At 38.4% G+C, this 105,731-nt stretch carries 97 protein-coding genes, 4 pseudogenes, 1 riboswitch and 1 other annotated feature (1 of these 103 only partly in view); of the genes and pseudogenes, 73 read left to right on the plus strand and 28 right to left on the minus strand.

The genetic code is table 11. The features are described from left to right. The 4 genes from ACE198_RS13990 to ACE198_RS14005 all read left to right on the plus strand — a co-directional run. On the plus strand, window positions 1-571 hold the 3' portion of the coding sequence (locus ACE198_RS13990) for a LytR/AlgR family response regulator transcription factor (RefSeq protein ID WP_375375968.1). It extends 209 nt beyond the left edge of the window; 571 of the gene's 780 nt are visible here — the last part of the coding sequence; the start codon falls outside the window, past its left edge; its stop codon occupies window positions 569-571. 148 nt (window positions 572-719) lie between these two features. Then, a complete protein-coding gene (locus tag ACE198_RS13995; RefSeq protein ID WP_375375969.1) occupies window positions 720-1,967 on the plus strand; it encodes an L-lactate MFS transporter in 1,248 nt (415 codons plus the stop codon). Between the two features lie 168 nt (window positions 1,968-2,135). Next, window positions 2,136-2,354, plus strand: coding sequence for a DUF1540 domain-containing protein (locus ACE198_RS14000; RefSeq protein ID WP_098574695.1), 219 nt, complete (start codon window positions 2,136-2,138; stop codon window positions 2,352-2,354). A 162-nt stretch (window positions 2,355-2,516) separates the two neighbouring features. After that, a complete protein-coding gene (locus ACE198_RS14005; protein WP_375375970.1) occupies window positions 2,517-2,984 on the plus strand; it encodes a Gmad2 immunoglobulin-like domain-containing protein in 468 nt (155 codons plus the stop codon). Window positions 2,985-3,004: 20 nt separating this feature from the next. Here the strand turns inward: ACE198_RS14005 and ACE198_RS14010 are convergent, their stop codons facing one another. Further along, window positions 3,005-3,427 carry a ribosomal maturation YjgA family protein gene (locus ACE198_RS14010; RefSeq protein WP_257148530.1) on the minus strand — a complete coding sequence of 141 codons (423 nt, stop codon included), beginning with the start codon at window positions 3,425-3,427 and terminating at the stop codon, window positions 3,005-3,007. A 213-nt stretch (window positions 3,428-3,640) separates the two neighbouring features. Here ACE198_RS14010 and ACE198_RS14015 point away from each other — a divergent pair, with 213 nt between their 5' ends. From ACE198_RS14015 to ACE198_RS14050, 8 genes are all read left to right on the plus strand, one after another. Then, on the plus strand, window positions 3,641-4,465 hold the full coding sequence (locus tag ACE198_RS14015) for a GNAT family N-acetyltransferase (protein ID WP_375375971.1): 825 nt from the start codon (window positions 3,641-3,643) through the stop codon (window positions 4,463-4,465). 252 nt (window positions 4,466-4,717) lie between these two features. Further along, a complete protein-coding gene (locus ACE198_RS14020) occupies window positions 4,718-4,918 on the plus strand; it encodes a hypothetical protein (protein WP_375375972.1) in 201 nt (66 codons plus the stop codon). 450 nt (window positions 4,919-5,368) lie between these two features. Beyond that, window positions 5,369-6,070, plus strand: coding sequence for a CoA transferase subunit A (locus ACE198_RS14025; protein WP_375375973.1), 702 nt, complete (start codon window positions 5,369-5,371; stop codon window positions 6,068-6,070). Between the two features lie 15 nt (window positions 6,071-6,085). Beyond that, window positions 6,086-6,745 (plus strand): 3-oxoacid CoA-transferase subunit B, encoded by a 660-nt coding sequence (locus ACE198_RS14030; RefSeq protein ID WP_375375974.1) that lies wholly within the window; start codon window positions 6,086-6,088, stop codon window positions 6,743-6,745. A gap of 38 nt (window positions 6,746-6,783) precedes the next feature. Next, the gene (locus ACE198_RS14035; RefSeq protein WP_375375975.1) at window positions 6,784-8,313 is read left to right on the plus strand and encodes an alpha/beta hydrolase; all 1,530 of its coding nucleotides are present in this window, start codon (window positions 6,784-6,786) and stop codon (window positions 8,311-8,313) included. Window positions 8,314-8,400: 87 nt separating this feature from the next. Continuing rightward, window positions 8,401-9,393, plus strand: a complete 993-nt coding sequence (locus ACE198_RS14040) for a LysM peptidoglycan-binding domain-containing protein (protein WP_375375976.1) — start codon at window positions 8,401-8,403, stop codon at window positions 9,391-9,393. Between the two features lie 199 nt (window positions 9,394-9,592). Continuing rightward, a riboswitch (purine riboswitch) is annotated at window positions 9,593-9,696 on the plus strand. A 186-nt stretch (window positions 9,697-9,882) separates the two neighbouring features. Beyond that, window positions 9,883-10,761 (plus strand): 5'-methylthioadenosine/S-adenosylhomocysteine nucleosidase, encoded by an 879-nt coding sequence (locus tag ACE198_RS14045; RefSeq protein WP_375375977.1) that lies wholly within the window; start codon window positions 9,883-9,885, stop codon window positions 10,759-10,761. A 212-nt stretch (window positions 10,762-10,973) separates the two neighbouring features. Then, window positions 10,974-12,134 carry a DUF4317 domain-containing protein gene (locus ACE198_RS14050; RefSeq protein ID WP_098574687.1) on the plus strand — a complete coding sequence of 387 codons (1,161 nt, stop codon included), beginning with the start codon at window positions 10,974-10,976 and terminating at the stop codon, window positions 12,132-12,134. Between the two features lie 105 nt (window positions 12,135-12,239). Here ACE198_RS14050 and ACE198_RS14055 read toward each other — a convergent pair whose 3' ends face one another. Continuing rightward, window positions 12,240-13,226 (minus strand): inorganic phosphate transporter, encoded by a 987-nt coding sequence (locus tag ACE198_RS14055; protein WP_375375978.1) that lies wholly within the window; start codon window positions 13,224-13,226, stop codon window positions 12,240-12,242. 55 nt (window positions 13,227-13,281) lie between these two features. After that, on the minus strand, window positions 13,282-13,896 hold the full coding sequence (locus ACE198_RS14060; protein ID WP_375375979.1) for a DUF47 domain-containing protein: 615 nt from the start codon (window positions 13,894-13,896) through the stop codon (window positions 13,282-13,284). 202 nt (window positions 13,897-14,098) lie between these two features. Here ACE198_RS14060 and ACE198_RS14065 point away from each other — a divergent pair, with 202 nt between their 5' ends. The 5 genes from ACE198_RS14065 to ACE198_RS14085 all read left to right on the plus strand — a co-directional run bounded on the left by ACE198_RS14065 (window position 14,099) and on the right by ACE198_RS14085 (window position 18,814). Continuing rightward, on the plus strand, window positions 14,099-15,508 hold the full coding sequence (locus ACE198_RS14065; protein WP_375375980.1) for a glycoside hydrolase family 1 protein: 1,410 nt from the start codon (window positions 14,099-14,101) through the stop codon (window positions 15,506-15,508). Between the two features lie 424 nt (window positions 15,509-15,932). Beyond that, the gene (locus tag ACE198_RS14070; protein WP_098574683.1) at window positions 15,933-16,409 is read left to right on the plus strand and encodes a hypothetical protein; all 477 of its coding nucleotides are present in this window, start codon (window positions 15,933-15,935) and stop codon (window positions 16,407-16,409) included. Window positions 16,410-16,608: 199 nt separating this feature from the next. Next, the gene (locus ACE198_RS14075; protein ID WP_098574682.1) at window positions 16,609-17,880 is read left to right on the plus strand and encodes an MFS transporter; all 1,272 of its coding nucleotides are present in this window, start codon (window positions 16,609-16,611) and stop codon (window positions 17,878-17,880) included. 225 nt (window positions 17,881-18,105) lie between these two features. Next, entirely contained in the window at window positions 18,106-18,588 is a 483-nt protein-coding gene (locus ACE198_RS14080; RefSeq protein WP_098574681.1) for a DUF2975 domain-containing protein, read from the plus strand. A gap of 10 nt (window positions 18,589-18,598) precedes the next feature. Then, window positions 18,599-18,814: a helix-turn-helix domain-containing protein gene (locus tag ACE198_RS14085; RefSeq protein WP_098574680.1), complete on the plus strand. Its 216-nt coding sequence runs from the start codon at window positions 18,599-18,601 to the stop codon at window positions 18,812-18,814. 123 nt (window positions 18,815-18,937) lie between these two features. Here the strand turns inward: ACE198_RS14085 and ACE198_RS14090 are convergent, their stop codons facing one another. After that, window positions 18,938-20,380 carry a L,D-transpeptidase family protein gene (locus tag ACE198_RS14090; protein ID WP_375375981.1) on the minus strand — a complete coding sequence of 481 codons (1,443 nt, stop codon included), beginning with the start codon at window positions 20,378-20,380 and terminating at the stop codon, window positions 18,938-18,940. Between the two features lie 253 nt (window positions 20,381-20,633). On the opposite strand from ACE198_RS14090, the gene ACE198_RS14095 reads away from it, so the two are divergent. After that, window positions 20,634-21,086, plus strand: coding sequence for a MarR family winged helix-turn-helix transcriptional regulator (locus ACE198_RS14095; RefSeq protein ID WP_375375982.1), 453 nt, complete (start codon window positions 20,634-20,636; stop codon window positions 21,084-21,086). 25 nt (window positions 21,087-21,111) lie between these two features. Then, complete coding sequence (gene paiA / locus ACE198_RS14100) at window positions 21,112-21,630, plus strand: spermidine/spermine N(1)-acetyltransferase (protein WP_098574677.1); 519 nt, start codon at window positions 21,112-21,114, stop codon at window positions 21,628-21,630. Window positions 21,631-21,683: 53 nt separating this feature from the next. On the opposite strand, the gene ACE198_RS14105 is transcribed toward paiA, so the two are convergent. Then, window positions 21,684-23,126 carry a flavin monoamine oxidase family protein gene (locus tag ACE198_RS14105; protein ID WP_375375983.1) on the minus strand — a complete coding sequence of 481 codons (1,443 nt, stop codon included), beginning with the start codon at window positions 23,124-23,126 and terminating at the stop codon, window positions 21,684-21,686. A 214-nt stretch (window positions 23,127-23,340) separates the two neighbouring features. On the opposite strand from ACE198_RS14105, the gene ACE198_RS14110 reads away from it, so the two are divergent. The 3 genes from ACE198_RS14110 to ACE198_RS14120 are packed head-to-tail and all read left to right on the plus strand — an operon-like array spanning window position 23,341 to window position 25,879. Continuing rightward, entirely contained in the window at window positions 23,341-23,889 is a 549-nt protein-coding gene (locus tag ACE198_RS14110) for a GNAT family N-acetyltransferase (RefSeq protein WP_375375984.1), read from the plus strand. Between the two features lie 16 nt (window positions 23,890-23,905). Then, window positions 23,906-25,198 (plus strand): AAA family ATPase, encoded by a 1,293-nt coding sequence (locus ACE198_RS14115; protein WP_375375985.1) that lies wholly within the window; start codon window positions 23,906-23,908, stop codon window positions 25,196-25,198. 21 nt (window positions 25,199-25,219) lie between these two features. Beyond that, the gene (locus ACE198_RS14120; RefSeq protein ID WP_375375986.1) at window positions 25,220-25,879 is read left to right on the plus strand and encodes a DUF429 domain-containing protein; all 660 of its coding nucleotides are present in this window, start codon (window positions 25,220-25,222) and stop codon (window positions 25,877-25,879) included. A 233-nt stretch (window positions 25,880-26,112) separates the two neighbouring features. On the opposite strand, the gene phaC is transcribed toward ACE198_RS14120, so the two are convergent. The 3 genes from phaC to ACE198_RS14135 form a co-directional block, all read right to left on the minus strand. Next, entirely contained in the window at window positions 26,113-27,189 is a 1,077-nt protein-coding gene (gene phaC, locus ACE198_RS14125) for a class III poly(R)-hydroxyalkanoic acid synthase subunit PhaC (protein ID WP_098574672.1), read from the minus strand. A gap of 80 nt (window positions 27,190-27,269) precedes the next feature. After that, window positions 27,270-28,013, minus strand: a complete 744-nt coding sequence (locus ACE198_RS14130; protein ID WP_098574671.1) for a 3-oxoacyl-ACP reductase — start codon at window positions 28,011-28,013, stop codon at window positions 27,270-27,272. A gap of 89 nt (window positions 28,014-28,102) precedes the next feature. Continuing rightward, window positions 28,103-28,585, minus strand: coding sequence for a polyhydroxyalkanoic acid synthase subunit PhaR (locus tag ACE198_RS14135; protein WP_375375987.1), 483 nt, complete (start codon window positions 28,583-28,585; stop codon window positions 28,103-28,105). A gap of 318 nt (window positions 28,586-28,903) precedes the next feature. Between ACE198_RS14135 and fabG the strand changes: the two genes are divergently transcribed. Both fabG and ACE198_RS14145 read left to right on the plus strand, forming a co-directional pair. Then, window positions 28,904-29,638, plus strand: a complete 735-nt coding sequence (gene fabG / locus ACE198_RS14140; protein WP_251459960.1) for a 3-oxoacyl-ACP reductase FabG — start codon at window positions 28,904-28,906, stop codon at window positions 29,636-29,638. Between the two features lie 371 nt (window positions 29,639-30,009). After that, window positions 30,010-31,200, plus strand: coding sequence for an acetyl-CoA C-acetyltransferase (locus ACE198_RS14145; RefSeq protein WP_098574668.1), 1,191 nt, complete (start codon window positions 30,010-30,012; stop codon window positions 31,198-31,200). 63 nt (window positions 31,201-31,263) lie between these two features. Here the strand turns inward: ACE198_RS14145 and ACE198_RS14150 are convergent, their stop codons facing one another. Next, window positions 31,264-31,572: a hypothetical protein gene (locus ACE198_RS14150; protein ID WP_375375988.1), complete on the minus strand. Its 309-nt coding sequence runs from the start codon at window positions 31,570-31,572 to the stop codon at window positions 31,264-31,266. A gap of 312 nt (window positions 31,573-31,884) precedes the next feature. On the opposite strand from ACE198_RS14150, the gene ACE198_RS14155 reads away from it, so the two are divergent. The 6 genes from ACE198_RS14155 to ACE198_RS14180 all read left to right on the plus strand — a co-directional run bounded on the left by ACE198_RS14155 (window position 31,885) and on the right by ACE198_RS14180 (window position 38,620). Next, window positions 31,885-32,181, plus strand: a complete 297-nt coding sequence (locus tag ACE198_RS14155) for an antibiotic biosynthesis monooxygenase family protein (RefSeq protein ID WP_251459957.1) — start codon at window positions 31,885-31,887, stop codon at window positions 32,179-32,181. A gap of 247 nt (window positions 32,182-32,428) precedes the next feature. After that, a complete protein-coding gene (locus ACE198_RS14160) occupies window positions 32,429-33,538 on the plus strand; it encodes a glycosyl hydrolase family 18 protein (protein ID WP_375375989.1) in 1,110 nt (369 codons plus the stop codon). A 119-nt stretch (window positions 33,539-33,657) separates the two neighbouring features. Then, window positions 33,658-34,668, plus strand: a complete 1,011-nt coding sequence (locus ACE198_RS14165) for a DUF3231 family protein (protein ID WP_375375990.1) — start codon at window positions 33,658-33,660, stop codon at window positions 34,666-34,668. Window positions 34,669-34,916: 248 nt separating this feature from the next. After that, window positions 34,917-36,494: a cation:proton antiporter domain-containing protein gene (locus ACE198_RS14170; protein ID WP_375375991.1), complete on the plus strand. Its 1,578-nt coding sequence runs from the start codon at window positions 34,917-34,919 to the stop codon at window positions 36,492-36,494. Between the two features lie 57 nt (window positions 36,495-36,551). Continuing rightward, the gene (locus tag ACE198_RS14175) at window positions 36,552-37,928 is read left to right on the plus strand and encodes a TrkH family potassium uptake protein (protein WP_375375992.1); all 1,377 of its coding nucleotides are present in this window, start codon (window positions 36,552-36,554) and stop codon (window positions 37,926-37,928) included. A gap of 35 nt (window positions 37,929-37,963) precedes the next feature. Beyond that, a complete protein-coding gene (locus tag ACE198_RS14180) occupies window positions 37,964-38,620 on the plus strand; it encodes a potassium channel family protein (RefSeq protein WP_375375993.1) in 657 nt (218 codons plus the stop codon). 50 nt (window positions 38,621-38,670) lie between these two features. Here the strand turns inward: ACE198_RS14180 and ACE198_RS14185 are convergent, their stop codons facing one another. Continuing rightward, window positions 38,671-39,360: a YetF domain-containing protein gene (locus ACE198_RS14185; RefSeq protein ID WP_375375994.1), complete on the minus strand. Its 690-nt coding sequence runs from the start codon at window positions 39,358-39,360 to the stop codon at window positions 38,671-38,673. Window positions 39,361-39,546: 186 nt separating this feature from the next. On the opposite strand from ACE198_RS14185, the gene ACE198_RS14190 reads away from it, so the two are divergent. From ACE198_RS14190 to ACE198_RS14215, 6 genes are all read left to right on the plus strand, one after another. Next, window positions 39,547-39,891: an avidin-fold protein gene (locus tag ACE198_RS14190; RefSeq protein WP_375376031.1), complete on the plus strand. Its 345-nt coding sequence runs from the start codon at window positions 39,547-39,549 to the stop codon at window positions 39,889-39,891. Beyond that, on the plus strand, window positions 39,872-40,081 hold the full coding sequence (locus ACE198_RS14195) for a hypothetical protein (protein ID WP_375375995.1): 210 nt from the start codon (window positions 39,872-39,874) through the stop codon (window positions 40,079-40,081). The genes ACE198_RS14190 and ACE198_RS14195 overlap by 20 nt, the downstream gene beginning before the upstream one ends. A 6-nt stretch (window positions 40,082-40,087) precedes the next feature. After that, window positions 40,088-40,510 (plus strand): FosM family fosfomycin resistance protein, encoded by a 423-nt coding sequence (gene fosM, locus ACE198_RS14200; protein WP_375375996.1) that lies wholly within the window; start codon window positions 40,088-40,090, stop codon window positions 40,508-40,510. 141 nt (window positions 40,511-40,651) lie between these two features. After that, complete coding sequence (locus ACE198_RS14205; RefSeq protein ID WP_375375997.1) at window positions 40,652-43,165, plus strand: PAS domain-containing sensor histidine kinase; 2,514 nt, start codon at window positions 40,652-40,654, stop codon at window positions 43,163-43,165. Then, entirely contained in the window at window positions 43,143-43,790 is a 648-nt protein-coding gene (locus ACE198_RS14210; RefSeq protein ID WP_375375998.1) for a response regulator transcription factor, read from the plus strand. The genes ACE198_RS14205 and ACE198_RS14210 overlap by 23 nt, the downstream gene beginning before the upstream one ends. A gap of 200 nt (window positions 43,791-43,990) precedes the next feature. Next, window positions 43,991-44,443, plus strand: a complete 453-nt coding sequence (locus ACE198_RS14215) for a hypothetical protein (RefSeq protein WP_375375999.1) — start codon at window positions 43,991-43,993, stop codon at window positions 44,441-44,443. A gap of 31 nt (window positions 44,444-44,474) precedes the next feature. On the opposite strand, the gene ACE198_RS14220 is transcribed toward ACE198_RS14215, so the two are convergent. After that, window positions 44,475-44,786 (minus strand): hypothetical protein, encoded by a 312-nt coding sequence (locus ACE198_RS14220; RefSeq protein ID WP_375376000.1) that lies wholly within the window; start codon window positions 44,784-44,786, stop codon window positions 44,475-44,477. A gap of 56 nt (window positions 44,787-44,842) precedes the next feature. Between ACE198_RS14220 and ACE198_RS14225 the strand changes: the two genes are divergently transcribed. From ACE198_RS14225 to ACE198_RS14245, 5 genes and pseudogenes are all read left to right on the plus strand, one after another. Beyond that, on the plus strand, window positions 44,843-45,706 hold the full coding sequence (locus ACE198_RS14225; RefSeq protein ID WP_375376001.1) for an efflux RND transporter periplasmic adaptor subunit: 864 nt from the start codon (window positions 44,843-44,845) through the stop codon (window positions 45,704-45,706). Beyond that, on the plus strand, window positions 45,706-46,395 hold the full coding sequence (locus ACE198_RS14230; protein WP_375376002.1) for an ABC transporter ATP-binding protein: 690 nt from the start codon (window positions 45,706-45,708) through the stop codon (window positions 46,393-46,395). The genes ACE198_RS14225 and ACE198_RS14230 overlap by 1 nt, the downstream gene beginning before the upstream one ends. Next, window positions 46,388-47,560, plus strand: coding sequence for an ABC transporter permease (locus ACE198_RS14235; RefSeq protein ID WP_375376003.1), 1,173 nt, complete (start codon window positions 46,388-46,390; stop codon window positions 47,558-47,560). The genes ACE198_RS14230 and ACE198_RS14235 overlap by 8 nt, the downstream gene beginning before the upstream one ends. A gap of 45 nt (window positions 47,561-47,605) precedes the next feature. After that, entirely contained in the window at window positions 47,606-47,812 is a 207-nt protein-coding gene (gene copZ / locus ACE198_RS14240) for a copper chaperone CopZ (RefSeq protein WP_098574650.1), read from the plus strand. Window positions 47,813-48,013: 201 nt separating this feature from the next. Continuing rightward, window positions 48,014-50,206, plus strand: a pseudogene (locus ACE198_RS14245) (heavy metal translocating P-type ATPase); the annotation flags it as partial. Between the two features lie 1,101 nt (window positions 50,207-51,307). On the opposite strand, the gene ACE198_RS14250 reads toward ACE198_RS14245, so the two are convergent. Further along, on the minus strand, window positions 51,308-51,781 hold the full coding sequence (locus ACE198_RS14250; RefSeq protein WP_375376004.1) for a hypothetical protein: 474 nt from the start codon (window positions 51,779-51,781) through the stop codon (window positions 51,308-51,310). Between the two features lie 194 nt (window positions 51,782-51,975). On the opposite strand from ACE198_RS14250, the gene ACE198_RS14255 reads away from it, so the two are divergent. The 6 genes from ACE198_RS14255 to ACE198_RS14280 all read left to right on the plus strand — a co-directional run bounded on the left by ACE198_RS14255 (window position 51,976) and on the right by ACE198_RS14280 (window position 58,272). Then, complete coding sequence (locus ACE198_RS14255) at window positions 51,976-53,001, plus strand: DUF3231 family protein (protein ID WP_375376005.1); 1,026 nt, start codon at window positions 51,976-51,978, stop codon at window positions 52,999-53,001. Between the two features lie 168 nt (window positions 53,002-53,169). Beyond that, window positions 53,170-53,658, plus strand: coding sequence for a GNAT family N-acetyltransferase (locus tag ACE198_RS14260; protein ID WP_375376006.1), 489 nt, complete (start codon window positions 53,170-53,172; stop codon window positions 53,656-53,658). 218 nt (window positions 53,659-53,876) lie between these two features. Next, window positions 53,877-54,998 (plus strand): YARHG domain-containing protein, encoded by a 1,122-nt coding sequence (locus ACE198_RS14265; protein WP_375376007.1) that lies wholly within the window; start codon window positions 53,877-53,879, stop codon window positions 54,996-54,998. A 230-nt stretch (window positions 54,999-55,228) separates the two neighbouring features. Beyond that, window positions 55,229-55,960 (plus strand): TerC family protein, encoded by a 732-nt coding sequence (locus ACE198_RS14270; protein ID WP_098574644.1) that lies wholly within the window; start codon window positions 55,229-55,231, stop codon window positions 55,958-55,960. A 195-nt stretch (window positions 55,961-56,155) separates the two neighbouring features. Next, window positions 56,156-57,361, plus strand: a complete 1,206-nt coding sequence (locus ACE198_RS14275; protein ID WP_098574643.1) for an MFS transporter — start codon at window positions 56,156-56,158, stop codon at window positions 57,359-57,361. Between the two features lie 86 nt (window positions 57,362-57,447). After that, window positions 57,448-58,272, plus strand: coding sequence for a pentapeptide repeat-containing protein (locus tag ACE198_RS14280; protein WP_375376008.1), 825 nt, complete (start codon window positions 57,448-57,450; stop codon window positions 58,270-58,272). A gap of 85 nt (window positions 58,273-58,357) precedes the next feature. On the opposite strand, the gene ACE198_RS14285 is transcribed toward ACE198_RS14280, so the two are convergent. Then, window positions 58,358-59,824, minus strand: coding sequence for an elongation factor G (locus ACE198_RS14285; RefSeq protein WP_375376032.1), 1,467 nt, complete (start codon window positions 59,822-59,824; stop codon window positions 58,358-58,360). A gap of 78 nt (window positions 59,825-59,902) precedes the next feature. Here ACE198_RS14285 and ACE198_RS14290 point away from each other — a divergent pair. Beyond that, window positions 59,903-59,989, plus strand: a pseudogene (locus ACE198_RS14290) (hypothetical protein); the annotation flags it as partial. Between the two features lie 62 nt (window positions 59,990-60,051). Here ACE198_RS14290 and ACE198_RS14295 read toward each other — a convergent pair. Both ACE198_RS14295 and ACE198_RS14300 read right to left on the minus strand, forming a co-directional pair. Next, window positions 60,052-60,213, minus strand: a pseudogene (locus tag ACE198_RS14295) (GTP-binding protein); the annotation flags it as partial. A 117-nt stretch (window positions 60,214-60,330) separates the two neighbouring features. Continuing rightward, window positions 60,331-60,843, minus strand: coding sequence for a DUF3231 family protein (locus ACE198_RS14300; protein ID WP_251460079.1), 513 nt, complete (start codon window positions 60,841-60,843; stop codon window positions 60,331-60,333). Between the two features lie 305 nt (window positions 60,844-61,148). On the opposite strand from ACE198_RS14300, the gene ACE198_RS14305 reads away from it, so the two are divergent. The 3 genes and pseudogenes from ACE198_RS14305 to ACE198_RS14315 all read left to right on the plus strand — a co-directional run bounded on the left by ACE198_RS14305 (window position 61,149) and on the right by ACE198_RS14315 (window position 65,607). Continuing rightward, window positions 61,149-62,021, plus strand: coding sequence for a proline-specific peptidase family protein (locus tag ACE198_RS14305; RefSeq protein ID WP_375376009.1), 873 nt, complete (start codon window positions 61,149-61,151; stop codon window positions 62,019-62,021). 146 nt (window positions 62,022-62,167) lie between these two features. After that, window positions 62,168-62,299 carry a hypothetical protein gene (locus ACE198_RS14310; protein ID WP_257148528.1) on the plus strand — a complete coding sequence of 44 codons (132 nt, stop codon included), beginning with the start codon at window positions 62,168-62,170 and terminating at the stop codon, window positions 62,297-62,299. Window positions 62,300-62,455: 156 nt separating this feature from the next. Next, window positions 62,456-65,607: pseudogene (locus ACE198_RS14315) on the plus strand (ATP-binding cassette domain-containing protein). Window positions 65,608-65,660: 53 nt separating this feature from the next. Here ACE198_RS14315 and ACE198_RS14320 read toward each other — a convergent pair. Next, complete coding sequence (locus ACE198_RS14320) at window positions 65,661-66,866, minus strand: nitrate/nitrite transporter (RefSeq protein ID WP_375376010.1); 1,206 nt, start codon at window positions 66,864-66,866, stop codon at window positions 65,661-65,663. A gap of 383 nt (window positions 66,867-67,249) precedes the next feature. On the opposite strand from ACE198_RS14320, the gene nirB (ACE198_RS14325) reads away from it, so the two are divergent. The 7 genes from nirB (ACE198_RS14325) (at window position 67,250) to ACE198_RS14355 (ending at window position 78,338) form a co-directional block, all read left to right on the plus strand. Further along, the gene (nirB, locus tag ACE198_RS14325; RefSeq protein WP_375376011.1) at window positions 67,250-69,634 is read left to right on the plus strand and encodes a nitrite reductase large subunit NirB; all 2,385 of its coding nucleotides are present in this window, start codon (window positions 67,250-67,252) and stop codon (window positions 69,632-69,634) included. Between the two features lie 15 nt (window positions 69,635-69,649). Beyond that, window positions 69,650-71,797, plus strand: coding sequence for an assimilatory nitrate reductase catalytic subunit NasC (gene nasC / locus ACE198_RS14330; RefSeq protein ID WP_375376012.1), 2,148 nt, complete (start codon window positions 69,650-69,652; stop codon window positions 71,795-71,797). Window positions 71,798-71,891: 94 nt separating this feature from the next. Beyond that, entirely contained in the window at window positions 71,892-74,306 is a 2,415-nt protein-coding gene (gene nirB / locus ACE198_RS14335) for a nitrite reductase large subunit NirB (protein WP_375376013.1), read from the plus strand. 29 nt (window positions 74,307-74,335) lie between these two features. Next, window positions 74,336-74,659, plus strand: coding sequence for a nitrite reductase small subunit NirD (gene nirD, locus ACE198_RS14340; RefSeq protein ID WP_098574634.1), 324 nt, complete (start codon window positions 74,336-74,338; stop codon window positions 74,657-74,659). 25 nt (window positions 74,660-74,684) lie between these two features. Further along, window positions 74,685-75,461: a uroporphyrinogen-III C-methyltransferase gene (cobA, locus tag ACE198_RS14345; protein ID WP_375376014.1), complete on the plus strand. Its 777-nt coding sequence runs from the start codon at window positions 74,685-74,687 to the stop codon at window positions 75,459-75,461. A 228-nt stretch (window positions 75,462-75,689) separates the two neighbouring features. After that, entirely contained in the window at window positions 75,690-76,931 is a 1,242-nt protein-coding gene (locus ACE198_RS14350) for an ATP-binding protein (protein ID WP_098574632.1), read from the plus strand. Window positions 76,932-77,009: 78 nt separating this feature from the next. Beyond that, complete coding sequence (locus tag ACE198_RS14355) at window positions 77,010-78,338, plus strand: MDR family MFS transporter (RefSeq protein ID WP_375376015.1); 1,329 nt, start codon at window positions 77,010-77,012, stop codon at window positions 78,336-78,338. Between the two features lie 70 nt (window positions 78,339-78,408). Here ACE198_RS14355 and ACE198_RS14360 read toward each other — a convergent pair whose 3' ends face one another. Continuing rightward, window positions 78,409-78,921, minus strand: a complete 513-nt coding sequence (locus ACE198_RS14360; RefSeq protein ID WP_375376016.1) for a gamma carbonic anhydrase family protein — start codon at window positions 78,919-78,921, stop codon at window positions 78,409-78,411. 307 nt (window positions 78,922-79,228) lie between these two features. Here ACE198_RS14360 and pruA point away from each other — a divergent pair, with 307 nt between their 5' ends. The 9 genes from pruA to ACE198_RS14405 all read left to right on the plus strand — a co-directional run bounded on the left by pruA (window position 79,229) and on the right by ACE198_RS14405 (window position 89,449). Continuing rightward, window positions 79,229-80,773, plus strand: coding sequence for an L-glutamate gamma-semialdehyde dehydrogenase (gene pruA / locus ACE198_RS14365; RefSeq protein WP_375376017.1), 1,545 nt, complete (start codon window positions 79,229-79,231; stop codon window positions 80,771-80,773). A 71-nt stretch (window positions 80,774-80,844) separates the two neighbouring features. Then, window positions 80,845-82,050, plus strand: a complete 1,206-nt coding sequence (locus ACE198_RS14370) for an ornithine--oxo-acid transaminase (protein WP_375376018.1) — start codon at window positions 80,845-80,847, stop codon at window positions 82,048-82,050. Window positions 82,051-82,126: 76 nt separating this feature from the next. Further along, window positions 82,127-83,392 (plus strand): Glu/Leu/Phe/Val family dehydrogenase, encoded by a 1,266-nt coding sequence (locus ACE198_RS14375; protein WP_098574756.1) that lies wholly within the window; start codon window positions 82,127-82,129, stop codon window positions 83,390-83,392. Between the two features lie 89 nt (window positions 83,393-83,481). Next, window positions 83,482-83,736, plus strand: a complete 255-nt coding sequence (locus ACE198_RS14380; RefSeq protein WP_375376019.1) for a biotin/lipoyl attachment domain-containing protein — start codon at window positions 83,482-83,484, stop codon at window positions 83,734-83,736. A 238-nt stretch (window positions 83,737-83,974) separates the two neighbouring features. Further along, complete coding sequence (locus ACE198_RS14385) at window positions 83,975-84,130, plus strand: hypothetical protein (RefSeq protein ID WP_375376020.1); 156 nt, start codon at window positions 83,975-83,977, stop codon at window positions 84,128-84,130. A gap of 131 nt (window positions 84,131-84,261) precedes the next feature. After that, window positions 84,262-84,506: a binding site (T-box leader), on the plus strand. A 90-nt stretch (window positions 84,507-84,596) separates the two neighbouring features. Then, a complete protein-coding gene (ilvA, locus tag ACE198_RS14390; protein ID WP_098574626.1) occupies window positions 84,597-85,862 on the plus strand; it encodes a threonine ammonia-lyase IlvA in 1,266 nt (421 codons plus the stop codon). A 260-nt stretch (window positions 85,863-86,122) separates the two neighbouring features. Next, a complete protein-coding gene (locus tag ACE198_RS14395; protein ID WP_098574625.1) occupies window positions 86,123-86,842 on the plus strand; it encodes a YebC/PmpR family DNA-binding transcriptional regulator in 720 nt (239 codons plus the stop codon). A 255-nt stretch (window positions 86,843-87,097) separates the two neighbouring features. After that, the gene (locus ACE198_RS14400) at window positions 87,098-88,315 is read left to right on the plus strand and encodes an ATP-grasp domain-containing protein (RefSeq protein ID WP_375376021.1); all 1,218 of its coding nucleotides are present in this window, start codon (window positions 87,098-87,100) and stop codon (window positions 88,313-88,315) included. Between the two features lie 105 nt (window positions 88,316-88,420). Then, window positions 88,421-89,449: a YheC/YheD family endospore coat-associated protein gene (locus ACE198_RS14405; RefSeq protein ID WP_375376022.1), complete on the plus strand. Its 1,029-nt coding sequence runs from the start codon at window positions 88,421-88,423 to the stop codon at window positions 89,447-89,449. A gap of 139 nt (window positions 89,450-89,588) precedes the next feature. On the opposite strand, the gene ACE198_RS14410 is transcribed toward ACE198_RS14405, so the two are convergent. Continuing rightward, complete coding sequence (locus ACE198_RS14410; RefSeq protein WP_375376023.1) at window positions 89,589-90,968, minus strand: Mur ligase family protein; 1,380 nt, start codon at window positions 90,966-90,968, stop codon at window positions 89,589-89,591. A gap of 321 nt (window positions 90,969-91,289) precedes the next feature. Here ACE198_RS14410 and ACE198_RS14415 point away from each other — a divergent pair, with 321 nt between their 5' ends. Next, the gene (locus ACE198_RS14415) at window positions 91,290-91,805 is read left to right on the plus strand and encodes a YbaK/EbsC family protein (protein WP_375376024.1); all 516 of its coding nucleotides are present in this window, start codon (window positions 91,290-91,292) and stop codon (window positions 91,803-91,805) included. A 244-nt stretch (window positions 91,806-92,049) separates the two neighbouring features. Here ACE198_RS14415 and ACE198_RS14420 read toward each other — a convergent pair whose 3' ends face one another. Further along, window positions 92,050-92,478, minus strand: a complete 429-nt coding sequence (locus tag ACE198_RS14420) for a VOC family protein (protein WP_251459890.1) — start codon at window positions 92,476-92,478, stop codon at window positions 92,050-92,052. A gap of 178 nt (window positions 92,479-92,656) precedes the next feature. Between ACE198_RS14420 and ACE198_RS14425 the strand changes: the two genes are divergently transcribed. After that, window positions 92,657-92,980: a hypothetical protein gene (locus ACE198_RS14425; RefSeq protein WP_098574619.1), complete on the plus strand. Its 324-nt coding sequence runs from the start codon at window positions 92,657-92,659 to the stop codon at window positions 92,978-92,980. A gap of 108 nt (window positions 92,981-93,088) precedes the next feature. On the opposite strand, the gene ACE198_RS14430 is transcribed toward ACE198_RS14425, so the two are convergent. Further along, window positions 93,089-93,481 carry a hypothetical protein gene (locus ACE198_RS14430; RefSeq protein ID WP_251459888.1) on the minus strand — a complete coding sequence of 131 codons (393 nt, stop codon included), beginning with the start codon at window positions 93,479-93,481 and terminating at the stop codon, window positions 93,089-93,091. A gap of 169 nt (window positions 93,482-93,650) precedes the next feature. Between ACE198_RS14430 and ACE198_RS14435 the strand changes: the two genes are divergently transcribed. Then, window positions 93,651-94,058 (plus strand): SET domain-containing protein, encoded by a 408-nt coding sequence (locus tag ACE198_RS14435; RefSeq protein WP_142333007.1) that lies wholly within the window; start codon window positions 93,651-93,653, stop codon window positions 94,056-94,058. A gap of 153 nt (window positions 94,059-94,211) precedes the next feature. On the opposite strand, the gene yyaC is transcribed toward ACE198_RS14435, so the two are convergent. Then, window positions 94,212-94,805, minus strand: a complete 594-nt coding sequence (gene yyaC, locus ACE198_RS14440) for a spore protease YyaC (RefSeq protein ID WP_251459887.1) — start codon at window positions 94,803-94,805, stop codon at window positions 94,212-94,214. A 134-nt stretch (window positions 94,806-94,939) separates the two neighbouring features. On the opposite strand from yyaC, the gene ACE198_RS14445 reads away from it, so the two are divergent. Continuing rightward, entirely contained in the window at window positions 94,940-95,377 is a 438-nt protein-coding gene (locus tag ACE198_RS14445) for a GNAT family N-acetyltransferase (protein ID WP_251459885.1), read from the plus strand. Window positions 95,378-95,419: 42 nt separating this feature from the next. Here the strand turns inward: ACE198_RS14445 and ACE198_RS14450 are convergent, their stop codons facing one another. The 5 genes from ACE198_RS14450 to treP all read right to left on the minus strand — a co-directional run bounded on the left by ACE198_RS14450 (window position 95,420) and on the right by treP (window position 101,413). Further along, on the minus strand, window positions 95,420-96,454 hold the full coding sequence (locus ACE198_RS14450) for an ion channel (RefSeq protein WP_251459883.1): 1,035 nt from the start codon (window positions 96,452-96,454) through the stop codon (window positions 95,420-95,422). A 257-nt stretch (window positions 96,455-96,711) separates the two neighbouring features. Further along, window positions 96,712-97,389 carry an SOS response-associated peptidase gene (locus ACE198_RS14455; RefSeq protein ID WP_375376025.1) on the minus strand — a complete coding sequence of 226 codons (678 nt, stop codon included), beginning with the start codon at window positions 97,387-97,389 and terminating at the stop codon, window positions 96,712-96,714. A 124-nt stretch (window positions 97,390-97,513) separates the two neighbouring features. Then, window positions 97,514-98,227 carry a trehalose operon repressor gene (gene treR, locus ACE198_RS14460; protein WP_251459879.1) on the minus strand — a complete coding sequence of 238 codons (714 nt, stop codon included), beginning with the start codon at window positions 98,225-98,227 and terminating at the stop codon, window positions 97,514-97,516. Between the two features lie 14 nt (window positions 98,228-98,241). Further along, complete coding sequence (gene treC / locus ACE198_RS14465; RefSeq protein ID WP_251459877.1) at window positions 98,242-99,909, minus strand: alpha,alpha-phosphotrehalase; 1,668 nt, start codon at window positions 99,907-99,909, stop codon at window positions 98,242-98,244. Window positions 99,910-99,988: 79 nt separating this feature from the next. Then, entirely contained in the window at window positions 99,989-101,413 is a 1,425-nt protein-coding gene (gene treP, locus ACE198_RS14470; protein ID WP_251459875.1) for a PTS system trehalose-specific EIIBC component, read from the minus strand. Window positions 101,414-102,164: 751 nt separating this feature from the next. On the opposite strand from treP, the gene ACE198_RS14475 reads away from it, so the two are divergent. Beyond that, window positions 102,165-102,719, plus strand: coding sequence for a GNAT family N-acetyltransferase (locus ACE198_RS14475; protein WP_375376026.1), 555 nt, complete (start codon window positions 102,165-102,167; stop codon window positions 102,717-102,719). Between the two features lie 175 nt (window positions 102,720-102,894). Here ACE198_RS14475 and ACE198_RS14480 read toward each other — a convergent pair whose 3' ends face one another. Both ACE198_RS14480 and ACE198_RS14485 read right to left on the minus strand, forming a co-directional pair. Then, a complete protein-coding gene (locus tag ACE198_RS14480) occupies window positions 102,895-104,085 on the minus strand; it encodes a M14 family metallopeptidase (RefSeq protein ID WP_375376027.1) in 1,191 nt (396 codons plus the stop codon). A 91-nt stretch (window positions 104,086-104,176) separates the two neighbouring features. Further along, entirely contained in the window at window positions 104,177-104,569 is a 393-nt protein-coding gene (locus tag ACE198_RS14485) for a thiol-disulfide oxidoreductase DCC family protein (RefSeq protein WP_375376028.1), read from the minus strand. A gap of 335 nt (window positions 104,570-104,904) precedes the next feature. On the opposite strand from ACE198_RS14485, the gene ACE198_RS14490 reads away from it, so the two are divergent. Then, a complete protein-coding gene (locus ACE198_RS14490; protein WP_098574607.1) occupies window positions 104,905-105,546 on the plus strand; it encodes a phosphatase PAP2 family protein in 642 nt (213 codons plus the stop codon). Window positions 105,547-105,731 lie beyond the last annotated feature (185 nt).

The following is a 105,731-nucleotide window of genomic DNA, read 5'->3' on the forward strand; positions in this document are numbered from 1 at the left end:
ATTTTCAAAAAGGCCATATATTGTCTTTACAACAGCTTATAAAGAGCATGCTGCCCAAGCTTTTGAACTTGAAGCTTTTGATTATATTTTAAAGCCCTATGATGAGAAGCGGATTGCCGCGATGTTAAGCAGATTGGAATCTGCTTTTAAACGAGATCACGCTGAAACATTGCTCCCGGAGGGAACACTCGTATCTCATCCGTATCCGCTGGGAAAGCAAAGGGAAAACCCTTCACAGGCGTCTAATCGAATCAATTTGAAAAAGAACGATAAAATTATCGTAACAGACGCCAATGATATCTATTACGCGATTGCTAGTGAAAAAGTGACATTGGTGTATACGAAAGAGGAGGAGTACATCATGCCGATGAGCATCACGGAATTTGACGCACTTTTACCAGAGAACCTATTCTTTCGATGTCATCGTTCTTATACGGTTAACTTGACCAAAATTCGCGAAATCGTTCCTTGGTTTAATCAAACCTATATGCTTCGTTTAAAAGATCTTTCTGAGGAAATTCCGGTCAGTAGAAGTAAGGTGAAAGCGTTTCGACAAATTATGCATCTATAACCGCCATTCATTCCGAATAATAGGCATCTCATTCTGAAACCGATTTCTTTCTCTTTTTCGATGCTATGATGATGATGTAAACAAAATCAATTAAAGATTATTAATTGTAACATTATCATTTTTACATGGAAGAAAAGAGGAGATCGCAATGAAATCAAGAACAGATCGTCGATGGCTGATCGTGTTAGGAACGATTATTGTACAGATGGGTTTAGGTACCATTTATACGTGGAGTCTTTTTAACCAGCCGTTAGTAGAACTCTTTCATTGGAAGTTAAATTCAGTTGCTATTACGTTTTCTATTACCAGCTTCGCCTTGGCATTCTCTACGTTGTTTGCTGGAAAGCTGCAGGATAAATGGGGGCTTCGCCGTTTAATTGGTGTTGCAGGCTTTGTACTAGGAGCAGGATTAATTCTTAGTTCCCAAGTATCATCTTTATGGATGCTTTATATTTTAGTTGGTGTTGTCGTTGGGGCAGCAGACGGTACAGCTTATATTACGTCATTATCAAATTTAATTAAGTGGTTTCCAGAGAGAAAAGGACTTATTTCAGGAATTTCTGTTGGTGCGTACGGTACGGGAAGTTTGTTATTCAAATTTATAAACGGTTCACTGATTCAATCCGTTGGTGTGTCTCAAGCCTTTTTTTACTGGGGATTAATCGTCATGATATTAGTTGTGGGTGGCTCATTCCTAGTACGAGAAGCAAAAATGGGTCAAGCAGTGCAAACCCTTAGTGACAGCGTTCAAAAAGATTTCACTGTGAAAGAAATGCTTAAAACCAAGCAAGCTTATCTATTATTTGTCATTTTCTTCACTGCGTGTATGAGTGGATTATTCTTAATTGGAATCGTGAAGGATATTGGCGTGAGAATGGCTGGACTTGATGTGGAAGCGGCTAGTAATGCTGTGGCATTAGTTGCTATCTTTAATACAAGCGGTCGTATCATTCTCGGGGCTTTATCGGATAAAGTCGGTCGTTTACGAGTGGTCTCATTTGCTCTTCTTGTAACTGCAGCAGCTGTGACCGTATTAAGCTTTGTCCAACTTAATTATGCCTTGTTCTTTGCCTGTGTTGCCGGGATTGCCTTCTGTTTTGGCGGGAATATTACGATCTTCCCGGCCATTGTCGCTGATTTCTTTGGCTTAAAAAATCAAAGCAAAAATTACGGCATCATTTATCAAGGTTTCGGAATCGGAGCCATTTCTGGATCATTTATTGCTTCTGCCTTAGGTGGTTTTATTCCTACATTTAAGCTTATAGCGGTACTGAGCGTTGTATCCTTACTCATCGCCATGACCATTAAGGCACCGAATGTTGGGAATCCAAAAACGAAGAAAAAAACCAATCATGGGAAGGTTCACAATCTTTCACCAGAGACACGAGCAAGTTAATAGTGAACGTTATTAAAAGGCGGCAGCGAACCCAAAGGGGTCGTTGCCTTTCGTGTTTTCTTGGAAAAATGTCTCCATTTCATTAGAGTAAAAAATAATCCAGTGAATGAAAAAATTGTTTTTACAAAATATAAAAAAGCAACAGTTCATTAACTAGGAGGTTTGACAATGCCTAAAGTTGAAGTATCTTGTTCAATCGCCAACTGTTCGTTTTATGGAGAAGGTAATGTATGTACAGCAGATAAAATTATGGTTGAAATTGATAACCACGCCCGCTATGATACAGAATTTTCTTCCGAATTAGGTGAAAAGAATCATGTGGATACGGCAGGTACCTCAGCCGAAACCTGTTGTAAAACCTTCAAACCAAAAAGCAAAAATAGTTAACTTCTTCTGTTGTAAAAAAGACGGACTTGGGCTTCCCAAAAGGAAGAACCAGCTCCGTCTATTTTTTATTGGTTTGTTTATTTTTAATTATTTTCCAGCACACAGGATTATTCAAAAAATAATAAAATATAATAAATGAAAAGAAAAAATAGGCGGGATAACATGATGAAAAAGATGGCTTATTTGATCGCTGTATTGTTGGTTTCAATGGGATTAGCTGCTTGTACTTCACAACAGGATGTGGAAAGTGAAAAACCACCGGTAATAGAACCAGATGGAGAAAATCCGTCAAATCCCAATGGACCTGTTTCAGAGGAACCGGAGGAAGAAGTATATCACAATGAAGTCTTTAAAGATGTCGTCGTTACAGAAAAGGCTGATACAATCCTTGTAACAGGGAAAGCCCAAGTCTTTGAAGGGGTCTTTCAATATGCTCTATATGATGGAGAAAAAGTCATTAAAGAAGGGAACTATCAGACAGAGGGCGCACCAGCTTGGGGTGAATTTGAAATCACATTTGCCAAGGAGTCACTATCTACAACTGCAGGTAAATTAGAATTATTTGTATATTCCGCAAAAGATGGTTCAAAAATAAATACGTTAGAAATTCCAATAGCCTTAGATAATTAAGGCTATTGGAATTTCTAAGATTAACGTTTTTTTGCACTAAGGGTCATTTTATCTATTACAGCAGCCACCATAATCCCAATTGCATACCGAATCAAATCCACTGTAAGGAAACCTTGACCAAGTATTAACGCTCCAATCAATGTACCGCGCAGATGATTAATCCATTCTGCTTGATAGAGTTGACTGAATTCGATGCCATAACTGAATAATAAACTAAGGATGATGGCTGTTAGGAGGCTCTTTCGCACCAGCAAGAAACGAAATCCGAAATAAACCATCATCGCCCACAGTGCATCCCCGGCATTCTCCGCAACAAGGATCGGAAGCAGTTGAGAGAATTTTCTTGAGGCCAGGCCAAGTATGATGGTGAGAATAACAGCGAACACATAACCCAACCTCATGTAAGATGATTTATTAGATTTTTGATGGTGGTCACTAGTCATACGAATCACTCTTTTCTTCTCATACCTTTTAGGTTGAATATACTTGTATTTTTGGATTGTAGCAATGAAAAAAAGAGTTTAATAAATGAGAGCCATTCATAAGAATTAAGCTGCCATCTCGGTGGCTTTTTTTAAGTAAGAATATATTAAAAGAAGGAATGACAACCCACAATCAAGAATAGAAATAGGTGAAGATGAACAGGGGTGAAATGAATGCTTACACGTGAAGATCTATTGGAAATTAAAGAGCTTCAGGGGGGGTGTGAAGAAGAGGGTGGATTCAACCTGAAGCTAAATTTTGATATGCTTGAAAATCGGATTGGAAAACAAAAAAAAGACTTATTTCATTATGAAGACGGGAAGCTTGTCGGCTTTCTTGGCATCTATGGTTTTGGAGATAAAGTAGAAATATGTGGAATGGTGCACCCCGATTACCGAAGAAGAGGAATTTTTTCTGAGTTGATGGAAAGGGGCCTGCTAGAGTCGGAAAAACGATATCCTACGATTTTGTTAAATGCTCCAACAAAATCTCAATCAGCCAAGCAGTTTTTGAAAAGAGTTCCATGTGCTTTTTCAATTGCTGAGTATCAAATGAAATGGCAGGAAACGCAATTGTCTGAGGACCCGACTGTTACCTTGCGTCCGTCAATTTCTCCAGAGGATTGGGAAGCCGAAATCCAACTCGATTTTTTAGGGTTCGGAATCAACGAAGAGGCGGCACGAGCGTTTAATCAAACGATTAGGGAAACCAGCGGTGACGAACGTTTCATTATTGAAGCGGAAGGAAAAACTGCCGGAAAAATACGCGTTTCCGAATCGAATGGTGAAGCCTGGATCTATGGTTTTGCCATTTTTCCTGAACTCCAGGGAAAGGGGATTGGAAGAAAAGCCTTATCGAATGTAGTCATTAGGGAGCATCAAAAAGGATTACCTATTTTTCTCGAGGTAGAGGCTAAAAATGCCAATGCGCTTAGGCTCTATGAATCATGTGGATTTAGAAGCTACCATTCTCAAGATTACTATTTATATGAAAAGTAATTTCAAGTAAAACATAGTGGAATTTTAAAGAAAGATGCTTTGTATTGCATCTTTTTTTATGGACTTATTAGATTGTTGATTTTCAAATTCGCTCATTGGAGTCCGAAATTCGCCCATTGAAGCACCAAATTCGCCCAAAAGCTCTACAATGATGATTATTTAACAATAAATTTACATAGAATTTTTAAAGGGTTTCATTCATTTTTGCCTAATTCTATACGTAAGAAATAATAAAGGGAGGAATTGGAGAGAATGAAACGACAAAAAACCTTTTTTATTTTTAAAGATTTAATATTTGAGGTCAAAAAGCCCGAAATTTCACTCAAACAAATCAGAGTTTCAGAGATTAAATTTGAAAATGAGGAATATAAAGCACTTCGCAAAAAATTCGATGAAGATCTGTTTACGATAGAAAAAAAACCTGAGGGTTGGTTTATTAGGGAGAAAGAGTAAGACCTTCTCGTTTGAGGAGGTTTTTTCATGTAAGGATATCACAATTACGCTAAAAAAGGGTTAGTCTCTCATTCCTTCGAGGGACTAACCCCTTTTTTGGTATTTTCGAAAATGGGTAAGAGGTACACCTTTTCCGGAAGAACGGAAAATTCCTGTTTTTCGGAAAAGGGACATAGATTTAATTCCGAAAAAGCGGAAAATATTTATTTTATTTAACCAAGAATGTGAAAGTACTTAAGGACTTCTTCCCTTATTCCTTCATTCTGAATAATAAAATAGATTTGGCATAAAACTTGCTTCTTAAATGAGTATCATCGATTTTATAGAATAGGAGGTTAGAAAATTGTAAACGTTTTCTGTGAATGGGTTGTTCCAATCATATATGTCGATAAAGGAATGCCTTATTGGAATGTTCAGCAGGCATGATTCTATAAAAAAGGAGAAACGAGAATGAAGAATGGAAAAATAATGGATTCGTTTGATCAAGCCATCGAGGATATCCATGACGGAGCCACGATTATTGTCGGAGGGTTCGGTCTATGCGGGATCCCTGAAAAGGCGATTCTGGCTTTAAGAGATAAAGGAGTTAAAGACTTAACAATTGTCAGTAATAATTGTGGTGTCGATGACTGGGGTCTCGGATTATTACTGGCGAATAAACAAATTAAAAAAATGATTTCTTCCTATGTGGGCGAGAACAAGATTTTTGAACGGCAATTTTTAAGCGGGGAATTAGAAGTGGAACTCGTGCCACAAGGTACCCTGGCAGAACGAATCCGTGCAGGCGGGGCCGGTATTCCTGGATTTTATACTGCGACAGGGGTGGGAACTCCGATCGCCGAAGGAAAGGAACACAAAAATTTTGACGGAAAAACCTATATCCTTGAAAAAGCAATTGTTGGCGACTTTTCCTTAGTAAAGGCATGGAAAGCGGATTCGCTAGGGAATTTAGTTTACCACAAAACAGCTAGAAATTTTAACCCGTTGGCAGCAATGGCTGGAAAAATCACGATTGCAGAAGTAGAAGAAATTGTCGGTGCTGGTCAGTTAAATCCCGACCACATTCATACACCAAGCGTGTATGTTCAGCGACTTTTAGCAGGGGAAGGTTATGAAAAGAGAATTGAGAGACGGACGGTTATTCAAGCATAAGGAGGAGAATTTTCAATGGATGTACGTCAAAGGATTATCAAGCGGGCGGTGCAGGAAATAAAAGATGGGATGAATGTCAATTTGGGTATTGGAATACCTACGCTTTTAGCAAATGAAATACCTGCTGATTATAGCGTTTTACTTCAATCAGAAAATGGTCTTTTGGGGATCGGGCCCTATCCGGATGAGGAACAAGTGGATCCTGATTTAATCAACGCTGGGAAAGAAACAGTGACAGCAGTGAATGGCGCCTCTTATTTTGATAGTGCCGAGTCCTTTGCTATGATCCGCGGCGGCCATATTGATTTAGCCATTCTTGGCGGTATGGAGGTTTCAGAAAACGGTGATCTTGCCAACTGGATGATCCCAGGGAAAATGGTAAAGGGTATGGGCGGAGCGATGGACCTTGTCAATGGGGCAAAGCGCATTGTTGTGATTATGGAACATGTCAATAAATATGGCGAGTCTAAAATTAAGGAAGAATGCACCCTGCCTTTAACAGGGAAAGAGGTTCTCCATCGCTTAATCACTGAGTTAGCTGTCTTTGATTTTACGCCTGAAGGAATGGTCTTAGTGGAAACTCAAGAAGGAGTTAGCCTGGAGGAAGTTAAGGGAAAAACAGAAGCTTCATTTACAATTTGTCCGGAATTGCTCGTTAACTCTGTATCTGTGTAAATCAAAAATCAGAATTAAGAATCGGAGGGGATTTTTTGGTGAAACGTAAACTCTTAGCGATAGCTGCTGCCTCTGCTTTAATGTTTCCGCTTGTTCCTCAAACATATTTGCAAAAAAATGTTTCCGCATCGAATTCTCCTGTGGTACCGGGGGCACAAGAAGTTACGGTGAGCAAATATGATGGGACAAACGGAAACTGGTTAACAACAAAAAATCCGTCTCAATATGCTGCTGCCACTGTCTTTGGGAATATAGGGCTCGCTCCTTATAATTGGGGGAATAAGGAAGAGGGAACAGGTTGGCATCGCATGTACAACCCTGCGTCAGTAAGCGGCGTTCAAGTCAACGGTATGTTTGACGATGCCAAATTTGTCATTCGTGTACCAGACAACTGGAATGGGAAATTAGTTGTAGGGGGAATCCCTGCAACTCGAAATGAAACGGCGACTGATTTACTGTTTAGTGATTATGTTTTAGCAAAAGGTTATGCGTTTGCGGCAACAGATAAAGGGACACAAGGGGAAATGGACACTAACGATCCATTCGCCAAAGCAAAGAACGCCTTAGCTGCAGAGGATGACAGCGTTTCTGAATGGAATCAGCGCTTTCGCCAATTGACCATTGCAGCGCAAAAATACTTAATTGAAAATTATCGGGATCAACTGATTAAAGAGAAAGATCGGAAGAATCCAGCCAGCAAATTGATAACAAAAAAACACAAAGTGCCTACCTATGCGATGGGAATTTCAAATGGCGGTTATGTCGTCCGTTATGCACTGGAACACGACGGTCCAGATAAGACCGGGGAACCTGCACTATATGATGGCGGAGTGGATTGGGAAGGCGTGTTATGGCGTGCGAAGGATCCGAATTTAATTAGTTCGTTAACCCCAGTCGTTAATCATGCGGAGAAAGCCCTTTACGGTACGGGTAAAGAAAAGCAAACGGCAATGGAAGAAATGTATAAAGCTGGTTTACCTAGAGGCTCTGAAAAACTGTGGAGTTATCATGATCAAGTCTACTGGTTCCTCACCTTAAATATTTATCGGGATGAACTTGACCCAACCGCACCTAACCAAATTGACTGGAGAAACTATTTGAATTATAAGCTGGATGGTACTCGTGATCGAACTTACGATAACATTTTTAAGGATTACAATTATATGTTACGCCCAAGCGCAGTCAAACAAAATGTAAAAGCAATTGAAAATACGGGCGATATTGATGTGCCGTTGATTAGTATAACTGGTTCCTGGGACTCGTTAATTTTTCCGTCCATCCATGCGGATGCTTACGACAAGCTAGTAAACAAAGTCGGAAAGGGCAAATTACACAGACTCTATACCGTTGAAAAAGGAAACCATGTCGACAGCTTGGTCTGGAACAATCCAACGGATCCGAATAAAGAGCTGCAGCCATTGCTTCCGTATGCCCACCAAGCTTTTGACTTACTCGTGGACTGGGTGGAACATCATAAAAAGGCACCTAAAAGTAAAGTCATTCCATCCCCACAAGATCCTACAAAAGTATTAGATATTAAGACTGGTAAAGAAGTGAATCCGAAGTAAAAAGAACTACTTTCTAATCAGCGAAGAATAATCTCCACGCTATTCTGCAAACTATGAATGCAAAAATAGCGTGAAGGGATATCAAACATGAGAAAACATTTGGTGATTGTATACAGTTTGTTGTTTATCATCCTATTTACTAGTCTTCCTGCTCATGCCACTGAGTATAAGCCAAGAAATATATATGTTGTAAAGCAAGGCGATTCGTTACCGCGAATCGCTGTTCAATTTGGAACCTCCGTCAATGACTTAAAAGGGGCCAATGGATTGCAGTCGAATTCAGTATTGGTTGGCCAAAAATTGTGGGTTCCAATCACTTACGAAGTGGTGGCTGGGGATACACTGAGAGGAATAGCGTCGGCATTCCATTCTTCCGTCCATCTTATTAAAGCCAAAAATCGACTTTCTACTGAACGACTGTTTATTGGGCAAATATTAAAGATCCCTCCTAAAAAAATGACGATGCAAGGGCAGCATATTTTGTTGACACGGGAGGAATTTAGGGATTGGTTATTTCATGCACAGATTAATAGGAAAGTGACGCTCATCCAACAGCATCACACCTGGCAGCCGTCTTACAAGCAATTTAATGGGTCCAATCATTTTCAGATGTTGATGGGAATGGAAAATTTCCACAAGCGAAAAATGGGCTGGAGTAATATCGCTCAAAATATTACCACCTTTCCGGATGGAAAAATAGCCGTTTCTAGACCCTTTAACATAGCCCCCGAAGGTACCATAGGGCCAAGGGCGAATGCCACAGGAATCGCAATTGAAAATGTTGGCAACTTTGATAAAGGTCATGATGTGATGACAGAGGCACAGAAGGAAACGATTGTGTATATTTCAGCGGCCCTGTCGATTAAATTCGGTCTGACGCCGTCCATTGACAGTATTACTTATCATCATTGGTGGAATCTACGAACGAAGGAACGAGTGCTGGACAGGGGTCCAAATTATAATGTAAAAACGTGCCCGGGAACTGGATTTTTCGGCGGGAATTCCACTGCCAGTGCTATTCATAACTTTTATCCGCTCGTTTCACGGAAAATGCAAGAAATATTAGCCTCAAGGCATTAGAGAGAGTATTCATGAGGGCAAAATTGGTATATAGGATTTTGTCTTCGTGAACACGACTTGTGATTTTTCGATGAGTATTTATATGTTTAGCCTATTTTTTTGTTAAAAATCCAGAAAACACGAACATTAACATATTTTTATTTGAAAATATTCACCTTTTTGTTGTCAATCCATATTAAGTTTGTTATATTAAAAAAGTAATAACTGACATATCCTTACTCGTATAAACTCGGAAATATGGTCTGAGTGTCTCTACCTGGTTCCCATTGAAAGAACTAGACTACGAGTTAAAGTATTCGGCTTCGCTTAGGCGTTTTTTGTGACTTGGCCATTCATTAATTTAGCAAAGATTTATTCTTATTGCTAGATTATCAATACTTTGACTTTCGTAGGTCTAGAAGGTAGATATCAATCTACATTTCTAGACCTTTTTCTTTGGACAAGGCTACCCGAGTGGATCAAACATCAAAAGAAATGGGAGAGGTTTTTATGAAAAACAAAAGCTTAAAGAGGTTCGTTCCATTAGCTGTTATTGCTGTACTATTCTTATCGCTCTTTGCATTCCGTAATTCTACTTTACTAGTAGAAGAAAAAGTAGAAGGGGCAGCAAGGCCTATCCTCATTCAAGGCCCGATGCCTATTGAAGCCGAAAAGTTTGCACAAAAATTAGAAAAAGTGAAAGTAGAAAAGTCAGGAACGTTTGTCTTTTACAAAGGAAAGGTGAACAATTATCCTGTCATCGTTGCTAAAACAGGTAAAGGAATGGAAAATACAGCGGCTGCAACAGCATTAGCCATTGAAAAATACAACCCGATTGCGATTATTAATCAAGGGACATCAGGTGGGCATGACCCAAGTTTGAACGTATTTGATATTGTTTTAGGAAAGAGAACAACAAATATTGGTTCCTTAAAAACAGGTAATATGGCAGAAAATGAAGGTATGGATCCATCGATTTGGAAGCCTATGGACTTGATGGCTTCTGAAGGCAGCGGGTCAGATCCGAATGCAGAAAAAGTTCGTTACTACTATGGCGACGAGAAGCTTCTTGCAGCAGCTAATGCCGTAAAAGATAAATACACCAAAGGTAAAGTGGTTGAAGGGACCATCGGTTCAGCAGATGTCTGGAACAATGAAGTCGATCGGATTAAATGGTTCCATACAAATTATGGTACATCTGTTGAGGAAATGGAAGGTGCGGCCGCAGCACAAATTGCTGATGCGTATGATGTCGCATTCTTGGGTATTCGCGTTCTTTCTAATAATAAAACAAATGGCGGAGCATACAACCCCAATACAGCTGAGGCTAATCAAGACTATGTTTACGAAGTGGTTAAAAAGTATATTGCAACAGTGCAAAAAAAATAATACGGTTTTAAATAAAGAACGCACATTTGGCTGGTCCAAAATGTGCGTTTTCTTTTACTTGATTTTTAAAAGCTAATGATTCTCAATCATTAAAGATATTCAAGACTAGTGGTGATTTCATTCATTAATTTTCCAAAATGTTAACCTACGAAGTTGTATGTATTTCTATTTTTGTGTCTGCACAGTATAATCAGGGATGGGAGTTGAGATAGATGAATAAAAACGACGTCGCTGCTATTCGCAAGCAATTTAAATTAAATAATGATCTCTTGGCCATTCATGAAATCTACAATGTCTATGTTCAGAAAGAATCAGGGGAGATTTATCATCACGTTTGTCAACCGTTTCAAATGTTAGAACTAGAAACACAAGAATTGTTTTTAGGAAATTTTAAAAAGGTTTTGACCGGTCAACTTGATTCCAAACTGTTCGAGCTAAAATTCCAGCGTGATGCTGAAGACAGCACTCAGTCGATTCTCTATGATGGGTTACAGGCTGACACAACCGAAGATTGGCTGGAATACATGTTCGCTATGGTTGGAAAAATGTTTGCTCATACGGTGTATGAATTTGATACGGTCGTGACGTTTATCCGCGGAGAATATCGTAAACCGACGAGGAAGCGGGATTCAGAATCAGAAGAAGGCGGGGATGACGAAGTCTATTCCAACCATTTCATTCTTTGCAGTCTTAATAGAACGGATCAGCCGAAAAAGGCCTTGCTATTTGATTATGTCGAGAAAGAATTTAAATCGAATACGGTCTTTGATCCAATCATTAATTTGCAATCTCCAATGTCTGGCTTTCTTTTCCCTGCATTTAATGACAATTCTTCAGACGTAAACCATATTCTTTATTGTGCGGGGAAAGCCAATGAACCGGATTTTACGTTTATTGAACAGGTCCTTAATTGTGAGGAAATCATCACGGCAGACGAAGATAAAGATGGTTTTGAACTGATTTTAAAAAAAGTAATTGGGGATCAAGTGGATTCCAAAGTCATTTCCAATGTTTATGAGGAAATTGATAAAGTGATCCAAGAGAATGAAGAAAACGAAGAAAGTGCAGCCCCTATGTTGGATTATAAAGACATTGGACGCATCTTAGAAGTAAGCGGGGTCGAAAACGTAGATACTGCCCAAGTGGAACATGCCTTTAAAGATGTGCTGGCAGACGAAACCCATGAGTTCAAAGCAAGCAATTTAATTCCTAAAAAGATAAAGATCGATACAAATGTGGCAAATTTATCTATCGACCCAAAAGACCTTAAAAACATAAAATATATTATGTATCAAGGAAAACGATGCCTACTGTTGGAGATCGATGAAGATGTCATCGTGGAAGGTTTTCGACTAGAAACAGAAACATTGTAGCTTTATAGGGACAGGCTCCTTAAACTTTAAAAAAGAGAGTCAAAAACAACGGATTTTCAATTGTTTTTGGCCTCTCTTTTTATGTTTACGATAATTGATATATTCTTATATGAAAAGTTTTAATACCATCATTACCAACCCGGCTATCAATGCTGATATAGGCAATGTAATCACCCACGTTGTAACTATTCGTATCGCGACTCCCCAGTTCACACCCTTAAACCGCTTGGACGATCCCACGCCTAATATCGCAGATGAAGACACATGTGTCGTTGATACGGGGAGTCCAAACATGGTTGCCCCTTGTAAAACGGCAAATGAGGTTAAATCTGCGGCAAATCCATTGATTGGTTTTACTTTGAAGATTTTTTTAGCAACGGTTTTAATAATCCGCATTCCACCAATCATGGTACCAAGACCGATAGTACCAGCACAGAGGACTTGTACCCAAAACGGGACATCCAATGTCGATTGGAATCCGCCTGCCACCAAAGCGAAGACAATGATCCCCATCGTTTTTTGGCCATCGTTTCCTCCGTGAGAAAATGCCGCTAGCCCAGAGGCGATGATTTGGAATCCCCGAAAGCCTCTCGTTGCTCGATATGGATTGGCATTCTTAAAGATAATCGCTAATATTTTCATGATGATAAATCCAACACCAAATGCTAAAAAGGGCGAAATGATTAGGGCTTTAATAATATCGGTGAATCCTTCCCAGTTTATTGCATCAAAACCGGATCCAAATATAACTGCACCTGCCACTGAACCGATTAACGTATGGGAAGATGAAGAAGGAATCCCATAGTACCAGGTTAAAAGGTTCCAAAAAATCGCGGCAATCAGTGCAGCAATGACGATTAACAATCCATTTTCTATTTGGAAAGGATCGGCAATCTTTCCGCCTATTGATTTCGCAACCGCTTGTGAAGTTAAAGCACCGACAAAGTTTAAGGCGCCTGCATAGAAAACGGCAAATCGCGGTGATAAGGCCTTTGTAGAAACTGACATCGCAATGGCGTTTGCGGTATCATGGAAACCATTAATGAATTCGAAGATTAACGCAAGTATAAGGATGATAACGATAATCGTCATTTATTCCTCCAAAATGGACTGACTTGAATTTACCTAAGTTTTATCAGGAAGGTGATTATGCATTTTTCATGATAATACTTTCCAATGTATTGGCGACGACTTGACAGAAGTCTGCAATGTTTTCAAGTTCTTCATAGATTTCTTTATATTGAATAATACGAATCGGATCTTTTTCATTTGCAAACAAATGTGTAATGGATTCACGTAATATCGCATCGCATTTCGATTCCAAATCTTTTATGGTAATTGCATGCTCCCTCATATTTTGTAATTTCTTTGATGCCAGCATTTCAACAGCTGTTTCAATTTCAATCGCACAGCTTCGGATGGCTTCAACAAACCGAAGCATATAATCATCAGCATTAATAATTGAATACATTTCAAACAAGGCAGCAGTATGTTCTAAGCCATCTAAAACATCATCCATACTCATTGTCAGTGTTAAAATATCCTCACGTTCGATAACGGTGATAAACGCATTATGTAAATCTTTGATCACTTCATGGACTAAAGAATCCCCCTTGTTTTCATATTCCTTCATTTTTTCGGAAAAAATCTTCAGGTCACTTACATTTTTCAGTTTATAATCAGCAAAATAGTTTGCACTTTCTTTTAAATTCGTCGCAATATTTCCCAAATAAACGGCAAACTTGTCTTTTTTTCGTGCCATAGTATGACCTCCACATTTTTGTTAATTATACAAACTTAATATTTCCTAATTGGACTGTACGATTCAAGCTTATGAGGGAATTCAATTTTATCTCAGCAATTAATGAGGATGGAATTGCATTAAAGTATTCCATTACTGTAGATACTATCTTTGTGTTTTATCAGATTTTTGCAGTCATATTTTAAGGAAAGGAGGGTATAAAATGAAGTTTCCACATGATTTTTTATTCGGAGCAGCTTCTGCTTCGTATCAAATAGAAGGTGCATGGAATGAAGATGGGAAAGGTGTTACCAATTGGGATGTCTTTTCAAAGCTTCCAGGGAAAACATATGAAGGGACGAACGGAGATGTAGCGATTGATCATTATCATCGTTATAAAGAAGATATTAAATTAATGGCAGAGATGGAGCTTGAATCGTATCGGTTTTCGATTTCTTGGGCGAGGATATTACCAACAGGGGACGGGGACGTTAATGAAAAAGGCTTGGAATTTTATAATAATATCATTAATGAATGTTTAAAGTATGGAATCGTTCCTTTTGTTACCCTGTATCATTGGGATTTGCCATTGACGCTCGAAGAAGACGGAGGATGGACGAATAAACGAACAGCAGAAGCTTTTGTGAAGTATGCAGAAGTGTGTTATCAGGCATTCGGGGATCGTGTCAAACATTGGATTACCTTTAATGAAACAGTGATGTTTACAGGATTAGGCTATTTAAAAGGAGCACATCCACCTGGAATTCAAAACGATGAGAAAAAATACTTCCAAGCAACGCATTATGTGTTTTATGCCCATGCAAAAGCGGTAGAAGTTTATAAGGAACTGAATCAGTACGGAGAGATCGGGATTACCCATGTGTTCTTACCTGCCTTCAGTGTCGATAATCAATCTGAGAATGTATTGGCAGCAAGACATGCCAATGAATATGAAACTTTTTGGTTCTATGACCCTATTTTAAAAGGAGAATATCCGTCCTATGTGGTTGAGCAGTTAGAGGAGAAGGGCTGGACACCAATCTGGACAGAAGAAGAGCTTAATGCGTTAAAAAGAAATGCAAGTAAAAATGATTTTATTGGACTTAATTACTATCAGCCAATCCGAGTGGAAAAAAATCATGAAACTGCATCATCGTTGGAACACTCACGAGAAACCTCTACTTTAGCACCAGGAAACCCGTCTTTTGATTATTTCTATCGAACTGTGAAGATGGAGGATAAAACCTATACAAAATGGGGCTGGGAAATCTCGCCGGAAGGATTCTTAGACGGCCTGCATATGCTAAAAGATCGTTATGGTGATATTAAAATGTATGTCACTGAAAATGGCCTGGGTGATGAAGATCCGATCATCGAGGGTGAAATTGTTGATGTGCCACGGATAAAATATATTGAGGAACATTTGAAAGTCGTTAAGCGTGCGATTAAAGAAGGCATCCATCTGAAAGGGTATTATGCCTGGTCTGTGATTGATCTTTTGAGCTGGTTAAATGGGTATAAAAAACAATACGGATTTATCTATGTGGATCATAAGGATCACTTAAACCGAAAGAAAAAGCTTTCATTCCATTGGTATAAGCATATTATTGAGACTCGGGGAGAAGAGTTGTAGAGAAAAGAATCCCTTGATTCTTTAATAGTTAACCAGCAAAAGAAATAAGCGGAGAATTTCCGGTTAAATGAAGAATGGAGCTCGTTTCGGGGTAAATAAGCGGAGTTTTTCCTGTTATGCAAAGAAAAATCTCACTTTTTCAAATTTTTTGAGTAAATAGGCGGAATCTCTCCGCCTATTTATGCCTTTTTTAATGATAATTACGAATTAAGCGGAAATTTTCCGTCTATTTACCAGATTGGGGCCTAACACATGACTTATAATAACCGGAAACCTCTTGAATTGTTTTTACATACTTCGTATGTGACATGCGCCCTTCATCATACATTTTTAAATAGGGATCTTAAAAACGGATTTCAATAGTATAACGCACCTGCTATAAGAAACTGAGGGAAGGAAAATGAAAACATAGGAGGGGCTGAGTATGAAATTCACGATCCAGTATATTCCTCTAACCAAGATTAAGCCAGATTTATCGATGAAAATTACAGAGCACCTTAAGAGACTGCAGAGAGTCATGTGGGATTGCATGTTTGTGTTGGTTGTCAAAAAAAATCGCAAAGATGGCAATTATATTATTGTTAGCGGGCAAGATCGATTCGAATCCCTTAAAAAACATACGAAAAATATTTACGCTCCCTGTATAGTCGATAAAAGCAGTAGTTCCACTGGAATGTTCTCGTGGTTTCATCGATTCCGTAACAAACAACCCCTGGATGACTTTCCTTTAATGCCGGCCAGCTGGTCAATCGTCCGCTCATTTTTAAAGCAAGAACCTCGTTTTAAACAACTATCGCGGTCCGAACAAATCCGAGTTCTTTTTATTGCTGCGCATTACAAGAAAACCGTTATTTATTCCATGAGAACCACCGTGAATGAGATTCTAAGAAGTAAAAATTGATTCCCACAACAAAAAACAAGCCCGATTTTGCTTCGTGATTGAAGCGGAAATCGGGCTTTTCATTTCAAAAGCTTTCTTCTAAAAAAAAGGTGCACTGTCATGGACTCTTGGAGGGATTTATGGATGAACTATTACTGTTGACAGGTATGTTATTATAAACTTATTCTGAAAATTCCCAACAACCGGAGGATAAAAAGACTTGAAACGGATACATTATAGTTGGTTTATTTTATTGATCACATTTTTTTCTATTATCGTAGCAGGAATTGTTCGATCCTCCTCAGGGGTCTTGATTGTCCCTTTGGAAAATGCCTTCGGATGGGATCGTTCACTAATCTCGATGGCGTTTGCCCTTAACCTGCTGCTATACGGGTTTTCTGGCCCTTTTATGGCGGCGCTGTTAGAGGAAATTGGTTTAAAGAAAATGATGGTTTTGGCGATGTCTACACTAATGGTTGGAGTTTTGCTGACTCTTTTTATGACGGAACCTTGGCAATTAATGATCATTTGGGGAGTAATCATTGGCCTTGGATCGGGGCTGTTCTTAACGATATTAAGCCCTTATGTTGCCAATCATTGGTTTGAAAAAAGAAGGGGACTTGCAGTTGGCATTTTGACTGCGAGTACAGCGACAGGACAACTAATCCTTCTACCGCTGTTAGCGATTATTATCGAAGAATCTTCCTGGAAATGGGCAATTGGTTTTATTCTTATCCTGAGCTTCATTATGTTGATTATCATCCTACTCTTTATGAAGAATTCACCAAAAGAAATAGGGCTGCTTCGTTATGGATTAGAAAAAGAACCGCCTGGACAGCAAGTCGTTGTAAAGAATAATCCAATCATTATCGCCTTTCGTACATTGTTTGAAGCAGTAAAAGTGAAGGAATTTTGGTTACTTGCAGGCAGTTTCTTTATTTGCGGGCTTTCAACAAGTGGATTAATTGGTACTCATTTTATTTCTTATTGTATTGGCTTTGGATTTACGGCCGTCACGGCGGCTTCGATGCTTTCGTTTATGGGGATTTTTGATTTAATTGGAACCACTCTTTCTGGATGGCTTTCGGATCGGTTTGATAACCGGTGGCTGCTGTTTTGGTATTACGGTTTAAGAGGGGCTTCACTCGTCTTACTTCCCTTAGCACTAGCCAAAGGTTCAATTACGCTACTTATTATTTTTTCCGTTTTTTATGGATTAGATTGGATCGCAACTGTACCACCAACGATTAACATTTCACGGCAAATTTTTGGGATTGAAAAAAGTGTCGTGGTTTATGGCTGGATCTTTGCTGCCCACCAATTAGGTTCTGCTGTGGCAGCCGGTGGAGCAGGGATTATCTATAATATCTTCACATCCTATACATGGGCCTTTGTTCTAGCAGGAATGTTTTGCTTGTTAGCCAGCCTATTTGTGATTGTAATAAAAAAACAAAATGTAAAAGTTGAAGTGAGTCAAACTTATAAAGCCTAAGACAAAGGGCCGTAATCGCAAAACAACTACAAACATTAAATAATAAAATTAACTCGATACAAGTAAAAAAGCATTTCTTTGCAAAGAAGGAATGCTTTTTACTATTTAAAAATAAAAGAATATACTTATAACAACAAGTATATAATTAAAACCAATAAGTTTTTATTGATAAACGATAAATAATGATATAAAATCAGATTATAATTAATTATGTGAGGTGCTTTTATGAAACAAGTTACGACACTCTTCTTAAAGGTAGCTGTTATTTTTATAGGAATTCCAGTTCTTGCGTTGTGCATCTTTTTGGTACCTGAGCTTGGAAATCTTGCAGCAAAATTGCTACCTGATTTTTCTTCTATAAAATATTTCGTTTCCATTATTTTTTATGCATCAGCGATTCCTTTTTACTTTGCTTTGTACCAAGCATTCAAACTGTTACGCCATATTGACAAAAATGAAGCTTTCTCCGAATTGTCTGTAAATGCATTAAAGAAAATCAAACAATGTGCCATCACAATCAGTATCTTGCATGTACTCGTCTTACCGCTATTCTATCTCTTTGCGGATAAAGACGACGCCCCAGGTGTCATCTTTGTCGGATTGATTGTTCCCTTTGCTTCACTTGTGATTGCAGTTTTTGCAGCTGTTCTCCAGAAGCTTTTGAAAGAAGCGATTGATATAAAATCAGAAAATGATTTAACGGTCTGAGGTGAGAACAATGGCGATAATAATCAATATTGATGTGATGCTGGCGAAAAGGAAAATGAGCGTAACTGAACTTTCGGAGAGGGTTGGGATTACAATGGCGAACCTTTCCATTCTAAAAAATGGGAAAGCAAAAGCGGTTCGTTTTTCCACGCTAGAAGCAATATGTAAAGCGTTGGATTGTCAACCTGGAGATATTTTAGAGTACAAAAGCGATGAAACCCCTTAAAATAATACGTTAAAAAAGGAGAAACATGATGGAATGTTTCTCCTTTTTATATAGGATTTTAAGCAAAGACGTAAAAGAGCCATACATCATTCTAGGGCTGCTCCTTCAGTCTTTACAAATGCCTCAATAAACGACAACCGGATCATAAGTGCTGAGATTGTCATATACCGTTTTCATAACGCTAGGCGGGGTGTTGACACAGCCATGGGATCCATTGCTTTTATAGATATTACCACCAAAGTTTGACCTCCAGTTGGCATCGTGGAATCCCTGCCCGTCATTCGTAAAAGGGACCCAATATTGAACCGGTGTCTGATAGGTAATTTTTCCGTTTTCTCTGCCCGTTAGGACAGCAGGTGTTTGCTTATAAAGGATATACCACACTCCTGGTGATGTATCATGTTGGGTACTATGATTGCCTGTAACCACATTCGTTGTGACGACTAACTTCCCATTTTTGTAAATCCAAATTCGCTGCGCTGCTATGGAGACCTCAGCATACGTATTGCCAATCCCATTGTTCTTGACAGTGTCATATCCGTAGCCTTCACCTTTCCATCCATTTCCGTAAATATTCGAGGCGGAAACTGATTTCTTCCCACTTTCAAAAGCTTTCACAATACGGGGGATTTCTTTATCAACATTTATGGCCCAGCCATAGCCTTTTCCTTTAACCGATATGACCGAACCTGAATGGTTCTTGAATGTGAAATCCTTGTTTAGTGTGGACTGAGAATGGTTAATTTCAGCAATCTTTTTCTTAACCTCACCCTCATCATTAATCTTAATCTGCAAATCTTTTGTAATAGATGCATTTTTAATTAATTCTTTTGCGGATAACTTAAAAACTTTGTTCTGTACTTTATAATCAACGGTCTGCACAAGGAATTCTTCTAGCATTTTCTGTTGATTTTTTATAAACTCGCTGTATTCTTTAATGGGCTGTATGTAGACTGGATTGAGATAGATTTCACTAACATAATTGTGTTTTTCAAAGTCCTTCAAAAGACTAGGGACATCATACTGATCTCCGCTAACGCTGTTAGTGACAACTATTTGACCTTTTACTAAACGAACCTCCGCATCTTTTGGCTTTTTTAACGTTTGATTCATGGCTAACAGCTTTTCTTCCACTTGCTTTTTCAACGTTTCGTTTCGATATTGATCTTGTTTACTAGGCCATAAGGAATATTTATTCGCTTTTGATGAAGGAAAAAACGTCCACTGGCCCTTTAGTATTTTTTTGACTTGGGGCAGGTCACTTTTCATAAATCTCATTTTTGTATCTTTTCCATCGAAAACTTGTTGATCACCGACATAGACGGTATTTTTCAATATAGTAGTTTTTAATTTCTTTAATGCCTGATCAGCGGTCATTCCACCCACGTTTATCCCATTAATCTTGATATTTGAATTAAAATGGTTTGCTTGATAGTACCAGATTGCTGCAATCAAGAGTATGATCATGAAGAGAAGACTTCCGGTAATAAACCTCCAGTTTGCGAACCACTTTACTGAATTTTCGAGTTTTAAGTCCATTTCTTTAGTTACTGCTGTGCTTTCCATAAAGTTCCCTCCTAAATCTGATGATATCCAAGCTTTAAATATTTCATTCTCTTAAACTATGTATTTATGTCATAGATTACAGTTTGATTACATTTATACAACTATTCTAACAAATGTAACCGTCGAACATTGTCAGATTTTGTATTTGATTAAATTTATTTAATTGTTGTAAATGCAATAAAATTAGGTTACATTTTATTCATATTACTTTTTGTAGTAAATGCAACAAAAAAACGAAGAAAGGAGAAAAATCATGAAAGAAATTCTACGCGAAATTGGAATGATCGCAAGGGCCTTGGATTCGATAAGTAATATAGAATTTAAAGAATATGACCTGACAAAAGGGCAGTATTTGTACCTTGTTCGAATATGTGAAAATCCAGGAATCATTCAAGAGAAGTTAGCTGAAATGATAAAGGTAGACAGAACAACTGCAGCTCGTGCGATAAAAAAACTTGAAATGAGTGGTTTTATAGAAAAAAAAGAGGACCAACAAAACAAGAAAATAAAAAAACTCTTTCCAACGGAAAAAGGGAATTATGTTTATCCTTTCATAAGAAGAGAAAATGATTATTCCAACATGGTAGCATTAGAGGGATTTTCCGAAAGGGAAGTAGAAACCATGTTTACTCTTCTTCAAAGAGTTCGTAAAAATATTGAAGTAGACTGGGAATTTGTAAAAAAGGGGAACAAGAGAAATTATTAGTTAATAAAGGAGTGACAAAATTAAAATGACTATAATCATAAAGAAGTGTACCCTTGAAGATTTACATACACTACAAGAAATTAGTTACGAAACATTTAATGAAACATTTAAAGACCAGAACTCACCCGAAAATATGAAAGCCTATTTAGAAAGGGCATTCAACTTAAATCAAATAGAAAAAGAATTATCCAATATTTCTTCTGAATTCTTTTTTGTATATTTTAATAAAGAGGTCGCTGGATATTTAAAAATCAATACCAAAGAGGCTCAGTCTGAGGAAATGGGGGATGAATCACTTGAAATCGAGAGGATTTATATAGGGATCAAATTTCAAAAACACGGGCTTGGAAAATATTTGATAAATAAAGCTATGGAAATAGCAATCGAACGTAATAAAAAGAAAATCTGGCTGGGCGTATGGGAAAAAAATGAAAATGCTATTGCTTTTTATAAGAAAATGGGGTTTGTTCAAACTGGCGCACACTCTTTTTATATGGGTGATGAGGAACAAATAGATTTTATTATGACAAAAACGCTAAAATAAAACTTATCATTTATAGGAAAAGAAGAGGCTGCCTCGCAGCCTTTTATATTAAATTACTTAGGTATGTCATTCACTTCATTTGCCACACGGATCCCGGATTCAATTGCCCCTTGAATCCAGCCGTGGGTAAGGCCGGTATGTTCACCAGCAAAGTGTACTCTTCCCTCGGGTTTAGAAATATACGGATATAGCTCAACGTCCTGACCCGGTTCAAAAGAGGTAAAACCTCCGCAAGAATATGGGTTTTTACTCCAGCTAAAAGCTGCACCTGTAACGAATTCTGAATAAACCTGATTCCCAAATATTTCAGCCAAGTTCTTTAGTGCAATTTGGATCATCTCTCTTTCAGATAGACTCTCCAAGGTTAAAGCCTCATCTGCCCAAGTATAACTCGCAATAACAACCGCAGGTCCTTTTGAACCAATACCATAGCTTGGATAATAGGAAAATCGAATGGGCAGATCGGTGATTGATTTACCACCTAATTGCCCTGCTTTCTCCCAAAATCTACTTTTAAACTCGATGGCAATCTTAGAGGAGGCCATATAATTGAGTTCACGAATCGCTGTCCTTTTAAAATAGGAGAAGGATTCATAGGGCTCGACTTGCACAAACCGGAGCGTTGAAAATGGAATAGTCACGATGGCAAGGTCACCAGTCATGCTTAAGCTCTGATCGGTCTTCTGGTGCTTACAATGAATGGTTACATTGTTTTGATGTTGAGATATTTTCATTAATTTTTGGTTAAACAAAATATTTTCGTATAATTGTGGTTGAAAGGCTTTAGGCAATAGATCCATTCCACCCGTTATTTCATAAAAATTCTTCGTTCCGCTTAAGATGATGAGTTCTCGTAATATCTCTACAAAGGTCATCCCCATATACGCTTCCAAGTCAATAAGCACACCAATCATATCATTTGCACCGACAGAAAAATAGTAGTCTAAGAAAGAGCCTAACGATAGATTTCTATATTGTTTTTCTATAAGAGGCCAATTCTTTTTTGGATCTTTGTTTATAAAATCGATGATCGGTTGGACGACAGATAACAAAAGTTCTTCCGCTGATTTTCCTTTTTCATTTGGAGTAACGGGGTATTTTAAAATGCTGGGATCCTTCTCATACAATTGAAGCCTTGTTTTAATGCCATTGGCGTAGAGGATGTCATTTGGAGTTCGGTTTATAAATAGATTGGTAGGCAACTTAAATTTTTTAATATATTCAATGGTTAATTGATGTTTTTCGGGAATTCGCATCGGTCCGGCATTAAAATATAAGTTCTCGCTAAAAGGCGTTCTTATTGTATAAACACGTCCGCCCACTCTATCATTTGCTTCCAAAATGGTGACACTATGATCAGCTTCCTTTAATAAAGAGGCCGCGACGAGTCCAGCCATCCCTGCACCAATAATCATAATCTGTTTAGGATTTTGAGATTTCTTCAGACCTTTTTTAATGATGGTCAGCATTTGCTGCTCAGTTAATGGGGAATTCATCTATTGGGGCAACCTCCTTTGCGTTTCCCAATAATTGCCTTATTGCATTATATACAGGGAAAAGGCTGCATATGTGCAATTTATGACTCTCAAGTCTTGTCTTTACGGATAAAGAAAATCAACCATTTCTTTTACTAAACGTATGTGCTATAACATAGGAGAGAAGGACCCTCCAATTATGAGAATATGGTCCTATTAAAAGGAGGGGATCGTTATGAGAGTAGAACCGACGGAATATTTTTTGAATAATTTACGCTATATCATTAGGTCTGCAAATGAGACGGATGCAATGAGCTTGTCAGAAGTTAGATTGCAGATCGATGGGGAAACAGAGAATTTGGATAGAGAAAAAGGCGAAGCGTTTATTGATGAATCAGGTTTCAAACAGATAATTAAAGAAGATACAGAAAGTAAGAGTAATATATTTTTAGTTGTTGAGGTCAATGAGAGAATTGTAGGTTTTTCCAGATGCGAAGGAAGCAAATTGAAAAGATTTGCACATAAAGTGGAATTTGGTGTCTGTGTTTTAAGAGAATTCTGGGGATATGCAATCGGGAAAAACTTATTACAAGAATCTGTCCAATGGGCGGACTTAAACGGAGTTAAGAAAATATCGTTGGCTGTTCTCGAAACCAATGATAAAGCCATTAAACTCTATGAAAAATTTGGTTTTGAAGTGGAAGGTATTTTAAAAAAGGACAAGATCCTATCTGATGGAAATGACTATCATACGATATTGATGGGAAGGTTTCATGACTTATAAGAATAAGGAGAATTAGATGAAAAATAATGTTTTGTTTGACACTAATAAAATCGACCGGGAAGCATTCCCTTATTATTACGACTACGGCAAAATCGTTTCTACCATTCAAGAAAAACTCGTTAATGAAGTGGGAATCGACTTTCAAATGTATTCTGATGAAGATACTTCCAATGAAATTTGGGATATTCTTGAGGAAGACTTGAAAGAGGAATCTCCGGAAGTACAATTGATTTGTCATATTTATAAAGAAGGGGAGACCAAGACCATCTCATCTAACCATACCGATAAGGTGATGGAGCTGATTATTAAACCACGGATTATCAACGGTCTCTTTTACTATCCAAACTATCAGTTGGCGCTAGCAAGATTAGTCATTTATCAAAGTGATGGGGAAATGACTCGTGATTTTATTTTTGCCAAAAATGATGCGTGCTTAGTAGCCTTTTTGAAGTATGTCCTGAAAAGAAAAAGAGAATATATTAAGAACTATGTTACTGTTTTTACGGATACGGAAGATGGTGTGGAAACAGAGATTGATAGTATTACTACATTGGTTAGAAGAGAAGATGTTTTTTTAGAGGATTCATTAAAGCGTGAAATTTACCGTTCGATTGACGAATTCTTCTCGGAAAGCGGCCAGTTTTTCAAAACCTATGACATTCCTTATAAGCGCGGAATTCTGCTCTATGGTAAGCCTGGTAATGGTAAGACCACCCTCGTGAAATCGATCGCCAGCAGCATTAACGCTCCAGTTGCTTATTGGCAGATCACAGAATTTACATCGAGTTATACCATAAAAGAGGTCTTTACATCGGTATTGAAGTTAACACCATTGGTATTAGTTATTGAGGATATTGATTCCATGCCTGCGAGTGTCCGTTCTGTCTTCTTGAACATCTTAGACGGTGCTACTTCGAAGGAAGGCATTTTCATTATTGGGACGACAAATTATCCTGAAAAAATTGACCCTGCACTCATGAATCGCTCTGGCCGGTTTGACCGTGCGTATGAGATTCATGTGCCGACGAAGGAGCTCCGTTACCAGTATTTATTAAATAAGAATATTGCTCGAATTCTTTCAGAGGACGAGATTCAACAGGTCATTGATTCGACTAAGGATTTCTCCTATGCGCAGCTTAATGAATTATATACATCGATTGCCCTTGAATGGCATTATGAACAAAAAGTGGATGTGAAACGTCTTTGTGCGGATTTAAAATCGCTGCAGCAAAAACAACAAAAACAAGAATGGGATCAAGATCTTTCTTCTGCCTCGATTGGATTTTCAGGGTTTAGTGATGAGTATTAATTTTTATAAAGTGGTTTGCTTATGAGAGTGATTGGTATTGATTTAGCGGGTCCAAGTAATCACAAAGATACTGTATTGACTGTATTTAACCAACAAAATGGTCAATTAAATTTCTTGAAATTAATTAGGAATATAGGGGATTTGGACATTTTAAAAGAAGTAGAGACTCAAAGTCAATTAGATGAAGTCGTTATCGGGATCGATGCCCCTTTATCGTATGAAGATGGGGGAGGGGATCGGCAAGGGGATAAACAGCTTCGTCAGTATATTGTCTCAATTGGGATGAGACCTGGATCCATCATGCCGCCAACTTTAAATCGAATGGTATATCTTACTCTTAGAGGAATTAAGCTTAGTAGAGAAATAGGGAATCTAGCTGCAAGATATGCGATTTCGATTGTGGAGGTGCATCCAGGTGCAGTGATTGGATCAAGACTTCTTGAAGGGGATCTGGAATATGTCTTGAGCTACAAACAAATTCTCACAGCAAGAACCTGGATTCGAGACTGGTTTGCGGAGCAAAAATTAACCAATCTTCCTGTTTTTATTGATGAGGAAAGCCATTTGATTGATGCCTGTGCTGCTGCATTAGGAGCATGGCATTGGAGGGATCCATCGTTGCAGCCAAAATGGTCATTCCCGCCAAATCCTCCTTTGCATCCTTTTGGATATTGTTGTTAGCCGTATTCCTACCACAGTATTTAATACTGTGGTATTTTTCTTTACGGTTTATTATTTCTAAATTATTTGAATTCATTAAATTTAATATAAATTCTGTATATTGTACTTGTTTTTTTCCTAAAAATTACCTATAATTAATTTTACCACTATTGCCCAATTGTTTACCTGCCATTACTTTTTCACTAGATAAAATAAAAGAAGTGCCCCTATAGGGACACTCATTTAAAATTGGTTTAGTTGGATCTTTCTTCTAACCAATCCGCTATCGTTGGGTACGTTATTTTTGTGGCTTGACTGCCAAAAGTAATCGAAGTATGTCCAACAGGTAACACTTTAAATTCTTTATCCTTACTTGAAATCACATTCATCAATGCCTCAACTTGATGTGGCGGGGCAATTAGGTCGTTTACCCCAGCTAAATTGAGCACATTAGCCTTGATATTTTCAAGTTTAACCTTTTTACCTCGAATAACCATTTCGCCTTTGATCAGTTTATTATTTTGGTAGAAGTCTCTAATCCACTGACGGTAGGCTTCACCAGGGAAAAGAATCCCGTCATTTAACCATTTTCGTAGAAGTTTAAAGCTTTTAATAAATTTCTCATTATCAGCACGCTCTACGAGACTAATTAATGGTCCAAAGTTGGTTCCCATTGGATTGATCATTTTATTTCCAAAGTCAATCATTTCTGGTGGAATCACACCAAGGGTTTCTACGACTTTATTAATATCGAAATAGCGCTCATCCAGCATCGGACCATATGAACCGCTATTTTCAAAATTAAACGGACTAGTCATAAAGATAAGGTTGCGAATTGGTAATTCAGGGTGTAGTGCCGCAAATGCAGACGTAATTGTTCCACCCATGCAATAACCAAGAATCGATACTTCCTCAGCTTTAGATTTTCTCAATACCTTACGAACTGCACGAGGGATATAGTCCATAATGTAATCATCTAGTTTCATATTTCTATCTTCGTAACCTGGTGTACCCCAGTCAAGGAGATAAACATCAAACCCACGCTCAACTAGATATTCTATTAAACTGCCACCTTTAGTTAAATCCAAGATATATGGTTTATTGATTAGAGCATAAACTAAAAGAAGGGGAGTTTTATATTTTTTTGGTTGGTCAGAAATATACCGGTAAAGCTTCGTTTTATTTCTAGTCCAAACAACTTCTTTCGGTGTAGGTGCTACTTCCGGTTCAGGCTCGGTCGTTAACACTTGAGTTGCCCTGTAGACACGTTGATACATCTCTTGATACTTTTCAGGCGCAAATTCGAGTACACCATTCCATTCTTTTGGCATCAAAACGTTAATGACTGTTCACTCCTTACAAAATTTATTTACTCTCTTAATATATAAAGAAAGTTGTACCTTCATGACAATTACATGTAAAGTCCACCGTTAATATTTAATTGTTGACCAGTGATATAGTCACCATCTTTACATAAGAAAACGACACCACGAGCAATTTCTTCTGGTTTACCTAAACGTTTTTGTGGAACTTTTTCAACGATTCCTGCAAGAACTTTTTCAGGAATGGCTTGAACCATCTCAGTACCAATAAATCCAGGGCAAATCGCATTAACAGTTACATTGCTTTTAGCTAGCTCAAGAGCAAGTGATTTAGTATATCCAATGAGTCCTGCTTTTGCTGCTGCATAGTTGGTTTGTCCAAAGCCGCCTGCTTGGCCAATAATGGACGAAATGTTGATAATACGGCCAGCGTCTGATTCAAGAAGGTAAGGTAGAGCAGCAGAAGTATTGTTGTAAACACTATTTAAATTTACATCGATTACTTTTCTCCAATCTTCTTCGCTCAATTTTTTGAACGTGCTGTCTCTTGTAATTCCTGCATTATTTACAAGGATATCTAATTTGCCGTAATGATTGATTGTTTCTTGTACAAGGTATGCTGCTTCATTACTTTCTGAAACATCTGCTTGAACAGCGTATGCCTCTCCACCAAACTCATTAATTTCTGCTACTACTTTATCTGCTAATTCTCTGCGGATATTATAGTTAATAACAACTTTCGCGCCATTCTTAGCTAGTTCTAATGCAATCGATGCACCGATACCTCTGCTGCCGCCTGTTACAATCGCTACTTTGCCTTTTAATTCTGTCATTTTTCTGCACCTCATCTATAGTAGTTGTTTAAATAATCCTGCTGGTTTAATCCATTATTTTGTATTACATGCTAATATGTAATCCGTTTTTATTTCTTTTCTTTTTGTGTATTTAACAGAGTAAGAATTTGATTCAATTTATTATCCAAATTCTTCACATCTTTTTTAACATTTGACAATTCTGATTTAAATGACAACTGACCTTCATTATTTTCTAATTTTTGTTCCAGTTTTTCTTCAAGGTCGTCAACTTTTGCATCCACATTAACAATTAACGATGAAATGTTAGCGATGTCATTTCGAGATGGAACATTCATAAACTCTAAATATTTTAATGTAGATTCATCGATCATTTTTTTAAATTGAAGATTCATCTCCAACAACTGTCCCATCCCTTGAGAAGGGTAATCATTGCCGAATTTTTCATCAAATAATTTGCTGGATTGGGAATAAATATCTTTCCACATATCATAAACATTAAAGTCTTCCGTACCCAATTTTCCATCAAATAATTTACTAGATTGGGAATAAAAATCTTTCCACATATCATAAAAATTAAAATCTTGGTTCATTCTTTCTACCTCCTTGATTACTTTTTTGTTGACGTATCCATCATACTAACTTGTTTGGAATATTAAAAGGAGAAAGTTTAAAAATTCACAAAATACATTTCTTCATTTTTTGACAAAATTCTCACTTTTTCGCGAAATGACCTAGGAATTTAACAAAAGTTATAAGTAGAAAGAATTCAGCATACTATGGTTAAAAATGGTAATAATGGGTTTCGTCCCCCTTATTATAATTGTTTTGTTGTTTTCTTTATCAATGTGCCTTGGGATGATGATGAGTGTAGTTGTTCTTTTGAGAATAGTAAAAATGAGGTGATAGTATTGGAATTTAATGAAAAGGTCGTGTTAATTACTGGTGGTGCACAAGGAATCGGCAAAGAAACGGCAAAACAATTTCTTCAAGAGGGTGCAAGTGTTGTAATTTGTGATTATGATGAGTCAGCTGGGAAAAATGCATTAGAAGAATTAAATAGTGAAAAGTTAGCGTTTTTTAAAGTGGATGTAACAGACAGTGCACAGATTGAAAAGATGGTCAGTGCCACAGTAGAAAAGCACGACCGAATCGACATTCTCATCAATAATGCTGGAATTACACTAGACGGCTTTCTTACAAAAATGGATGAATCCGCTTGGGAAAAAGTAATTTCTGTAAACCTCTCCGGGGTTTTTAAATGTACGAAAGCGGTTGCTCCTTATATGTTAAAGCAGGGGGCAGGGGTTATTCTCAACGCATCCTCAGTGGTCGGTTTATATGGGAATATTGGTCAAACAAATTATGCGGCAACCAAAGCTGGTGTAATTGGGTTGACCAAGAGCTGGGCAAAAGAATTTGGTCCAAAAGGGATTAGGGTCAATGCAGTCGCTCCAGGCTTCATTGAAACAGGCATGACGGCTGCCGTGCCAGATAAAGTCCTTGAGTTTATGAAGGAAAAGACACCGCTCAAGAAACTTGGAAAACCAGAAGACATTGCCGCAGCGTACTTATTTTTGGCTTCAGATAAAGCCAATTATATAAACGGAACGATCTTAAGTGTGGATGGGGGATTAGTAATTTAAATTGCATAGCCAAAGCTAAGAGGGAGAATTTGGTTTTCTCTCTCTTTTTTATTGTTAATATTTTGAATAAATAATATTGAAAAATAATTCAAATAAATATTTTTCTACAAAATTCGTCATTTTTTAATGTATTTCAACATAAGTGCCCTTACACTATTGTTTTTTTTGAATGTGACATTTTCCGTTGCCATTCATTGGTTTAATCCCTAATTTTTAAAAAAGTTTAATAGATTTTTGATTAATAAAGGGTGAAAGTAATAAATACATAACTCTGAATTTGTCGAATTGTTTGTCGCAAAAAGTAGGGCTAAATGGTGTAAAATTTGTGAGGAATTATTCAAATACATAAATCAGCTTTGGAGGAGATCAGAATGTCAGTAAATGAAGTTGTCATTGTAAGTGCCGTAAGAACAGCTATTGGTAGTTTCTTAGGGAGTTTAGAAAATGTATCAGCCACTCAGTTAGGTACAACTGTCATTAAAGCAGCTATTGAAAAAGCTGGAATTAATCCAAATGATGTGGATGAAGTTATTATGGGGAACGTATTACAAGCAGGATTAGGACAAAATCCGGCAAGACAAGCTTCTCTTGCAGCGGGTATTCCTCAAGAATCACCAGCTTTTACCATTAATAAGGTTTGTGGATCAGGCTTAAAGGCTGTTCACTTAGCAACACAAGCCATTCTTGCTGGGGAGTCTGAAATCGTTGTTGCAGGTGGAATGGAAAGTATGAGTCAAGCTCCATACCTGTTAAAAGGCGGACGCAACGGTTTCAAAATGGGCGATCAGAAAATGTTAGACAGCATGATTCAAGACGGTTTATGGTGTGCGGAAAATAACTACCATATGGGAATCACAGCTGAAAATCTTGCTGAAAAGTATGAAATCTCACGTGCAGAACAGGATGAATTTGCTGCATGGAGTCAGCAAAAGGCTCAAGCAGCGATTGAATCGAATCGCTTTGCTGATGAAATCGTTCCTGTTGAGGTACCTGGAAGAAAAGGACAAGTAACATTATTCAGCCAAGATGAGTTCCCTCGTTTTGGAGCAACTGCAGAAGGTTTAGGTAAACTTCGTCCTGCATTTAAAAAGGATGGATCTGTTACTGCTGCTAATGCTTCAGGCATTAATGACGGTGCGGCTGCATTTGTTGTGATGAGCCGTAAAAAGGCAGAGGAATTAGGAGTTACTCCTCTCGTAACTATCAAAGCGAATGCTTCTGCAGGTGTAGATCCGAGTATTATGGGAATCGGACCTGTCCCAGCTGTGAAAAAAGCTCTTAATTCAGCGTCTTTATCTTTAGAAGACATTGACTTAATTGAAGCAAATGAGGCATTTGCTGCTCAATCAATTGCAGTTGATCGCGAACTTCATTTTAGTAAAGAAAAACTAAATGTTAACGGCGGTGCGATTGCACTTGGCCACCCAATCGGTGCAAGTGGAGCAAGAATTTTGGTAACTTTAATTCATGAAATGAAGAAAAGAGAAAACCAATATGGTTTAGCTACATTATGTGTTGGCGGTGGACAAGGCGTAGCAACCATCATCGAAAATATTAAGTAATAAAGAATAGATTTTCACAAAAATGGCTTGGAGATTACTCCAAGCCATTTTACTATGTGCAGATTATCTTTCTACTTCGATGTGCTGGAAGCCGTTATGTGTGGCATAGACTTCATACCATTTGTAGGTGGGTGCTTTGAACCACTCATATTGCGGCAAATATACCAAATATCTTATATTGCCATCGGCATCATGAATTGTTTTGAAGATTTTTACAGGACCAATACCATGTAAATATCCTTCCATTCCATCGCGAACCCTATTTTTTTCTGCTTCCTTTTCTTCCTTATATAGCCTCATCAGCCCATCCATAAAGATACTTAGCAACACCAGGGTAATAGCAATTAACCCGAAAATCAATAAATTGAACAATAGATTGCCCTCCTTAAGTTTTTTTAAGAATCATATGTATGATTACTGCACTACTAATCTATTTAACTCTTGAGATCTCTCAACTCCTTAAATGGGATAGCTTCAGATTGATTGTATCTCCGCCAAAGAATAAAAGGTGTGACGAAAAATACATGAAGCGCATATAAAAAATGAAATATTCGTGAATTTTCACCTGAAAAAAGGATAATTTTAGGAGGGATTCTCGGTGTGAGATATTTTTAGGTCCAATTAACCTTAGAATTATATGATAGAATTAATTTAATTTTTACAATTATGAAAGGTGGGACTTACATGATATTGGAAGCGGTTATGCTTACGGTTAGGCCAGGGATGGAAGAGGAGTATGAGGAGGCATTTCGTCAGGCCTCAGAAATCATCGCATCCATGAAAGGATACATATCTCACGAATTACAGCGTTGTCTTGAAGTGAAGGGGAAATATTTATTATTGATTAAGTGGGAAACTCTAGAAGATCATACCGTTGGATTTAGACAATCCAATGAGTATCAAGATTGGAAAAACTTATTACATCATTTTTATGATCCTTTTCCAACTGTGGAACATTTTGAGAACATCCCGCTATTCTAGCTTAGAGGTCAAAGATTTTATTATGGTGATCAGATCAGTTTTAGCATATCAATTTGTCACTTCATTTATTCTTTTCTTAAAGTTGAGCTAGGAAAACATCAACAAGCAAAATTTATTTTTCTACCTTACATAATTGTGAAACATTATACCTAATATAGGGAGGCAAGTTACTGTATATTCGATAGTGGGCTAAATTTTTTGACAAAACAATTTCTATCCAAAACTACGAATTAGAAGAAGGTGCATGATGGGAAAATATTGTTATCGGTCATTCACGATCCTTTCTTTAAGCATGTTCTTATTACTTTTGTCTTCCTGCAGTCAGTCAGAAAGAAAAGAGGCAGAATACAGTACGAATAAAACTACTCGCGAGGTATTAGGTTTCTATACAGAACAGGAAGGCACGTTACCAGGGTCTCAACCTACCGTTACATCACATTTCAATCATTTAAGTATCATTGCACCCTTTTGGTATAAGCTTGATGATAAACGACCAGGCAAACTTATGGATTCGGTTACCGAAGATCATAAAAGAAAGGTTATTCAAAGTGCACATGAAAAACACCTGAAGGTATATATGGTTGTACATAATCTTTTTTATGGAACGGAGGAGAAGGGAAAGCGTGTAGCAGGAAATATCCTTAAAAGCGATAAAAACCGCAATGTTTTCATTCAAAACTTACGCAATGAAATGCATCAGTTTAACTATGACGGGATTAATATTGACATGGAAAATTTGTATTTGACTGATCGAGATTCCTTTAGTTTATTGATAAAGAATTTGTCTGAATCACTACATCGTGACGGAAAGTTAGTAACCGTTTCAGTTCCGGCAAACACAGGTGATTCCCGTGCTAATCCCTGGTCAGCGTGGTTTGATTACGAAAAGCTTGGTCAATATTCAGATAGATTAATGATTATGACATACGATGAACACAACCCAAGAACAACACCCGGATCAACAGCATCAGTCAATTGGATAGAAGCAGCGAGTGATTATGCTTTGAAACATAAAGTACCACCTTCCAAAATTTTACTCGGTATCGCTACTTATGGATGGGACTGGGATACAACAGCAAACAAAGCCTTGTATAGCTCCTATGCAATGTTAATGAGTCAGAAAACAAAATATAAAGCGAAAGTTAAATGGGACTCTCGTACGAAAACACCTCATTTCAGTTACGTAGATGATAAAAATCATAGCCACCAGGTTTGGTTTGAGAATAGCCACAGTCTGCGGTTTAAGCTAAATCTTGTAGAGAAATATGACTTACGGGGAATAGGGATTTGGAGACTTGGCTTAGAAGACCCGATGTACTGGACGACCATATCCGAGAAAATAAAAGTAAAAAAGTGATGGAATGGTCAAGAAACCAGAAGTGATTCCAATCAAATCCCGAAGTTTTATATAATAAAGACAAGTATATTTCAATGAAATGTAAGACAATCTATGAAAAAAACAATGAGGTGTCTTGTGTGTCTTCCATTCATAAAACCAAATTGACTTCCGCCGAGATTGCTGCCCTCTGGACACAATATTTAAACGAAACAGCAGGGATTTGCTTTCACCAACATATGATGGAACACCTAGAAGACAAGGAAATCAGAGATGTTTTTGAATATGCAATGTCTCTTGGTACCCAACATTTAGAGAAAATAAAAGAGTTCTTAATCCAAGAAGGTTTTCCAGTTCCAATCGGATTTACGAATCATGACCTGATACCAAACACTCCACGTCTTTTTTCTGATGTTTTGTGTTTGCATTATTTAAATATTATGACCATCCATGGCTGTCATGGGTACAGCGGCGCGATCACCACAAGTGCTCGACAGGACGTTCGTGAATATTTCACGCGTTGTAATGCATCTGCCGTTGAATTGTGTAATCGGACCAAGAATGTTTTGTTAGAAAAAGGCTTATACTATCGTCCCCCTGTGGTTTACCCACCTGAAAAACCTGATTATGTGAAAAACGAAAACTTTTTAGCGGGATGGTTTGGTGAAAAACGACCGTTAAGTTGTATTGAAATTACCGATATTTATTTTAATTTGAAGAAGAGCATAATGGCGAAAGCCGTCACAGTGGCCTTTTGGCAAGTCGCTCAGTCTAAGAACGTTCGAGACTTTCTATTAAAAGCATTGAAAACAAAAGACAGCCACATCCAAATGTTCAATGACCTTTTAAATAAGGAAAATCTGCCTGCACCACCCACTTTAGAAGCAGAAGTGACGAATTCCACCACTTCTCCGTTTTCTGAAAAGCTAATGATGTATCAAGTCGGATTTTTATTTACAACTGCGATGGTGTATTACGGAACGGGATGGGCATCGTCTCCCAGGAGGGATTTAACCCCGCATTATATGATGGCAATTTCTGGTGACGTAAAAATAGGAAACGATTGGCTCGACATGATGATTGATATCGGTTGGCTGGAACAACCTCCTTTAGCCGAAAATAGAGCGGAATTAGCGATGAGGAATAAATGAGGGTATAAAGAGATTCAATATGATAAACTCAAACCTTTGATGTCTATACAATAATGTATAAAAGATGGGAGCGCTAACGCGATCCCTTTTCTTAATATTAATATCTATTTTTTTATGTAAAAAATAGGATTTTAAATATACCTATAGAAATTGACACGTAGAGAAATGGCACCATTGAGTTTTAGAGGAAAATTAAATGATAGGTTGTACACATAATGGACATTATTAATTTATAAGGGGGGAATCAGGTGGAGGATATAGATATGCATCATATTTTCGAACTTGGACTTACATTAATCATGATCGCAGCTGGTATCACAGCCATCTCTAAAAAATTAAAGCAGCCTTATCCAATTGCCTTAGTTATAGTTGGGACTATTATTGGCCTGGTAAACATTCCAGCATTATCTCCTTTAAAGGATTTTATTACAGAAGGTGAGGTTTTTAACTTTGTTATCATTACACTCTTCTTGCCCGCTTTATTAGGCGAAGCGGCTTTAAAGCTTCCTTTTTCCCATTTAAAAGAGAATAAAGGTCCTATTCTTGCTTTAGCTTTTGGAGCTACTCTGTTATCCTTTCTTATTGTCGGTTTTTCTACGATATGGCTTTTAGATTTTTCGATTCCTACCGCATTTGTGTTTGCTGCTCTAATGAGTGCCACTGACCCTGTCAGTGTGATCTCCATTTTTAAAAGCGTTGGCGTAAATAAAAGGCTCGCAACTGTCATTGAGGGAGAAAGTTTATTTAATGATGGACTGGCGGTCGTCCTATTTAAAATTTCTGCTTTCTATTTACTTACATATATTGATCTTGGGGCAGTCGGGATTGGATATGGATTATGGGAATTTATTAAAGTGATTTCCCTTGGACTCATCATTGGCGGTGCACTTGGATATGGTTTTTCTAAACTAACTAGTTACTTTGACGATTATCCATTAGAAATTATCTTTAGTGTGCTCCTTTTTTACGGTTCATTCTTACTAGCTGAGGCCGTCCATGCCTCAGGAGTCATCGCGGTTGTTGTCGCTGCACTGATTTTTGGAAATTATGGAGCAAGTATTGGAATGAGCCCGACGACGAAGCTAAATATTAATAATTTTTGGGAGGTTGCAGCACTCTTAGCCAATTCAGTCGTCTTCCTAATGGTTGGATTGGAAATAACTAAAATTAACTTAGCGGACAAATGGGGTTTAGTTTTTCTTGCCATTTTGATTGTGCTCATTGCCAGAAGTATGGCAGTTTATCTAAGTCTATTATTCACCAGGAATTTTCCAACTCCCTGGAAACACGTGATCAACTGGGGAGGTTTAAAAGGCTCTTTATCCATAGCACTTGTTTTAAGTCTTTCTCATGAATTTACCGGTAGGGAAGATATATTAATTGTCGCGTTTAGTGTGGTATTGTTTTCTTTAATATTTCAAGGAATATCTATTAGACCGCTATTATCCGTCTTAGGGCTTAATAAAAAAGAAGAAGGGGATAAGGAATATGAAGAACTGATTGCAAGGGGACATAGATTTGAAACAGCCATAAATGAAATACACACCGTTAAAAAAAATTTGTTCATCACCGAAACAGCAGCTAAAGAGGTGATTACGGAATATGAACAAGAACTTTCTGTATTACAGAGCAAAATGGAGCAACTTTTTAAAAAGTATCCCAGTCTGAAAGAAAAACAACAATCGATCCTACAAAAACATGCCTTATATGCACAGCACGAAGCAATTGAGAAATTGGTCAAAGAAGATATTATCTCAAATGAAGTGGCAGAGCTTGAACATAACCTTATTACTGACAAGATCGTGGAATTAGAGGATTTACATTAATTAATATATGTAATCATAAACATAGACATTAGGGTAAAACATAAAAATAGTACTCCAATGTATTGGTATAGAGGGAGAGTCCATATTGTGAAATTAATAAGAAGAAAAGGGAATTTAGTTCGTTTGCATCCTGCCCAAATCCTTGTGATCGGTTTCGGATGTTTAATTCTATTGGGGACTTTACTGTTTATGTTACCGATTGCAACCTATGAAGAGGGACGGGGACTTAGTTTCATTGATGCTTTATTTGAGGCTACTTCAGCTGTTTGTGTGACAGGGCTGGCTGTGGTCGATACAGGAACAACCTTTACTTTATTTGGTGAAATTGTTCTTCTTTGTTTAGTCCAAATAGGCGGTTGGGGATTTATGACTACGGGTATCTTATTGTTTATTATCCTAGGGAAAAAAATTGGATTAAAAGAGCGATTATTACTTCAGGATTCATTAAATGTGTTTTCTCTTTCGGGGGTAGTCAACTTAGTAAAACGGATCATCATCATTACCTTTATTGTCGAACTAATTGGTGCTATCACGTTAGCCATTCGCTGGTCCTTTGACATGCCGCTCCGGAAAGCCATTTACTATGGTATTTTCCATTCTATTTCAGCTTTTAATAATGCAGGGTTTGGTCTTGAATCAGACAACTTAAGTAAATGGGTGGGTGATCCGACGGTTAATATCATGATAACCCTTCTTTTCATCACGGGTGGAATTGGTTTTACCGTTATTCTCGATCTCTTTCATAAAAGATCCTTTCGCAAATTGTCCCTTCATTCGAAAGTCGCCCTCCTTATGACACTATTACTGAACATCGTTGGGACATTCATCATTTTATTATCAGAATATAATAATTCTGGAACTATTGGGAAGCTGTCATTTGATGATAAGCTTTGGGCATCTTACTTTCAAGGCGTTGTAACACGGACTGCCGGTTTTAATACGATTGATATTGGAGCTATGAATCTTTCTTCCCTTGTTTTCATGATGGCGCTTATGTTTATTGGTGCGTCCCCCGGGTCTACTGGTGGGGGTATTAAAGTGACCACTTTTGCCATTATTATTTTAGCTTTTTGGGCGGTGGTTACCAATCGAGATGAAGTGAACATTTTTAAACGAAGGCTTTCGTGGGAACTTGTCAATAAATCATTATCGATTGTTGTGGCGGGAATGTTTTTTATCTTCCTTATTTTTTTCTTATTAACCTTTACCGAAAAAGCTGATATGAGCAAACTGCTGTTTGAAACCATTTCTGCCTTTGGAACAGTAGGTTTGTCCGCTAATTTTACACCCGACCTGTCACCCTTCGGTAGAGTCTTGATTTCCATCATGATGTTTATTGGAAGGCTTGGACCTTTAACGATGGCTTTTGCACTTTTAAATACTCGTAAAGATGCAAAAGTTAGATATGCAGAAGAAAAGATCTTAATCGGCTAGAGTTTCATTTTTTAATTAGGGGGTGTTTCGTACTTATGGTAAAGCAAAGTTTTGCTGTAATTGGGTTAGGGAGATTTGGTACGAGTATCGCATCCAAGCTAATTGAAGCAGATCAGGAAGTAATGGGAATTGATATAAATGAAGAAAGAGTCGAAGAAGGTAAATTATTAGTTACCCATGCTGTTGTCCTGGATTCAACGGAAGAAGAATCACTGAAGGCGGTTGGAATTCGTAATTTTGATTATGTTATTGTTGCCATCGGCAATGATATGCAGGCAAGTATTTTAACAGTTTTAATTTTAAAAGAAATGGGCGTGAAACAGGTGATTGCAAAAGCTCTGAATAAACGCCATGGACAAGTTTTAACAAAAGTAGGTGCCGATTGGGTTGTACATCCTGAAAGAGATATGGGAGAACGTGTAGCCCATCAACTTCTCTCACCCAATGTCCTGAACTATATAGAACTTTCAAAGGATTACAATATTGAAGAAATCATGCTGCCACCGTGTATGGCTAGAAAAACTTTACGTGAACTGGATTTACGTGCGAAATATAATGTGAATGTCATTGCCATTCTAAGTAATGAAAATTTAATCATTTCACCCTTTCCGGAACATCTTATTCAAAATGGGGATAAGGCAGTAGTCATTGGACACCGTGATGATCTAAATAAGTTGGCAAATCTTAAATAACCTTTCATTTTTACCGAAAAGACATCCATTGGTGGGATGTCTTTTTATGATCAGTTATTTATGTTGTCATTTAAATCAATGGACAAATTTCCTTTGGTCCCTATCACAGCATACGAAATATCATTAACTGCAAGGTTTCTCTTTTTTAGTTCTCCCATTAACCATTTTTCATCGTAATTGGATTTGGTTAAGTTCTCAAATAATATTTTCCCATTATAAATCAACTCGACCGGTACCGTCTCAGAGGAGGATAATTGCTTTAAATCTTCTTTAGTGGTGGATAGGTATTGGCTTTTTTTTAAGACAGACAGTGAGCCATTTATTTCTAAAATCGCACATTCTACTTCTTCAATGTTGAAAATATCCTTGCCGCGTAATGCTTGTTGCAGAGAATCTAGCGAATAATGCATTCGTTCCATTGATTCTCCAAGAATTTCTCCATTTTGAATTAAGATTGCAGGCTCACCAGCGATCCATTTCCTTAAGCGTGGATTTCGTAAGGCCACTTGATTTAGAATAAAAACAACCGTACCCAGTAGGATCATCGCTATAATAAAATAAAGAAATCTAATTTTAATATTAAAGGCTAGATTTCCTGCTATTGTTCCCATCGTAATGGAAGCTATATAAAGGTGATACGTCTTATGGGCAATCGTTTGTTTACCGAGTACCAGGACAAATACCCATAATAATATAAATGAAGTAAACGTTCGAATGATAATCTCAACAGTTTCTGACATCAATTTTTCTCCCAATATAATCCAACAATTCTCATTTGATAGTATGTTCTTTGAACAGAGCGATTATTCTAACGTGAACCATTTTAAAAAAATTAATAGGTTTCTATATTTATAGCTACTTGAAAATGTAAAATATATGGTAAAATATGTGAATATTATAACGATTAAGGAGGTTAAAAGGTAATGGTGATCAATTACAATGGTCGGATATTTGTATCTGTTGAAAATACAGCAAACGGAGATGTATCAACAAGTACCTTTTTTGAATACAAACAAGAAGGAAATATACTTTCAGCTACATATGGCGGCGGAGAGATCGTAAAGGGGACGCTGATTGGAATAGTTCAGGAAAATGGCCATTTACAATTTAGATATAACCATGTGAACACAAAAAACGAAATTAGAGGCGGGAAGTGCTGCTCGATTCCAGAAACTCTTCCCGATGGAAGAATTAGATTACATGAAAAGTGGAAATGGACAGACGGTGAGCATACCGAGGGGGAATCTGTTATTGAAGAAGTGTTTAGATAAGGAGGATGATCGCATGGAAAAGCATAGAAAGTTAATTGAATCAATACGTTTGTATGGGTCAATTACGCTTGGTATATTAATGGCAATTCAATGGTTAAATATAATCGTTGGGATAGTTATCGTCATTGTATTGGCAATCATTGACCAAATTTTTATCAAACCAAAATTGAAGCCTGATAATATGAGGTGATTATTCGTGTCCATAAAAGGTATCAATCATTTCTTATTTTCCGTTTCGGATCTGGAGAAATCTATTGAGTTTTACAAGAATGTCTTTGATGCTAAGCTGTTGGTCAAAGGAAGAAGCACGGCCTATTTTGATCTAAATGGGATGTGGCTAGCTCTCAATGTGGAGAAAGATATCCCCCGAAATGAAATTCAGCAATCCTACACACATATAGCCTTTTCTATTGAGGAAGCAGAGTTTGATCGTATGGTTCAAAAACTAATAGATTTGAATGTTACTATCTTACCAGGTCGTCCAAGGGATGAAAAAGACAAGAAGTCCATCTACTTTACGGACTTGGATGGGCATAAGTTTGAGTTTCACACAGGTACTTTACAGGATCGCTTGGATTATTATAAACAAGAAAAACCTCATATGGAAATTTACAGATAGCTTTTTCAGCCCCAGCATTTGGAGGCTTTTTCTTTTTTGCGGACCTCCCCCTATTTTTTGCGTGTTTTCACCGCATTACCTACATTATAATGAACATATAGAATTTATCTGGAAATTCTTTCTTATTGAAAGGAGTAGGCAATGAGCACGGACTTAAAATTTATACGAAGCGCGCAACAATTACTGCAGAAAATGCCAGATGCGATGTATATCATTGGACTTGATAATAAAGTTTTATGGGTAAACGAAGCTTTTCAAAAATTCTTTGGTTCGGACCAAAAACAATGGGATGATGGTTTAACCAACTTAATCTTTATAGAAAAGAAAGAGCATGAACCCTTTGTTGTTTATTGTCATGATGGTTCCGTCATCTCTGTAAGACTGCAATTAATCCCTATTAATGAAAACGAATCAACTCCAATTGCTTATACTGGCATTATACAAAAATCCACCATGGAACACCTCCTAGACGAAGATATAAGGTATAAAATTGTCGCAGATAACACATCTGATGTAATCGTACTCGTGGATCAACGGACGATTGTTCGTTATGTATCACCATCCATTTATTCGATGATTGGTTACACAGCGGAACAATACGAAGGAATGGACGCCTTTGACTTAATTCATCCTGAGGACAGGCAGCGAATTCGTGACTTGCATTTTCAAGCAGTCCAAACCAAAACAGAAATTAAAATGGAATATCGTGCCATTCACGCCCAAGGATCACTGCTCCATGTTGAGACCAAGGTGAAACCTGTGTTCGATAGTTTCGGAAATGTAAAATATGTAGTTGCGGTGATACGTGATATAACTGAACGAAAAAAGGCTGAACAATTATTAGAAAATATTTTAGAAAGTGTTAATGCAGCAGTATGGTCAACGGATAAGGATTTTAGCTATTATACCTTTTGTTCAGAGAGCATTGAAAAAATATCGGGAATTCCTAGACATGAAATTATGCATAACCCGATTCGCCTACATGACCACATCCACCCAGAGGATAATTTGATGCTAATGGGGGAAGTAAAGAAGAACTTGGATAGGGGTCTACCTGTAAACAAAGTCATTCGTTATACCCATATTGAAAATGAAACTAGATGGGGAAGGCTGATCGTCCACCCGTTTTTGGACAATACAGGCGCAGTCGAACGTCTTGATGGGTTGATGTTGGATATTACGGAGAAAAAACGGTCGGAGTTAGCATTAGAAGAAAGTGAGCAAAGGTATAAGTCGTTATTTGAGAACAATTTGGATGGAGTTTTTTCCATTGATTTAAAGGCTAATTTTGTCAATGCTAATCGATCGTTTGAAAAAATTACAGGTATCAAAATAGACGAATTGCCAGATCGTTGTTTAATAGGGTTGATTTATGATGAAGATCACTTGGCTATCTATCAAGTTCTCTCGGAAGTCATTCAAACCCATGAATCAAGAGACATTGAATGCAGGATTGTACGCTATAGGCAACCGGATCCTCGCGTTGTTAATATTTCCTTTGTTCCGATCTTCCTTTATGGTGAATTAATGGGTGTACATGGGATGGTTAAGGATATAACTGAGCGTAAAAAAGAGGAATTAGAGCTAATCCAAAGTGAAGAAAGATATAAGACGCTTCAGCAAAGTATTAATCGTTTCTCCCATGATCTTGCGAACGTTATGAAAGTTTCTGAATTAGAAAATCGTTTAATTGATGAGGTTAAGAAAGTATTGGCAGTTACAAGTGCATCCATTGAAAAAGTTCCAAGAAATAAGGAAGCATCTCTAGGTAACCAAAAGGAAAAATGGGTAAAAATTGCCGAAAAGGATCAGCTTATCTATTTAAGGATTAGCACTGATCAAGCTTTGAAAAAAATAGAGGAAGAGTGGCTTGAAACGGCCGTTCATTATGTCACGATTTTATATGATAATCTTGGATTTATTGAAGATTTGATGAAACGCATTGAGGACATGGTAAGTATCAATGAGACCCCTAAATGGATGCTCCGGCTCTTGTTTAGACTTTCGGAAAAGGAACGGGCTTCTCTTTCCAGCGATTTGCATGATTCTGTATTGCAGGACCTTATTATTTGGTACCGTAAACTGGAATCATTACGCTCCACATCAAAGTTTAACGATGAGATTCAGGAAGAGCTAATGCAAATTGAAGAAGGACTGCTTGACGCCATTCATCAAATTCGCATTACCTGTAATGAACTTCGCCCGCCGTTTCTCATAAAAATGGGGCTGGTGGAATCTTTAAAGAGTCTGTTTTCGTATGCCCGCATGTTTTCTAATTATGAGATTGACTTCACTGCCATGGATTTAATCCATTCATTAAATGAGGATCAAATCCTCGGCTTGTATCGTATAGTTCAGGAGCTATTAAATAATGCCACCAAACATTCGAAAGCATCGAAAGTAACAATGAATTTGATCAGCAAACAGGATTATATTCATTTTTCTTATGGTGATAACGGGGTCGGGATCGATTTAACCTCCTTTGGCGGCTCGTTTAAACATATGGGTTTAGCTGGGATTGAGAATCGTGTCCTTAGTTTAGAGGGGAAAGTGGAGTTTCATTCTGCTCCTCAAGAGGGCTTTCATATGGATATTACCATTCCAACTATAACAACGCAAAAAGGTGATCACTATGGAAATATTATTGGTGGATGATCATAGATCCGTCGTCGAAGGATCAAAGATGCTCATTGAGTCAGAACCAGATATGAATGTTACGATTGAAACGGACGTTTATCTTGTCCCGGATTTGGTCCGTCTAAAAAGTTTTGACGTCATCTTGTTTGATTTATATATGCCTAATATCAATGGGGCTGATTTAGCACGAAAAGTGCTCGAAGATGTTCCTGACGCCATAATTCTCATATATTCGGGATTTGATATTGCACCACATTTTAATTTGCTGATGGATTCAGGCGTGTCTGGCTTTATTTCGAAAACATCGACCAGAGAACAGCTAGTTCAGGCAATCCGCAGCGCCGCGAGGAAAGAGGCGATTATTCCGATGCAACTTCTTAAGCAGCTTAGACGTCAGGAGATCATTGTGCAAGGGGATAGTGCCAATGAGAAAACAACGATTGGAAAAAAGGAAGAAACACTTCTGCGCGAGTTAGCCAAGGGACATAGTAATAAGGAAATTTCCAAGACCTTGCTAATCAGTCAGCGCTCATTGGAGTACAGTCTGACCGAACTTTTTCAAAAATTAAATGTCAACTCACGGGTGGAAGCTATTAAAAAAGCTAAAGGACTGGGGATTCTGCCAACAGAAGATTTATATTAGAGAGGATGGGACCGGCGTATGCCGGTCCTTTTCTTGTGATTTTCGGTAAACCCGCAATTTTTTGCGTTAAGTCCATATAGGTTTGCGGTTGGCATTGTCGTCTGTTGAAATATGATGTTTTCATCCACTCCTATGCGCCATATTTGATTTTATTGTAGCTGTATTTATATTGAGGTTTTATTAAAAGGAGGTAATAGAAAATGAATGTTCAACTATTACAGTGGGGATTGTTCTCGTTTATGATTGGAATGGTATTATCGCTGCCGCTTGCAGCCGTATTTTATCAAAAAAGTTCACCAATGAATAAGGTTTTTACGAATTCTAGAAAACTAAAATCAGCCCATATAGATTTTTTTATGCAAGGCTTCGCATTGGGATTAGCTTTTCTATTGGAAATGTCGTTGAAGACAGAGTTTTCCTTGTACATTGTCATCCCATTGATTTATGGTTCGATTTTGAACCCTACGATTTTGTTGTTAGAAGCTACACCTTTTATCCGTTCAAGTTACCGATTTGCTCATCTCTTCCTTAGAACCACGAGCCCGTTAGCCCTTCTGTTTGCTTGGATTGCCATTGCTATTTGGTTCTTGCCATTATATTTAGATATATTACTATTGTTCGTGGTCGCAGCTGGTGGGCTTGTAATTATCTAACTAAGAGTAGTAAAAACCTTAACATATAGAGTTAAGGCTTTTTTTTGCTTACTTGGAGATTGGTTATCGCCAGTAAACTCGGGTTATGCGCCATTAACTCTATGTCATCCGCCAGTAACGAGTAACCATCCGCCAGTAAACTCGCGTCATCCGCCAGTAAAACCGTTATCGAGAGTATTTGCCCCTTATCCAAGAGTAAATTCAAATGATCCGAGAGTAACCCCTTTTTACAAAGAAAACTGCAAGCCACATGCGGTCTTACCCCAAAAGTCTGCGGTGCTTCTCTCAAAGTCTGCGGTTTTGATGGAATAGAAACGCCGTACAATGAAATCATCCAAAACAAAAGAAAAACCCCATACGAAGCAGGAACCAAACAAAAAACATTCGGGAGGAAAGAAAATGAAAAAGAAGAGTAAAAAGAAGTTTGTCATATGGACGGTGGTTGGGCTGATCGCAGCGGTTCTCCTAACTGGCTTTTTATTTATGCCAAAGGAATCGGGGGATCTTGAAGAAGAAAAAGCAATAACAGGTGATATTACCACATATTACACCTTTTCAGGCACCGTCGAAGCAAAAAACAGGAAGACGATGATGAGTGATACTGCCATGCAGATTAAAGAAATTGAAGTGAAAGTCGGGGAGCAAGTAGAAAAAGGCGATGTCTTATTGACCACAAAACAAGGAGACAAAATTAAAGCAGCCCTTGACGGGGAGATTTCCAAAATTCATGTCGAGAAAAACGCAGAAGTCATGTCAGGAGCACAGCTTATCGATATTGTCGACTACTCCACATTACAAACAAATGTAAAGGTCGATGAATATGACTTGAAATACCTAAAAGTGGAGCAAAAAGTCAATGTTGCCATTAATGCGCTTGAAAAAGAAATAAAGGGTACCGTTTCTGCCATTTCTAAAGAAGCCATTAATGAGAATGGGGTTTCATACTTCACCGCAACGATTGATCTACCTAAAGACAAAATGATTAAAGTGGGTATGAGTACCGAAGCTAAAATTTTGAAGGAATCTGCTAAGGGAGTCATTACCCTTTCCATGAAGGCCATTCAATTTGATAGTAAAAATAAACCTTATGTATTAATCCCAACCGAAAAAGGGATGGCAAAAAAGCAATTTATCCAAACCGGCATTAATGATGGTACGACGGTGGAAATTAAGGGCGGAGTGGACGCTGGCGAGGTTGTCCTCATTCCGAATCAAGAGAAAAACAATTCCGATGCAGCCATGATGCATGGAGGTAATGAATAATGAATGAGCAAATCCTCAAAATGGAGCATATAACCAAAACCTACTTTATGGGCGATGAAGATCAAGTGGTCTTAAATAACATCAATCTCACAGTTCATAGAGGTGATTTCGTTGCCATTTTAGGGCCCTCAGGTTCAGGGAAATCGACTCTGATGAACATGATTGGCTGTCTCGATTCACCCACCAGCGGTGACTATACATTATCGAATCAAAAAGTGGATGAACTTAATGAGTCACAACTGGCCGTAATTCGTAATCAGGAGGTTGGATTTGTGTTTCAGCAGTTCCAACTCCTTCCGAGACTTAGTGCAATCCAAAATGTTGAGCTTCCTCTGATCTATGCGACGGTATCTGAAAAAGTCCGCAAACAAAGAGCCCGCGACATGCTGGTAAGGGTTGGGCTGGGTGATAAACTGCATCATCGCCCCAATCAGCTTTCAGGAGGACAGCAGCAGCGCGTAGCCATCGCGAGAGCAATGGTGACCGAACCGACTATTTTACTCGCTGACGAACCAACTGGAGCGCTCGATCAAAAAACCGGTCAGCAAATTATGGAGCTTTTTCATGAACTACACGAAGAAGGAAAAACCATTATTATGATTACACATGATATAGAAATTGCGAAAAATGCAGGTAGGATTGTACACATATTAGACGGAAATCTGAAGGAGGAGAATGTTCATGTTTAAGGAAAATCTTAAGATGTCTTGGATGAATCTTATTCATAACAAAATGCGATCCTTCCTCACGATGCTAGGGATTGTGATTGGTGTGGCCTCAATCATTGCGCTAATTACCATCGTAAAAGGCGCCATGAATGGGATGACCAGTGAGTTTTCATCCTTTGGTGCAGATAAAATCTCAGTTCAGGCCATCGGGACACCGCTCAAAAAAGGTTTACTAGATACGGATATTCAAAAACTGGCAGAAATTGAAGATGTTGCGGGAGTTTCACCAACTCTTACAGGAACCACAAATGTGGTCTATAACGGCAGTGAAAAAACAGATGTTTTGGTTCAAGGCAAAAATGATGTGTATTTTTCCAAGACAAAAGACCTGGTTGAAACTGGCAGAGGATTAAATAGATTAGATATCAATAGTGAAAACAAAGTATGTCTGATAGGTTCCGATATTGCTAACGAATTATTTTGGGGAGAGAATCCGATTGGGAAAAAGTTAATGATCGCCGGGGTTACTTATACGGTAGTCGGAACTTTACAGAAATCTAGCAGCTTCTCAGAAGGATCAACTAATGATGCTGTCATTATCCCTTATACCACCTCCATGAGTCTGCTAGGTACGGGCTACATTACAAGTGTTGATGTGTATATGAAGGATTCTAATGACTCTGAAAAAATAACCACTGATATTGAATCCGTATTAAATCAGGCATTTAACTACAAAGCTGACAGTTTTACTGTGATGAATATGGAAGATATGATTTCTTCGATTAAACAAGTAACAACGATGTTATCTCTGATGCTTGGTGGGATTGCGTCGATTTCACTAGTGGTTGGCGGCATCGGGATTATGAACATGATGTTAGTTTCTGTTACGGAACGGACAACGGAAATTGGACTAAGAAAGGCACTCGGAGCTGAACCGAAACAAATCCAGCAGCAGTTTTTACTAGAAGCGGTCTTTATGTCACTTTTTGGGGGCACGATTGGATTCCTGCTTGGTGTGTTCATCGCGTTCGTCGTTTGCCTGATTATTGGAGCAAGTTTCGCCTTGTCAGCCTCAACCGTCATCTTGGCTCTGGGATTCTCGGCGGCGATCGGGATAATATTTGGTCTTGCTCCTGCAAGGAAAGCATCAAGACTGAATCCGATTGATGCATTGAGGAGTGTTTAATAAAGCAGCTTGTCAGAAAAATTTATATAAGAGAGGTAATGAATTATGAAAAAGGTAGAATTAAATGTGATTGGGATGTCATGCGGGCATTGCGCAAAGGTTATAGAAGGCAGTGTCGGAAGTCTAGCTGGTGTGGAAAAAGTGATAGTCGATTTGAAAAATGGGAATGTAGCAATTGAATTTCAGTCTAATCTGGTGACCATGGAGCAAATTAAGGAAACAATCGATGAACAGGGATATGATCTTGCATAAACGTGCAAAAACGTGCCATGATATTGGTACGTTTTTTTCATCACCTTGCAAAATAATTGCGGAAACACGAAAACATCTTGCGGTTTAAAAATGATGAAAAAAAGTAAAATGTAGATATAGAGAAAAAAATCTTTTGGTTTTTAAATACAGTACAGGGGTATTGTACTTGACGATAGAAAGGAGTGATTGTTGATGGATTATAACGAAAAGGTCGAATTCGATTTGGTCGGAATGACTTGTGCTGCCTGTGCAGCAAGGATCGAGCGAGGGCTGGAAAAATTGGATGGTGTCAAAACAGTACATGTTAATTTAGCGCTGGAAACAGCTGTAATCGAATATAGCTCTTCTCAGCTCACCATAGAGGACATCGAAAAGAAGGTTGAACAGATTGGATATCAGGCCATCCCTAAACTAGGGGAGGAAATAGCGGAACTACGCGAAAAAGATTTGGAAAAAATGAAGGGACAGGTGATTTTTTCAATCATCCTCGCGACCCCGCTGTTATGGGCGATGGCTTCTGATTTTAAGTTTACCTCTTTTATCAATCTTCTAGATTTTCTAATGAATACCTGGGTCCAATTGGCAATTGCCACACCGGTACAGTTTATCATCGGATGGCAATTTTACCAAGGCGCTTTTAAAGCCCTGCGCAATCGTAGTGCCAACATGGATGTATTAGTGGCACTAGGCACATCCACCGCTTATTTTTACAGTCTGTATCTTTCCATTCAGTCAATTGGACCGGAAACAAATATGTTTGACCGGTACTTTGAAACGAGTGCCATCTTGATCGCATTTATAGTGCTAGGAAAGCTTTTTGAAATAAAAGCAAAGGGAAAATCTTCTGAGGCGATAAAGAAACTAATGGGATTACAAGCAAAAACGGCAAAAATTATCCGTAATGGGATTGAACAGGAAATCGCCTTGGAAGAGGTAATGATTGGTGATATTGTCTTGGTCCGGCCAGGTGAAAAAGTGCCCGTAGACGGTGTCATAGTTGAAGGGCGATCAGCATTAGATGAATCGATGCTGACGGGAGAAAGTATTCCAGTTGATAAAACGGTCGGGGATCATGTCATTGGTGCAACCATTAACAAGAATGGCTTTTTAAAAATTCGCGCATTGAAGGTGGGAAGTGAAACAGCTCTTGCTCAAATTATCAAAATCGTAAAGGATGCACAGGGTTCGAAAGCACCCATCCAACGTCATGCAGATAAAATATCAGCGATCTTTGTACCTATAGTTGTTGCGATTGCTTTTCTCACTTTTGCCATTTGGTATTTCTGGATTAGTCCAGGGCAGCTAGCGGATTCCCTTGAAAAAATGATTGCTGTCCTGGTGATTGCGTGCCCTTGTGGTCTTGGTTTAGCCACCCCTACCTCGATTATGGCAGGTACTGGTCGTGCCGCTGAATTTGGGATTCTTTTTAAAGGCGGAGAACATTTAGAAATCACGCAAAAAATCAACACGGTATTGCTGGATAAGACCGGAACGGTTACGAAAGGGGAACCTGAGGTAACAGACATCCATGTTGAACCAGGCATAAACGAAGCGGAATTTCTTTTTCTGGTAGGTTCTACAGAATTTCAATCGGAACACCCTTTAGCGGAGGCGATTGTTCGTGCGATAAAAGAAAAAGGAATCGAGCTTGGCGAGGTAAGTCATTTCGAGGCGATTCCAGGATTTGGGATAATAGGAGCGGTGAATAAAAAAGAGGTATTGGTCGGAACGAGAAAATTAATGAGCATGAACGAAGTAGATTTAAACGGAAAAATCAACCAAATGACAGCATTCGAAAAGACCGGCAAAACAGCGATGCTTGTTGCGATTGATAGGGTATATGCAGGGATGATTGCAGTAGCCGATACCATCAAAGACACCTCAAAAGAAGCGATCCAGCGACTCAAGGATTTAGGACTTGATGTCATCATGATCACTGGTGATAACCAAAGAACGGCCGATGCCATTGCCAAGGAGGCTGGAATCGACAAGGTCATTGCAGAGGTATTGCCGGAAGGAAAGGCAGCGGAAGTGAAAAAGCTGCAGCAACAAGGAAAAAAGGTCGCGATGGTCGGAGACGGAATTAACGATGCTCCAGCCCTTGTAACCGCGGACATCGGCATGGCGATTGGAACAGGAACAGATATAGCGGTAGAGGCAGCAGATATTGCACTCATCCGCGGAGATCTAAGAACAATCGCTGATGCGATCTTTATGAGCAAAAAGACGATGGAGAATATTAAACAAAATTTATTTTGGGCATTCGCTTACAATGCCGTAGGCGTTCCGTTTGCCGCTGCAGGATTTCTAGAACCTTGGATTGCAGGAACAGCAATGGCATTTAGCTCGGTATCGGTAGTGTTAAATGCTCTGCGTTTACAGCGAGTGAAACTAAATGAAGAAAAAAAATTCATGAATAAAGGAGTGACAGGTATGAGGAAATGGACGATAGCAGGGATTCTTTATGTTACGATCGTCATTTTTGGATTCCAGGCTTATGATCATTGGATTGCCGAAGATCAAGGCACGTCTGCTCAGGCAGAAAGCAAAGGCAATAAAATGGAGATGGGTGAAAACAAAAGTAACCAAGAAAAGAGTGGAGGTCATCAGCAGGAAAAAGAAAGCACACATGGGCATGAAATGGCTTCAGGAAATCATGCAGCCAGCGAGGTTAATGTTTTTGTTCAAAATGATGGAAACAACCTCAAGATTTTCTTAAAAGACAAGGCTGGTAACCCGATTGACGAGTTAGAAGTGAATCATGAGAAGGAACTACATCTAATCATCGTTGATGAACAACTGCAGAAATATTATCATGTGCACCCGGAACGAACTGGGAAAGGGGAATTTACGATAAAAAATACCCTTCCGGATGGTTTTTATAAAGCTTTTATCGATATTAAACCGACAGAATTTGCATATAAGGTAGAACCAATTCCATTTGTCGTGGGGGATCCAAAGGATACTGCATATAGTCATGAGCTAATTCCTGACACGAAGTTTAGCAAAACGGTGGAAGGAGAAACGGTTTCCTTAAAGGTAAGTTCATTTAAGATAGGTGAACCCGTAACGTTATCCTTTGATTTAGATCAAACCAATTTGACTCCTTATCTAGGTGCAATGGGGCATGTGGTAATTCTTGATGAATATGGGAAAGAGTTCCTTCATGTTCACCCATCCAATAGCGAGGAACCCATTTTTGAAACATCTTTCGATAAGCCTGGCATCTATAAAATTTGGGCTGAATTTAAACAAAATGGAAAGGTAAGAGCATTTCCGTTTGTGATTGAGATAAAGGAATAAAACTCAGTGTCTGTTTACAAAAAAGGATGTTTTGAATTGTTTGTTGAGGTGAATGTTCAAATGGACCATGTATTCTGACTCCATTTCGTGAAAAAACAAATCAATCATAAGAAGCGAAGCGTTTCAGCGCAAGACGGAAACGCTTCGCTTCTTATTGACAGATTTAAAAAGAATTAACGAAGTACTAGCGACTTAACCTACTAAAAAATCAGGTTCATTTAGCCCCGAAACTAAGGCATCCCGTGCTTCTACTAAACCAAGTTTAATAAAAAAAAGCTGTCCATTGAGTTTTTCATCGTCAGCGCATAATAACAGCGCTTGATCCACGTAGTTAATGGAATCTTCCGTCTTGTCCAATGCTAAGGAAATCCGATTGTCCGAAAGATTGATCAGGTGTTGATTATCTTGAACTTGGGCAACAACAGGGGCGACTGTAATGATGGGATCACTTGGAAAATACGTATCAAAGGGTAACCCTTTCATGGCAAGATACACCTCTGTTAAATGGTCGATGACATCTTGATAGTATTGGATTTTAATAGGGTTAGCCGGTAAGGGGAAATCAGACATTTCGAGGAAAAGGATTAAGGCATTGTCAGCATAACGGATGGCTTGTACCGTATATGCCAATGCAGTTCTTACATTTGTAATTAGGTGTGTGGACATTTTTTTCACTCCAAACTGATGAATTGTTCTAGTGTATGTTTGTAAAACAAGCCTGTAAAGGACATATCGGTAAATTTATTGAAATATGTGTTGTGATGGCTCCTATACCTCTATGAGAAGAAACAATATTTTATTAGAATAGGTTTGTAAATAATTGGGAAATATATTTTCAAATCATGTAAAGGACGAGTGAAATGGAACCAACCCCTATTATTCGATTAACTGCTCCAGAAATTTCTAGCCTTTGGACACAATATATGTTTGATACAATGTCCATTTGCTTCCTAAAATACGCTTTAGAACATATAGAAGATCAAGACATTCGTGACATATATAAACAATCTCTTGAAATTGCCGAAGGACATGTGGAACATGTGAAAAAGTTTTTAAAAGATGAAAAATTTCCAATTCCCCAGGGCTTTACCGATGAGGATGTAAACATAAAAGCCCCACGTCTGTTTCAAGATCCGTTTTATCTTTATTATATTTACATAATGATATTACAAGGGTTAACAGGATATGCCCTTGCTGTCAGCACTTCGATTAGGGCTGACCTCCGTCAATATAACATGTCATGTAATACTGAAACGATGCTGCTTTTTGAAAAAACCATCGATACGATGTTGACTAAGGGTATTTATTCGCGGCCGCCAATTATTGCCCCAGCAGAAGCGGTGGATTTTGTGAAGCATCAAAGCTTTTTAACTGGATGGTTTGGGGACCGGCGTCCATTAACATCATTGGAAATTGGTGATATTACTTTTAATATGAACAAGATGCACCTGCATATCGCATTAAAGGTTGGTTTTAGCCAGGTAGCTGTTTCAGATAAGGTCCGAAAATATATTAATAGGGGAACGGAGATTTCTACTAAACATATTGCTGCCTTTGAGAAGATTTTTCGTGAAGAAAAGCTAAATTCTCCAGTCTCATGGCAATCATACGTAACCAGCTCGACCACATCCCCATTTTCTGATAAATGGATGATGTATCAAATTCAGCTCTCGACTCAAGCCGCTATAGCTTTTTATGGAGCAGCGTTAAGTGTTACAGCAAGAAGGGATCTCGGGGAAAAATATATTGCTCTAACGATTGAACTTTTGAGATATGCTGAAGATGGAGCGAATCTTATGATTGACAATGGCTGGTTAGAGGAACCGCCAAAAGCAAGTGACCGGCGAACCTTAGCTAAGGGGAAAAAGGAAGGTATGGACAGTTAAAATCTTAGAAGAAATGATTAAACCAGGGTAATCCTGGTTTTTTTGCATTAGATATCAAAATGATTCCCAATATTTCAAACTAAAGAAATGAATCTCTATAATCAATGCCTTCCTTTTTGCTATCTAATACATTATGAATATAATAAGGATAGGTGGAGGATTGATAGTATGATCAAGATACGAAACGTTAAAATGGAAGATTTGACTCAGTTGGAGATCATCGAAAATCTATGTTTCTCAAAAGAAGAGGCAGCAACGATAGAGGCATTCAAAGAGAGAATCAAACGGATCCCGGATAGTTTCTTCGTTGCAGAAATGGATGGTGAAATCGCTGGATTAGTAAATGGTCCTGTAATCGACTCAGTTTACATAACTGATAACTTATTTAGTATGATTAAGAATAATCCAGCAATAGGTGGTCATCAAAGTATTTTAGGATTAGCGGTCGCTCCTCAATTTCAAGGGCACGGCGTGGCAGCAGCCTTACTTGACCACCTTGAAAAAGAAGCTAGAAGAAAAAAACGAGAAACGATTACGCTGACGTGTAAGCTGGATCTATCAGCCTTCTATGAAAAGTATGGCTATCGTAACTGCGGAGTATCTGCTTCCCAACATGGGGGCGTCAGTTGGTACAATATGTGTAAAAAGATGGATTAATTCCATTAAATCGAAAATAGTGCCCAACCAACGATTCGGAGACACACTCTCGAATCGTTTTTTTATTCCCCAAGAATCTAACTGCTAATAGACCATCCAAAATTGATGACATATTACTACGTACACCTAAATAAAATTTATGGTGATTAATCCCTTTGTCTTCTTAGGCAGGCAGGGGATATTTTAGTAGCATTTCTTGGTAAAGGAGTGGTTCATAAGTGGGGGAATTCTGTTCGAATTGTGGTAAAAAAATAAATGGGTCAGAACTTTTTTGTACAGGTTGCGGAGAGAAACTTGGTACGGATTTGCAAACTCCCGCTATTAAGCTGGAGAAAGAAACATTTATAGAAAAGGCTGAGAAGCGTTCTGTACATAGAAAGAATAATAAAGGATTCCTACTTGTTTTAATCTCTTTGTTAGGGATTGTAATAACTGTCATTGCGGTCTATTTCATTATAAATAATCTAAAGGATTCCACCCAAACAGATGCAAATAACAAAGAAAATGAAACCAAAACCGTTTCTAACAATAAGGAAAATGAAGCAAGTAATCAAGAAGATACGGATCAATCAGCGAAAAAAGAAGTAGCTACGGAAATTAAACCGGAAAGGGCAACCGGTACTAGTGAACAATCGATCATAAACTATTACACTGCTAAGTTAAATAATTTGCGAATCTTCACTTCCGGCCGGGATATTTCGGTTGGAGAGTGGAGTGTAAACCGTCAAGATGAAGGTGTTGTCTTATCGGCTTCAGAGATTCCGTCGCGGGATTTAGCCCGTATTTTTGACCTTTTTGATAATGGAAACCTACTGCCTCTAAAAACATGGGCTAAAGAGGTATATGCCATTGCCCAAGCGTTATCCCAGGAACTAGATGAAGATTGGCTCATTGCTGTCGGCAATAATTGCGTGGGTGAATATCCTGTTACCCTGCCACAATCGGACTTAATCAATTACTCAGGGTCATGTGGGTATTCTATTCCGGTTCTAGAGGGAACAAATAAAGAAAATTTAAGGCTTGTCATGCATACGATTGTTTTTGGTGGATCATACAGTAATCCACCGCGTGATTTTTCCAATGAATATATCTTCCCAGAAAGTGATTATGTCAAATTAACCATGAGTGACCTAGAACTACTTACCCCAAGACAACTACGCTTAGCAAGAAATGAAATTTATGCCCGGCATGGTTATATTTTTGAGTCGGAGGATTTGCGGATTTACTTTTCAAAAAAATCATGGTACTTTCCTGATCCTTCTTATGATGGCAGTTCGTTAAATTCCGTTGAGAAATATAATGTGATGTTAATTAAAGAAAGAGAGAAGCAATTCCAATAATCATCTAAAATGAGCTGAGAAAAAGCCTGTTCGACTATATATTGGCTATTCTCAGCTTATTTTGTTTTAGGAGTTAAAGTATGGAATGATTTTGTTCATTTATTCTCCTACTTTACATACATTTAAATAAGGAGTTATTACATGACCAAGTTGAAGGACAAGCACTACGAGCCAAAAATAATTGACTTCGGTCAAGGATCATAAAATAGTGTGATGGAAAGGGAGAAATCATGGAGTTTCTACATGAATTAATCAGTAGTTATAGCACGTTTTTTTCACTAGAAGCCCTCAAGGACGTTCTTACGAACCCAACAAGTTGGGGAGTGATAGGAACCCTCATTATTCTTGAAGGGTTATTATCGGCTGATAACGCCCTCGTTTTAGCTGTATTAGTGAAGACTTTACCTAAGGATCAACGAAAAAAGGCATTGTTCTATGGGATTTTTGGTGCGTATTTTTTTCGTATATTAGCCATCGGCGTAGGGGTCACGTTAGTTAATATTGATTGGATAAAAATAGTTGGTGGACACTACCTGCTTTGGATTGTTGTTCAAAACTTCATCAAGAATAATGACGGTGAGGATGAAGTTCAAACTAAAAAATTCGGATTCTGGAGAACTGTCTTAACCGTGGAACTTATGGATATTGCTTTTAGTATGGATAGTGTGATTGCGGCTTTTGGGGTCTCTAACCAAGAGTGGGTCCTATTTATTGGCGGGGTGATTGGGATCTTAATGATGCGGGGGGTAGCTCAATTATTCTTAATATTAATTGAAAAAGTCCCTGAAGTTGAAATCACTGCTTTTGTCCTAATAGCCATTATTGCAATTAAAATGATTATTTCTGCATTTGGATACCAACTAGATGAATTTGTTTTCTTTTCTATCTTAATTGCTGTATTCTCGGGAACCTTCCTTGTCCATTACGTCAGAAAAAATTCTGGGAATGAAAAAACGCTGTAATAGGTACTGTGTAAAAAGCCATCCATTTATTTGGATGGTTTTTGTATTGCAAGCAGAATCTACAGGTCTTTTTAATTGAAATTTCTATATGCGAATATTTCGGAAATGAAAATAATTGACTAGTATGTTATTATAGACCATATTCACAACGGAGTAATTTACCAAATATAATGAAGGCTTGGGAGATGGAGTATCATGCTAAACTGGAAACGTAATTTGTGGGTGCTTTGGATCGGAGTCTTTTTTACAGCAGCAAGCTTTTCCATGGTCATTCCCTTTTTGCCCATTTTCCTTTTGCAAATTGGTGTACATGAACATACGGAATTGTGGGCAGGATTGTTATTCAGTGCAGCCTTCTTTTCTGGGGCGATCGCCTCACCGTTTTGGGGCAGGATGGCGGATAAATACGGGCGGAAACCGATGATTATTCGGGCAGGTTTTGCCCTCTTTGCTATCTATACGTTAATGGCTTTTGTCACCAATCCCTATCAAATACTAGTTCTACGAATCTTGCAGGGATTATTAAGTGGTTTCATTCCAGGAGCCATCGCGTTGATTGGTACCAATACACCTGGAAACAAGGTGGGTTACGCTCTTTCGCTTATTTCGTCAGCGTCGGCCTCAGGGAGTATTCTTGGTCCCTTGTTAGGAGGAGGGATTTCTCATTTAGTGGGGAATCGGTGGGCCTTTGCCAGTGCTGGTATCATTGTTTTCCTTGCCACTCTCCTCATTATTTTTTGGGTAGTCGAGGAAAATTTTACGCCAAGTAAGGTTCGTGGTTCTGTTAGAAATGATTTTAAATTGGCCGTGACAAATCGTCCATTCTTTCTTGTTCTCATCCTCACGGTGGTTACCAGTTGTTCCATCATGACTATCGAGCCTGTGCTCCCATTATATGTTGTAAATTTGGGAGGGTCGTCTGAAAACGCCTCGCTGCTAGCGGGAGTTGTGTTCTCACTTCCTGGGATTGCCAGTGCGCTATTTGCTCCTTTTTGGGGAAAATGGGCAGACAAAGTTGGATTTCAACGAGTCTTATTTATTGGTTTACTAGGCGGTGGAATTGGAACCATCACTCAAATATTATTCAGCCAAATTTGGGGATTTTCGTTGATGCGCTTTGTGTTTGGAATATTCTTCTGTGCCGTTTTTCCTGCTCTTAATGGTCTTGTTGTTAAATCTACACCTGAGGATTTCCGTGGGCGCGCATTTAGTTTAAACCAAACAGCCAACCAAATCGGCGGGATGATCGGTCCAATCGTTGGTGGATTTTTGGGTGGAATCTTCCCTGTTCACAGTGTCTTTATCGTAACAGGTATTTTATTATTCATTGCATGCGGAATGGCCTATTGGAATGAAAAAAATTTAAACAGCCGTGCGCTTAAAAGAAAAGCTTTAACTTAAATAGACTTCATGTGAAAAACCTCTTATCTAATTTTATAGATGAGAGGTTTTTGTGGTAAATTAGAAGAATAGTAGGAGGGGTTTGATTGTCTAGACAACTTATTAAAAATAATGATGGTTTACGTGCCGATTGTTTGAATTGTTTTGGATTGTGCTGTGTGGCATTGCCTTTTGCGAAGTCTGCTGACTTTGCCGTAGATAAAGAAGCAGGTACGCCATGTTCAAACTTGCAATCCGATTTTCGGTGTGGGATCCATAAGAATCTTAGAAACGAAGGATTTAGAGGCTGTGTGGGATATGAGTGTTTTGGTGCAGGCCAAAAGGTTTCGCAAGTTACCTATAACGGAATCGATTGGCGAGATGATCCATCTTTAGCCAAAGAAATGTTTGAGGTATTTCCGATTATGCAACAACTTCATGAAATGCTTTGTTACTTGAATGAAGCGCTTGGTTTAGAAGAGGCGCAGCCAATTTCAAAAGAATTGAAAACTGCTTTTCAAGAAACGGAACGGCTTACAACTCTAAATTCTTCTTCCATCATAGCGTTAAATGTTCCTGCACATAGAGCCATAGTAAATGAGTTGCTTCTCCGCACAAGTGAACTTGTGCGCGCAAAGATTTCGCCAAAGAAGAACATAAAAAAGAGGGACTTCATTGGCGCCAAGTTAACAGGAGCAGACCTTAGAGGAACTAATTTAAGGGGGGCCTTGCTCATTGCAGCAGATCTAAGGAAATCTGATTTGCGAGGGGCAGATTTGATTGGTGCAGACTTGAGAGATGCGGATTTACGTGGAGCTAATCTTACAGATAGTTTATTTCTGACGCAAGCGCAAGTCAATTCAGCAAAGGGGGATCTTACAACTATATTACCATCTGCCATAAAAAGACCTGATCATTGGATAGGAGATTGAGAGTAACTTGAAAGGGGAAGATCGACCGAATCTATTGAAAAATTGAAGAGACGGTCGTCAATTGACTGTTAAACTCAAGCTAACCCTACAAACAATGCATTTCATCTTCCACTTCATCCCACGGCACGGAATAACCTTGCCCTTTGGAGCAGAATATTGATGACGATGTGTATTCGGGATCTGCATCCTTATTGTATTTCATTCTTGCCATCACTTCATTTTGATTATGGCAAGGGTAATAACCACCGAAAACCAGATTTAGAGATCCTTTCCCTTGTGTAATCGAGGCGAACTCAGGGCCATAATTCATAAAGGTAGCAACGGGAACTTTGCCCGTTATGATGGTTTTATTTCCTTCGGTCAGCGGAGCGTTAAAGCTGCCTTGCGCATTTTGAATGTCTGTTAACACTTTTCCCATATGTTCTAAATTTACTCGGATTTTAAAATCATAAAATGGTTCCAGCAGAATATTGTTTGCTTTTTCAAGACCTTGCCGCAAAGCACGGAAAGTTGCCTCTCTAAAGTCCCCCCCAGAGGTATGTTTGACATGGGCCCGTCCCGTTACCAAGGTGATCTTTAGGTCTGTAATAGGAGACCCAGTTAGTAATCCATGATGCTCCCTTTCAAACAGGTGATTATGAATAACGTTTTGGGTCCCAACAGGTAAATCATCGGTATGACACACACTTTCGAAAGAAATCCCAGTGTTTCGCCCGCACGGCTCTAATTTAAGATGCACTTCGGCATAATGGCCAAGTGGCTCAAAATGACCATAACCAATCACCGTTGAATCAATGGTTTCTTTATATAAGATTTCGGGATCTGCAAATGAGACATCAAAAGAAAAGCGTTCCTTAATGAGATGTTTCAGAACTTCAAGTTGAATGACCCCCATGACGTGGATGTGAATCTCCTGGGTGCGTTCTTCCCAGCTGACATTTAAAGCAGGATCTTCGGCATTTAACATGTTAAAATACCTCAACACTTCTTTCACATTCATCGATGGTTCAAATAGAACCTTGGATTTTAGAGCAGAGACCATCTCGTATTCTGCTTTTTCTTCTAATGTCCCCAAACCATCTCCAGCTGCAGCGGCCGACAATCCAATTACAGCGAAAATATCTCCTGCTGTTACTTGGTCGGCTGTTTTAAATTTATTTCCATTATAAAGTCTAATTTGAGTGATTTTCTCGTGGAGCAGATTTTCATCCACACTGTAATATAATTCATCCCTTACTTTTAATGTCCCGCGCAGTGCCTTAATAAACGTCATTCGTGTTCCTTTTTCATCATAGCGAATCTTGTATACACGTCCGGCAAAGGGTTCTTCATTTGGATAATTTGTAATAGTTAATAGCTCCAATTTTTCAAGAAAGCTGTCAACACCGATATCTTGTAAAGCGGATCCAATCGCACATGGGAAAAGTTGTTGTTTTTTTACTAATTTCCTCATCGTTTCTAACCAAAGATGGGGTTGATATCCAGATTCCATGTATATTTCCAAAAGGAATTCATCCCGCTCAGCAATAAATTCAATCAGTTCGTCATTCATTTCACCATCTGTCAGAATGTCAGTAATATCAAAAACATCTGTGGTTAAGTAGCTGCGAATTTCGTTTAAAACTCGTACGGAATCGGCACCCACACGATCAATTTTGTTGATAAACGTTATCATAAAATCGTCATTATGACGGATGCGGATGTGGATGGCGCCCATAGAGTATCTATCAGATAAAAGGTGGATTCGTTATATGAAAACACCGCCTGATCGGCAAATACGGTAATTCCTCGTTGTTTTTCTATGTCATGTGTATCAAGAAAGGTATCTTGATGATCGACACGACCTCTTTGTCTAATCGTTTTCGTATGGTAGAGCAGCTGTTCTGCCAATGTTGTTTTTCCAGCATCGACGTGAGCAAACATTCCAATTGTCTTTTTCATGGTGCCACCTCAACTATTACTTATATGATAATTATTATACCAAATGGGTGTTCCATGTTACTTGAAAATTTAGAACAGAAAAAAACACGGCTAGAGATAACCGTGTTTTCTAACGAATTAACAATCATGGTGTTTATTAAGGTGTAATGGAGGAGGAATTAACCATCCTTTTTCTTTATTTAAACGAAGCACCTTTCCGCCAAGAGCGACCTTTTGAGCATGAAATTGTGCGTACATCAACGCTACATCTTCTCTGATTGATTTTCCGATTGCCTGACTGCATAAAACTAGTCCTGCAGCTATATCAGCAGAAAGTGTAGCTGCAATAGCAGGGTCGGGAATTCTTGCTCCAACAGGGATTTCTTCTAGGCATGCTTCAGGAGGTTCAGGTGCTGCTGGTGGTAAGCCAATTCCATTTTCTTTTAGCAGTTCTTCCACTTGTTTCTTTTCCTGTTGACAGAGTTCAATTGCTTCAACTAATAATTTCTTTAAATCATCGTCACCGGCATGATTTAACATTGTCTGATAGCCGGCAATCATACCATTTCCAACTAATTGTGATGACCAAATGTCAAAGACTTCACCGTAGTGTAATGGCTCTTCTTTCGGATTTCCACTTAATATACCCATCGTTGCCCTCCTCAGTGTATAAGTTAGTTTATTCATACAAAGTGCCACCTTCCCTTTAACACAGCACCTCTCTATATTGTCCGGATAATCAATAATTCATGTAGTTACTTTTTTGTTGGATGAAAATAACAAGACTTCTGAAACAAAATAGTTTATACACGTTCATTGATGAAAGACTAATTACCTTATTTCCCCTCTAACTTCTACTATACCTATACGATTTTCAAATATAAAAACAGGGTATTTTAATATCGATGTTGAAATACTGAATGAAAGGAACATAAAAAAATAAAAGGGGAATGTTTATGTTTGAAGAAGGATACATTGATGTAACCGGGGGAAGGGTTGCGTATCAACTTTTTAATAAAAATGCCGAAGGAACTCCGGTCATTATTCTGCACGGTGGACCAGGATCGTCCTGCTATTCGCTCCAAGGTTTAAAGGCTCTGTCAGAAGACCGGGCCGTAATCTTTTACGATCAATTAGGATGCGGGAAATCAGATCGGCCAACTGATCCAACATTATGGAGAATTGAAAGATTTGTTGAGGAGTTGGGCCAGGTGAGACAAGCCCTCAATCTTGAAAAAGTACATATTCTAGGCCATTCTTGGGGGACGACGCTCGCAGCAGCCTATTGTTTGACCAAACCTAATGGTGTGAAAAGTGTTATTTTTTCAAGCCCATGTTTAAGTGCTCCTTTATGGGAGCAGGATCAAAGACGTAACCTTGAAAAGTTGCCTCAAGAAATTCAGGAAACCATTAAAAGGTGCGAAGAAAATGGTACGACTGATTCAGAGGATTTTAAAAAGGCAACAGACAAATTTAACAAAACCTTTGTCTGCCGTTTAGATCCATATCCCGACTGGTTAAAGCAAGGCTCTCAAAATAGAAATCGTGAAGTATACAATATCATGTGGGGACCTTCTGAATTTACTGTTCGCGGGAATTTGAAGGAATTTGATTGTACACCACAATTAAAGGAAATCACCTGTCCCACATTATATACATGTGGTCGGTTTGATGAGGCTACTCCAGAAACAACACAGTACTACAGCACTTTAACACCTGGTTCATCGTTCCATGTCTATGAGCACAGTGCTCATATGCCGTATGTGGAGGAGCCCGATGTGTTTTTAAGAGTGTCAGGGGACTTCCTGAGAAAAATTGATTCTCTTTAAATTCAAAAACTTGCTTAGAATCATCGGGGAGGGCGCTCTTACTTTATATGAATCGCCCTCCCCGATGATTTCCAATAAAAACCACAAGACAATTGGAAACGCTTCCATTAAAATAGAAAGTAAGAAGAGAGAAAGGGGACATAAACATGGAACTTTTATTTGAACAATGTAAACATAACCAGGCGGAAGAACCTTGTGATGAGTGTAACCCTAAAAAAGAAGAGGAAGAAAACGTTGATATTTATGAATATGACTATCATTTAAGATTGTGGTTTTGATAAAAAGAGATCTTCCTTAAAAAATTGACTACTTGAGCCGGAAATTAAAATAAATCACAAAACTCGTTCTATTTATTGAACGAGTTTTTATTTTTTGTATGTTGTACTTATGGTAACATGAAAGCAGTAAATAAACAGAATCCAGAGGAAATAACAATGAAGATAAATGAATTAATTGCCAATAATTTTAACAAATTAGATGCAGAACTACCTATTGATAAGTCGTTAGGAATTGCCGGTTTGTCTGGATCTGGTAAAACAACGTTTTGTCAAACGATTGGAGAAGAATCCAAAAAGAGACTCGTTTCTTTATTGCCAAAAGCAGAATATCAGTACTTATTTTCCAATATCATGGAAACCAATTTCAGTGCCATTAAGATGAAAGATATGCCATTAGTCCTTTTTCTCGGGAAGTCATCGATTTCATCCAATCCCCGATCAACCATCGGTACACATACAGGTGTGTTTAAAGAAATTCGTGAATGTATAATCTGTCGCCAGAAGTTTTTTCTTTTAATAATGAATTAGGCTGGTGTCCGGCTTGCAAAGGACGCGGAACTACCAAAAATGTCGAATGCCCTAAGTGTAATGGGAAGCGCTTTAATCAAGAAGTAGAGCAATATAAAATTGAATTATTTGATCGACTACATAGTATTTCCGATATCAATAACTTAAGTATTGAATCCATTTTGTCCCTAGCAGACGAATTACATATTGGCGAGGCAAAACAACATATTCTTCAAAATATCATCAACATGAATATTGGTTATTTAACACTAGACCGGATCATGGGTACCTTGTCAGGAGGAGAATTAACACGACTATATCTGGCTGAATTCATGGCAGCAAGTGTTGATACCGTTATTATTATAGATGAAATCTCGGTTGGTCTAGATCGGCAAACATTAGTGAAAATACTTGAACAGATCAAACTACTAGGATTTAAGAATCAAATTTGGCTTATTGATCACTCGGATACGGTGCTTGACGCTACTGACGAACAATTGTTCTTTGGTCCTGGCAGTGGCAAATATGGAGGAAAAATAGTTGAGGAATCACCACGTCCAAAGCCTATTGTGTGGGGCCGAATTCAGGAAAATCCAACAGAATACTATCAGTTTAAGGACCTTTACTGTCGCAATATCCAAATGGCTGAAATTCAAATCCCGAAAAATAGACTGGTAACTTTTACAGGAGAATCTGGGTGTGGGAAATCTACACTGGTTAATGAGTGTATCGCCAAAGATTTTCTGCAGCGCTATCCAAAAGATAAACTGGTCATTGTGGGACAAGATCGAAATCAATCCATTACCAGCCGGTCAACCGTTGCAACATTTCTTGATATTAAAAAGAAACTTACAAAATATAGTGAAGAAATTGATGATATTTTTCAACGTTCGATTGAGGATATTATCGATGAACTGCCAAATGAGGACATCGCACATAAACGTTTAAGCTTATTGATCAAACTTGGTCTTGGGTATTTAACGTTGGAAAGAAAGACACAAACTTTATCGACGGGTGAATTTCAGTGTGTTCACTTAGTTTCGGAGCTGTTTGGGAGCTCAAGACATCCACATACGATGTTTATTTTTGATGAACCTTCAAAAGGATTATCTCAAAATATTTTAAACCAATTTATTGATAGTGTAAGGGTTATCCTTGAAGATGATTCGGTTTCTATCATGATGATTGAACATAATGACTATATGTTAGATAGCTCTGATTTTATTGTTGATTTTGGTAAAAGACAGCTTGAGCCTGTGGAACATCTTGATGTTGTCGGTCATGACGAGTATTATCGCCAAAGAAACGAAGAAGTTGAAGTGTCGCCAGAGCATATTTCTTCCACTCTTAAGTCAAAAAATGGCATTCACTATTTAACAGAAAATCATATGAGCTATTTTAAGAATGCAGAAAACATCTATAAGGGCGGCATCTTAAAAAGCTTATCATCAATGGCGCGGCTGATTTATGGTGAATTCGAATCTGACACTATTGCACCCGTCATCGCCATTGATCTTGAAAGGCATTTGTATAGTCAATATAGTTTTCTCTATGAGATAGGTGGATTGATCAACCATATGATGGCTGCTCATCCAACCAATAAAGATACGAGAAGCTTCGATTTCTATCATCAAGACAATCATTGTCCATCTTGTTCTGGGCGACGGGTTATTGAAAAATTTGATATAGACGTAGTTATTCAAGATAAAAATGTCCCATTCTGGGATGGCTTACTACATCCAGACGTAATGGAAGTATTAAAATATTATCAATATCCCAAATTGCAATTTCTTTTTGATGAGATTAAGAATGAACTTGGTCAAGACATTAGTAAAAGCTTTAATGAGATGACAGATGCAGAAAAGCATACCTTTTTATATGGATATTGGGAAAAGTCCTTTTATGATAAAGCGGGCAAGGCTTCGAGAACGTGGGAAGGTTTTAATTTCATCATTGGGCGTTATATGTTTATTTCGAAATCGATTTTTAAAGAGCAAATGAAAGCATCAAAAGAAATGATGATCTGTCCAGTCTGTCATGGAACCGTCCTTAAACATCATAAAAAACTATTATTTGGGGATACAGATATTCGTGACCTGATTCAACAGCCAATTAATCAAGTTCTAAAAACAGTCGGGAAGTTACCAGAACTCGAAAAGCTTAAATCGATTGTTGGCGGCGAAATGACACTCACCGAAGATGTATCGTTACTTCCTCGGGAAATACAAGTCTCGCTGAAAATGTTTGAATTAGAACTTGCAAGCTTTTCCCACTATGAGGTGGTTTTACAAAATGTTTTACCTTTCTGGGGCAATATTAAAGGCAATGTGGAATCAATTAGCAGCAAGAATCAACTCACTATTTGTGATTTTGCCAACATCTTCGAGACGAGAGAAACTATCATTGATAAGTATTTCACCAAAGGTAAATACAAGAAACTTACCTATGTCTATGAGGCGTTTGGCTACAAAAAAATTGTTACCCAAATTAACAAAATTAAGGCGAGTCATCCCTGCCCATTTTGTAAAGGGAAAAAAGTCATTTCAGAGGATAATCTCCATGAGGGAGTGCATAAATTATCCATCCCATGTGTGAGTTGTTCTGCAAGTGGTATCAATGATGAAGGACGTAAAGAAATCGTTGAAGGTATTGATGTGCAAACATGGTTGACTGGAAAAGTAAGTGAGGTGGTTCCTGAATGTATGGAATCAGTCGCAGAGATTCCTATTTTCAATCGTATTCGCGAGTTGAATAAACGAGATATGATGGCTGTTTACCAAAGCCTCGAGCAAAAAAAGTAAATTTGAGGAATAAAAAACGCATTTGCCACCAATTATGGCGAATGCGTTTTGTGTTAATTTTTTAATGAGACTTCCTTCGTTGACCAGGTTTTTCGCCAAGACATTTGTGCCATAAATAACACTAGTAATGCTACAACTCCAATCCCTGTATATACCATAAAGCCAGTTCCATAAGTTCCAGTTACTTCTTTAAGGGTTCCTAATATATTCGGAACGAAAAATCCGCCAACCCCGCCAGCCGCTCCAACAATCCCAGTGATCATCCCGATTTCTTCTTGAAAGCGCTGTGGAACCAATTGAAAAACTGCTCCATTTCCCATCCCCAAGCAGAGCATACCGATAAACAATAAAGTGGTCACAACAGCCAAGTGGGGAAGTTGGCTCACGCCAAACATGGTGAGTGCAACCCCAATAAAGAGGAAAGTTAAAAGACGAACGCCGCCGATTTTATCAGCTATAAAACCGCCAACCGGGCGGAAAAAGCTCCCTGCTGCCACACAAAGTGTGACAAAATCTCCTGCCGTTACTTTCGATAAATGATATTGATCCACAAAAACGATGCTTAAGAAACTGGATAAACCTACAAAACCTCCGAAGGTAACACTGTAAAGCAAACAAAAATACCATGTATCTTTTTGTTTGAATATCTTCAAATATTCAACCATAGGTTTTGGTGCTGGCTGGGATGGTGCATCTTTTGCCAAAATGATATACAAGAGAAATACAGTTAATAAAGGTATAAGTGCTAATCCTAAGACATTATGCCAGCCCATTTGTTCCGCAAGTCGCGGTCCAAATAAGGTGGCGAACAGTGTTCCGCTGTTTCCGGCCCCGGCAATTCCCATTGCCAGCCCTTGTAAATGCGGCGGGTACCATCTGCTTGCCATCGGGATGGCTGCAGCAAAACTCGCTCCTGCCACTCCAAGAAGAATCCCAATCACATAAAGTTCAGTTAAGGTTTGACCAAATAACCAACCCCATACCAGCGGAATGGTGGTCACGAGCATTCCGCTGATTGCCGTTTTCCGTGGTCCGATTCGATCTGTTAAAACACCAAGGATGAGTCGAAAAAACGATCCGCTTAAGATCGGAAGTGCCACGATAAAACCCTTTTGTGAGGGGGTCAGCCCAAAATCTTTTGTAATATAAACCCCCAGCGCCCCTAAAATAACCCAAATCATAAAACTAACATCAAAGTATAAAAATGAAGCTGCTAACGACGGTGCATGACCGCTTTTCTTTAAATCTGATAACTTCATTAGATTGTACCCCTTTCTAGAAAACGTTTTTCCTATGAATCAAAACAATTTACAAACCAGTAATTTAATCTTTATTACCATTCAAAACAACTATCTTTTGAAAACATAACCCTAATTAGTAAAACCAAAAATGAAGCTAAACTGATGTTGTTTTTCATTTCATTTTCCTCCTTAAACTGCTTAAGTATTTGTGTTTCTCTTGCTTTGTTCAACAATAGCCTATGGAGAAGGATGATGTCACTTTTTATGTAAGATGCTCTAACATGAAACTTATTGTGTCAGGAAATGTTACACAACAAATTCCTTTTCATAAGTTTTATGGAATAATAGGTGATATTTACGGTTGCCATAATCGACATAATTAACTAGCGGGGGTATTTAGAATGGATAAGCAAAAACTCGTATTGATAGGGAATGGAATGGCGGGTGTGCGATGTATGGAGGAAATTTTACGAGAAGCACCTGATCTTTATGAGATTACAATTTTCGGAGCGGAACCGCACCTAAACTATAATCGAATCCAATTATCAGCTGTATTGCAGGGGAGTACGACGTTTGATGATATTACCATCAATGATCGAAATTGGTATAACGAACAGAACATAGAACTGTTTACTGGTGAAACGGTCCTAAAAATAGATACAGAAAAACAAGAGTTGCTAACGGATAAAGGTCGAAGGCACCCCTATAATCGACTTATCATCGCAACAGGTTCCATGCCATTTCTTCTCCCTGTACCAGGTAAAGATATAGAAGGAGTAGTTACGTTTCGAACTATAGAAGATTGTCAGAAAATGATGGAAACAGCGAAATACTATCATAAAGCGAAGGTCATCGGAGGGGGTGTCTTAGGTTTGGAAGCTGCTAAAGGTCTCCTTAATCTTGGTATGGAGGTAACCGTTGTCCATAATGGGCCGCATCTTATGGAAAGACAATTGGATGAAACAGCTGCGAAACTGTTGCAAACAGAACTGGAAAAGCAAGGCTTGCGTTTCCTTTTTGAAAAAGAAACAAAGGAAATTTGCGGAAGCAATCGCGTAGAAAGAGTTTCCTTTAAAGATGGTACCGAAGCAGCTGCTGATTTGGTTGTGATGGCTGCAGGGGTGAGACCCAATATCCAACTAGCTAAAGAAAGTGGAATAGCGACGAATCGAGCCATCCTTGTCAATGATTATATGGAAACAAATATCCCCAATATTTATGCTGTCGGTGAATGTGTGGAACACCGGGGAATGGTCTATGGGTTGGTAAAGCCTCTTTACGATCAAGGCAAGGTGTTGGCAAAACGAATTTGCGGACTTAGAGGAAAAGGATACGAAGGAACTGTTCTTTCGACACAATTAAAAATATCAGGAGTAGATGTGTTTTCGGTTGGACAGTTTTCATGTGACGACAGATTGCAGTCGATTGTGATCTTCGATGAGTTAGATGGCGTATATAAGAAAATGGTTTTTGAAAAATCCCGAATGGTTGGCGCTGTCTTATTTGGAGACACGAGTGACCGAACAAGATTGCTAGACATGATTATGAAAAGACAAGATGTATCAGATTTGGAGAAAGTTACACTTTTTCAAGCATTAAATAGGGATGGGAATTCGGCCGCTTCTATGGCCCATAGTGAAATGATTTGCAATTGTAATGGGGTAGCGAAAGGGACAATTATAGAAGCGGTTCAAAAAAACGGATTAACGACGGTCGACCAAGTGAAAAAATGTACAAAAGCCTCGGGGGCATGCGGGGGCTGTAAACCATTAGTAGCCGATTTACTCAACTACATTCATAGCGATGAATTCGATGAGGGCATTGAACAAAAATCAATGTGCTCCTGTACAACACTCACGGAAGATGAAGTGGTGCATGAGATGCAATGGCAAGGATTGACAACGGTACAGGAGGTGATGGAAGTCCTTGGTTGGGAGAATAAGGAAGGATGTTCTGCCTGTCGGCCTGCTTTAGCCTATTATTTAGGCATGATCTATCCGGAATATGAGAGGAAGCAAGAAAACCTATATATTTCCGAACAAAGGATGGCCATTATTCAGAAGGATGGGACGTACACTGTCATCCCTCAGATGTACGGTGGAAAAACTTCCGCAGAACAATTGAGAATGATTGCCACGGTCGCCGAGAAGTTTGGCATTACAAATATCGCTGTCACTAGTGAACAAAGAATTCATTTGATGGGCGTGAAGAAAAAAGATTTGTCTGCTTTGTTGGCAGATTTGGATATGCAAGTAAGTTCTACTTACGGAAATATGGTTCAAAATGTGAAAACGAGTATCGGAGAACATATTTGCCATTGTGACAAACATTCATCAATGGAGCTGGCTGTCAGTCTCGAAAAAAGATTAGAATTTCTCATAACTCCCTATCGAGTAACGTTAGGTGTATCTGCTTGTTTGCATAACGGTGCCGGTTCAACGACAAAAGATATCGGTGTAATTGGAACTGGACTTGGCTGGGAAATATATGTCGGTGGCAGCAGCGGGAGAAATGTACGTGCAGGTAAGTTATTGTCCCTTGGAACGAAGAATCAGGATGTAATCGAAATCATTTGTGCTTTTATTCAATACTATCGTGAGACAGCCAATTTCCTCGAACGGACGTGGCAATGGATCGAAAGAGTCGGTTTAGTGCATGTGAGAGAAGTGATTTTTGATTTTGAACTTCGTCAGCAATTATTATTCCGGTTAGAAAAGGATACTATGTTCCGCAAAAGGTTCAGTGGAAAACAAATGTCTGGAATAGAAATCAACAACCAACAATAGAAAAGGGTGATCAGCTTGACAGAAGCGCTATTAAAGTATTTTCGTACAAAGGAACAAGAAGTGAAATCAGAAAAAAGATACGACTCTCAATGTCCATACTGTAGTATGCAATGTAAAATGCAATTGATTGAACAATCGATTGTGTCGAGAAAAAAATATATAACCATCGGAAAAGACAATCCAACATCGGAGGGGCGTTTATGTGTAAAGGGTATGAACGCCCATCAACACGCTTTCCATAAAGAGCGTTTAAAATACCCATTGGTAAAAATCAATGGAGAATTTGTCCGAGTGTCCTGGAAGGAAGCTCTGAATCATATTAAAGAAAACTTTATGAAGATTCAGGAGGAATCTGGTCAAAATGCCTTAGCGGTGTATGGCAGTGCGTCAATCACAAATGAAGAGGCTTATTTATTAGGGAAATTTGCCCGCGTGGCCTTAAAAACAAAATACATCGATTATAATGGCCGACTATGTATGTCTGCGGCTGCTTCGGCTGCGAACCAAACCTTTGGGTTGGACCGAGGCTTCACGAATAGCTTAGCAGAAATTCTATACACTCGTTGTATCATTTTAGCAGGGACGAATATTGCTGAATGTCAGCCGACGATTATGCCCTATTTTGAAAGAGCAAAAGAAAATGGCGCCTATATCATCGCTATTGACCCGCGTGAAACTGCAACAACGAAACTAGCAGACTTGCATTTAAAACCTAGACCAGGTACGGATGTCGTATTAGCAAATGGGCTATTGAAAGTGATGATTGAGGAAAATTATGTGGATGAAAAGTTTATTCAAGAACGTGTGAACGGGTTTGAAGAGGTTAGAGAGTATGTATTATCCCTCAGTATGAAGGAAATTGAAGAGATTACCGGGGTACCCATCCAACTTATTCGCAAAGCGGCCTTTAGGTTTGGCAGTGAAGAATCGGGAATGATTTTTACAGCAAGAGGGGTGGAGCAGCATACGAACGGGTCAAAAACTGTTCGTAATTTCCTGAACATTCTGGTTTCCACAGGGAAAATCGGTAAACCGAATTGTGGCTATGGGGCGATTACGGGACAGGGAAATGGACAGGGGGCAAGAGAACATGGACAAAAAGCCGACCAACTTCCTGGATATCGGTCAATTGAGAATGATGAACATCGAAACTATGTGGCCGGCATTTGGGGGATTGATCCAGATGATTTACCCCGTAAAGGAGTTTCAGCCTATGAAATGATGGAGAAAATTCATGAAGGGGAAATTAAAGGTTTGTTTCTTATGTGTTCCAACCCGATTGTCTCCAATCCCAATGCCCACTTCGTCAAGGAGGCTATGAAAAAATTAACCTTCTTTGTAGCCGTTGATCTATTCGTTTCAGAAACTGCAAGATTAGCAGATGTCATACTCCCGGCCTCTTCCTATCTGGAAGATGAAGGAACGATGACAAATGTGGAAGGACGGGTAACATTACGGGAAGCTAGCTTGCCGTGTCCAGGCGAAGCGAAACATGATTGGCAAATTATCTGCGACCTTGCCCGTGTGCTTGGGAAAGAAGAGTATTTTTCCTTTTCTTCTGCTGAAGAAATATTTACTGAATTAAGGATGGCAAGCCGTGGAGGGACTGCGGATTATTTTGGAATAACATATGAGCGTTTAAGAAAAGAGGGCGGACTATTATGGCCCTGCCCAGAAACAAACCATATTGGGACGAAACGGCTGTTTGAAACCTCTTTTGCTCACCCGGATGGAAAGGCGGCGATGGTGGTTGTTCCGAACATTGCAGAGATTCCGAAAGAACAATTATGTGAAGAGTTTCCGCTCTATTTAACTACAGGAAGAGTCATGTCACATTACTTAACAGGTGTGCAAACAAGAAAAAGTCCAGCGCTAGCGGCAAGAAACATCGAACCATTTATGGAAATCCACCCGGCAACCGCAGCAAAATTTCAGATCCAAGACCAATCATTGGTGAAAATTGAATCACGAAGGGGAAGTGTTATGGTTAGAAGCAAATGGTCGGAAACGATCCGTCACGATACCATATTTGTACCTTTTCACTGGGCAGACTCGCAAAATATCAATCTCCTTGTTTCGAAAGAATTGGACCCTGAATGCAAAATGCCTGGATTTAAAGTCAGTGCTGTTAAGGTGAGCCCAGTAGTTGATTTCCTTACTTAAAAAATTTTTATGTTAGGAGACCTTACATGATAAGTTAATTTTAAAATGGTCTGTGATATAGTTTAGGAAACTTACAAACGGGAGGAAAACTAACATGGAAAAGAAAAAGTTGGTTCTTGTTGGAAATGGCATGGCTGGTGTCAAAACGATTGAGGAGATTATTAAACTATCAAGCGAATCATTTGAGATCACTATTTTCGGAAGCGAGCCTCATCCGAATTACAATAGAATTTTACTTTCAAAAGTATTACAAGGAGATACAAATGTAGAAGATATAACACTTAATGATTGGGATTGGTACCGAGAAAATAATATTCAATTATTCACAAGTGAAACAGTGATCAAGGTCGATTCGAAGCGTAAAGTCGTTATTACTGACTTAGGGAGAATGGAGCCGTATGATCAATTGATTATTGCGTCAGGATCTCTTCCGTTTATCTTACCTATTCCGGGAGCTGAAAAGGAAGGGGTAACAGCTTTTCGGGATATTAAGGACACAGATGTCATGCTTGAAACTTCGAAAAAGTATAAAAAGGCTGCAGTAATTGGCGGAGGTTTACTCGGGCTTGAAGCAGCAAGAGGTCTTTTAAATCTAGGTATGGATGTTTCGGTCATTCATCTAGCCCCATATTTGATGGAGCGCCAATTAGATCCACAAGCAGGGAAGTTGCTGCAAACTGAATTAGAAAAACAGGGAATGAAATTTTTATTAGAAAAACAAACCCAAGAAATCTTTGGTGACGAACGTGTCGAAGGTCTAAGGTTTAGCGATGGAACGTCGGTTGATGCTGACTTAGTTGTCATGGCTGTTGGCATCAAGCCAAATACGGAATTAGCCAAGGTAAGCGGACTAGCTGTCAATCGAGGTATTGTCGTCAACGACTATATGCAAACGAGTATTCCTGATGTTTATTCTGTAGGGGAATGTGCAGAGCACAACGGAACAGTATACGGTCTAGTCGCCCCTTTATATGATCAAGGAAGAGTATTAGCAAAACATATCTGCGGGTTAGAAACCAAAGGTTATCATGGATCTGTTTTATCCACACAGTTGAAGGTCTCTGGGGTAGAAGTGTTTTCAGCTGGAGACTTTATCGAAGGCGAAGGAAAGGAAGCCATCAAGGTTTTTGATGGTAATGACAGGATTTATAAGAAGATTGTGATCCAAGACAATAAAATTGTTGGTGCCGTGCTGTTTGGTGATAGCAGTGATGGAAATCGTCTCTTTTCGATGATTCAAAAGGAAGCGGATGTTTCTTCAACCACGAAGGTATCACTTTTACAACCGCTAAATGATGATTTTGGAAGTAGTTTAGTAGATTCCATGAGTAACGAGGAAATAATTTGTGGCTGTAATGGTGTTTCTAAAGGAGCGATTATTGAGGCTATTCAGAATCAAGGATGTTCATCTGTTGATGAAATTAAAGCTTGTACAAGTGCTTCCCGGTCTTGCGGCGGATGTAAACCGCTTGTCGCGGAAGTATTACAGCATACACTTGGTTCGGAGTTCGACGGCTCTATCCAGAAAGAAGCCATTTGCAGCTGTACTGATTTATCTAGAGATGAAGTGGTGGAAGAAATTAAAATAAAAGGGTTGACCCATATCAAGGAAGTCATGAATGTACTTGGTTGGAGTTCTGATGAAGGCTGCTCAAAATGCCGGCCGGCTCTGAATTACTACTTAGGGATGGTCCATCCAATCATTTATCAGGATGAAAAAGAATCCCGGTTTGTTAATGAACGGATGCATGCGAATATTCAAAAGGATGGAACCTATTCAGTTGTACCACGAATGTATGGCGGTGTAACAAACGTCCAAGACCTGCGCCGAATTGCTGATGTGGTTGAAAAATACGATATTCCGTTAGTAAAACTAACCGGCGGACAACGAATTGACTTGCTTGGAGTAAAAAAGGAAGACTTACCAAAAGTGTGGACAGATTTGGATATGCCGTCAGGGTTTGCGTATGGGAAATCGCTGCGTACGGTAAAAACCTGTGTTGGAGAACAGTTCTGCCGCTTTGGGACCCAAGATTCCATGGGACTGGGAATCGACCTCGAAAAGAAATTTGAGGGACTGCAAACACCGCATAAGGTGAAAATGGCCGTTTCCGCTTGTCCGAGAAGCTGTGCAGAGTCTGGGTTTAAAGATATTGGTTTTATTGGAATTGACGGCGGCTGGGAGCTATATGTTGGTGGAAATGGAGGGACCCACGTACGCGGGGGAGACCTATTATATAAAGTAAAAACATCAGAAGAGGCCATGGAAATCACTGGTGCGTACCTTCAATATTACCGTGAAACAGCTAATTACTTGGAACGTACTTCGGCTTGGATTGAACGTGTTGGGTTAACACATGTACGGTCCGTTCTAGATGATAAAACAAAGCGTCAAGAATTAAATAAACGGATGGAAGATGCCTTATCGGTAATTAAGGATCCTTGGAAAACTATTAATGAGGATGAAAAAGTAAGAAAAGAATTATTTGAGAGCGTAGTAATGTCTTAAAACTTACAGCTAAAGGAGGAAATTATCCAATGATTAAGAAAAACGTAGAAGTGGTGTCAATCGGATCTGTAAAGGACCTGCCAGAACGATTAGGTAAAACTGTTATTGTCGGGGAAAAGGAAGTAGCAGTTTTCAAATTATTAAACGGAACCATTCGTGCTGTAGAAAATCGATGTCCGCACAAAGGAGGGGTTCTGAGCGAAGGCTTGGTAAGTGGAGAATTTGTATTCTGTCCGATGCATGATTGGAAGATATGTTTGGATAATGGAAGAGTACAAGAGCCGGATTCCGGCTGTGTGAAAACCTATCAAACGAAAATAGTTGGGGAAGAAGTGTTTCTCCTCATTGAATAGTTCACAAAAAGGAGGTCAGGTTCATATGACCGATAAAAAGGGAAAAGTTTATATTGTTGGAGCCGGGCCTGGCGATCCTGATTTAATCACGATAAAAGCAATGAAATGCCTAGAGCAGGCCGATGTTATTTTATATGATCGATTAGTCAACCCGGTGTTACTAAGTTACAGTAAGGTTGATACTGAGTTGATTTATTGCGGGAAAGAGCCCGGGAACCATTGTGTTCCCCAGGACTCCATCCATGAGATATTACTCGAAAAAGCCAAGGCCCGCAAAACGGTCGTTCGTTTAAAAGGAGGCGATCCGTATATTTTTGGCCGCGGTGGTGAAGAAGCCGAAGTATTAATGCAAAATGGAATCGAATTTGAAGTGGTTCCAGGGATCACATCTGGCATTGCTGCTCCAGCTTATGCGGGAATACCAGTCACTCACCGCGATCTGAGCCGATCCTTTGCTATGGTTACAGGTCATTGTTTGAACGGTCAACCCAATAATATACGCTGGGAACATCTCGCCCACGGCGTTGATACTTTGGCTATTTATATGGGTGTCAAACATCTTCCATATATTAAGGCTCAATTGCTAGCCTGCGGGAAGGATTCGTCTACACCGATTGCTGTTATTGAACAAGGAACAACAGGGAACCAACGAACAGTTGTTGGTACACTAGAGACAATCGTTGAAGTAGTAACAGAGAAACGAATGACCAATCCAGCCATGATTGTAATCGGAGAAGTGGTGAAACTATCGGATAAACTATCGTGGTTTCCTAAAAAGGTTAAAGACGAGATACTTTTATAAGGGATTTTGGAGTTTATAATGAATATTATAGACTCTTTTTTTGCCTATAAATCTGACAATCTAGAAATAAGTGCAAAATTTTTTATTGGTAATCAATTATTTCCATTGAATTTAGGTAGATTTTTTTGCTATTTCTCTCCATAATAAGATTGATTGATTTTAATAGAGGAATAAATCAAATTATGTCGAATTGCATAAGTAAATATACCTAAATAAGAGGGCTGAACCATGAATAAATCCGGTCAAATTATCCTGGTGATGATTTCGATTCTTTTTACCAGCTACCAAAAGATTTTTGATCATCTACCTTTTTTCTCGATTGATTTTTTTCTGTTTACCCTAATTGCCTGGGTGGTGGGATGGCAATATGATAAGGCACGCTACTATGAAAAAAAGGCCCGTGCGAGTGAAGAAAGCTATAAGAAATTGATCGATTCATTGCCTGCACCTGTCTATGTTACGCGGAATCATAAATTAGTATATGTAAATAAAGCAGCGCTTAGCATGATTGGTGCTGGGAACCTTGAAGATTTGACAGGGAAGTCCATTATGGATTTTATTGCTCCTGAATATCGAAGCCGGATGCTTGAACGATTTAAACAAATAAAGAAAGAAAAGCAGCCTGTTCACACCATTGATTACAAAGCCAAGCGATTGGATGGATCCACTTTTTTATTTGAAGTATCTTCTTTATTGATCGTTTTTGGTGGGAAAGAAGCCATCTTGTCCATTGGGAAGGACATAACTGAAAAAAGTGAAGAAACTGAACGCCTCATTCAAAAGTCTGAAAAATTAGCGCTGTTAGGTCAAATGGCAGCGGGAATAGCCCATGAAATACGAAATCCTCTCACCTCGATCAAAGGTTTTATTCAACTGTTAAAAACCAGCACCCAGAAAGAGGAATATTTTGAGATATTGTTATCTGAACTCGACCGAATCAATGAAATCGTCGGGGAATTTCTGGTCCTGGCCAAACCTTCTGCAGCCGTCTATAAGACACAAGATATTAGAATCCTCTTAAAGGATGTCATCACCTTAATAAACAACCAATCACTTTTGAATAATATTCAAATCAATATAGATTTTGATCATGATTTGCCGTTGATCAGCTGTGAGGAAAATCAATTAAAGCAAGTGTTTTTAAATCTACTTAAAAACGCGATGGAAGCTATGCCTACGGGTGGATCTATCCATGTGGCCGTAAAAGAAAAAGAAGAGGGGAAAATATCGATTCAGATTATCGATCAAGGGATCGGTATCCCGCAAGAACGGATTTCTACTCTTGGAGAACCATTTTATACAACTAAGGAAAAAGGAACGGGTCTCGGCTTAATGACCTGTTACAAAATAATCGAAGGTCATAATGGGACGCTAAATATTTATAGTAAAATGAATGAGGGAACAACAATTGAAATCATTTTACCAACGATTACTCAGCCGTTATTGAAGATGGAAGTGAGCCATTCTTAGTGAATGGCTTGTTCTATGTAGATGAAAAAATGATAAACTATCCTATAGATAGTCGATTAATTGGTTTTGGAGGAAGTTATGAAAAAGAATATGTATGTATTTTGGGGTCTAGTCATCACGACGTTAATTTCAGCACTAGATGCTAATATTATGCAAACAGCCAGTCCGACCATTGTCAAACAACTTGGTGGCATGGAGTTATTTGCATGGATATTTGTTGTTTATATGTTAGCTAGCACTGTTACTGTGCCGTTATACGGTAAATTATCGGATATGTATGGCCGGAAAAACCTGTTAATGTTTTCCGTGGGCTTATTTACACTAGGTTCCATTCTTTGTGGGATGGCGAATTCCATGGTCACGCTGATTATATTTAGGGGAATTCAAGGTTTAGGTGCAGGTGGGATGATTCCACTTTCCATGATCATCGTAGGTGATTTGTTTACGATTGAACGTCGCGGGAAAATTCAAGCGGTTTTTAGCAGTATTTGGGCCATCTCATCTATTGTTGGTCCCATACTAGGATCTTTCTTTGTGGAAGCATTAACATGGAGATGGATATTCTTTATAAATATTCCCATCGGTATTGCCAGCGTGCTTTGTTTGCTGCCCTATAAAGAACAGATGGAATTTAAGAAAACACATATTGACTATAAAGGTTTCTTCTTATTCGGGATTTCTATTACGCTATTATTGTTATCTACTAATATAGAACACTCTATCTGGTTATTGATTCTAGGAGTCATTGGTTTAATTGTCTTTGTTTTAGTAGAACGAAAAGAATCCCATCCGTTCCTGCCTGTTTCATTATTTAGGAACAAGGGAATTCTGATGACGAACCTTTTCATGTTAGTTTATTGTTTGGCCTTTTTTGGAACATCTAACTTTATTCCTTTGTACCTGCAAGAAGGCAGTCACATGAGTATTTATAAAAGCGGGCTCATCCTGCTAAGTATTGCCGTTGGCTGGACTTTCGGAAGCACCCCTGCGGGAAAGTGGATCCTTCGCTTTGGGTATAAGCTCCTTTTTATTATTGGAAGCCTCATCACAACAGTTTCAGGCTTAGCATTATATTTGTTCATCACAGATATATCTTATGTTAGCTTGTTTATCATCTTAACAATCCAGGGTGTTGCTTTTGGTTTGTTGTTTGCAGTAGGAACAATTGCATCCCAAGAATTTGCTGAAGCCCACATCAAAGGGATGTCCACCTCATTGCAAATGTTTTTAAAAAATATCGGAACTTCCATCGGAGTTACTGTTATGGGACTGATCATCAATCAAGCTGTAAACATCCATGTTGGAATGAAAAATTTATTTCTATATGCACTGATATTAAGCCTAATTAATATTGTAATAAGTTTCTTTATCCCTGCAAAAACAACCACTTCCAGTGAGAATAACTAGCCTATATGTTTGATAAACGATAAACTGCCCCTATGAATCCCTCATGAGGGCAGTTTTTCCCACTATTAATCTATTTAAGAATATCCTTAAATTCTTTCCCCTTCTGGACATAGTGATCGCTAGACATCTGCAGCAGGTCCAGGTCCTTTTGGGTTATTTCTCTGACCACTTTACCAGGAGACCCCAACACTAGGGAACGAGGAGGAATTTTAATACCGCCAGCTAACAGTGTATTGGCCCCAATAATACAATCTTCACCAATCTCAACATTATCTAAAAGCGTCGAACCCATTCCAATAATGCATCGCTTCCCAACCTTACAGCCATGCAGAATAACATTATGGCCAATTGTCACGTCATCTGCAATTTCGACCGGGAACCCTTCGAACAAATGAATTGTTGAATTATCTTGAATGCTGCACCGTTCACCGATGATAATTGGTCCATCATCCCCGCGTAGTACCGCGTTAAACCAAACGGATGAACCCTTTCCAATTCTTACATCACCAATTAAATAGGCACCGGGTGCTACAAATACTGAGTCATGGACAACAGGGGAAATACCTTTGTAAGGGATAATCAAATCAATCTCTCCTTTTAACTATCAGAATTATCTTTCTATTAATCTAAATATACCATGAAAAAATGTCCTAGAAGGGTTTTTATTATCAATTCGAATCTATTTTCGTTAAAGTTGAATTTTTTGCATCTATTTTTAATAATAGAATCTGCAAAATGCCAAAAAATTTTGCGTATACTGATTAATTATTTATTTTGCGCAAAATCTATTTGCACCAAATCCAATGAAAACCCTTTATATATGCAAAATACAAGTTGGCACGTAACTTGCATATATAATTGATGTAGCAAACGACAAGGGGGAACAACCATTGAAAACATATTCACATGAACCATTTACAAACTTTGAAGATGAAAAAAATAAACAAGCCTTCCAAGAGGCACTGGCCTTTGTACAAACACAGCTTGGCAAGGATTACCCAGTTGTTATCGGTGGAGAACAGATTACAACTGAGGAAAAAATTATATCTATTAATCCAGCAAATAAAGAAGAAATTATTGGTCGAGTGTCGATGGCAGACCAAGAACTAGCAGAAAAGGCGATGCATGCCGCATTAACCACATTTGAAACGTGGAAAAAGTGGAGACCAGAACATCGTGCCAACATTTTATTCAAAGCAGCCGCCATTTTGCGCCGCAGGAAACATGAGTTTTCAGCTTATCTAGTGAAAGAAGCCGGAAAACCATGGAAGGAAGCGGATGCAGATACAGCCGAGGCGATCGACTTTATCGAGTATTATGGCCGTCAAATGCTTCAATTAAAAGAAGGTTCACCGGTAAATAGTCGAAATGGGGAATTCAACCAGTACAACTATATCCCACTAGGTGTAGGAATTATTATTTCACCTTTCAACTTCCCATTAGCGATTATGGCAGGAACAACCATTGCAGCAATTGTTTCGGGTAATACAGTTCTTCTTAAGCCAGCCAACTCAACACCAGTAGTTGCCGCAAAATTCGTTGAGTTAATGGAGGAAGCAGGTCTTCCAAAAGGAGTATTAAACTTTGTGCCAGGTAGCGGTGCGCAAATTGGTGATTACCTTGTTGATCATCCAAAAACACGCTTTGTATCCTTTACAGGTTCACGTGAAGTAGGCTGCCGTATTAATGAACGGGCCGCGAAGGTTCATCCAGGTCAAAAATGGATCAAACGTGTGATAGCTGAAATGGGTGGTAAGGACACAGTGGTTGTTGATAATGATGCTGATTTAGATTTAGCTGCTTCAAGCATTGTTTATTCCGCTTTCGGTTTTTCAGGACAAAAATGTTCTGCAGGTTCTCGTGCAGTCATTCATCAGGATGTGTATGACGTCGTGCTTGAGAAAGTTGTGGCACTAACAAGAACACTTACGCTTGGAAATCCTGAAGAGGCCACTACTTATATGGGACCTGTTATTGATGAAAAATCGTTCAAAAAAATCATGAATTATATGGAAGTAGGCAAGCAAGAAGGCCGACTTATGACGGGCGGCGAAGGTGATGATTCTAAAGGGTACTTCATCCAGCCGACAATCTTCGCTGATTTAGATGAAAACGCACGCCTTATGCAAGAAGAAATTTTCGGACCAGTTCTTGGTATGTGTAAAGCCCGTGACTTTGACCATATGATGACCATTGCTAATAATACGGACTATGGTTTAACGGGTGCATTGATTTCAAATAATCGCGAACATATTGAACGCGCACGCGAAGAATTCCATGTCGGAAATCTATATTTTAACCGCACTTGTACAGGTGCGATTGTTGGATACCAACCGTTTGGCGGTTTCAATATGTCTGGAACAGATTCGAAAGCAGGCGGTCCAGAATATTTACTGCTTCATATGCAAGCGAAAACAACATCTGAAACACTTTAATCACTACATCATTGATCCCTCGGGTGGTTTAGGAACTCAACCTACCCGAGGTAAATAGAGGAGGAACTATCATGACAGTCTCAGAAACTACTAAAACGAATCAAATTATTGAACAAACACATAAATTCGGTGCAAATAACTATCATCCACTACCAATCGTCATTGCGAAGGCGGAGGGTGTTTGGGTGGAAAGTCCAGAAGGAAACCGTTACATGGATATGCTAAGTGCCTATTCAGCAGTGAACCAAGGACATCGTCATCCAAAAATCATTCAAGCATTGAAAGACCAAGCAGATAAGGTCACACTTACTTCTCGTGCTTTTCATAATGATCAACTCGGACCATGGTACGAAAAAATTTGTCAATTAACCAATAAGAATATGGCCCTCCCAATGAATACGGGTGCAGAAGCGGTTGAAACGGCACTTAAAGCAGCCCGTCGCTGGGGTTATGATGTAAAAGGCATCGCTGAAAACCAAGCAGAAATAATTGCCTGTGTAGGAAATTTCCATGGCCGGACGATGGGTGCTGTTTCCTTATCATCAGACCCGGAATATAAGCGCGGCTTTGGGCCAATGCTGCCTGGAATCAATTTAATTCCTTATGGTGATCTTGAAGCATTGAAAGCCGCCATCACACCAAACACAGCTGCATTTTTAATTGAACCAATTCAAGGTGAAGCCGGGATTATCTTACCGCCAGAAGGCTTTTTGAAAGCGGCATCAGATTTATGTAAGGCAAACAAGGTATTGTTCATTGCGGATGAAATTCAAGTGGGCTTAGCGCGGACAGGTAAAATGTTTGCCTGCGATTGGGAAGACGTAAATCCTGATATGTTGATCTTAGGTAAAGCATTAGGCGGGGGGGTTTTCCCAATTTCCTGTGTTGTGGCAAATTCTGATGTATTAGGTGTATTTAATCCAGGGTCCCACGGGTCAACGTTTGGAGGAAATCCATTAGCATGTGCCGTATCACTTGCTGCTTTGGAAGTGATTGAGGATGAAAAACTAGCGGAACGCTCGCTAGAATTAGGCAAATACTTCTTTGAAAAATTACAGTCCATTACCAATCCAAAAATTAAATCGGTAAGAGGCAAAGGGTTATTTATCGGGGTTGAACTTACAGAAGCCGCAAGACCATACTGTGAGCAATTAAAAGAGGCAGGTTTATTATGTAAGGAAACCCATGACACAGTGATTCGTTTCGCACCACCACTTACCATTACAACAGAAGAAATCGATTGGGCCTTTGAAAAAATCAAAACGGTTTTAAGCTAATTTTAAAATATATAAATCTAATAATCTACTATACGACGGGGTGTCAGGCATGTCAGTGAAACCAATGGTAACTGAAATGGAAAAACAACAACAAGAAGAACAAGAATCCTTAAATCTATTTAATTCAACACAAACGATCATCCAACAAGCTTTATCTAAATTAGGCTATAACAACGAAATGTATGAATTATTAAAAGAACCAATTCGTTTATTAACTGTCCGCATACCAGTAAAAATGGATGATGGTTCTGTCAAAATATTTACAGGCTATCGTTCTCAGCATAATGATGCGGTTGGTCCAACAAAAGGCGGTGTCCGTTTTCATCCGGAAGTGGATGAGGAAGAAGTAAAAGCGTTGTCCATTTGGATGAGCTTAAAGTGCGGAATTACTAATCTTCCGTATGGCGGCGGGAAAGGCGGGATCATCTGTGATCCTCGCAACATGTCTTTTAGAGAGCTTGAAAGCTTAAGCCGCGGCTATGTCCGGGCGATTAGCCAAATTGTTGGCCCATCGAAAGACATTCCTGCACCCGATGTTTATACCAATTCACAAATCATGGCATGGATGATGGATGAATACAGCCGTTTACGTGAGTTCGATTCACCAGGTTTTATTACTGGGAAACCAATCGTCCTCGGCGGATCACAAGGTCGTGAAACAGCCACTGCACGCGGTGTAACGATTTGTATTGAAGAAGCATTGAAGAAAATTGGTAAGGAACTTCAAGGAGCGCGCGTTGTCATTCAAGGCTTTGGGAATGCCGGAAGTTACTTGGCAAAGTTTATGCATGATTCTGGGGCGAAGGTAGTTGCCGTTTCCGATGTATATGGTGGTATTTACGATCCAAACGGACTAGATATTAATTACTTACTGGACCGAAGAGATAGTTTCGGTACCTTCTCAAAGCTCTTCAAAAACACAATCACCAACCAAGAACTACTAGAATTAGATTGTGATATTCTTGTTCCGGCAGCCATTTCAAACCAAATCACTGCCAAAAATGCGGCCAATATTAAAGCACCTATTGTCGTCGAAGCAGCAAATGGACCAACAACACTTGAAGCAACAAGAATTCTTACTGAACGTGGAGTCATTCTTGTACCAGATATACTTGCAAGTGCAGGCGGAGTAACTGTCTCTTATTTTGAATGGGTGCAAAATAATCAAGGATATTATTGGACCGAAGAAGAAGTAGATGAAAAGCTTATAAAAGTAATGGTTGATTCTTTTGAAAATATCTATCAAACAGCTAAAACACATCAAGTAGATATGCGATTAGCAGCATATATGGTTGGTATCAGAAAAGTTGCTGAAGCGTCTCGTTTCAGAGGATGGGTATAAAAGAAATTATTAGACGAATCTCCCAACGTTTGGATGGAGAAATCTTGATCTGTTCAATGACTGTAAGAAACTAAAAAGGAGTGAAGAAATTGTCAGTAACGGAAGAAGCTATCTTCAGTCCATGTTCTGGTACTGTAGAAACTGTTTATACCGAGGAAAATAATCATGTATATGAGTGGAAGAAATTGTTTTTAATAAGAACCCAGAACGGTAGAATGGAAGAGGTTTCAATCGGGATAAGCGGGCATATCACCTCTTTACCTGTCAAAGAGGGTCAAGAAGTAAACACTCAAACCGTCCTAGCAACCATCCAAGATGATTTGATAATTACAGGATCTGAATAAAGTACTTCATTTCTATTAAAAAACTCTTTTCGTTATTCGAAAAGAGTTTTTTATATTTTTGCTGTCGGCTTACTGATTTTAATAGAAGAAATGTTATTCTTTATTACGGTTTATTCTAACAATCTATTTACAATGGATCATCCGACGAATTACTTAACACTGAGATTGAAATGACGATTATCGATGGTGAATTAAAATATAGGATGGGTTAAAGGTTAATGGTGATTTTAGCGCTCTGTTGATTGGAGTGGAAGGCACGAAGACTCCTGCGGGAGTACGGGGCAGGGGAGACCCCGCAGGAGCAAAGCGACGAGGAGGCTCCCCGTCACGCCCGCGGAAAGCGAAGTGCCTGGAACGGAAATTAACAGACAAGTTTAACACAGCCAAAATATAAAAAATTAGATCATAACAGTAGGTAAACGTGGCTTTAACAGATGTAAGCGCTTTATAATTAACAAAATAATTAAAATAGTCAAAATATATTGACAGGTTATTTTTTCAGTGGTAACCTTATAAAAAATTGAAGAAGAATCAATGATGAGAAGAGTAGGGTAAGTCCTTGTTCCACAGAGAGTCGACAGTTGCTGAAAGTCGATGTCAGGACGTATTCGAAGATCATCTCGGAGATGTGTAGCTGAAACAATGGAGTAAGCTAGACCGGAATGTCCGCCGTTACAATGGAACGCGTACCAGAGTGGTACGTTGATCGAGAGCTGTAGTGTTGGTTGCTGCAGAAGTAGGGTGGTATCGCGAGTTCACTCGTCCCTATATTATGGGGGCGAGTTTTTTGTGTTTAAAAATAGAAGTTGAACTTATTAATTTTACTTGATGGATGCAAAAAATTAGGAGGGAAAAGGAATATGAGTCAACAAGTTGATAAGAAAGTGTTTAATGTGGAGGATATTATTATTGCCAGCCATAACATTAAGGATGAAATTGCACCAACTCCCCTGCAATACAATCACTTGTTATCAGAACGATATGGCTGCCATGTCTACTTAAAACGAGAGGATTTACAAAGCGTTCGTTCCTTTAAAATCCGCGGTGCATATAATCGGATTAAAAAACTAAATGAGGATGAGCTAAAAAATGGAATTATCTGTGCAAGTGCAGGGAATCATGCGCAGGGGGTTGCTTATTCCTGTCATCTCTTAAATATCCATGGGAAAATCTTTATGCCAAGTACCACACCAAAACAAAAGGTAAACCAAGTGAAATTTTGGGGCAAAGAAGATGTTGAAATTGTTTTGATTGGAGATACTTTTGACGACGCCTATGAAAAAGCAATGGAATGCAGTCAATTAGAAAATCGGACCTTTATCCATCCTTTTGATGATCCCGACGTGATTGCCGGACAAGGGACAGTGGCCGTGGAATTGCTCAATGATTGCCCGGAGAAAATTGATTACCTTTTTGGTGCCATTGGCGGTGGAGGGCTAATGTCAGGAGTCGGTACATACCTTAGACACTATTCTCCACAAACTTTATTAATTGGGGTTGAACCACAAGGCGCACCTGGCATGAAGGAATCCTTTTTAAAAGGGGAAGTAACCTCATTAAAAGAAATCGATCCATTCGTGGACGGGGCAGCGGTAAAGACAGTAGGTACGTTAACTTATAATATTTGTAAGGAGATCGTTGACGATATTCTTGTCGTTCCTGAAGGTAAGGTATGTACAACACTCTTATCCTTATACAATGAAAATGCCATCGTTGTGGAACCGACTGGAGCACTTTCAGTGGCGGCCTTGGATATGTATGCTGAGGAAATTAAAGGCAAGACGGTGGTCTGTATCGTCAGTGGCGGAAACAACGATATTGGCCGAATGCAGGAAATTAAAGAGCGTTCAAAAATCTACGAAGGATTGCAGCATTATTTCATCGTCAATTTCCCGCAGCGTCCAGGTGCCTTACGTGAGTTTCTGCTTGATGTTCTTGGTCCAAACGACGATATTAGCCATTTTGAATATACGAAGAAGAATAATCGTGAAACGGGCCCAGCATTAGTGGGAATTGAGTTGAAGGATAAAGGAGATTATTCGCCGTTGATTGAACGCATTAAAGCAAAAGGATTTTTATATCGTGAAGTCAATAAGGACAGTACCCTGTTTCAAATGTTGGTATAGTTCCATACTTTTTGGAGAGGTCGGACGTGACGGTTCGACCTCTTTTTGGCGTTAAAATGGGATTCAAATCAACTTCTTACATTATTTTGCTTAATAGACTCTTAACAAATGATGCAATTAAGGTATAATATTATTTGTCAATGATAGAAACATCAATAAATTATGAACTCCTAATTATTATTTTGTACTTTGCTGTTAATACAGCTTAGTCCATAATACTAATTTTGTGTAGATTCAAAAGTGGAAAGAGAGTGTTCAGAATGGGACGTAAGTGGAACAATATTAAAGAAAAGAAAGCTTCAAAAGATGCAAATACTAGCCGTATTTACGCTAAATTTGGAGTGGAAATTTATGTAGCAGCAAGACGAGGCGAACCTAATCCTGAATCCAATCAGGCTTTAAAATTCGTGCTCGAGCGTGCAAAAACATATAATGTACCAAGACACATTATTGACCGTGCGATTGAAAAAGCAAAAGGCGGATCAGAGGAAAGCTACTCTGAACTTCGTTATGAAGGATTCGGACCAAATGGATCAATGGTTATCGTTGATGCTCTAACAAATAACGTAAATCGTACCGCATCAGATGTACGTGCGGCATTTGGTAAAAACGGCGGGAACATGGGCGTAAGCGGCTCTGTAGCTTATATGTTCGATGCAACGGCGGTTATCGGTGTGGAAGGTAAAAACGAGGAAGATGTGCTTGAATTACTAATGGAAGCGGATGTCGATGTACGAGACATTATTGAAGAAGAGGATTCTGTGATTGTCTACGCTGATCCAGAACAGTTCCATGCGGTTCAAGAAGCCTTTAAAAATGCAGGAATTACTGACTTTACCGTTGCAGAACTAACAATGCTTGCGCAAAATGAAGTAACACTTCCTGAAGATGCACAAGCTAAATTCGAGAAAATGATTGATGTATTAGAAGACTTAGAAGACGTTCAACAAGTGTATCACAATGTTGACTTAGGTGAATAAGCATTAAAGAGACCTGTACAATTAACAAGATCCAGTGGTCAAATAAAATATAAAGATGTCACATATTTAGCTCTATAAATATGTGACATCTTTTTTTGTTTTTTTATTGAATTGTCATAAGAATAATGACGATTGTCCAGACCAGTCTTGTCCTATGACAATATAATAAAATGTACTTATCAGATAATGGAGAAGAAAAACTGGTAAAGATACATCCTTCACTAAAAAACCTTTAAAGATAGGATGACAAAGCTTATGCGAACTATTGTATTTATTGAAACGAATAAATCTGGATCTAGTAGAGAAGCCATAAAAGCTGCGGAGCGTCTCGGCTATTTTACGGTGTTATTCACCAATAGACAAAAGTACATGCAGCAAAGAACAGAATTTCCCGAGGTCCATCAAATGATTTTAGTGGAATTATCCAATCTTGATGAAATCAGAAAAAATCTTCACAATCTACATCAACAAGGTAAACAAATAAAAGCCATTATGAGTTTTGTACATTCTTATGTCCATTTAGCAGCAACCCTGTCAGAAGAATTTTGTTCAACCGTCGTTTCTACCGATGCCATTTTAAAAATGGAGAATAAAGTTTTAACTCGTGAGCTTCTGAAAGGACACCCCAATTCTCCCTATTATGAACTTTATAATTCAAATGATTATTCCTTAGAGTACTTTGTTGATATTGCTAAAAACTATTTACCTCTTATTGTAAAATCACCCACTTCTGCCGGTTCAAAAGATGTTATGTTGGTAAAAGACGAGAAACAGTTAAAGCTCGCAATACAAGCATTAAAGAAAAAAAATAAACAGATTTTACTGGAAGAGTATTTAGAAGGACCACAATTTTTAATTGAAGTTTTAGTACACAATGGAAAAGTTCATATTGTCGCGATCATCGAACAACAAATTACTTTTTTACATCGATTTATCGTAACTGGATATAGCCTACTTCCACATGTCAATCAAAGAATGTACGATAGTGTCCTGGACACAATAACTTCCATCTTAAAGCCATTTAATATGAGAAATGGTACATGCCACCTTGAAATGCGTCTTGTAAATGGAGTGTGGAAATTAATTGAAATTAATCCGAGAATCTCAGGCGGTGCGATGAATCGAATCATCGAAGTAGGCTATGGAATTAATTTAGCAGAAGAAACCATCCAACTAATGTTAGGAAGGGAGCCTCGCCTTACGAAAAAACACAGGAAGTATGTTTATGCACATTATTTAACCGTAGATTCTAGAGGAATATTACAGAAAGTAACGGGGAAAGAACTCAGCTCTCAATATCCGGGTATAGAGGAGGTTTATATTAAACCTCGACAAGGACAGATCGTCCGTCCACCTTTATCAATGGGTGATCGTTGTGGATACATTTTAGCATCCTCCTATAATAAATTAGAAGCGAAAAGAAATGCCATCCGAGCAGCAGACAATATACATTTCTACATTGACCCCATTTAAAATTCCTGAGTGACAATAATGATCATCGTGATCGTTTAATGATTAATCATAAATTGCTAGTCTTTTAATGAGAAAAATGATTTTGGAGAGGTGAAAAGAAGTATAATGACGCTAATTGGCATGCTTCATCATCGTCGAGATCCAAGTAAGGTAAAGAAAGCTTATGCTTATGCTGCTGTAGCTAAAGCAGAAGGTGTAACCTTTTTTTACTTTACCCCAGGGAAGGTGAATATTAAACAGCAAACAATTTTGGGGAAATCCTATGAAAATGGCCGTTGGATTGAAAGAGAATTTCCTTTCCCAGATGTCATATATAATGCAAGCTATCTTTCGAGTGAGAAAACGCAACACATCTTTGATTATTTGTATGATAGGATTCCGTTTACTAGTCATTCGATCGGGGACAAATTATCGGTATATAACAGAATTAAAAAAGCACATAAATTTAAACATTACCTTATCCCATACTACGAAATAACAAACGTGAAAATTTTTTTTGACATGATCGATCGTTATCAAAAAGTAATTATCAAACCATTATCTGGCCATCAAGGTGGAGGTGTTGTTTTTATAGAAAAAGATGGTTCAAACCATTACAAAATAAATGATGCAGGGGTCGAATCAGTTATTAATGAAAAAGGAATGCTAGATTGGTTATCTCATAAAGTGCAAGAACAAGAGTACATTATTCAACAGTTTATTACCAGTCAAACAAATTCTGGTCATGTTTTTGATTTCCGGTTGCATGTCCAAAAAAATGGAGAAGGAAAATGGGTAATAACTTCTATTTATCCAAGGATTGGGCGTTTAGGGACGATAACTTCTAATATGGCCAGTGGTGGCTATAGCACATATTTGGATATTTTTTTAAAAACAGAGTTTGGTGACTCCTGGTTTGATATTAAAAGATATCTTGAACAATTTGCAATCAGTTTTTCAAATCATTTTGACACTTTATATGACAATGAATTAGATGAATTAGGAATAGACGTCGGAATTGATGCGAGCCAAAAATTATGGCTTTTTGAAGTGAACTGGAGACCAGGTCCGCCAAATATATATAGTCTTGAATTAGATGTAGCGAAAAATACAATTTTGTATGCAAAATATTTAGCGGATAAAAATAAAGATTAAATGGCAAACAAACATATAACACGAATACATGATACAACAAAAGGCAGCGTACCGATCATGAATCTCAACTCCAATTGTGAACAATTGGGTTGTTATTCAGAAAGGATAGCTGCCTTTTAATATGTGAATTTTCTATTATTTATCGCTTTAAATAGTCGATGACATCATCAAAGTCTGAGTCATTCCCGCCCGTTTTGAAATATACTATGTCATTTGGACGTAAAAATGAATCAAAAAATCTTTTCATCTCATCTGGATCTGAAAAATGATAAACATGCTGCGGCTTTACTCCTGCCTCTATAGCAGGCTTTTGAAAATCTTTTGCAATAAACCCTTTAGTGATGAGAATATCTACCCCCGAAGAAGCGATTAAATGTCCTGCCTTTTCGTATTCTTCATCGGCATATTTTCCAAGTGCCGCCATTCTTCCCAGAACAGCAATTTTTCTTTGGGATGGCAATGCAATCTTGCTTAATGTCTCTAAGCCTGTTCTTAAAGAAGCTGGATTTGACTTCCACGTATCATCCACCAGTATGGTTTGATTTCGACCATCCATTACTTGAAAATGGGATCTCATGTGTGGATAAGAAGCTAATCTTTTTAACGCATAGTGAATATCGACACCTAACATGGCAGCGGCTGCTACTGAAGCGACTGAATTATATACACTATGCTCCCCAAGACCCGGTATATATCCTCTGTATTCATTTTGCATATATTCCATCCAAAAAGTCATACCTAATGACGTATATTGATATCTCTTAATCCTAAAAATAGCATTCTTGTTTTTTCCGAATGTGATAATCTCTCCCTTAAATTTAGAGGTATCGATCGAGGAGAGGTAGGGGTCGTCCGAGTTTAGAATGAGAATTCCCTCATTGTTCATCCCTTGCATGATCTTTGCTTTTTCTGCTAGATAATCATCAAATGAACGAATTTGATCTGTATGATCCACATCTATCATCGTCAAAATCCCCATTGTCGGGTAAAAATACTTACAGGACGCCGTCATATCCCCTTTTTTAGATACGGCTGTTTCAAACACTGCCACATCCGTATCTTCCTCAATTCCCAATAAATATGAAAGGTTGTAATAATCGGCATTTTTGCTAGAAATGGTTGACTGCACATTATGAGTATCTTCTAAAATGTGTTTTAACATTTCCTTCGTCGTAGACTTTCCACATGTACCTGTAATGGCCACGACAGGAATGCTAAACAGGTGCCTGTAATACGAGGTGAATTTAAAGAAACTATCTTTAAGATTCTTTACCATAATGATTTGATTAGGATGTAAACTTTCCATGTGAGAAAATGGGGTATCTGTAACGATAAATACATTTTTGTATTTCTTTATCCTTTCAACCGGCACCTCTCGATTGTTAAAACGAAAATATAAAGTATGACTCTCAATTTCAGATCTGTCATCAGTGACCGTCTCAATCCAGATCCCTTTTTGCTTTTCATGAGGCTGAATGTTCATGGCAGTTAAAATGTTTTCCAATAATAATGTCTTCAAAATGTCCCTCCTGAAGTTCCTTTTTTGAAAAAAGCATCTACCCTTAATACTGTCCGATAAGGTAGAAGTGATTAAAAATTCAAAGGCTTATATATCATATGACATGTCCCCTAATGCAGGTGTGTGATAACAACTCAGGCAATTAGCGGAAATTGTCATGCGAAGAACGATTAGAGGTTAATTGTTCCCATGATTTCCGAAAAAAGGAGCCCACGGGACCAAATAGATGTTTAATAGGTACAACACAAGTCAACTTTTCGCTTTATCCCCTTAAAGTGTGTTATTATTCATAATATTACCAACCTAGAAAGGATGAATAAGATGTCATTGGAAAGTGTAAAGGCCCATTTTAAACAATGGGATCGTGAAAAGGATGTAATGGAATTTGAAACCTCCAGCGCAACTGTAGAGCAAGCGGCTGAGACAATTGGAGTGGCTCCAGCCCGAATTGCTAAAACTTTATCTTTTCGGGGGAGCGAAGATAAGGCTATTTTGATCGTTGCCGCAGGGGATGCAAAAATCGACAATAAGAAGTTCCGGGAACAGTTCGGTTACAAAGCACGCATGCTCTCTCCGGATGAAGTCCTCGAACAAACCGGGCATGCCATTGGTGGTGTGTGTCCGTTTGGATTGAATAAAGAGTTAGACGTGTACTTGGATATCTCCATGCAGCGCTTCGAAACACTATATCCAGCTTGCGGAAGCACCAATTCTGCGATTGAATTAACGAAAGAAGAGTTATTTACATATTCTTTTGCAAAGAAATGGATTGATGTATGTAAAGGTTGGGAAGAAGAGGAAGTGCCATCACAAGAAAGTCATCAAATCGAGGTTTAAATTAAAGGATCACCCTATGCCAGTTGAGTTATGCGGAGGAATTCGTTCAACAGTAACTATAGGAGCCCTTTGATGCCCGTTAATCGATAAAAACAAGACAAACCGTAACCATAGGAGTCATTTGATGCTCATTGATCCAAAAATATCCCACCCAGGGGAATCAATAAAGGACTATATGCTCACCAATAAGTAAATCAAAAAAAGACCGAGCAATTTGCCCGGTCTTCTATCATTCATAAACCAATTACATAGCACTTTCCCCATTATCGTAATTAAATTGCCATTCAATACCAAACTTATCTTTTAGGGAACCATAGCATTTGCTCCAGAAGGTTTCTTGAAGCTCCATGACTACCGTACCGCCTTCTTTCAGTTGGTTAAAATATGACCTAATCTTATCCAAATCTTTATTAACAATAGCTAGGCTTATGTTATTACCTGCTACAAACGGCATCCCAGGGAAAACATCAGAAAACATAACGTTACTTCCATCAATATTAAGCCTTGTATGCATGACCAAACCTTTTGCTTCTTCTGGAAGCGGATAATCTGGGTTCTGCGGCGTTTCCCCAAACGTCATAATTTGCGGCTTTTCTAAGCCAAATACCTCCGCGTAAAATTCTGCTGCCTCACGACAGTTCCCATTAAAATTAAGATAAACATCCACTGACATGTGTGATAACCCCTTTTTTATAAAATATAAACATTGGTAATTGTACCATTTACTGGATTAATTTCAAATTTCCAATTAGTCCAAACTCATAACCTGACCCAGATAAATAATTCAGTTTCCGAGCGAATACACTTTACAATCATCCGATTTTGAATTTACAGAAAGAAGGTAACTTGTGATGAAATTCAAAATACATCGTTGTAATTGTCGGAAATTATGGTCCATTCAAACGCGAAAAACAAAGTTTACAGCCATTTCCGTACTCGTCGATGGAAGGTGGGGCACAGAATTGAAACCCCAACGGAAATATAACCCCAAAGGATTTGTGACAACAAATGCAAAACAAGATATTATTGTTAATCCAACAGTAGAAGAAGTAGGGAAATTTGAAAAAGTGGCAAAACTGATTTATGACAAAAAGAATGTTAATTTTAACGTTCATCAAGGCGAATCATTATTCTTTGCCGAAGACGGCACCTGTTATCTACTAAAAAGATTATAACTATTAAACATTTAATAATTAAAATGCTTCTGAACTAATTCTTCAATTTCGTCACTATTTTTATAAACGAAAATCCCCCGCATCAAAAAATACGGGGGCCTTAGATCGTTATCTAGGCGTGATTGGTTTCACGCTAATAGCAGGGGAGGTAGTCGAAATAATACATCCTTCTAAATGATTGGAATTTAACAAGCCTAAATTTAGAGCTGCCTTAATTTTTACCTCATCGGGCTTTTTCACTACCTGGATCAGTTCGTTCATCTGTAACTCTTCTAATCTTTTAATGGTTTCAACTTCATCATATTTTTCAGTCTTACGAATTTGCCGTTGGAGTTTATAGCCACTAATGGTAATTTCACCTTTATGATCCGTACCCACTAGATTATTAAAATATTTTTGAAAAGCATCCTTTAATGTATTCATTTCCATTTCTATTTCTTTTTTCTGCTTATTCAACTCGTAATACTTCACCAACATTTCACCCGTAATCAAATTCCCCATTTGTGCCCTCCTCTTGTTGCGAACGTATATTCTTATTTTATGATTTACCTCTTCAAAAAAGAACCTGAAAAATGGGGGTGAAGCAAAAAACATTTGCTTTCTTGTTTAGTTAATGGCAAGCTATATAAAGAGTAAAAACTTCATTGGAAAGATTGAATAGGTGATTAACATGATTGAGGTAAAGACATCCAAACTTAGTGATGGGGAATTAAATAGAGGAGTATTTGCAACTCGTGATATCGCAAAAGGGGAGCTGATTCATGAAGCACCCGTTATTCCTTATCCAAATGAGGAGCATGTACATATTGAGAAAACGCTGCTTGCTGATTATGCGTTTGAATATGGAATCAACCACACCGCACTTCTCTTAGGGTATGGAATGCTATTTAACCATTCATATGAGCCGAATGCTACATATGAAATTAATTTTCCAAATCACACGTTTGACTTTTATGCATACAAAGATATCAAAGCAGGGGATGAAATCCTAATCAACTATAATGGTGAAGAAGACAATAATGACCCGCTTTGGTTCAATAAAGATGAATCGGAAAATGGAGAAAAGGACAGATTATAGCAGCGGCGCTGCTTCATCTGTCCTTTTTCTTTGTTATAGAGTCAATTAGTGCAAATACACGTGAAAGTCCGGGCCACTCCTGAGTCATTAATATTTTAATTATTTGAAATATCTGTTATTATGAAATGGTCCAAAAAAACGAACATTCGCTTCTTAGCATTGTTGCAAAATTGGATGGAACGATGGATATTTATAGTATTGTCTTATAGCTAGGGAAATCCCTTTCGCAATATTTGTGGCCATTGTATAAATAAGATGAAGGTTCGTTGATAGTAGAGAGCATTCTAATGTTGGGTCATTTTCCAACACAACTCCCATAATGCTGCAGTCTCCAATCGGGGGAAGACTTTTTCCTAATCCGGACCCAGGCAGGAGGGACCCATCACGAACCACGATGGAATTTAAGATTCTTTCTGAACCGAGAACACTATCGATGGCAATGACAAAACTATTTTGGGGCAGAGTAATCTGTGAAACCTTAGGGACAAGTGTTTGTCCATCTAGGGGTGACTGCAGATTCCCGACTACTGTTAAGTGTTGTGGATATAGATCATGAAGCAAGGTACCAACAAATGGACCAAGACTGTCACCATTTATTACATTTGAACCTATTCCAATCACGAAAATATGATCTGTTCCTTCTGGAATAATCGAATGTAAGCTGTCACGAATAAATAATGGCGCTAACTTATGATTAAATGGAATAATTTTTTCAAACAGATCGAGCCTAACATTCATAGCGTTCATCTTTATTTCCCCCAAGACCCAAAATTCGAAGTAGTAAACTAGCAAATTTCGTAGTTGTTTGATCATGTTTAAATATTCTGCATTTATTGAAATTATCCTTCTATATTAAATTAAAAACCTGGAGGAATTTACGGATGATTATTCAAAAAGCAACGATGAATGAATTGGGACCGTTAACTGAATTATTTGATTTATATCGGGTCTTTTATGAGCAAAAGTCTGATTTTGAGGGTGCACAAGAGTTTCTAAAAGCTAGATTAATGAACGAAGAATCTATTGTTTTTTTGGCGGTTGAAGGAAATCATCCTGTTGGTTTTGTTCAGTTGTATCCCACCTTTTCTTCGGTAAGTATGAAGCGCTCATGGGTACTAAATGATTTGTATGTGAAGGAACAATACCGTGGAAAGGGCGCTGGAGAACAATTAATAAATAGGGCGATTCAGTTTGCCAAAGAAACTGGAGCAAAAGGAATTATGCTGGAAACAGGTAAGGAAAATCACAATGCACAAAGGCTCTATGAAAAAATTGGTTTTGAAAAAGAATCAAATTATTTTTATTATTATTCCATTTAAAAAAGGATGCCGGTGGTGGCATCCTTTTCGTGTGCGGTCATTCTATTGGAGAAGGGAAATGGTCTCTTTATCACAAATCACAAAAAGCTGTGCATTTTCAGGGATATTACTATCCAGCTTTTGATTTATTTGAAGGTCACCTCGGTCTGCCACTAGGGTTGCCCCTTTATTCAAAAGGTCTTCAAAGGCATCCCGGTAGGTCTTCCATTCAGGTCGAGTAGGAATTTCATACATGGCTTCTCCATATTGAATGCTCATTAATTCAGAATACATATGTATGACACCGTGGGAAAATAAGGATCTTACTGCGGCGTGTGAGATCATTTCTTGAGTAGGAATAAACTCATCGACATTTACATGCTCAAATAACCGGATGTGTTTTTGATGAATCACCTCGGCAGTGACGTGAATTGATTTATTTAATTCTTTTTCTATGGTAGTGATGGCGGTTGCTATTAATAATGTTTTTCCGTCAATGAGAACAGGATCTGTGGTTGCATAATTATCCTGAGTGATTTGGTCGGCAAAAATAATGACTCCTGTAGCCTTTGGTAAATTTGCATTAAGGAGAGTTTCTTCATCGGTGGCATCACCGCGCACATAATATAGCCGCTTCTCCATCAATGGAGCTTTTTCTAAATTATCAATAATAACAATTTCAATTTTTTTATCAGATTTTAATATTTCTTCAATAGCTAATTTAGACTTCGCACTCCAACCAATCAAGATAATATGATTTTTACCAGTATATTTCATTTTGCCCCCAACTTTCATTTTATCAATTAGATAGATTGAATTGATGACTTTTCCAATAAAAACGCTGACAAGTCCGATTCCTGTGATATACAAGAAGATTGTATATACTTTACCGGCATGGGTAACGGGGGCATAGTCTCCAAATCCTACGGTTGCCAGAGTAGTCAAAACCCAATAAATAGAGGTAATATAGGTTTTAAATGTTTTCGGTTCGATAAGTAAAATTCCTAAGGCTGCCATTAATATGTATAAAAGGACAAATGGGATAAAAATTTTATCCCGAACCTTTATTAAATGATAAAGCATTTTTCTCATTTTCATCCCCATATACATCCAACCCTATCTATATCAAGTAAATATGACTTATATTTCCCTATTTTTGTAGATTAATGAAGTGTTACCAGAAGTTTTGATTATTTAATTCCAAAAAAAAAGGAAAGTGGACGAACCACTTTCTTAAAGAAGGAAAACTTTTATGGGTTAGTACATCATATGTAGCAGCATGTACAGGCATGTAGTAAACCTGTCCATAATAAAAAAAATAATTTTAAAAAAAGGGCCCATTTTTTTAAAATGGACTAACAAATTTTTTGTATAAGCCCAATTGAGTTATTTTTTGGTGAGTTAACTAAGGAAGATACTTCGTAAGATTCCATCAGGCTTTCATCGAATGGGACGAGTAGTTTATTTAAATCATTGGGATTTGACAGGGATGGATCCAACCAGATTTTTTCATCTTCTGGTTTCAATATAACTGGCATCCGATCATGAATATCTTTCATAAGGTCATTTGGTCCGGTTGTAATGACAGAACAAGTATAGAGTGTTTTTCCTTCGGGAGATTTCCAAGCTTCCCAAATTCCCGCCATCGCAAACAAATCATCGGACTTTAGTTTAATCCGCATGGGGGTCTTGCTTTTATCCTCATGCCGTTTCCATTCATAAAAGCTGTCAGCAAGGACTAGACAGCGCTTTTTTTGGAAAGCTTTACGAAAGCTTGGTTTTTCGGCCAAAGTTTCTGCGCGTGCATTGATCATTTTATGGCCAACGGCCGGATCTTTTGCCCAAGGCGGAACTAACCCCCATTTTAAAAATCCCATCCGATTAGACTTCCCATCATTTATGACAGCAAGGACCGCCTGGGAGGGAGCAATATTAAAACTTGGCTCATAATTTTCTTGTTCCATAAAGGCTTGAATATCGAAACGATCGATGATTTCTTCGAACGTTGCTGTTAATGTGAATCGGCCGCACATATTATTTCCACCTCACGATTTGGATAGTTCTATTGTAGCAAACTTAATGGATAAAAATCCTTTCCAAACGAGTAGAAATGAAAAGAAGACCGCTAGTATGGAAAAGCGGTCTTCTTTACTGAAATCAATGGGATCTGCGAGCAAAATCGACAAATCGAAACTTATCGGGACGATGCCTTGATTCGGTGTATTGAAAGAGGGTGGCATCATCTAAATATACGAAGTTTTTAATGACGACAACATTGTGAAAACCCTCTAGGTCCAGTAGGGCTCTGTCTTCTAATGAAGGCTCCTCCACGACAATTTCCTTTTTGGCAAAGCTAATTGTCAAGTTCAATTCATTTTCAATATATTGGTAAATCGAATCAGCACAAATTTCTTCTGTAAGGGAAGGGACGTATTTTTTTGCTAAGAAATCTTTATCCAAGATAATTTTCTCACCGCCCATTTCCCTTGTCCGAAGGACTTTCCACACAAGATCTTTACTGCCGAGTTGAAGCTGTTGTCTAACAAAACCATCCGGCTTGATTAACTCAAGTTCGTTCACAATCGTTTTCGGTTTACTGCCCATTTTATTGGCAAGTTCTTTAAAACTTACCAGTCCTGAAATCGGAAAGTCAAATTTGCTGATGTCGATTACAATCGAACCTTTTCCTCTAACTTTCTGGATATAGCCATTTTGTGAGAGCAAATTTAACGCCTTCCGGATGGTCTCTCTGGATGTCTCGAATTGATCTTTTAATTCGTTTTCAGAGGGGAGAAGCGTTTGGGGCGGGATCTCGCCGCTTTTAATTTGCTCCACAATGATGTTATAGATTGTTAGATACTTGTTCGTCATAAGGACATCTCCGTTCATCTTTTCAGGTAGTACACGATTGACTCATATGGCCTTAATAAGATGTCCTGGCCAAGTGCAGTCGAATCCTCATAATTAGAGAGTAACATCTCACTATTATCTACTTCAAGATGTAAATGAGCAGGGAGGACGAAGGTATGCTCTTTGCCATAAAAATTATTAATGACGAGTACTTGTTCCGTACCACTTGTCCTTAGATAAGCAAATACAGCATCATCCTGATTGGAAATCGGCTGATATTCTCCATCCGTAATCACATCATACTCTTTTCTCATTTTAATCAATTTTTGATAGTGGGAAAAGATAGAGTTAGAATCTTTGAGTGCCTTTTCCGCATTAATTTCTTGATAATTACGAGCCGTTTCAATCCATGGAGTACCACTTGTGAAGCCAGCATGTTTGGTTGCATTCCATTGCACTGGAGTTCTTGAATTGTCACGGGATTTTTGTTTCAAGATTTCAATAATCTCCTGCTCATCCATGCCTTCATTTTTCTTGATATTAAAAATATTTAACGATTCAACATCCCGATATTCATCAATTGAGTTAAAGTTTGGATTGGTCATTCCAAATTCTTCCCCTTGATAAATATACGGAGTACCTTGCAGCAAATGAAGGGCAGTTGCCAGCATTTTCGCGGACTCTTTATGATACTTTTGATCATCACCAAAACGAGAAACAGCCCGTGGCTGGTCATGATTACACCAGAAGAGGGCGTTCCAGCCGCCGCCTTGATTCATTCCCACTTGCCAGTCAGATAAGATTTGTTTTAAGGAATGAAAGTCAAAGTCTGCTTTCGTCCATTTATCACCATTTGGATAGTCGACTTTCAAATGATGGAAGCTAAAGGTCATGTTTAACTCTTCTTGTGTTGGGTTCGTATACTTAATGCAGTTATCGATGGATGTCGACGACATTTCCCCAACCGTCATAATATCGTATTTCGAAAAAACCTGTTCATTCATTTCATGTAAAAATTCATGGATTCTTGGGCCGTCTGTATAGAATTTGCGGCCATCACTGTCATCCTGCGGGAAATTTTGGTCTTTAGAGATTAAGTTGATGACATCAAGACGGAAACCATCGACACCCTTTTTTAACCAAAAGTGCATCATTTCGTATAGGGCAGCACGAACTTTTTCATTTTCCCAGTTAAGGTCTGCTTGGGTAACATCGAATAAATGAAGGTAATATTGGTCGGTGTTCTCGTCATATTCCCATGCCGAACCACCAAATTTTGATTCCCAGTTCGTTGGTGCTTGGCCGTTCTTGCCATCCTTCCAGATATAAAAGTCACGATAAGGGTTATCCTTCGAGCTTCGTGCTTGTTTAAACCATTCATGCTCTGTTGACGTGTGATTGATGACGATATCCATAATGATTTTTAAGCCGCGTTTGTGGGCTTCTGCTAATAAGCAGTCAAAATCCTCCATCGTACCATATTCTTCCTGAATGGAGTAGTAATCGCTGATATCATAGCCATTATCCCGTTGTGGAGATTTATAGATCGGAGTAAGCCAAAGGACTTCCACACCTAGTTGTTTTAGATAATCTAATTTTTCAATGATGCCTTTAATATCGCCGGTCCCATTTCCGGTCGTATCATTAAAGCTTTTCGGATAAATTTGATAAATGACTGCTTTTTTCCACCAGTCTGTTGTCATTTTTCAGCACCTGCCTATAAAGTAATCTAATGAGGAAAAGGAGGGAGGATGTCCCCCTCCAAACTATGTGATTTTGCTGTTATTTTTTTAAAGAAAATTTATTCATGCGTGTTTTAGCAAAGACAACCGTTAGCATGAATGGAACTACAATGGCTACTACCATGGCAATCGCGAACATTGCCATATGCTGCCCCTGAATTGATAAGAATCCAGGAATACCACCGACACCGATAGAGTTCGCCATAACGTGGCTGCCAACGGAGACAACGCCTGCAATCATAGAACCAATCATTGCAGCTAGGAATGGGAAGCCATACTTTAAGTTAATTCCGAACATTGCCGGCTCTGTTACTCCTAAGTAACAAGAGATCGCTGCTGGGATCGAAACTTGTTTTTCTTCTTCATCCTTACGATTAATAAAGATCATCGCCAGAACAGCAGAACCTTGGGCGATATTAGATAGAGCAATCATTGGCCATAGGTTTGTACCGCCAAGCTCACTCATTAATTGTAAGTCAATCGCATTTGTCATATGGTGTAAACCAGTGATAACCAGTGGGGCATAAGCAAATCCGAAGATTGCCGCAAAAATCCAGCCAAATGCTGAAGTTAAGCTAGAATACACCACATGAGAAATTCCTGAACCGATACTCCAGCCAATAGGTCCTAATACGGTATGAGCAATTAACACTGTTGGAATTAAAGATAAGAATGGAACGACAATCATGGAAATGGAATTCGGAACAATTTTACGTAATCTAGTTTCTAAGAATGCTAGTACTAATCCGGCTAAAATCGCTGGGATTACTTGGGCCTGGTAGCCAATCATTTTAATCTTGGCAAAACCGAAATCCCAGAAAGGAATTTCTTTTGCATCTGCCACACCATAAGCATTAAGCAATTGCGGAGATACGAGTGTAATACCAAGGACGATCCCAAGGATTTGCGAACCACCCATTTTTTTCGTAACCGACCAGGTAATGCCGACTGGAAGGAAGTGGAATACCGCTTCACCAATCAACCAGAGGAAGGCATGAACGCCCGCCCAGAACTGAGAAACCTCGGTAATTGATTTTGTTCCACCTTCAAGTAATTTGATATCTCCGATGATGTTTCTAAAGCCAAGGATTAAACCACCTACAACTAAGGCAGGGATTAAAGGTGTGAAGATCTCTGCAAGGTGGGCCATCATGCGTTGCAGCCAATTCATATTTTGTTGTGCGGCTACTTTTGCTTCTTCTTTAGAAGTGCCATCCACACCAGCAATTTTGACAAATTCATTATAAAAGCTAGATACTTCGTTCCCGATGATGACTTGGAATTGTCCAGCTTGAGTAAATGTACCTTTTACAAGTTTAATTGATTCGATTTCCTTAACATCGGCTTTGCTTGGATCGTTTAAAACAAAGCGCATTCTTGTCACACAATGAGTGACCGCAGCAATGTTCTCTTTGCCTCCAATGTGTTTTAATAGATCTTTTGATGGATCTGTGTAGTTCGACATTTGTCTTTCCCCCTGTTTAAATGGGTAAAACCCCATTTTTTATCTTCTATTTTTTATTCACTTAGTATACAGACTGTGGCTACGTTTTCATTTAGCTTCAGCTGCTTGTATATACAAGTTGTGATTACGTTTTCATTTTAACTTGTATATACAAGTGTGTCAATGGTGAATTTATATTTTTTAAATATTACAAAAAACGGTAAAACCAATTAGGAAAATTCAATTTAGAAAAAGGGAATTTCTTGTTTTTTTCTGTGCCTTTCGTCTCACTTTCTCACTTTAAAGCAATAATGATTGATAGAATTTTTAGAAAATGTTAATATAAAGATGTTTAAATTCTTCTGAGTTTAGACCTCCTAATTAGGGACTTGGCATAGACCACCAAGTTCTCATTTAAACCTTTGAATTCATTCAAAGGTTCTTTTTTATGGCTGTTTTCGTAATATTGTTGTTTATGGAACCGATTTAATCATAAAGATCTACAGAAGGAATTATAATTTGGACACACTTGTTTTTGAAATCCCGAATGCTGTCCGAAGACAATCGATGTTCGGACACACTTGCCTTTGAAATCCCTTGAGCTGTCCGAATACGACCGGTGTTCGGACACGCTTGTCTTTGAAATCCCGAATGCTGTCCTATTGGCCACGAATCGAACACAGCAACAAAGTTACGATTAGCGTTTTTTTATAAAAATCAAGATTCCTGGGTACTTTGGTAATATATGAGAGGCACAGGAGGCAAACAGCCATTGGAATTTAATACAATTAGTAAATGGGATGCACAATTATGGAAGAATCAAATCAGCCCTATATACCACCGGGCTTTCGATGGAAAGGGAGCAAAGCCGGAGAAAATCATTCGCAATATGTTTCGCAAACAACTTTGTTCCTTACATATCGGGATCGTGGAGAATCAGGTAGTGGCCATGGCAGTAACAGGTAAACTGGAAGGCACCGATGCTTTAATCATTGATTATCTTGCTGTTGATTCCAATTGGCAGCATCGTGGGATTGGCATGGAAATGATGCGGTATATCCAAAAATGGGCACTGACCAAAGGAAATGCGAGAAGTATAGTGATTGAAGTCGAATCGGAGGAGACACCCGAAACACTAGCCAGAAACCAATTCTGGAAAAAATGCGGCTTCACCATGACAGAATACATACACCATTACATATGGGTCCCCGAATCCTATCGTGCTATGTATTTAATATTGGTGCCTGACACCAATATACCTAAACAAGGTGAGGAACTGTTTAAGTATATTGAAAGGTTCCATAAGGCATCGTATCAAGGGGCATAATCAGGACCTGTAAAATAATTTTTTGTTAAGCAGGGTCTTTTTGTGGGATGTGTTGTAAATAAATACTGAGGTTTTCATCGAATGGGTAATTAATTATGGTGTCATTTGGGATATAAATCATACAAAATCTACTTAAATAAAGAGAGAGGAGGCTGGATTTCTTCAGCCTCCTCACTTACATATAAAGTCCTGCTAAGAAAATTCCCAGTGACTTTTTATAAATGTCATCAAACATGGACAATGGAAGTGGATTGATACCACGACCGAGCTCAATTGTAAAGCCTGTTCGCTGCCAGTCTTGAATAAACCAATCCTTGTAACCAGCGTAACTAGCAATGGTTTTCACCGGTTCATATCCACTGACCCGGCTAAATTCCTTGACGATCACCTCAGACTCAGCAGGCTCAAGATTCTCAAATCCCCAGTAGATAACCTCTCCCTGTGTATGGAAGGCCAGCACTCGTGTAAAATCCCGTTCTTTTGTCAGATTTGCCATCGCAATGGCTTCGGGCTCTAATAATGGTTTTTCGCCCACATAGTCCCGTGGTCCAGGTTCATTTGGGTTACGCGCTTTCTCTAATTCCCATCTAGCCGGGAATTGATCATTAAGGTCAACACCTCTAATATTTGCTTTCCATTCTGTAAAGTCTGTGCTTCCTTTATTAAATTCAATCACTCTTTTTTGCCATTCTTCCTTATCGGGTGGTCCATTTAAAACGAGCTCGACTCCATCTGGATTTACCATAGGGACAATTGATAAAGTACTTTGTTGGTAGAGGGGAGAAGCATTTAGTCCTCGAATAGGTTGATGATTTGTTAAGGATAATAGGTAATCATTTAAAAAAGTCATAATCGCCAATGAAGTAATCCATTCATTAGCATGAAAAGAACCATTATAATGAACCCTTTTTTCACCTGTTCCAATCAGGATCTCAGGAATTTCTTTTCCGAGTACGGTCTTTCCAATGTTTGAAATTTGTAAAAATGGATATATCTCATGTAATTTATTGATATCTTTTTGCAGTTGACTGTAATCATATTTTTGTCCATTTTGAACTAATCTCCAGTTTATCCTGGTTGGAACTTTTATGGTTTGGCCCGGACTTAGGGTTGCTGCCTTTACTTCAGGGTTAATTAACTCCATTGCTTCTAGAGGGAGGTTCATCTTTTGAGCAATGCTCCATAAGGAGTCTCCTCGATGAATCTGATATTCCTTAGCAACAAAACCAGGGATCTGTACCTTCTGGCCAACAGTAAGAATATTGTGATCAATCTTTGGATTGGAATCATTAATGAGTTGTAAATTTACCTGAAACATCTGGCTGAAATGCCATAATGAATCTCCTTGTCTAACAACAATCTCCATTTATGCCCACCTGCTTTAAAAAAATTGTTTAATTATATCTATGCTTTAGGGAATAAAATATTAGTTAGAATTAAAGTGCCCAGGCGATCCATTAATCTAAAAATCTTTCCCTCCATTCAGGCAATGGAAGCATACAGCTCTCTTTTTTTCCGAACCATTTATATCGATTGTTTGCCACAATGTCATAAAGAAAGTCCCTTGAAAAAGGGGGGAGGAACCGGAGGATCGATAATAAGGGCCATGCTTTGCCTAGCTTACTACAAACCCGGAGTGCTGCACTTGATTTGATATGAAATTTGTCATTTTCTAGGAGGACAAAACTCTTTAAATCATTGTTTAAGCCATGCTTTTTTAAAAGTGACTGGCCCGTCTCGCTTTGGAGAGAAGCAAACTTAAATAAGCCAATGGAATCTCTTTTTATTATAAATTGCACACTGTTATTGCAAAGATTACAAACTCCATCAAATAAAATGATCCGTTCCAAAGTTTCACCTCCAATTTTCTTCTTGTATGTTTTCCTTAGTTTAGCATATTTCTTAAACTGGTCGCTCATATAGGTATTTTGATTCTTTTAATATTAAAAATATTCTTGCAAAACGGGAAATCCATCCTATATATTGGAAAAGAGACCAAAATTATTTAGTTTATCTTCATTTGTACAGAGTTAGAAGGGGGCGGAGGTATGGGATTTAATGATGGCTTTGAGATTTTTGATATTATGTTTATCATTCCACGATTTTTATGGTATTATGGAATGTGTTCGACAAATTCATGTTAGTTATCTAGAAATTTATCAATTTATTAAAGGAGGGACCTTGCTTGAAGAATATAATAAAAAGAGCTCCCTACTTACTTTTCCTGCTGGTCATTCCCGCTTTGGCCAAAATATATGAATTATTAAATTCCCGTTCACATAGATCGATCGATATTAGTACTTCAATAGACCATGCGATTCCGTTTTTGTCAGTGTTTATCATTCCTTATGTCATCTGGTATGCATATATCTTTGGTTATCTTGTATACTTTTGTTTTAAGGACACAAAAGTATACCTAAAGACGTTAATATTAATTGTTGTGGGAGAGTTAATTTGTTTTGTTATATATTTCTTTTTCCAAACAACAGTTCCAAGACCAACCATTGTTGGGGATAATTACTTTAATAATATGGTTCAATGGATTTATGACCATGATCGTCCTTTTAATTGTTTCCCAAGTATCCATGTGCTTACTACTTTTACAATCATGCTTGCTTCACTTCATATAAAAGATAAACACGTCATTCACCATTTATGTATTCATATCATTGGTACTTTAATTATCGTTTCAACGTTATTTGTAAAGCAGCATGTCATTTTCGATATGATTGGTTCCATGTTCCTTGTTACATTCCTTTATGGGATTGCTTTCGAATTATTATCATTTAACCAAAAAACAGAAACAGCTTTTGTTAAAGAAAAATAGTTTGTTAACTTAATAAGGTATTAATTCTTTCTAATAAAAAGAGTGTCTCTAGACACTCTCAGATTGTAGACAAAAGGCATTCGATGAGCTTAATCGAATGCCTTTTTATGGTTTTTTTGCTCGTAAGAGCAAAATTTTGACCTTTCCTATACCTATATCTAGGCCATTTCTGGACTTTTCCATGT

It is taken from the genome of Neobacillus sp. KR4-4 (assembly GCF_042136325.1).
Lineage (GTDB): Bacteria > Bacillota > Bacilli > Bacillales > Cytobacillaceae > Neobacillus.

Coding starts and splice junctions, on each gene's coding strand:
- ACE198_RS14155 (WP_251459957.1), top strand. CDS start 31,885: ATGATATTGGAAGCGGTTATGCTTACGGTTAGGCCAGGGATGGAAGAG.
- ACE198_RS14430 (WP_251459888.1), bottom strand. CDS start 93,481: ATGGGGAATTTGATTACGGGTGAAATGTTGGTGAAGTATTACGAGTTG.
- ACE198_RS14085 (WP_098574680.1), top strand. CDS start 18,599: ATGGCGATAATAATCAATATTGATGTGATGCTGGCGAAAAGGAAAATG.
- ACE198_RS14250 (WP_375376004.1), bottom strand. CDS start 51,781: ATGTCCACACACCTAATTACAAATGTAAGAACTGCATTGGCATATACG.
- ACE198_RS14455 (WP_375376025.1), bottom strand. CDS start 97,389: ATGTGCGGCCGATTCACATTAACAGCAACGTTCGAAGAAATCATCGAT.
- ACE198_RS14000 (WP_098574695.1), top strand. CDS start 2,136: ATGCCTAAAGTTGAAGTATCTTGTTCAATCGCCAACTGTTCGTTTTAT.
- treP (WP_251459875.1), bottom strand. CDS start 101,413: ATGTCGAACTACACAGATCCATCAAAAGATCTATTAAAACACATTGGA.
- paiA (WP_098574677.1), top strand. CDS start 21,112: ATGACTATAATCATAAAGAAGTGTACCCTTGAAGATTTACATACACTA.
- ACE198_RS13995 (WP_375375969.1), top strand. CDS start 720: ATGAAATCAAGAACAGATCGTCGATGGCTGATCGTGTTAGGAACGATT.
- ACE198_RS14425 (WP_098574619.1), top strand. CDS start 92,657: ATGAAATTCAAAATACATCGTTGTAATTGTCGGAAATTATGGTCCATT.
- ACE198_RS14025 (WP_375375973.1), top strand. CDS start 5,369: ATGAAGAATGGAAAAATAATGGATTCGTTTGATCAAGCCATCGAGGAT.
- ACE198_RS14255 (WP_375376005.1), top strand. CDS start 51,976: ATGGAACCAACCCCTATTATTCGATTAACTGCTCCAGAAATTTCTAGC.
- ACE198_RS14445 (WP_251459885.1), top strand. CDS start 94,940: ATGATTATTCAAAAAGCAACGATGAATGAATTGGGACCGTTAACTGAA.
- ACE198_RS14175 (WP_375375992.1), top strand. CDS start 36,552: ATGTATTGGTATAGAGGGAGAGTCCATATTGTGAAATTAATAAGAAGA.
- ACE198_RS14230 (WP_375376002.1), top strand. CDS start 45,706: ATGAATGAGCAAATCCTCAAAATGGAGCATATAACCAAAACCTACTTT.
- ACE198_RS14055 (WP_375375978.1), bottom strand. CDS start 13,226: ATGACGATTATCGTTATCATCCTTATACTTGCGTTAATCTTCGAATTC.
- ACE198_RS14370 (WP_375376018.1), top strand. CDS start 80,845: ATGACAGTCTCAGAAACTACTAAAACGAATCAAATTATTGAACAAACA.
- ACE198_RS14405 (WP_375376022.1), top strand. CDS start 88,421: ATGACGCTAATTGGCATGCTTCATCATCGTCGAGATCCAAGTAAGGTA.
- ACE198_RS14205 (WP_375375997.1), top strand. CDS start 40,652: ATGAGCACGGACTTAAAATTTATACGAAGCGCGCAACAATTACTGCAG.
- ACE198_RS14105 (WP_375375983.1), bottom strand. CDS start 23,126: ATGAATTCCCCATTAACTGAGCAGCAAATGCTGACCATCATTAAAAAA.
- ACE198_RS14060 (WP_375375979.1), bottom strand. CDS start 13,896: ATGGCACGAAAAAAAGACAAGTTTGCCGTTTATTTGGGAAATATTGCG.
- ACE198_RS14400 (WP_375376021.1), top strand. CDS start 87,098: ATGCGAACTATTGTATTTATTGAAACGAATAAATCTGGATCTAGTAGA.
- ACE198_RS14070 (WP_098574683.1), top strand. CDS start 15,933: ATGAAATTCACGATCCAGTATATTCCTCTAACCAAGATTAAGCCAGAT.
- ACE198_RS14355 (WP_375376015.1), top strand. CDS start 77,010: ATGAAAAAGAATATGTATGTATTTTGGGGTCTAGTCATCACGACGTTA.
- ACE198_RS14130 (WP_098574671.1), bottom strand. CDS start 28,013: ATGACAGAATTAAAAGGCAAAGTAGCGATTGTAACAGGCGGCAGCAGA.
- ACE198_RS14420 (WP_251459890.1), bottom strand. CDS start 92,478: ATGTCAGTGGATGTTTATCTTAATTTTAATGGGAACTGTCGTGAGGCA.
- ACE198_RS14180 (WP_375375993.1), top strand. CDS start 37,964: ATGGTAAAGCAAAGTTTTGCTGTAATTGGGTTAGGGAGATTTGGTACG.
- treC (WP_251459877.1), bottom strand. CDS start 99,909: ATGACAACAGACTGGTGGAAAAAAGCAGTCATTTATCAAATTTATCCG.
- ACE198_RS14030 (WP_375375974.1), top strand. CDS start 6,086: ATGGATGTACGTCAAAGGATTATCAAGCGGGCGGTGCAGGAAATAAAA.
- ACE198_RS14395 (WP_098574625.1), top strand. CDS start 86,123: ATGGGACGTAAGTGGAACAATATTAAAGAAAAGAAAGCTTCAAAAGAT.
- nirB (WP_375376011.1), top strand. CDS start 67,250: ATGGATAAGCAAAAACTCGTATTGATAGGGAATGGAATGGCGGGTGTG.
- ACE198_RS14090 (WP_375375981.1), bottom strand. CDS start 20,380: ATGGAAAGCACAGCAGTAACTAAAGAAATGGACTTAAAACTCGAAAAT.
- ACE198_RS14300 (WP_251460079.1), bottom strand. CDS start 60,843: ATGGGTATATTAAGTGGAAATCCGAAAGAAGAGCCATTACACTACGGT.
- ACE198_RS14115 (WP_375375985.1), top strand. CDS start 23,906: ATGAAAAATAATGTTTTGTTTGACACTAATAAAATCGACCGGGAAGCA.
- ACE198_RS14270 (WP_098574644.1), top strand. CDS start 55,229: ATGGAGTTTCTACATGAATTAATCAGTAGTTATAGCACGTTTTTTTCA.
- ACE198_RS14045 (WP_375375977.1), top strand. CDS start 9,883: ATGAAAAACAAAAGCTTAAAGAGGTTCGTTCCATTAGCTGTTATTGCT.
- ACE198_RS14450 (WP_251459883.1), bottom strand. CDS start 96,454: ATGAAAATGAGAAAAATGCTTTATCATTTAATAAAGGTTCGGGATAAA.
- ACE198_RS14415 (WP_375376024.1), top strand. CDS start 91,290: ATGTCATTGGAAAGTGTAAAGGCCCATTTTAAACAATGGGATCGTGAA.
- ACE198_RS14010 (WP_257148530.1), bottom strand. CDS start 3,427: ATGACTAGTGACCACCATCAAAAATCTAATAAATCATCTTACATGAGG.
- ACE198_RS14135 (WP_375375987.1), bottom strand. CDS start 28,585: ATGAACCAAGATTTTAATTTTTATGATATGTGGAAAGATTTTTATTCC.
- ACE198_RS14435 (WP_142333007.1), top strand. CDS start 93,651: ATGATTGAGGTAAAGACATCCAAACTTAGTGATGGGGAATTAAATAGA.
- ACE198_RS14375 (WP_098574756.1), top strand. CDS start 82,127: ATGGAAAAACAACAACAAGAAGAACAAGAATCCTTAAATCTATTTAAT.
- nirD (WP_098574634.1), top strand. CDS start 74,336: ATGATTAAGAAAAACGTAGAAGTGGTGTCAATCGGATCTGTAAAGGAC.
- ACE198_RS14480 (WP_375376027.1), bottom strand. CDS start 104,085: ATGGAGATTGTTGTTAGACAAGGAGATTCATTATGGCATTTCAGCCAG.
- ACE198_RS14095 (WP_375375982.1), top strand. CDS start 20,634: ATGAAAGAAATTCTACGCGAAATTGGAATGATCGCAAGGGCCTTGGAT.
- ACE198_RS14185 (WP_375375994.1), bottom strand. CDS start 39,360: ATGTCAGAAACTGTTGAGATTATCATTCGAACGTTTACTTCATTTATA.
- ACE198_RS14015 (WP_375375971.1), top strand. CDS start 3,641: ATGCTTACACGTGAAGATCTATTGGAAATTAAAGAGCTTCAGGGGGGG.
- ACE198_RS14225 (WP_375376001.1), top strand. CDS start 44,843: ATGAAAAAGAAGAGTAAAAAGAAGTTTGTCATATGGACGGTGGTTGGG.
- ACE198_RS14080 (WP_098574681.1), top strand. CDS start 18,106: ATGAAACAAGTTACGACACTCTTCTTAAAGGTAGCTGTTATTTTTATA.
- yyaC (WP_251459887.1), bottom strand. CDS start 94,805: ATGAACGCTATGAATGTTAGGCTCGATCTGTTTGAAAAAATTATTCCA.
- ACE198_RS14305 (WP_375376009.1), top strand. CDS start 61,149: ATGTTTGAAGAAGGATACATTGATGTAACCGGGGGAAGGGTTGCGTAT.
- ACE198_RS14210 (WP_375375998.1), top strand. CDS start 43,143: ATGGAAATATTATTGGTGGATGATCATAGATCCGTCGTCGAAGGATCA.
- ACE198_RS14120 (WP_375375986.1), top strand. CDS start 25,220: ATGAGAGTGATTGGTATTGATTTAGCGGGTCCAAGTAATCACAAAGAT.
- ACE198_RS14145 (WP_098574668.1), top strand. CDS start 30,010: ATGTCAGTAAATGAAGTTGTCATTGTAAGTGCCGTAAGAACAGCTATT.
- cobA (WP_375376014.1), top strand. CDS start 74,685: ATGACCGATAAAAAGGGAAAAGTTTATATTGTTGGAGCCGGGCCTGGC.
- phaC (WP_098574672.1), bottom strand. CDS start 27,189: ATGCCAAAAGAATGGAATGGTGTACTCGAATTTGCGCCTGAAAAGTAT.
- ACE198_RS14160 (WP_375375989.1), top strand. CDS start 32,429: ATGGGAAAATATTGTTATCGGTCATTCACGATCCTTTCTTTAAGCATG.
- ACE198_RS14065 (WP_375375980.1), top strand. CDS start 14,099: ATGAAGTTTCCACATGATTTTTTATTCGGAGCAGCTTCTGCTTCGTAT.
- ACE198_RS14320 (WP_375376010.1), bottom strand. CDS start 66,866: ATGAAGTTATCAGATTTAAAGAAAAGCGGTCATGCACCGTCGTTAGCA.
- ilvA (WP_098574626.1), top strand. CDS start 84,597: ATGAGTCAACAAGTTGATAAGAAAGTGTTTAATGTGGAGGATATTATT.
- ACE198_RS14285 (WP_375376032.1), bottom strand. CDS start 59,824: ATGAATGACGAACTGATTGAATTTATTGCTGAGCGGGATGAATTCCTT.
- ACE198_RS14050 (WP_098574687.1), top strand. CDS start 10,974: ATGAATAAAAACGACGTCGCTGCTATTCGCAAGCAATTTAAATTAAAT.
- ACE198_RS14020 (WP_375375972.1), top strand. CDS start 4,718: ATGAAACGACAAAAAACCTTTTTTATTTTTAAAGATTTAATATTTGAG.
- ACE198_RS14235 (WP_375376003.1), top strand. CDS start 46,388: ATGTTTAAGGAAAATCTTAAGATGTCTTGGATGAATCTTATTCATAAC.
- copZ (WP_098574650.1), top strand. CDS start 47,606: ATGAAAAAGGTAGAATTAAATGTGATTGGGATGTCATGCGGGCATTGC.
- ACE198_RS14275 (WP_098574643.1), top strand. CDS start 56,156: ATGCTAAACTGGAAACGTAATTTGTGGGTGCTTTGGATCGGAGTCTTT.
- treR (WP_251459879.1), bottom strand. CDS start 98,227: ATGACGAACAAGTATCTAACAATCTATAACATCATTGTGGAGCAAATT.
- ACE198_RS14260 (WP_375376006.1), top strand. CDS start 53,170: ATGATCAAGATACGAAACGTTAAAATGGAAGATTTGACTCAGTTGGAG.
- ACE198_RS14110 (WP_375375984.1), top strand. CDS start 23,341: ATGAGAGTAGAACCGACGGAATATTTTTTGAATAATTTACGCTATATC.
- ACE198_RS14040 (WP_375375976.1), top strand. CDS start 8,401: ATGAGAAAACATTTGGTGATTGTATACAGTTTGTTGTTTATCATCCTA.
- ACE198_RS14215 (WP_375375999.1), top strand. CDS start 43,991: ATGAATGTTCAACTATTACAGTGGGGATTGTTCTCGTTTATGATTGGA.
- nirB (WP_375376013.1), top strand. CDS start 71,892: ATGGAAAAGAAAAAGTTGGTTCTTGTTGGAAATGGCATGGCTGGTGTC.
- ACE198_RS14350 (WP_098574632.1), top strand. CDS start 75,690: ATGAATAAATCCGGTCAAATTATCCTGGTGATGATTTCGATTCTTTTT.
- ACE198_RS14005 (WP_375375970.1), top strand. CDS start 2,517: ATGATGAAAAAGATGGCTTATTTGATCGCTGTATTGTTGGTTTCAATG.
- ACE198_RS14310 (WP_257148528.1), top strand. CDS start 62,168: ATGGAACTTTTATTTGAACAATGTAAACATAACCAGGCGGAAGAACCT.